The following is a 115,343-nucleotide window of genomic DNA, read 5'->3' as shown; positions in this document are numbered from 1 at the left end:
ATATAGCTTCTTCAAACTAAAAACAGGACCTAAGACTCAAGGCAAAGTAGGACTGTCATACGAAGATATTAAAATGTGTTCTAATTTGATCCAATCTATCCACTCCAATCTAATCCAACTCGTTTCCAGATCTCAATTTGGTTGTTTATTAACAAAGAAATGTCTTTGACATACTAATAACACAGTTAAAACAGTGGAGTTCTGCTTGATTTATAGATTTATAGAGTTAGTCCTCTGGAGGAAAGGATGTGGAAATTGGAAGTTTTTTTATTATTCACCTTGTCGTGGGTCTGTTTGTTCTTGATAGTATTCTCTCTTTTATTGATGAATGATAAAAAACAATACTTGCGGTATTGGTCGATTTCTTTGGGAGTCATGGCCTTATGCTATTTGAGCGGTTTTTTATATGTAAATGTAAATTCTAAATATATAATCCCTGCTATATTTATTTTTTTAATTCTTGGGACCTTATTTTATAATAAAGGAGTCTATAGCTACTGGGAAATTAAATATCCTAAACCATTGTATTTTTTGGCTGGTGGAGTATTCTTCTTGGCTTTGTCGGATTTGACATTATCGGAAGCAATTGAACCGGTGTCTGGTGGACTGGTTTCAACACTGGTGCTCTACTTTTTTTATGGCTTCATTGTATATAGAAGGTGGCAGAATTTTCATTAAAAAAGGTGATTTTCACTGTCAAGTAGTTGGGGGATTGTCAATTCTGACAGGAATATCTGGTGTTATAAACCCTATTGCTGTAGGTCAGTGGTGGTACGACCCTTGGGTTTTTTTGATCACATTTGTATTGAATTTAGCCCTAGCCCTAGGAATTTTATGGCTCTATATGAGAAGGTTAAATCAAGACTTGTTAGAGCTAAACACACGCATGCAAAAGCACATTGACAAACTAGAGCATTTGAGCTTACACGATCAACTGACAGGTATCTATAACAGGGCTTATTTTGAAGAGGAACTTGAACGACTGGATAACAGTCAGGAGTATCCTGTGACTGTTATTTCTTTTGATGTGGATGGTTTAAAGTTAATTAACGATACCATAGGACATGAGCAGGGAGATGAGCTGATTAAAACTGCAGCTAAAATTATTGATAAATCCCTAAGGTCTTCAGATATTTTTGCCAGAGTAGGGGGAGATGAGTTTGCAATTTTACTTCCCAATACAAATAATTCAAATGGGGGCAAGGTGGTCAACAGGATTTTAAATAACATTCAAAAATATAATCAGAAAAATGGTAAGCTACCCGTTCAAATATCAGTGGGTAAGGCAACGGCAAGTTATCCTGAAGAATCATTAAAGGGTGCTTTGACTGAAGCTGATAAAAATATGTATCAAAATAAAATGCGAATTGAATTGAGGGACAATTCACCCCTTGTGAATCTATTTATCAAACGACCTCTTGAAAGGGATTATTCAACTACGGATCATGCTAATAGAATTGGGGAATTAGGTAAGGAACTGGGCAGGAGATTACAGTTATCCCAAGACAGCTTAATGAAAATTGATTTACTGGCTAAAATACACGATATTGGCAAAGGTGGCATCCCCGATGGAATCTTATTCAAACCTGGACCTCTTGATAAGAGAGAATGGGAAATAATGAAACAACATTCTGAAAGAGGTTATAAAATTGCTTTATCGTGTCCTGATTTGATTGATGTAGCAGACTTAGTGTTAAAACATCATGAAAGTTGGGATGGAACAGGTTATCCCCTGGGATTAAAAGAAGATGAAATCCCCATAGAATGTAGGATTCATTCGATAGTTGAAGCTTATGATGCTATGACTAGAGATCGACCTTATAGGAAAGCATTATCACAAGAGCAAGCTCTGGAAGAACTTAAGCGCTGTAAGAGTGGGCAGTTTGATCCTAAAATTGTAGAGGAGTTTCAGGCTATTTTATATTTGAAAAGGAGCTGTTAGCTGTGAAATATAAAGTTTACTCAAAGGTTTGGTTGGAAAATCAAAATGGGAGAGTTTTTGGGGACGGGCCGGCCAAGCTCCTGGAGTATATCGAAGAGTTAGGATCACTTAGAAAAGCAGCAGGTCATATGGAGATGTCTTATTCCCAGGCCCTGAATATAATTAAAATGATTGAAGAAAATTTGGGAAAATCAGTTATTTTTAGAAAAACCGGTGGTCCAGAAGGTGGAGGCTCATTTCTAACAGAGCACGGGAAAGAGCTTCTGGAAAAATATCGAGCCTTCAGGTCAGAGTTAACTGCTAGCATGGAACAACTTTATGAAAAGCATTTTCATTAAATTAAGTAAAATATTAAATTAAGTAAAAGTTAGTATTGATGACTGTAAAATTTTATTTTTCCCATTAAAAAAGCCCCGGGGACAGCAAATTGCTGTATCACCCGGAGCTTTTTAGTGTAAGTGGAGCTTTAGTTAACCAGAGTTTTAGTGTGGATCAGGAGTTTTAATTTGTATCAGGATTACTCTTCAGGGAAATATAATCTTCCGTCACTATCCCATTCATAGCCGGCATCTTTTAAGATTTCTCTTGCTTTATCGATATCAAAAGGATATTCTTTTACATCGTCATTTTTCCACATTTCATTACCTGTTGAAATAGTCTGACCTGCACCTGCTGGATCTCCATAACCGTACAAGAGAACGTCTACAAGCTCATCTAAATCGATGGCATGAGCAGCGGCTTGTCTTACGGCTTTATCGTTAAAAGGCTCTTTGTAGTTATTGAGGCCAATGAAGTCAAAGCCGATATCGGGTTCTCTAACTACTGTTAAATGATCAAGATCTTCTGCTTGTTGAACGTATTCAGGGTCAAAAGTGTTTTCGTTTACATCGGCCTGTTGGTTCTCCAGGGCACCGAAAACTCCTTCAGAATGGCTGTACTTGTCGTATCTGATAGCTTCCACATCGATATCATCAGCTTTGAAGTAATCATCGTTTTTAACAATTCTGATGTACTCGCCTCTTTCCCAATTGTCAAATTTGAAAGGACCGCTTCCGATAGCTTCGGCATTGTCGAACTGAGAAGGATGATCTAAATTTTCTTCTTCCATAACATCAGCCCAGATGTGTTCTGGTAAGATAGGAATTTGACCTAAAGTATTGGTTATAAAGGGTGCATAAGCTTCTTCTAAAGTAAATCTGATAGTTTCATCATCGTCCATGAGGTCTACTGTTTCAATTGGGTCTAAAAAGGCTTGGAAATAAGGTATGCCTTCTTCAAACATGTAGTCGAAAGTAAAGACAACATCTTCTGGCCCAAGTGGTTCTCCATCGTGGAACTGTAAATCATCTCTCAAGGTTACATCTATTACTTCACCGTCTTCGCCTTCTACTACGTTGATTTCTTCTGCTGCCCAGGGTTGGGGCTCAAAATTCTCATCTAATCTAACTAATTTGTCGTAAACAAGTCGTAAAAATTTCCATTCGTAAACTGTCTCTGCCGCAAAGGGGTTAAATGTATCCAAGTTTGCGGAGTTAGCTATTACAAACTCTGCATCATCTGTTTTGGGAGTAGCCTCATAGGGGAACTGTTCGTTAAAGATACCTTCTCCCGCCATACTTGGTAGATCTTCCCATCGCTCATTGTTATAACCTTGAATTTCGTCTCTGTAATATAGGGTGATATCAGGAACTTCTTCTGCCAGGACTTCCTGGGCCTCAAAGACGAGTTCTTGTCGCTTTTCTAGATCCATTTCCGCTCTTTGTTTCGAAACAAGTTCATCATACTTTTCATTTTTGAAAACACTACTGTTGTTACCGCCATCTACAGCTTGATTGGAATGATATAAGGAATAAAGGAACATATCAGGGTCTGATCTTGATACTCTACCACTCCAACCTAGAATATATGCTTCGAAATCCTTATCTTCGGGGGCAGCCAATACTCTGTTGACTAGAGAGTTAAACTCTCTGGTTTGAATATCTACTTCTAAACCGATTTCTTCCCACCAGTCAGCAACTAGCTGTACTGCTTCATTTCTTATCTGGTTATCATCAGCAGTGGATGAAACAAATCTTACTTCTGGAACCTTTCTATCTGGGTCCAAATCATCAGATGCGTCTGGATCGCCACCGTCTCCACATCCGATTACTAACGCAGTAGTAACTATTAAAACTGCCATGAGTACTGAAAATTTCTTAAAAAATTGTCCTGCATTTTCCATAATTTGACCTCCCTCTAAATTTAAATTAATTAGATAATCAATCATAATACTTTATACGTTTGAATCTATCGTTAACTTTCTGTTCTTAACAGCCTAAATTCTTTTACAGGTTTACGGGCTATCACCTTCTTTCCCTATCAGGATACAGGCAGCATAATGCCCTTCTTTCACTTGACGGAGCTCGGGATCTGTTTCCTTGCACTCCTCAGTGGCTTTATTACACCTGGGCCAGAACCGACAACCGCTAGGAAGATCGATCTGGTCAGGGAGCTCCTCTTCGATATCTGCACCTTCCCTGTCCATATCTGGATCGGGAACTGGAACCGAGGATATCAATGCCTGGGTATAAGGATGAACTGGATTGTCAATGACATCGTTAGTGGGACCGGTCTCTACAATTCGACCTAGATACATGATGATAGTGCGGTCACAGATGTATTTGATTGTAGACAGGTCATGTGAAACGTAAAGCATGGATAAACCCATGTCCTCTCTCAACTGTTTTAACAGATTCAAAACTCCAGCTCTGATGGACACGTCCAGCATGGAGACTGGTTCGTCGGCCACCATCAAAATGGGATCCAGGACGATGGCCCTGGCAATAGCTACCCTCTGCCTTTGACCACCGGACAGTTCATGGGGAAAGCTGTTCATGTATTTTTCAGCCGGGCGGAGTTCTGCTCTTTCAATGGCGTCCTTAACTTTTTCATATCTTTGTTCTGGATCTTTATAACCGTGAATTAACAAAGGTTCTTCAACGGTTCTTCTAATCGTGAACCTAGGATTTAAAGTTTCGTAAGGATCTTGAAAAATCATCTGGCAAAGCTTTCGAAAATTCTTCAATTCTTTTCCCTGGAAGTTAGAAGTATCTTGGCCTTGATAAAGTACCTGGCCTGATGTGGGCTCTTGAAGCCGAGTCACTATTTCCCCGGTAGTAGTCTTACCTGAACCACTTTCACCGGCTAGGCCAATAATTTCCCCTTCTCCTATAGAAAAGTTAATTTCATCAACTGCTTTGACATACTTGGTTTCTTTTTTCATGAGAGAGTACAGGAAACCGCTGTTTACGGGATAGTATTTTTTTAAATTTTTGACGTCTAGCATATTCATATCAGACTACCCCCTTTTTCTGCTGTCTGATTTTGACTTCATCCCAAGTTGTCTTTTGACTGGCTCTGTCGCGGAATTGCTGGTAATATTCTGCATAATGGCATGATACATAATGGCCTTTTTCCACTTGTACCGTCTCGGGTTCTTCCGTTTCACATTTTTCATCACAGAAGGGGCAGCGGTCATAAAACATGCAACCAGCAGGTGGTTCCACCAGATTTGGTGGGAAACCAGGGATTGAGATCAGTTCTTTTTGATCTAATTGAATGCTGGGAAAAGCATTTTGAAGTCCCATGGTGTATGGATGCCTGGGATCTTTAAAGATCTTGGAAGTAGGCCCCAGTTCCATGATTTTACCGGCATACATGACACAAGTACGTTCACAAGTTTCAGCTACCACAGAGATGTCGTGGGTGATAAATACCATGGAACTTCCGTGGCTCTTCTGGATTTCCACAATTTTATTTAGTATCCGGTCCTGAACAACTACGTCCAGGGCTGTAGTCGGTTCATCGGCAATAATTAAACCGGGATCGAGACAAAGTGCCATGGCTATAATCGCTCTTTGTTTCATCCCTCCGCTCATTTGATGGGGATAGGCTGATAAACGCTTTTTTTCCAGCCCTACAATGTCAAAGAGTTCTTCTGCTCGGTTCATAGCTTCTTTTTTGGGCATTTTTTCGTGGGCCCTAATGGCTTCTACAATCTGATCGCCTACTTTGTATACTGGATTTAAAGCACTCATGGCACTTTGAGATATCATCGAAATTTCTTTCCAGCGTGTTTTTCTGATTTCTTCTGTTGTCATGGCGGCCAAGTTTTGACCTTTATAATTAATGGAACCACCTGCTATTCGTCCATTTTTGGGTAGCAGACGGATGATGGATTTGGCAGCCGTAGTTTTACCACAACCACTTTCTCCCACCAGTCCCAGGTTTTCACCTTCTGGGATATCAAAGCTTATATCGTCTACAGCTTTTAAATCGCTGCCTTTAGTGTCGTAATAAATTTTGAGATTTTTTACTTCTAATAGTGACATAATTTATCGCCTCCTTAACCTGGGATTGACTGCAACTTCTAGAGCCCGGGATGCAAAGAAAACTGCCAGTAGGGTCAGGGAAATTGCAACTCCCGGTGGAATTACCCACCACCAGGCCCTTCTAACCGCGCCTGATACAAAGGCATTTTGAAGCATTTGGCCCCAGCTGATGGAGTCGGGATCTCCGAAACCGATAAAGCTGACACTGGCTTCTGCCAGTATAGCCCAGGCCATCATTAGTGACATTTCTAAAAGTACCAGGGGCAGTACATTTGGTAAGATATACAAATATATAATGCGAAGATTGCTGGCTCCTGCTACCCTGGCTGCCTTGACATAGGGGCGCTGTACCACTGTTAACACCTGAGAACGAATGATCCTGGCTACTGTTCTCCAGGTCAGAAGAGAAATAGCTAAAATAATATTCCCCAGGCTAGGTTCCAAAAGTGCCACCAATATGATGACAAAGGGGATAAAAGGTATGGCATACATAATATCTACTATCCTCATGAGCAGGTTGTCCACCCAGCCTCCATAATAACCGGCGAATAATCCCACGTGGGTTCCAATAATTGTTACAAAAAATGCAGCCAAGATACCGACAACCAATGCAATTCTAGATCCCATAATCAACTGACTCATTACATCTCGTCCGTAATTGGTTGTACCCAAGGGATGTTCCCTGGATGGGCCTTCGACCCTTCTAATTTCCCCTTCTGAATCTCTGTGCATTTCATCGGTGTCATGTGGGGCTAAAATAGGGGCGAAAGCAGCTATTAAGATAAAAAATATTAACATGCCGATTCCCACAAAGGAAATTTTGTCTTTAGAAAGTATGTCATATGCTGATCTGAAAAACTTTAACAGCGTATCCAATTGTCTGTCACCTCGCTTTTAAAAATATCTGTTTTTATTTGATGTTTTAATTGTAAACAACCCTTGGATCTAGGTAGCCGTACAACAGATCAGCTAGGAAGTTCATAAGCATAACCAAACTGGCCATCATTAAAAAGGATGCCTGGGCTACTGGATAGTCGTGCCTTTGAGCTGCCAGGACAATTTCTTCTCCCAGACCGGGCCAGCCAAATACGTATTCGATTAACACCTGACCTCCTACGGCCATTCCCAAGAATAATGCTCCCTGAGTTACAACAGGTAGTAACGCATTTCGCGCGGCATGGACGTACATAATCCTAACTTTTTTTAATCCCTTAGCGTCGGCCATTTCCACAAAATCTTCTCCCATCACTTCCATCATGGTATTTCTCATTATCAATAGGGGTTGGGCAAGAAAATATAGAGCCGAGACTGTCATAGGTAATATTAAGTGACGTAAAAAGTCCAAGTTAAAAAATCTGTCTAAAGCTCCTTCGGCTACGTAGCCAGCTGTTCTCATTCCCGAGTGGGGAAGCCATCCTAAATGAAAACTAAATAACATAATAAAAAGCATTCCAACGAAAAAGGGTGGTAAGGCCCTGAAAATTAAAGCTGCACTGATACCGAATGTTTCTAGTTTAGACCCTCGATACCAGGCCATGAGTACTCCACCAAGGATTCCAATGACATAAGCTACAATCATAGCCGATAGCATTAGGATCAAGGTGTTTCCAATTTTTGCGCCAATAACAGAACTTACTGGTGAGGAATAATGGAATGAATACCCAAAATCCAATTGAAACAGGTTTACTAAATAATGAAAATACTGTTCGTGTAGTGGCCTGTCCAGCCCAAAGCGCTCAATTAACATTTGGGTTGCTTCCTGGGACCAACCTGGTTCTATCATTGCCGTAGTTGGGTCACCGGGAAGCAATCTGAACATGAAAAAGATTACAGTTGCCACTACAAAAATGCTGATAATCATTTGAATTAATCGCCTGAGTATAAATTGCTGTGTACCCAAGAAATTCACCACCTTTATTGATTTTAGATTTAGCCTAGTCCCTTCCCTTAATCATTTAGTCAAGTAACAGTTTAACTCACTAACACTTTATAACGTTAATCCGTTAGACTAATACAAAAAGCCTTCGACAGTCGGGTCCATTTAATGGAACCTACCGCCGAAGGCTTTTATCCTCACGGTGTGACATCTTCAATATGATGTCTTGTACCACTTGGACCAGGCACCAGAACACGTCTGGCCGGAACCCTAGGTACACTCCCATACAATTTTAAAAGATTTTGTTGTGACTAGCTGGTTGACAATTTTAGCATAATTTAGTTGCAATCCCTAAATATGCCATTATGAAGGGCTGTGTAGGCCTTGGCTTAATATATTATTTAGTATTATAGACCACAGGCTTTAACAAAGTCAAGGGATAAAGTTTAAGTTTAAATATTTAGACAATTGTTTTATATGATTTCTTTTTTTTGGAAATTAGCGATAAAAAAAGGATTTGAAGACAAACTGTCGAAATGTTATCCCGAGATGTTTCTTGATCTTTTGACTTTACAAGTCAACTATCACCTAATAGTATATAAAACTGACATGATCCAACGAAAAACTGACAGGCGGGAGTGGATGAACTTTGATAGAAATGTTTGGAGTGAGCAAGTATTACGACAAAAATGTAGAAGCATTAAAGGATATTAATATAAAAATAGATAAAGGTGAGTTCGTATTTATTGTAGGCCCCAGTGGGGCTGGGAAATCCACTTTTATCAAAATGCTATATCGGGAAGTTTTACCATCAACGGGTAGAGTTGTTGTCAATGGTTGGGACGTTACTAAAATGAAGCGACGACAAATTCCCCGTTTACGGCGTTCTATTGGTGTAGTTTTTCAGGATTATCATCTATTACCTGATAGGACAGTTTCCGAAAATGTAGCCTTTGCCATGAGGGTGGTAGAAGCAGCTCCCCGGGATATCAAGACAAAGGTTCCGAAACTGCTGGATATGGTGGGCTTGAGTCACCGAAAAGACTACATTGTGTCCAAGCTGTCCGGTGGTGAAAAACAGAGGGCTGCCATAGCTCGTGCTTTGGTAAACCAACCATCTCTGTTAATAACAGATGAACCCACGGGTAATTTAGATCCCGAAACCTCTCAAGAGATTATGGAACTGCTTCAAAAAATTAATTTACAAGGAACTACAGTAATAATGGCGACTCACGACCGTGAAATTGTAGATCGGTTAAAACAACGAGTAGTTAGAATCGACGACGGCCAAATAGTCCGGGATATGGTAAGGGGTGGTTATGGTTATGAAGTTTAGAAGCTGGGCCTACTTTTTCAGTGAGGCCTTTAAAAGTGTGTTTCGAAATGGTTGGATGAGCTTGGCTTCCATAGGGGTAGTTACAGTCACCCTATTGATGCTGGGTGTCTTTATGATAATTAACCAAAATGTGGAGTACATTACTGAAGAAGTTCGAGGACAAGTTGAAATAGCTGTATGGCTAGAAGATGATCTGTCTTCTCGAGATCATGACGATATTAGGACAAGCCTTATAAAAATATCCGGTGTGGAAAAGGTTAAATTTGTTTCTCAAGAGGAAGGTTTGGACCGGATGAAGGAACAGATGGGCGAATCGGCTGTCCAAGGTTATTATGACGAACCGGATCAAAATCCTTTACCTGATATGTTTGAGGTTAATACTGTATATCCTGAAGATGTACCTCGGGTAGCAGATGAAATTTCACAGATTTCCGGAGTCGATATGGTGGATTACGGCAGTGAAGTGGTCGAAACCCTTTTTGAAGTTACGGGTATCATTCGCTATGTTGCCTTTGGGCTTATGCTGGCATTGGCTTTTACAGCAACTTTCTTGATTTCTAATACTATTAAGTTAACTGTTTATGCCCGTAGTGAAGAGATTAAGATAATGAAGCTGGTAGGAGCTACCAATTGGTTTATCAGGTGGCCGTTCCTTCTAGAAGGTTTATTGCTTGGGTTTTTAGGTTCTGCCATACCAGTAGTGATTTTGAGATATGGTTACAGTTACTTGAGCGAATGGGTTTACAGCAATGCCGGTTTTATCAATTTACAACCACCAGAGGCTATTTTTGAAAGTATGGATATTGCCTTGATCCTTCTAGGGACCTTTTTGGGAGCTTTAGGTAGTATTGCATCTTTAAGGCGATTTTTGCGAGTTTAAAAATCATACAATCAGCTTATCAAAAAAGCGGGAAAGTAAAGGGGGCACGCCGGGGTGAATAATTTTAAATGCAGTAGCATCAAACATCGTAGGGACAGACAGTTTATATTCTTTTCCCTGATTGCTGTATTTATACTAACTAATATAGTAATTACAGAAGCTTCTTCAGAAGATGAGGATATTCAGGAAAAGATTCAGGAAATAGAACAAGAACGACAGAGCCTAGAAAGTGAAATGGATGAGCTAGAAGAAAATATTGAGCATTTACAACAACAGGAGCGTGAAGTCGTTCAACGGATTCAGGAAATCGATTACAGATTGAGCCAGCAAGAACAAGAGCTCATTGAATTAGATAACGAAATTGGTGAAACAGAGGATCAAATTGAAAAAACCACCGAGGAGCTGGAACAGGCGGAAGAAGAATTGGAAGAAAAGGAAGAGTTCCTGGGTACCAGGATGAGGGCTACATATAAACAGGGTAATGTTTCCTACTTAGAAGTACTTTTTGAAGCCCAGGATTTTATTGACTTCCTATCCAGGCTGACTTATGTGCAGTCAATAGTAGATAAGGATTTAGAATTAATTGCTGAGGTTGAAGAAGAACGAGATCGGATTCAGGCCAAAAAAGAAGAATTGGAAGAACAGAAGGAAGATCTACAAACATTGTACGCAGAAGCTGAAGAGAAAAAACAGGAGATTGAGCAGAATCGTCAGGAACAACAGAGGCTTCACGCGGAATTGGAAGAACAGCGAGAACAGGAACAGGAGCTATTAAGACAAAAAGAAAATGAAGCCGATCAGTTATTAGAGGCTATTCGGGATTTACAAAGCCAGTCAGGCGAAATGGTTACACCTATAGAATGGCCTGTGCCTGATTTTGGTAGAAACTATATCACATCACCCTTTGGAAATAGGACCCATCCTATTACCGGACGTGAAAGTTTCCACAGCGGTTTAGACATTGGAATTGCTCATCATCGCTGGCCGGGCTCTAATCAGTATCAGGGGAATCCGGTTAATGCAGTATCAGCTGATTCAGGTGTAGTAATATATGCAGGTATTATGGGATCTCTAAATTCGGGTTATGGCCGTATTGTAATTGTCGATCACGGTGGGGGATACTCAACTTGGTATGCACATCTTAATTCCATCCTCGTATCCGAAGGGGAAGAAGTATCTCGTGGACAACCTGTTGGTTTAATAGGTTCTACAGGCAGCAGTACAGGACCACATCTCCACTTTGAGGTGCGGAAAAATGATAATCCTCAGAACCCCTTGGAGTATCTGAATTAAGTTAACTTATAACATGACAAATCAAGCTGGTTTATGATAAAATAAATTTATAAACTCAAAAGTCGGCTTTTAAGGCCGACTTTTTGAGTATTGTAAGATTATTCAGACAATAACTGGAAGCGGGGGCTGATATACTTGCGCATACGGACAATTTTACTGATTGTATTTTTGTTAATATTTACTAACCTGGTAACATTTATGGGTGCTAGTGCTTTTATGGAAGATAATACTCAGAGTCAGGTCAAAGAGAATGCAGATATCTTCGAGGAATTTGACTCAGAAGGTGATTTGGAATTATTAGAAGATGTACTTGGCATTTTAGAGAATAAATACCTGGAAGAGGTAGATCGGGGAGAATTAATGGAAGGTGCCCTAGAAGGCATGCTAGAAACTTTGGATGATCCCCAGACTAACTATTTAACTCCTAGAGATTATCAAGATTTAATGGTTCGAACTGAAGGGAGTTATGGCGGTATCGGAATTGAAGTCTTTATGGATGAAGATTATGTGACAATTGTTGCACCTATTTCTGGTACACCAGGTGAAGAAAAAGGATTGCGGTCCGGTGACCGAATTATATCCATTGATGGAGATGACATTGTCGGAATAGACCTACAAGATGCAGTAGATAAAATGCGAGGAGAACCAGGCTCTACAGTTGAAATAGAGATTGAACGACCTGGCTTGGATGAAAACATGGAGTTTGAAATTACAAGACAGGATATTGAGATTGAAACAGTTAACCATGAAATGAAAGAAAATGATCTAGGTTATATAGAGATCACTAACTTTTCTCAAACCACAGGGGAGGAATTCAGTGAAGCCATTACGGAGCTTGAACAGGGAGATATGGAAGGGCTAGTTCTAGACTTACGGGATAATCCAGGTGGTTTACTTAATGCCGCTATAGAAGTGGGACAGGAAATAGTTCCCGCAGGTCCAATAGTCCATGTGGTAGGACGTCAAGATACATTAGAAACCCATGAATCTTTTGGTGACGGTGTAGATTATCCTATGGTGGTTTTGGTAAACCAAAACAGTGCCAGTGCTTCTGAAATCTTGGCAGGTGCCCTGCAGGATACTGAAACTGCTACCATTGCCGGTTCAACAACTTTTGGAAAAGCATCAGTGCAAAATGTGGAACCTTTAGCTCATGGCGGTGCCCTTCAATATACCATGGCCAAATATCAAACACCCGATGGTCGGGATATCCATGAGGAAGGCCTCAACCCTGATGTAGAGATAGACCCACCTAAAATTTTGGAACTAACGCGACAGCCTATTAGTACTGATCTATCCATGGGGGATGAAGGAGAAGAAGTTGAAACCTTACAATCAATTCTCAAAGAACTTGACTACTTTACTGAAGAAGTTACTGGTGAATTCGATGAACACACCAGAGATGCTCTAGAAAAATTCCAGCAGGCCCGTGGTATATCAGCTACAGGTGAAATGGAAGATATGGTGATTCGTGAATTCCATGATATGATTGAGGAATACTTGGAAGAAGATGACGAAAAGCTAGAGCGCGGTCTAGAAATATTACTTGAAAAAGTAACTGAATAATAGAGGAAAGTAAGTATATATAATTTAATTCAAAAAGTCGGCTTAGATGCCGGCTTTTTGATTATTTTAGTAGATAGTTGAGAATTAGCAGGAAAACTGGCATTAATAGACGAAATTATGGATATACATGGTATAAATGTGTCTTTTTTTGGTTAGCGGGTGCTGGAAGTTTAATTGCCCGGGAAATAATGTTGAGATAAGAGAGGTTGAATAAAATGCAGGATTTTAACTTGATAACATTACTACAACTCCTTGGACAAAGTTTAGTGATGCCTCATCTGCCGGTACTTTATATTCTAGTTACACTGTTGGTATTTCGCCAGTATCGGCGTTCAGTCAAGATGGAACAAAAATTGTTTGGGAGAATAAAAAACAGTCCCGTGAAATTAACTCTTTACTCCATAGGTTTGGGAATTATTGCGGGTTTATTTGCCAGTATTATATTAATCTTTTTCGGAGTTAACTTGATTGAGTTGGGAATCCCCTATGTATGGGCCATGGTAATTATACTCTTACTTTTTCATCCAAGATATATGTGTTTTGCCTATGGCGGGGGTGTTATCGGCTTAATCAGCTTGATACTGTCCCAACTTGCTCAATATTATCCGGAGATTTTAGAGTTTTGGATTGTCAATGATCTAGTCAGAATCAATGTACCCGCACTGGTCACTTTAGTAGCAATTCTTCACTTAACAGAAAGTTTTTTGATTTTGGTCAGTGGACATATAAGTCCAAGTCCTATTTATGTCAGACACGAACAGGAAGGGATCGTCGGAGGGTTCAGCCTGCAAAAATTTTGGCCTCTTCCGGTTATGGGGATAATCGGCTGGTATTATCCAGAAGCTAATATTGACTTTGCCATGTCCATGCCCGATTGGTGGCCTATCGTGGGTTCTACCATTACTGCTCCTGAGGGATATCAAATGATGTATCAATTTTTACCTGTTGTTGTTGGATTGGGATATGGAGATATGGCCATATCCAGCAATCCCAAGGCCAAGAGTAAGAGTTCCGCCTTTAACCTGGCATTGTACAGCATTACTTTATTAGTACTGGCTGTAATATCCTCTTATTACGGTCCCCTAACCTGGTTGGCGGTATTGCTGCTACCTTTAGGACATGAAGCCATTATTATTGTCGGTAACTCCCGGGAGTTTTCTCGTAAACCCCTTTATTCACAACATGATCGAGGTATTAAAGTCCTAGATGTACTCCCTAATAGTGTAGGTCAACACATGGGGCTGAAATCTGGAGACGTGATTTTAAGTATTAATAATATTCCCGTCTCCAATAAGCAGGACTTATTGACAAATCTCTATCAAAGTCAACCCTATGTACGGATGAATGTGGAAACTCTGGATGGTGAACAAAAATTTGTAAAAGCCCCTCTGTATGAGCACAGTACTCATTTGGGACTGATATTGTCACCAGAAACCGATGGTCATGGTAACAGGTATATAAATCCAGGGGGCAAAAATAGATTTGAAGGATTATTAAGAAAGCTATTGGGTAAAAGTAAAAAGAAAAATGGATAAAATTGGTTTTGTTTGTTGTCGACGATTTGTTTAAAGACTGGAGGAGATAAAGGTGCTCAATGAACTGGTACCGGAAAGGGTTTATGTTTATCAGGCTCCGACAAATACAGGCTTGATTATCAATAAAAACGAACAAACTGGCATAATGGTGGATAGTGGTCTCGATGATTCTCAAGCGAGAAAAGTATACCGCCAGGCCAGTAAAGAGTTAAATGTAGAAGTTAAGGGAGTACTTACTACCCACGCCCATGCCGATCACTGCGGAGGTCATCACTGGTTACAGAAGCAGGGTGTTCAGGTATTGGCTCCTCCTTTTGAAAAAGCCTGGGTCCGTCATCCTGTATTAATGCCCTACGGACTTTTTGGAGGAGTACATCCTCCAGAATATTTGCGTAATAAATTTGTGTGGGCTCAATCGGCCCAAGTTGATCACGTGTTGGAAGTTACTGCCGAGTGGCAGTGGGAGGAGTATTACGGCATTGACTTTCAAGTGATTTCTTTGCCAGGTCATACTGAAGGACAAATTGGGATTAGCCATGGAGGAGTAGCTTTTATAGGTGATGCCTTATTTACTCCTCAGGTCCTGGAAAAGCATAAACACTTACCTTTTAATGTCAATTTAGAGCAGGTTTTTAACAGTCTAGAATCCGTTGAAAATATTCATGATAAACATATTGTCCCCGGCCATGGCCCAGTTTTAGCTACTGGAGAAGAACTATCCCAGGCAATTTCCCAGTACCGGAAAGTTCTATCACAAAACCTGGAACAGGTGATGGATCTAATTAAAAAACATGGAGAGTCCATGACCGGAGAAGAGATTTTGGCTAAAATATTAGTAGAGCGCGGTTGTCAGCAGTTGGATAAAAGCCTGTATTTGTTATTCCGAACTGCAGTCACAGCTATGCTGGCATATTTAGAAGATAAGGAAAAAATTGAGTCCTATGTTTGTGAAGGAAATTTAGTTTATGATAGTTTATAATAAGTGATTAAGGATAGTCTTTAATTAATCTTCTACCTGTCACAGGGTGAACCGCACTGGGAACATTCCTTTCTTTCACCTGCTAGGGCAGGTTCTTTTTTTAACTCTTTAATTAGGTTAAAGGCCTTTTCAATCTGATCCTCTTCACCTTCAATAGTGAAAGTACAGGCACCTTCCGACCCATGGATTCCTCCAGAAGCTACATGGGTGGCCTTGACATCAAATAATAGTTCTAGAGCTTCTACCTCTGTAATAACTTTGCCGTTAGTAATTGCTAGCATGCCGCAAGCCATACCGATTCTTTTATCGATAGTATCAATTCCAAGGGATTCGGACGCTTCGGGTACGGAAGGGATCAGTTTTTCCCTACCTACCGGAATGATTAAGTGACAGCCTCTGGCAGTTAATAGAGGGTAGATACTCATTGTGCCCCCTACATCACTGCCCAAGAGCACTCCAGCATTGTAATCGGGGTCTAGGGCATTGGCTCCTTTGATAAAGACATCATTTCCCGTGAATCCCTTGACGGCATCCATCAGGTTTTCTTGGGTCACTTTTCCATTATTAAGGAGCATGGGGGATAGGCGTTCATGACCTGAAGTGGTACATTGAACTCCCTCTGTGATAATTCCTGCAGTATAGAAACCTTTTTCTAATTGTTGCCCTGTTAGTTCTTCTGCTATATAGCCATTAGTAGTGCCCCCGGCAAGGGCAATCTTTCCTTCTTTTAAGGCCTGGTTCAACTCTGGAAGTTGTGAGACTCCTTTGGCAATCAGCCGTTTTGACTCATGAGATTTTAAAGTGAATAAACTTTTCAATTAAGATACCTCCTTGATTCTAAATTATGGTAAACTATAATTTGGGATGGATAAAGATAAATACTGATATATATCTTAAATAATGATTTGGCGACAGTTTTACTGTTTTCCTGCAACTATCTACAAATCAAAGGAAGGGACTAACAAATGCGAGGAATCTTGACAAAGTACAATAAAACTATTGAACATTTAAAGAGAATTCTATATCTGGGAATTATTACTACATATATCGGGGGAGTTTTCGTCTATCCCGAACTTCATATATTAACATCCGCTTTTTGTTTATTTGCTTTGATTATCTTTTTGCCATCTGTGCGGGGAATTACCCTGGGTTTATCCCTTAGCTTTATTGTCTTAGGGATATTAGTATTATTGGGAGAAGGTGCTCCCTTAGTCAGTTATTTTAGTTCATTGCGCAGAATGGCCAATATTTTAACTATGGTTACATTAATCAAAGTTCTGGGTATTCCCATGGATTTAGGTGGTTATTCCAGTGAAATCAAAAGCTTTGTCAACCGGGAAATTAAAGGGGAAGGTTTCTTATATATTATTGCGACAGTGATAGCGTATATGATTGGTGTCTCAATTGTGGTGGCCAGTGTACCTGTCGTATATTATACCATTGAGCGTGCTGTCAGGAGTGTTAGCCGAACTCCCGAAAAATTCCTGTCAATGGCTATCAAGCGGGGACTGTTCCTGGCCTTGTTGTGGACACCTGCCTCACCACTGATGGCGGTATCTTTAGATGCCTCGGGTGCTAGCTGGGCAAATGTATTTTTTCCTTGTATTGTAGTGAGTATTTTGGGGCTTTTATTGGCTTTGATTATATATCGACCCGGTAGATCTACTGAAACATCCAATACCATAACAGAATCCCAGGCTTCTCATTTAGCAAGCTATCAATTCGAATCTGAAAGTCAACAAGGTACATTATCAATTTTTGCATCTTCTCTAATTAAAAAGTTAATAATTATATTATTTTCTCTTATATTAATATTGGTATTTCTAGAAGCACTGCTTCCCTTTGGAATGCTGGACCTGGTTATAGTAGTAGCGATTATATTTGCTGGGGGCTGGAGTTTGGCCCTTAATCAAGGTAGGGCATTTTATATCAAATCTAAAGAATTATTTTATGACTCACTGCCAAATTACGGTCAGCAGGTTGTTTTATTTCTCGGTGCTGGTTTTTTTGCCGGGGCCATTGGGGAAAGTGATCAGTTAATGGCCAATTTTTTAGAGATTATAATTAGCGGCACAGGTACCGTAGGGATACTTTACCTTATTCCAGTCCTAATTATCTTACTGGCTATTACCGGTATTCATCCTCTAATAACCATAACGGTTCTGGGTGAAGGTTTAGGGGCTTTGGGTAATGCTGTACCAGTTTCGTATTTGGGTTTTGCTTTTGTTTTAGGCGGTGCCCTGGCGTTACTGATATCCCCCTTTTCTGCAGCTACTTTAATTACGGCTGAACTGGTACATAGAACTCCTTTTAAAGTAGGAGTTGTTTGGAACGGATTATTTGGGATCTATGTGTTGATTATAGGCTTACTTGCCTTGACATACTGGGTAGTGGTATAATTAAATTTGGGGAATTTTTCAAAAATTAACAGGATAATGGATTTTATTCAAGAATATATAATATATAAGGGTGATTGTCTTTTAATTACTTTAATATCATAAAGTGGTCGATATATCAATTACTGCTAATGCTCCAACATTATAATGAACACGAACCATTGACTCCTAAATTTAATTGAAAATGGGGGGATTTAAATGGTACCTTCTGAAGTGAACAGGTTGGAAGAACTAACTGAAGAGATACTGGACTGGTTATTTAAGCAAAATCCAACAATGGCTACCTTTGTTGGAATTCAGGGCTATGATCACAAGCTAGAAGACAAAAGCCAAGAAGCTACACAAGAATTACTAGAGCAGGCCAAGGATTATCTTTTAAAATTGGGTGTGGTATCAGAAGATATGCTACCGAAAGAAAAGTTGGTTGATTACAAGCTCTTGGACGCTATGCTAAAAGATATAGTACGAGATATCGAAAAAATTAAAAATCATGAAAAGGATCCTAGCAGTTACGTGAGTTTGGCTATTCAAAGTGTGTATCTATTATTGATCAGAGAATATAAACCTTTAGAAGATCGAATGCAGGATATTCACTCCAGGATGAAACAGATCCCTGATCTATTAGAAGCAGGGAGAGAGCAAATTACCAATCCGCCTTCTGTATTTGTGGAAACGGCCCAGTTAAATCTTAGAGGAGCTAAAAGTTTCTTCGGTGATGTGATTCCACAAATAGCAGAAGAAGTACCATCAATGAAAAAAGATGTAATTGCCGAGGCTGAAAATGTAGCTAATGCCCTGGATGAGTACGGCGACTTCTTAGATAGGTTAGCTGAAACAGCTTCCGGTGAATTTGCAGTAGGAAAAGAAATTTTTGATGAACTTTTAAAAGAAACACACTTTTTAAATTATGATGCTGATGCCCTATACGAAAAGGGTAAAGAACTGGTTGAAGAAACTCATAAGGAACTCCATAGATTGGCGCAAGAAATAGACCCTGATAAAGATTGGCAGGAGTTGATAGAAGAGACTAAGAAAGAGCGTCCTACTGAAGAGGAATTATTAGATTACTATAAACAAGAGTGCCAAAAGGTGAAGGAATTTGTAAAAGAACGGGATTTTGTAGATATTCCCGAAGATGAGGAATTAATTATTGAAGAAACACCAGAATATATGAGGCCATTAATACCTTACGCTGCTTATTTGCAGCCCGGGCCCTTTGACAGGGACCAAACGGGTAGGTTCTGGGTAACTCCTGTTGATCCCGACAAGCCTGAAGAAGAAAAACAGGCTTTACTGGGTGAGCACAATGGGTATTCTGTTCCGGTAACAGCACTTCACGAAGCTTATCCAGGCCATCACTTGCAGCTTTGCCACGCCAATAAAGCACCGTCAAAGGTGAAGAAACTAGCGAATAGCACTTTATTTGCTGAAGGTTGGGCGTTTTACTGTGAAGAGCTAATGGAAGAATTGGGCTACATTCAAGATCCCAAAACTAAGCTGAACAGGTTGAAAGACCAGGCCTGGAGAGCATCCAGAATTGTAGTTGATGCTGGTTTGCATACCGGTAAAATGTCCTTTCAGGAAGCTGTGGATTATATGGTTGACAATGCCTTACTAGAAAGGGATAGCGCCATTACAGAGGTTAGACGTTATACACAATCACCAACCCAGCCCATGAGTTATTTGATAGGTAAACATGAAATAATGAAAATAATCAACGAATACAAGGAACATCATGGAAGTGACAGCAATCTGAAAGAATTTCACAATAAGCTGCTATCTTACGGAACATTGCCTCCAGCCCTGATTAGAGAGTTAATTTTATAGTTGATAATTGACTTGTGCTGTTGTACAATAGAAATGTGAATTAAGAGATTGTGGTTGGTCAGGAGACCAGTGCAATTCAAAAGGTGCGCTTGTAGCTCAGGGGACAGAGCACCGGATTCCTAATCCGGGTGCCGCAGGTTCGAGTCCTGCCAGGCGCACCATGATAAAGTTAATGTAGTTGCGGGTTCCGAGGATTTGGAGCCCGCTTTTTTTGTTTTTGTGAGATTTTTAAAATGAGGGAGTAATTTTTGAAATAATTTATAATGTTTTTTAAGTGCTCGCTTTGATGTTTGTTTAACGAAACATAAATAATATAGGGCATAAGTCCTACAGGAATGTTAATTAATTAACAAGAATATAAAAATTAACCAAAAGTTAAAAATGTCAATTTGAGATTATAAGTTAATTAGTAAAATACAAAAAAAATCCTTTTAAGTTAAGGGGGTTACTACATGTCAGCTAATTCAAATAATAATCACAATCAAATAAAAGGAATATTAAATTCTTTAAGTGCTAATATTTGTCTCTTGGATGAAAATGGAGTCATAGAACAGGTTAATGATTCCTGGTTAAATTTTGCCAAGCGTAATAATGGTGATTTAAAAAAAAATGGCCAAGGAATAAATTATTTATCCGTGTGTTATAAAGCTGTTGAAAATGGCTGCGAAAGTGCCAGTTTTTTTATTGATGGCCTTTGTTCTGTGATGAACAATGAAAGGGATTATTTTGAATTTGAATATCCCTGTCATTCACCGGATGTAGAACGATGGTTTATCTGTCGAGTAACTCCTTATTATGAAACAATTTATACTTCATTAAAACGCAAAGTAGTAGTTGCTCATGAAGATATTACAAAAAGAAAACAGGCAGAAAAATGGTTAGAATCCTTGTATAAAAATTCCTCAGATGGAGTTATACAAGTAGATAATGAGAATAAAGTTATAGATATTAATGAAAAATTCCATGAATTATTTGGATATTGTATTTATGAAATTAAATGGAAAAATATATTTGATGTATTAAAAATTGACATAGCGAATAAAGAGCAAACCAGTCATGGAGAAACTAATATTACTGCGGAAATAACTTGTTATAGTAAAACAGATAAACCGGTAGATGTGTTACTTAAAATAATTCCAGTTCAAATAAAAGAGGAGTTAGTAGGGAATTATGTGATCTTCAATGATATAACTGAACGTAAAAAGAAAGAAGAAGAAATTCGGTATTTAAGCATCCATGATAGTTTAACAAGCCTCTATAATCGCGCTTATTTAGAAAAAGAATTAACACGACTTGATGTAAAAACACAACTTCCAATCAGTATAATTATAGCGGATGTAAATGGTTTAAAATTAATCAATGACACATATGGTCATCAAGTTGGGGACAGGGCCTTGAAGCGTGTAGCTGATGCTTTAAGAAAAGCTTGTAGAAAAGAAGATATTATTTCTCGGTGGGGTGGAGATGAGTTTGTCATACTGTTACCAAAAACAAATAAACAAGCTGCTAATCAAATAGCGGAAAGGATTAGAGAAGTAAGTGAAAATATTGTTAAAAAATCAATTAAGGTAAACTTTGCAGTAGGTACAGCCACAAAAGAAAACATAGATAAACCCTTTAAAGAAATTTTCAAAGAAGCAGAAGATTCAATGTATAAGAATAAATTAGTTGAAGATTCGAGTGTCAGAAATGACATTATATCTATCTTATTAGGAACATTAAAAGAAAATAGTGGTGAAACAGAGGAACATGCTAAGAGAATGAGAGATCTATGTTATGAATTTGGAAAAGCTTTGGGTTTAGATGAAGATGAATTATGCAGACTGTCCCTATTGGCGACAATGCACGATATAGGTAAAGTAATTATATCATCTGATATATTAAAAAAACGTGGACCATTGACAGAAAAAGAATGGCATCTTATTAAAAAACATCCTGAAGTTGGCAAACGTATAGCTTTAAACTCAAACAATTTATGTCACATTGCTGAGGAGATTAATTCTCACCATGAAAGATGGGATGGCGACGGCTATCCCAATGGATTAAAGGGTGAAGAGATTCCGTTACTGGCAAGGATATTATTGATCGTTGATGCTTATGATGCTATGACTCATGGTAGGACCTATAAAAAACCTGTTTCCCAACAAACAGCACTATCAGAAATTAAAAGATGTGCTGGAACTCAATTCGATCCTGGTTTGGTAGAAGTTTTTTTGAAGATCATGACACGCTGATATTGTGATCAAGAAATTGATATTTACAGTCAAATAATTTTAAACTGACAGTTTATCCTTGACAAGGGCAAACCTATCGTGAGGTAGGGGCGCAAAGCTACGAGTCTTTACAGTTTGTAAAGACAGTCGGGCCGCCAAGGAAGTGGGTGCTATACTGCTTCTTTATTGGGGGCAGTATTTTTTATATTGTTTGTTTTTATAGGGAATCTCGGAAAAAGGAGGTGTGCATAGATCTAATAAATTTACAACTAAAAGATGGTCTAATGTCTTAGTTTATGGTTTATCTAGTTATTTTACAGGAGGTGATTTGAATGAAAAGGTTTTTAGTAAATAGTATCAGAAATAAGTTGGTTGTGGGTGTAATCATAATGGTAGTTATTATTGCAGTAGCTTTAAATTTTTTAAATGATTACATAATTGAAGATGTAATAGACACAACAGTTAATGCAAAATTACAAGGAGATCAAGAGATGGGCCTTTATGCACTAGAACAGGAGTACTCAGGTAACTGGCATATTCAAGATGAGGAGTTATATAAAGGAACTGTACCTGCAGAACAAATGACTGGAACTTTGGATAATATCGAAGAAAGAACGGGAGCTGTAGTCACTTTATTTAAAGGGGCTACGAGAGTTGCTACCAGCATTACAGACGAAACCGGAGAACGAATTGTTGGTACTCAATCCGAAGAACAAGTAGCAGAAACCGTATTGGAACAAGGGGATAACTATGAAGGGGAAGCTGAAATATTAGGAAAACCATATGAGTCGGTATATGTCCCAATAGAAAATGAAAACGGAGAAGCTATTGGAATGTTGTTTGTGGGTGTACCGGTGGAAGATATCAATAATATTGTCAATCAAGGTAATACTTATTTTATCATGTTTTCTGGTTTGTTAGTAATAATATTTTTAATCATTTCTGTTATCGTACTAAATAAAATTATTGCACCTATAGGTGTTTTGACAGGGTTAATTAATAAACTTGCTGAATATGATTTCACTTTTGATGAAGAACATAAAGCTAATGATTATTTAAAAAGACAAGACGAAATTGGTGTTATAACAAATGCTTTAGTTCAAATGCAGTCAAAAATCACTGAACTAATTAAAACTATAAAAGAAACCAGTGAACAGTTAGCGTCTTCCTCCGAAGAATTGAGTGCAAATACTGAAGAGAATACCAGCGCTGCTAACGAAGTATCTAAAGCAGTAGAAGATATAGCAAGTGGAGCGAGTAATCAAGCGGAAAAAACAGAAAAATGTTCAGATAGTGCCCAAAAATTAGGTGAAATTATTGATGCAGACCAGGAAAACGTACAAAAATTAATTGATATAACTCAAGAAGTGATTGAATCTAAAGATGAAGGTTTAGAGACAGTAAATAGTCTCACTTCAGAAACAGAAAAGGTGAGTGAAGCTACTGATACAATGTATAACGTTGTTAACCAAACTAAAGAGAGTTCTAACATGATACAATCTGTTACTGATACAATTAAAGATATAGCTGAACAAACAAACTTACTTGCCCTTAATGCAAGCATAGAAGCTGCCAGAGCCGGAGAAGATGGAAAAGGTTTTGCTGTAGTTGCAGATGAGATTAGAAAGCTAGCGGAGCAAAGCAATAAACACTCGGAAGAAATAGAAAATGCTGTTAAAGAATTAAAAGAAAAATCTGAAGAAACAGTCAATACCATGGAAGAGACTAAAGAGTTGATAACTAATCAACACAATAATGTAGATAACACTAAAGATAAATTCCAAGATATTGCTGATAAAATATCAAAAATTAAGCAGAAAACCGAAGAATTTCAAGATACGGGAGGGGAAATGGATACTAAGAAACAAGAGATTATAGATGCATTACAAGATTTATCTGCTATTGCTGAAGAGAATTCATCTAGTACTGAAGAAATTTCTTCTTCTGTAGAGGAGCAAACTGCAAGTATGGATGAAATAGCTAAAGCCAGTGAACAGCTTGCCAAACAGGCTGAAGAAATGCAAGAAGAAATTTCTAAATTGTGCGCCATGCATGACGATTAGCTAGGTGGTGTAAGTCCACTATGGGGGTTTGTAGTTACCAACCATTAGCCAAGAGCAAGGGTGCCCATCGTGAGGTGGGATCTGAAGGAAGCTTAAGGCAAAATTCCGACCCAAGGCACACGAACATCATCAGGCATAAGGTATGGGATGAGTTTGCAATACAAAACGAAGTCCAATCAACTACACGGACATACCAGTGTAAATGATGTGGGTACATGGAATGAAAGTTAATCGTCTTACCGTGGGAGGTCTCATGGACGTGGCAAGATGAACTTCGAACCACGGTTGAAATAAGATTTGTCATGAGAAGTCAGCAGATTCCATAGTACTTGATGAGGTCGACATCATTAAGGAAGGGATGAACCTAGGAGGAGATCAGTAAATGACTGTTACCAATAAAGGAATGAAGTGCCGCCAACTTCTGACAGGCGAAAGCTGCAAAGAAGGCTCACCGCAGAAGAATAGTGCGGAACACGAAGGATATGCGGGAGTGCACAGTTCTTTAAGGATAACTGAAAACAACATCTCCAATGCAAACTTGTCGAAGGGGAATTTGCTAGAGGAAATTTTGGATAGAGACAACATGAATAAAGCATTCAAGAAAATAAAATCCAACAAAGGCTCTCACGGGATTGATGGGATGGGAGTAGATGAACTTCTACAATATCTCAAAGAAAACGGGGACCACCTCAGGCAAAGAGTCCTGGACGGTAAATACCGCCCTAATCCCGTCAGAAGGGTAGAGATACCTAAAGAAGATGGGAAGAAAAGAAAATTAGGCATACCTACAGTGGTAGACAGGGTAATCCAACAAGCAATAGCCCAAGTACTATCTCCAATATATGAGGAGCAATTCTCAGATAACAGCTATGGTTTTCGCCCTGGACGCAGTACTCATGATGCAATTAAGAAAAGTCAACAAAACATAAATGAAGGATACAAATATGTAGTAGATATGGACTTGGAGAAATACTTTGACACAGTAAACCAGAGCAAATTGATAGAAGTGCTATCTAAGACAATAAAAGACGGTCGAGTAATATCTCTTATCAACAAATATCTAAGAGCAGGAGTAATGATCAAACACACCTATAAGGATACAGAAGTTGGCGTGCCCCAGGGCGGGCCTCTTAGCCCTATCCTCAGTAACATAATGCTCCACGAATTGGATAAAGAACTTGAGAAAAGGGGGCACGAATTCGTCCGCTATGCGGACGACCTGCTAATCTTTTGTAAAAGCAGAAGAAGTGCCGGACGCACCTTGAAGAACATACTACCCTTCATCGAAAATAAACTATTTCTCAAAGTAAATAAAGATAAAACTGTAGTTGCCTATGTAGGAAAGGTAAGATTTCTTGGGTTTGGCTTTTACAGACATAAAGGAAAAGCCAGATTAAGAGTTCATCTTAAATCAGTTACAAAGATGAGAACGAGAATAAAAGAACTCACATCTAGAAGTTATGGAATAAGCAACGAAGCCAGAGCAAAGAAACTTAGCCGATACATTATGGGTTGGGTTAACTACTTTAAACCAGCTGATATGAAGAATCTGTTAATAAATACTGACAGTTGGATGAGAAGGCGTATTCGCATGATTTACTGGAAACAATGGAAGAAAGTGAGAACAAAATTTAAAATGCTCAAGTTCTTTGGAGCCAATAAATACAAAGCATGGGAATATGCAAACACAAGAAAGGGCTACTGGAGAATTTCCAATAGCCCCGTCTTATCCAAATCCCTTGGAAATGATGTAATCAAAGGATTTGGTTTCCTATTCTTTTCGGAATATTATCGACAAGTTAAAGCGTAAACTAGGAACCGCCGTGTACCGAACGGTTTGCTCGGTGGTGTGAGAGGTCGGTAGATAAAATAATTATCTACCTCCTACTCGATTAAGTATTAATGAGTTAAAAAAGCTAACGGTTAGTTGATTTTGCTATTGCATAAAAAATAAACCAGGTAAACAGACTTTAAAACCTCATTCTGATCTGGCAGGAAAGGTATGGAAAGAGTGGTAGGTAGAAGACAACTATTAAAGTATATTAATTAAAGATGAACAAAGATAGGTTAAGGGCTGTACTTCTTATGATTTATATATGTAGGGAGTACAGCACTTTTTATTTTGGATAGGCGCTGTTGTATTTAGTTGATGATAGTGTAATATTATCAATTGAAGCATTTTCACATTCTCGGCTTTTTTTGTTTGACTTACGCGGAATCTGATCAAGCAATTGAGTATTCTTTAGATGAAAACAGAACTTTTTAATGGAAGAGAATGAGTGGACTTGTTAAGCTATTCATTTACCGAGATAACTTGTGATTGATAAGCGTTAACACATTGAACTAATTAATGTTATTATAATAGTAATAATAAACTTGCATAGATCTGGAGGGATGAAAAATGAGATACATACAAACGGACTGGAACATACCGTATTACAACTTTGCTCTTGAGGAATATTTAATAAATGAAGCACCGGAAGACAGCTATTTGTTTTTTTACATTCACAAACCATCTATTATCGTAGGTAAGTATCAGAACACTATTGAAGAAATTAATAAAGAGTTTGTTGATGAGCACGATATCATAGTGGCTAGAAGAATTTCTGGCGGCGGGGCAGTTTACCATGATGAAGGTAATTTGAATTTTTCTTTTGTTCAAAAAGCGGACAAGGAAGATGTTAATAATTTTGAGAAATTTACGAGACCGATAATAGAGGCCCTTAATGAACTAGGGGTAAAAGCTGAACTTTCCGGGCGAAATGATATTCTGGTAGACGGCAAGAAAATTTCAGGAAACGCCCAGTATTATGCCAATGGAAGGATATTAAGCCATGGGACCTTATTATTTAACTCCGAAATGTCCAATTTAACCAAAGCTCTAAAGGCAAATGACCTTAAGATTAAGTCAAAAGGGGTAAAATCAGTTAAAAGTAGAGTGGCAAACATTAAAGATTATATGGATCAAGATATGTCAATTTATGAGTTGAAAAACTATCTTCTAGAATATATTTCTAATACTTTAGGTGTTGAGGAATATGTCTTAAGTCAAGAAGAGCTTAAGAAAATTGAAGACGCTGCAGAAAATAAATTTAGTAAATGGGAATGGAATTGGGGTAAGTCCCCGGCTTTTGAAATTAGTAAAGTTGATAAATTCTCCTGTGGTTTGATCAATGTAAAATTAAATGTTCGCAAAGGTAAAATTAAAGACTGTAAAATTTACGGTGATTTTTTCACCAGAAGAGAGCTTGAAGAACTGGAAAACTTCTTATGTAATCAAACTTATGAACAAGAAAGCCTAAAAAAGGCTTTACAAGAGAAAGAGATTGACTTGGAAGATTATTTTCAAGGGATTGATCCCGAGGAGTTTGCAGAATTTATTACAACATAATATGTTTGCTAATATTTTTGGTTAAGTAAATCGGGTCAAGTAAAAAAGTGCAAATTAACTAAATTAGTACGATAAACTAAAGCGAGGCAGACTAAATTAGCTTGCCTCGCTTATAATATGTTTTGTTATTTCATCAATTTATTAACTAATCAGCTTCTATATGAAGGGTTGATTTTATGCCATTTCCTGTTAAGTGTTAAGTGAGGTAGGCTAGTAACTTTGAGAGATGCTTTTAAAATAATTATAAACACCATCGGTAATGGCCTGGGCTGCGTTTTGTCTAAAATAATTGTCTTTTAATAGAGATTCCTCCCAGTAATTAGAAACGAAAGCCAGCTCTACTAAAGCCGAAGGCATATTTCCGTGCCTGAGCACATAGAAACTTCTATCCAGAGTACCTCTATCTATTGTACCAAGTTTGTTTACTAAAGCTGTTTGTAGGCTATTTGCCAAGTTATAGTCGTAAAGACTTCTTTGTGAAGAGTAATAAGTTTCAGTTCCTTGGGCAGATCTATTTAATGCTGCATTAGCATGAACACTTATGAAAATATCGGCGTTAATTTGATTAGCCAAATTGATTCTGTCATATAGTGTTACATCAATATCAGAATACCTAGTAAGGTATGTTTCAGCACCTAAGTCCTCAAGTAGATCTCTTGCCCTCAGGGATACATCTAAAGCAACTTCCTTTTCTGTTAGCCCAGTAGGCCCAACTGCTCCAGGGTCAGTTCCGCCATGTCCCGGGTCAATAACTATTTTAAAACCTTGTAAGGGTGATCCTTCATGTCCCTCTTGCTTGTTCGTGTCCTCGGTTACTCCATCATTATCATCAGCCAATCTTACAAAGTCTCTACTTACCCATCCTACTTCATTGTGTTCTGGTAAATTGATTTTCATCCATTCATGATGAGTATTATCGTACTCATACGAAACTTCTTCTAATACTGGATAAGTTTCATTAGCATGAACTTGATGGATTGGTGCGTGGTTTAGTCCTGGGCCAGTTCTTACATTTAATGTAGTAGCGGTTACCTCAGCCTGTTCTAGATCTTCAATTTGGTGATTATTTTCCCTCTGTGAAATATAAACAGAATTCTCTTCTTCTACCCAATTAACTTGTGCCCCAAGTCCCTCACTAACAAACCTCAGTGGAACCATAGTCCGGCCTTGATTGGTTATTAATGGAGCTGTATCCATATCCAGTGCCTGTCCATTTAAACTGTAATTTTGGATACCTACTTCTAAGATTAATCGATCGTCCCCCAATTTTATCTCAATTTCTTGGCTATCACTATGCCACTCAACATATCCTCCTAGAGCTTGACTGACAAATCTGACTGGAACTTGAGTTCTGTTGTTTTGGTCTATGTACGGGTTTTGATCTGGAAAGTTTATTTCCTCGTTATCGACAAACACCTTAACTTCCTGTCCTGCTAACACACCGCTTACCATAGTTAAAACAGTGAGAAAGACTAACATAGAAAGGCCTAGCTTAACTTTATTCATTTTTAACAAATCTCCTTTCTCATTTTGATTTCTGAAATTATTAGGTCTTACTCTGGAAGGTCCGTTAGAAATTAAATGAACTTTCGCCAGGGGACTGGGGAGCTATCCATGTTTGGTAGAGCATAGGGGTTTTAAAGCTATGAACCTTAAAAAGTGGCCCCGGGTGTGATATTACAGTGAAAAATTGGTACAACATTTTATGTAAACACGTGGCTATAAAATATTATAATACATTTCTTAGCTTTTGCGGGAGCAAATGGCTAATCACCTGTAATTACTATAAAAACCAAGATAATGGCAGCTATAAGTTTTTCATCCATAAATTCGATAAAAATAGACAAAAATAGAAAAAATTAGACAATTAGTGCTCAGGTCTCAGAGGAAAGATAATAATTAACTAGAATTTAAAATATTAACTAAAATAGTTTATTTTATGACTATTTAATAGAATAGAATCTTGATAAAGGCAAACCTATCGCGAGGTGGGGGCGCAAAGCCACGAGTCTTTACGATTATTATAAAGACAGTCGGGCTGCCAAGGAAAGGGGTTTGTGCTGCTCTTCTTTGGAGCAGCTTTTATTTTATTGGAATACTTAATCAGCAAAAATTTAAACACAAATGGGGGGGAGTAATTATGAGAAACTTATTCAGTGGTCTTAGTTTGCAGTGGAGGATGTTAATACCCTTAATTATTATCACAGTCTTAGCAGTTGTGGTAATGGGGTATACATTATCCAATAATGTTGAAGATCTTGTAATTGATTTGATGACTAACAATGCAGAGAGTGAGATGGAATCAGTGGTTGATGGTTTAACATCTGCCAGTCAAAACAATGTAATGTTAATGGATATTATGGAAGATCAGTTTTTGGATGACACCTGGGCTGCAGCAACATTAATTGAAGAACATCCAGATTATTTATCCCAGGATGGGATGGAGGAGTTAAGGGCAACGCTAGGAGTTGATGAAGTTCATGTAACAGATTCAGAAGGCATAATCCAATATAGTAGTTTTGAAGATGCCATAGGACTAGATTTTAGTGAAAGTGAACAAACGCAACCCTTTCTTGATTTAATTGACCAAGAAGATGCGGTCCTTGTCCAGGAGGCGGAAGAAAGGGCTCAAGACGATACTATGTTTCAATACATAGGAGTATCCAGACAGGATCAAGATGGTATCGTTCAAATCGGTATTGAAGTGGATGAACTGCAAGAGCTTTACGAATTCGTTGATCAAGAGGCGCAATCGATTGCTGAAAATGCAGAGTTAGGTGAAGAAGGGCTTGTCTTTGCAATTAACGATCAAGGTACTTATAGCCTACATTCTAATGAAGATATGATTAATCAACCCATGCCATATCAAGAATTGCAGGATTATATTTTTGAACATCAAAGTGGAGAAACCAGCATGGATATAGAGGGCGAAGAATATTATATAACATTTGAAAAGTGGGAAGATCTTTATGTCGGTGGCATGATCAGTATGGATGAAATCAGGGAACCGATTAATACTTTTAATCAAATAGTAGTTGCAGCTATAGCAATTATAATTTTATTGTTAATCGGGACAAATATGGTTATTTTTAAACAATTACTAACGAAGCCAATTTCAAATTTAACACATATAATCAATAAATTAGCCGATTATGATTTTAGCTTTGATGAAGGGCATGAAGCAGTCAAATACATGAATAGATCCGATGAGATTGGGACAATCACTAATTCCCTTGCTACTATGCAAAACAATGTGGTCTCTCTAATTAAAAAATTACAAGAAAAATCCAATGAGGTAGCCTCCTCTTCCGAAAATTTAAGTGCTAATACAGAGGAAAATACTAGTGCAGCTAATGAAGTATCAAAAGCTGTTGAAGATATTGCCAGTGGTGCAGCTAATCAGGCGGAAAAAACAGAACAAACCTCAAATAACTCGGAACGACTAGGAGAAATAATTGATGAAGACCAGAAAAGTGTCCAAGAATTAATTGATATAACAAAAGATGTGACAAATCATAAAGAAAAAGGCTTTGAAATCGTAGAAAATTTGACTGAAGATACTCAAAAAGTAAATGAAGCAACGGATAAAATGATGGAAGTAGTTAATAAAACAAAAGAAAGTGCAGATACCATCCAGTCAGTAAGTGGTACTATCCAGGATATTGCTGAACAAACAAATCTGTTGGCTTTAAATGCCAGTATAGAGGCGGCGAGAGCCGGAGAAGATGGAAAAGGTTTCGCAGTAGTTGCAGACGAAATCAGAAAGTTGGCTGAACGCAGCAACGAACACTCCGAAGAAATATTATCCTCAGTCAAGGGGCTGAAAGATAACGCAGAAGGTGCAGTTAACAATATGGAAGAGACCAAAGAAACGGTTAATAATCAGCGGGAAAATGTAAGTAAAACCAAAGAACAGTTTGAGGAAATTGCCGAAAGAATAAATAAGATAAAAGAAAAAACCGAAGAATTTCAAGATACCGGTGGTGACATGCAAACCCAGAAAAATGAGATTATCGAAGCTTTACAAGACTTATCAGCTATTGCAGAAGAAAATTCATCTTCTTCCGAAGAGATATCATCATCAGTTGAAGAGCAAACGGCTTCAATGGATGAAATAGCAAAAGCCAGTGAGCAACTTGCCAAATTGGCCGAGGACATGCAGGAAGAAGCATCTAAGTTTAAGTATTAATCCTACCACTACCAATGTTTAAAGGAGCCTTATTGTAAGGCTCCTTTTTGCAGTTATTTATGTTTATGGCGTTGTTATACTGCGTAGTGCTATTAATGTAAAATCTTCAGTGAGACAAATCATACGGTAGTGAAATCATACGGTAGTGAAATTATGCGGTAGTGAACAAATTATGCGGTTTTGAAAGTATTAATTTATATTTAAAACTTTCATGCGATAATAAAGTGTACTCCGGGGAATATTTAATTCACGGGCAACTTTAGCTTTGTTGAAAGAATGTTTCTTTAGGGAATCAAGAATGGTTTTTCGTTCAAGCTCATCAATTTTACTTTCTGAATTACTTTTATTACTGAAATTATCATCCTGTGAATGCTGTCTGTGTAGCTGTTCATGTAACTGTTGTTGATCTTGACTGCCAAATTTTGGCCCTGGATGTAGATAAGAGGGGAGCGCTTTGATACTGATTTTGCCTTGTGTTGAAAAGATCACAAGTCTTTCTATTACATTTTTTAATTCCCTTACATTACCGGGCCAGTGATATTCCTCTAGAGTATCCATAACAGCTTGTTCGATTTCTGTAATCTCAATTCCGTGAACCTGGGAAAAATGATCTATAAATCTTTTAGTTAGGGGCATAATGTCTTCGGTTTTTTCTCTTAGCGGTGGAAGTTCTAAATTCGCTACATTGATTCGATAATATAAGTCTTCTCTAAACTGATTATTCTGAACCAGTTCTTCTAGGTTTTGGTTAGTAGCTGCTATAATTCTGACATCGACACTGACAGGTTCTATCCCTCCTACTCTGTAAAAGGAACCTTCTTGTAGTGCTCTTAGTAATTTTGCTTGCATATTAAGAGGGAGATCACCTATTTCATCGAGAAATAAAGTCCCTCCATCCGCTATTTCAAAAGCCCCTGGTTTACCTTCTTTTTTTGCCCCTGTGAAAGCCCCCGAACAATATCCGAAGAACTCACTTTCAGCTAAATTTTCAGGGATAGCACCGCAGTTAATAGTGATCAATGGAGCGTCTTTTCTATCACTGTGTTGATGAATGGCATTTGCCAGTAATTCTTTTCCTGTTCCGCTTTCACCATTTATGAGGACTGTGGCTTTAGTTGGTGCTACCTGTTTTGCCAGTTCAATTACATGTTCCATTTTTGGACTAACAGAAAAAATGTTACCAAAAGTATAATGCTCTTGAGAAATTTTACTGACTGTATTTTCCAGATAGTTTAGTTTACTATTGGCTCGGCTTAGTTGTTCTTGGAGTTCCGTTATGTGAGTAACATTCTTGATTGTGACTAATTTATTTTCTTCGGACTCATTACATGGAAAAGGTGCTACATTAACTGAATAAACTTTGTTATTCAGATGGTATACGAAATCTCCTCCACTTCCGGATTGGATTTTTTGTAATAATTCCCTTGGAATCTCGGGCTGAGTAGATTGAGCGGACTGAGTTGCTAGAATACCGGCTAGTGCATTATTTTGATAAAGGACTTCTCCATCACTCGAGAGAATAAATACACCTTCATTGAGATTATTTAAAACCATTTGCAGGTAATCCACCACATGCCACAGTCTATTTGAAAATGCGTCACAGATAGATTTGACAGTTATCAAGCCAAGGCATTCCTCATTTTCATTTAAAACAGGAGCTCTTTTAATACCGTGAAATCGCATGTTGTCCCGAACTCCAGTTAAATCTTCGTGGTCTTTAAAGCGGATGACATTACGTGTCATGATATATTTTACTTCAGTATCCCATTTTATTCCTGTTGCTAAGTTTTTTACTAAATCGTTTTTTGTAATCACACCGACTATAGCTTGATTTTCCATCACCAGTACTTCTTCTTTTTTCTTTAGCAGCATAATTTCATTTAACTCTTTGACTGTGGCACTAGGTGAAACAATAGAAATATCTTTAATGACTGCATCCCCTGCTGTTAAAACTGTCAGATTGGAAAAGTCCATAAATATACACCCCTCTATAAGTGGTGAATCGGATCAATTTAATGTTAATGCTCATTAATGTTGATGCTCGTTTTCAGCGTAACTGTAAATAGATTCATAATTATTATTCGATAAATTTTAATCAATACCTGTTTTGGTTTAGAAAATTAACCATGGATTTCTTCTCCAAAAAAAGCTAAAGAGCTTTCAAAAATTGTTTCTGACACGGTGGGGTGAGCAAAAACTGTGTTTGTTAACTGTTCTACTGTTAATTGATTAGTTACTGCTATTGCAATTTGATGGATGAGTTCAGTAGCACCTACTCCAACCAGGCTACCCCCTAAAATTACGTTATCTGTAGAATTCACAACTAATTTGCTAAATCCGGACAGCTTCTGCGTCGTTAAAACTTTACCATTGGAAGAAAAGGGGAATTCAGCTGTTTTAACCTGATATCCCATATCTTTGGCCTCTTTTTGAGTCAATCCTACTTGGGCAGCTTCAGGATCAGTGAACACAGCCGATGGTATATTATCGTAGTTTATCTGTTTTTCTATTCCGAGAATATTATCAACGGCAACAATGGCTTCATGAGAAGCTTCATGGGCCAGGAGATAACCTCCAATCACATCACCTATGGCATATACATTGTCTAGACTTGTTTTTAGGTGTTTGTCCACCTGAATAGCACCTTGTTTTGTTGTGTCCAGTCCAAGCTCGGTTGCATTTAAAGCTTTAGTATTGAAATCTCTTCCTATGGCCACAAGGATTTGGTTACCAAAAACTTTTAATTGTTCTTCATTTTTAGTTAAGGTGATCATTAGACCGCCATTTTCAACTTGAGAAATTTCTTTTGCAAAAGCTCCTGTAATAATATTGATGCCTTGTTCTTCGGCACTGATTTTAATTTCTTCACCAATTTGTTTATCCATATAAGGCAGGATATGGTCCATTGCTTCTACTACAGTCACATCAACACCGAATTTATTTAAAATAAATGATAGTTCCATACCGATAACGCCGCCACCGATAATTACCATTTTTGATGGCAATTCCTTTAAATTGAGTAATTCTGTACTGGTTAAAACATTTTCGTGTTCTATTCCTTCAATTGGAGGGAGCTTAGGTTTTGACCCTGTTGCTAAAATGATATTTTTAGCTGTTATATTTACTATCTTATTGTCAGCTTCAACTGTCACTTCAGTAGATGATTTGAGTTGTCCTTCACCAGAAATGACTGAAACCTGGTTGTTGGCTAACAGATTTGCAACTCCATCTTTTAGAGTAGTAACTACATTATCTTTATAAGAAACTGCTTTTGAAAAATCTCCTATTACCGCATCAGTAGTAATTCCAAAGTTTTCGGCAGAATTTATTTGACTTAAGAGATTAGCGGATTGGATAAGGGCTTTTGTTGGTATACAACCTCTATTTAAGCAGGTTCCTCCTAAATTGTCTTTTTCCACGAGAGCTACAGATAAACCTGCTTTGGCAGCTCTGATAGCTGCTGTATATCCTCCGGGTCCCCCTCCTAAGATACATAAATCAACTTCTTTACTTTCTTTTTCGGGTTCTTTTTTGCCAAGTAAGCTACCAAAGTAGTTAAATTGAGATTCATCTGAACCACTAGTCTTGGATGTATCTTTATCTTTGGGTGAACTTTTAGGCTTATCTTTTGACACTGTTTCAGTTGTTTCTAATTTACAAACGGCTTGATTGAGTTTTGCTTTTTCCCCTTCAGAAACCATTATCTCTTTTACTGTTCCATTAACTTCAGCTTCAACTCGCACATTGGTTTTATCCGATGTCACTTCTAGAAGCGGATCTCCAGATTTGACCTCTTCCCCTTCTTGTATGAACCATTGATATACCGTGACTTGGTTACTTTTTTGATTCAATTTTGGAATTTTAACTAAAAAATCCATAAATCTACCTCCTGTATAATATAATAGTTCTGTTAAGTTATATGATATTTGAATCAGTCTCCGTCCCGGAGTTAAGATAGTTTTAGACAGAAATCAAAACCCTCCGGGAGAAAGGAGACTGATCCATGACTAAAGTTGTATGCCCTAGATGCAATAATAACTGCTCTGACAAGTTTTATAGGTTTGGTTTTGATAATCATGGTCATCAAAAGTATCAATGTCAAGAATGTTTTAGTCAGTTTGCACCTAAGACACTTTCTAAAGGCGGGGATAAAAGAGGTCCTAATAAACCTCGTAAATATCCCTCTTGCCCTAAATGCGGTAAAGCTACATTTTTACATCACGACTATGAATTTTATTCTAATTTGAGGTGTTGGGACAAAAGCTGTAATCATTCTTTCTATGTCCCTAAACCTCAAAGTATTCCTGAACCTTCGCAACTTGATATTGACGGCAAAGTAGACTTCTCTAACATGAGACATTCTCTTCATACTGTTATTCGAGCTCTTTACCTGTACTTTATCAATGGTAGCTCTACTAGAGGTGTCTCACAGTTCCTTATTGATTGTGAAGGAATTAAAGTATCTCATGTTACTATTGCTGACTGGACTAAAAAGTTTGCTCCTCTGTTTCTTTATATCTCTAGATATCTAAAGCCAATAGATCTTGACTCTTCTGATGAGTGGCATGTCGACGAAACTGTAATTAAAATTAAAGGCAAAAGATTCTACGCCTGGACTGTTATTGATGCTGAAACTAGATTTGTGCTTGCATTTCATCTATCTCCTTACAGAGATAGCCAGGCTGCTTTTAAAGTGCTGAACTATGCTAAGAAACATTTTGGACAGCCTCATAGTATCGTTACAGATAGATACTGGGCTTACAATGCTCCAATTAAAGTTCTGTTTCCAAACTCTAATCACATCAGAGTCGAGTCTTTTCAAGATGATATCTCTAATAACTTAATTGAATCTTTTTTTCAGATTTTCAAAAGCTGGGTTAAGCAACGCAGAGGATTTGCTTCTTTCCAGTCAGCCAACAAGTTGATTGCGGTATTTGTGTTTGCTTTTAACTTTGTTAGGACAAGCAATGTTTTGAATCAGTCTACTCCTGCTCAAGTTGCTGGGATTAATTACTCTAATCGTAATAGGACTTTTTGGCTTTTACATAGTAATAATGCCGCTTGACTGCCAAATCTTTTGAAATCTTGCGAGCAAATGAGCTTATTTTTCATAACAACTTAACAGACTCAATATAATGTATCTAGAAGTCTTATTATCTAACCTTGTTTAAATTCATGAAAACGAACGGAATGAATTAGCAAAAGTACTGGGTAGCACGATGGCTACCCAGTGTTGATTAGCTTTGAAATTCAGGTAAAAATGCTTCTACTGATTTCTTGACCAAAGTGACGGAGTAAGCCATGGATGGTCCACCACCGAAAGCAACAGAAACCATAGCTGATTCATAAATCTCTTCCTTTGTGGCTCCAGCTTCAAGGGCTTTATAAACGTGGAAAGCGATGCAGTATTCACAGCGGTTATAAGCACCGATGGCCACACTGATTAATTCCTTTGTCTTGTTTGATAAAGCTTCATCTTTGTAGGAAGCTCCTAATAGGTTCATAAATGCCTGAGTTTGTTCAGGTGCCTCATCTTCAAAACTTTGAAGACCTTCCATAAATTCGTTTAATAATTGTTTCGGATCGTTCATTATAACCCCTCCTTAGTGAAATTAGTATCAAGATTTGATAAAAAAACATCATTATTAAATAGTTGCAAAATTCGTGCCAATCCTGGTAAAAGGCAGAAATCCCTTTATGATGGGAAGGACCGCAGGAGGGGACATAAATATGTGTCGAATATTAGACGGTTAGCTGACGGTTTGGTTTGACACGTGTCAAAATTCAGGTCATTCTTTATAGCGCCCAAACATTCAGAAAATTCTATTGACAAAAAACTAATACCATCGTAGTATAAAGTCAAATCTTTATTATGGAAAAAAATAGCTGGGGGGAATAATATGAGAAAATTTTCATTTTATGTAATTATAACTATTATTTTTATACCTGTACTAATTGTTTCTAACTCATCTGTAGCTAAAGGAGAGGAAGGAACTAATTACCACGATAACATGGAGTATCATTTAGACTTTTTAATAGATGAAGAATTGGCAGGAAGAAAAGTGGGTACTGAGGGAAATGAAACAACCGTAAAGTACTTGGAAGATAAGTTTAAGGAATATGGTCTTAAATCACCAGAAGACCTGGGATATCCCAGGTTTGAAGGCTATCAACATGAAATTAATACACCCCTAGTTCGATGGGGTGGTGAACCTACTTTTGAAATCGAACTAGAAGATGAAACAAAGGAACTAGATTACAGGACAGATTATCGGCCGCGGAAGGACGATTATAGTGCAGGTGGAAATTATCAGGGAGAATTTAAGCATCTTGAAGAATATCAACAGATGTTTGAGATACGGGACGATTTAGAAGGAAGTGCGGTGTTGGTTGATTATTATGGTTCTGATTTTGAAGAACGGGGTTATGATGAATATGAAATGGATAAGTGGTTGGTACATCAAGGGGCAGAAGTTGTGATATACCCTGAAGAGGAGGATATGATATCTGAACGCAATTTAGAAATTGGGGAGAAAAAAACTTTTATTCATTCGCGCGGTATTATAAAAATTGGAGTTACTCCAAAACTGTTTCAAGAACTGGTGGAAGGTCAAGATGAAAGTTTCTTAAATGTTGAGATCCCCTTAGAAATTGATGAAGAGGCTGCAGCTTCTAATGTTATGGGAGTAATGCCTGGCAAAGATGAATTATTGGATGGTTACATTATGTTAGCAGTTTCCCTTGATGGTTATGGTCGAGATGGAGAAGGTAATTATGATCCAGCAGTTTCCGAAAGTGTTATACCTCAAGCGATTATGCTAGAAACTATCAGAGAATTAACAGAGTCAGATTTTAAGCCAGATAAAACTGTAGTTTTTGCAGCATTTAATGCAGAACAATTAGGTAATATGGGATCCCGGGAATACTTGGATGATTCACCTTTTCCCGGGGAACTAAAAGAAGTCATTTATCTAGAAAATATATTTTACGGTGAAAATAGTGAAAAACAGTTGCATGTAAATACTTTTGAAAGCCCCAGGGCCGAGAGAATGCCATCAGCTCGATTGATGAGAAAAATGGCTGATGTTGGGGATGACTTTAATATTGATGTTGAAAAGGACCATCAGACTATGGTGGGTTCTCATCATGTCTTCAGACATAGTGGGATGATTGCAGTATCCCTATCAGGCGAACTAAGTGACCCCAATCTGGAAACTGATAAAGATGGTTTGGAAATAAGACACGGTGATTTGGAATTAGAGCATGACGAACTAAATACATTGGTAGAGTACAATAAAGCTGCCCTTGAGACTATAACTGAACAGGATGTTTTAAAGGAAATCCGGGGAGGCGCGTCAATTGCCTTAATCCCCCTGGCCGGCCTAGCAATTGCTGTTCCTGTAACTAGGGGTAAAAATGCTAAAAAATCAGTATTAATAACTTTAGCAGTAGTAACTGTATTTATCTTTGCTACGGCTCTTCACTCCATGCATTATCAGCTCGATAATACATGGCAGCTGCCAGAGGAGATAAGCCTTGATCCTTTTATACTGCTTAACGGGTTGGCCTTGGCTATACCTTCGGTAATGGCAATGTTTTTCTGGACCTGGCTTTATTATATTCCCAGTGTAATAGCCGCAGCAATTTCTAATTGGTATATTACCAGATTTCAAATAATTATAACTTCAGCTGTACTGTACTTCTGTAATGTTCATTTACTGATTAACAATTATTCACACTACTATAATGCTTTATATCCCAATTTTCTTCAGTTTAGTTATGTAGAATACGTGCTACCTTTAATAGTACTAGGAATATCCTTATTGATATTTACATTGATTAAAAAAGTAACTGATTTGGATGGATTGCCCTTATTGATGTTATTGATTTTGATTAATTATGTTTTACTAATTTATTTAATCGCGCCTCACTTTATGTCACAGGAAGTTATAGAGCTCAGGCGTAACAATCAAACTATCACTTATTAATAATGTTGTTGATACTGTAAGATTTTTAGTTATCAAGATTCTACTTTAATACAGCCTTGTAAAAAAACTATGATTAATTCTAATACCAGCAGGATTTCCCAAGATGTTACAGAATTTAATTATAATAGCTTTATTTTGGAGTGTGATTAATATGAATTACTATAAAAAGTTAATTGGCACGAAAGTCTATCTTTCACCTGTTAATCCCGAGGATTATGAAAAATATACCGAGTGGGTAAATGATCTGGAAATATCAATTAATTTATCCTTTGCTTATAAGATTTTTTCAGAACAACAAGAAAAAGAAATGCTTCAGCAGATGAGTAAAGATGGTTATCAGTTTGCCGTAGTTAAAAAAGATGCTGAGGAATTAATTGGCAATTGTGGATTGCACAATGTTGATTTGATAAATAGATCAGCTGAGCTGGGAATTTTTATTGGTGATAAAAATTGTTGGGATGGTGGTTATGGAGTAGATGCCGTCAATTTATTGCTCGACTACGCTTTTAATCTCCTTAATTTAAACAGTGTTTACTTGAGGGTTCATTCATTTAATGATAGAGCAATTCAATGTTATAAAAAGTGTGGCTTTAAAGAAATCGGTAGAAGAAGAGAGGCCTACATCATCGGAGGTAATAAGTATGATGATGTTTACATGGATATATTAGCCAGTGAATTTGAGTACGATAGCCAAATAATAAAATACATTTAGAATTAAGTATAATTGTATTAAGTATAACTGTAAAAGGAGTGGTACTATTGAAGAAACTAGCTTTAATCTTTGCTTTACTAGTATTTGTTCTAGGTATAGTGGTGGCTGGCTGTGGTAATCAGGAAATAGACGAAGAACCGACTAAAGAAAATGAAATGAAAGAAGAGGAAGAGAAACAGGAAGCAGAAGCTAAAGATGACGAGAATGAAGAACAAGATTCAAAGGACGAAGATAAAGAAGATAAAGCTAAAGAAGATGAAAATGATGATGAAACGACTTCTCCAGAAGACGTTTCTGATAAAGATCTGGCAGACTATCTGGGAAAAGATAAATTCATTGAGTTGTTTAATAAAAAACATCACGAAATTATTGACCTTTTTGGGGAGTATGACAGTGGCGGCGGCTTTGCCGGCGGCTACTTCATGAGATATGAAGATATTGAAGTTGATAATCCAGAAGGGATTTTTCAAATTGAGGAAAATTTAGTTATATGGACTAGAAGACCTGAAGATGATGCTCGAGTTACTATGGTCTCGGTAGATTCTTTCGGAGATATAAAAGCTGGAGAAACAACATATGAAGATATTGATAATATGACAGATCAAGATATTCATATTGCAGACGGAGGGGAGATTGCCCCCCATACAGTTTACTACTATGCAGGAGATTTTTTAGTTGATTTCACCAGTGAGAGTAAAACAGCTCCTATTAATTCTGTATATATTTCCATAAATGACGAAATTAGGGACCATATGAGTCAGGATAAGTTTTTAGAAGGGGATGACTTAAAAGAGGCCTGGTAATCCCTGTATAAGGCTAGGAAAAATATAGTTAAGATCTAGTAGGACTATAGTAATATACCTTTATAGAAGTAAAAATGGAGCCACAACCAGTAAGGCTCCATTTTTTAATAAGCTGTTATTTCCTTTGTAGATAACTGTAAAACTCTTTTTCATACGATAAACAGCAGCAGAAAGCTCACTGTTTTCGCTGTGGGAGTATGTCCAATCAACTTAATTATTCTTTTCGGCAAACATCCACCAATTCTCCACCAGTTACAGTTAAAAGGTCATTTATTGTTATCGGGACAGCAGTATCGGCTGAGCCAGCTGCGGCATAAACCTTTTCAAACCTTCCCATGCTTTTGTCAATTAAGATTCTGATAGGCTGTTTCAAAGCAAAGGGACATAAACCACCAGGATAAAATCCAGTGATTTCCAAGCACTCTTCAGGTTTAGCCATTTTAGGTTTGGCTCCTATAACCTTTTTTAATGAACTGGTATGTACCTTAACGTCTCCACTGGTGACAATTAATACTGGCTCATCATCAGCTTTAAATAAAATTGATTTAGCAATCTGTCCTACTGCTACTCCAAGTTTATCTGCTGCCATTTGAGCTGTTTTGGTTGAGCCTTCTTCAAATTCAATGACTTGTAGATCCAAGTCTAATGAGTTGATGTATTCCTTAACTCTATCCTTTGCTTGTAACATCTCGAGTCACTCCTTGTAAAATATTTAAAAGTTATATTATTCACATATTTGTTTTGATTTTAACATAAAACAATAACTATCGAAATAACGATGAGTACAATATTGGTAATAACTATAACAATGAAGGTGGTGACCATGGCAATTTATAATGAATTTGCATAAACATAAAAGGATGAAAAATGAAAAATAAGATGCAATGCTAACTATATCTTGTGGAGGTGGAACCGTGAGGAAATCTAAAAATAAAATTAGGTATACTATGATTGGAATACATTATGCTTTTTTAATATGCATTTTGATTGCGGCTACTGGATGCATGAATAATGATGAAAGCATTAATCAAGACGTGGAAAACTCCCATTTGGAATTATTAACCCACGAAAAAGTTGAAGATAGTATAAAAGATAAAGGATTAGCACTGCAAGAAGTGGAACTAGATTCTCCACTAACAGAGGAAGTAATGTGGGAAGGTTCAGCTGTTAGGATGAAATCTTATAAAGTTGGAGAACATCAAAATCATTTATTTGTTTACGAGTTTGAAAGTGTTGCTGATCGCATGGAATCATTCCCCATGGACTACCATGTTACACCGTCACAATTAGACGAGTTTGCCCATTTATTTGATGAAGATTATAAACTAGCAAGTGCTAAAAATGTTTTTATTCTCTATGATCCAGTTGAACTTGATAATATTGAAATAAAAAGTGAATTAGAACAATTGCGAGATGCAGTATTTTACGGAATGCATGATATACAAGAAGAAATTTTTCGTGGACACGGTGATAACTGGGAAGTGGAAGTACAATTTGAATTCTATGAGTATGAGTGGACTAATAACAAAGAAGATGATGAGTTAGAATTTTATGGTTATTATGAATTTGATCTCCAATATTTAAATGATAATGTAGAAGATCTTTCTTATATAAGATGCAAATATTTTTATAATAAACATGGTGATGGAAGCGGTACAACCTCACAAAGTAGTCAAGAGACTCTACTGGATGAAAATGGTAGATATTCCTTTGATAATCATATGGACTATCCTTTGAAAAAGGATGAGGTGATTGAGTTTGTAATCAGATGGGAAGATCAAGAAGAGGAGTTGGAGTTAGAGCCCTACTAGTTAAAGTAATTCTACTAATCGATGAAAACATAGCGATCATATATATAAGTTACCAGTAAATGCCAGGTTAAATAAATTAAATAAGGTATAAAGATTCGTTCGTATACCCAAAGAAAAACATTTAATTCAACTAGAATATTAGCAACAAAGGTACTATGTAGAGCAGCAATAAATGGCGCTACAAATCTATACAAGCGTTCTTTAGGAAGAAAATAGAGATAAATTATAAAATAGAAAGTCCATGCCATAGGATGAAAGATAGAAATATTGTAAAAACCAAATGGACCAAAGTTTTGATAACCAGCCTGAAGGTTTAAGAAATAAAATCCCAATAGGATCAGAAAATCTATTACATAACCGAATAGAACAGCCCAGATAAATAAATCTCGAATAGATTTTTTTGGTATGGCTAAAATTACGATTAATGCCAAGATGGTGGTAAAAATCATGGAATAATGATAGGGCTCTAACTCTAAATTCATTTAATCACTCCAGAAGATAAAATAAATACTTTAATACAATAATTACTCACCACATAAAGTAACCTTTAATTTGAGTACTTATTCAGTGTTTAGTTTGATCGGTAAAATTATTTTATGCTGGGTGAGGAGAGGTGAAACAATGCCCTGGAGAGGATTCCCAAATTGGGATCTATTAGAACAAACAAAAAGAGCTGCCAGAAGGGGCGGAGTATATTGTAGTAACTGTGAGCAGATTGTTGAATTGCGTGATGGAAGGTGCACTATATGTAATTCTGAGATAAGCCAAAAAAGTCAGGCAAAGAACAAAGTGATAGCGATAATTTTAAATGTGGTATTTGGTATCTTTGGATGGCTATATACTTTTAAGATAGATGGGTGGAAAATACTTGTAAATATGGCAATTATATTTTTTATCGATCCAAGATGGTTGTTTGTAGGCTGGGTTTGGGCAATTTGTGAGGCTATCCTTAGAAAGCCTGAATTTTATAAACACCATTTTTTTGTAACAGATCAAGGTCCATTACGGCTTATGATTAATTTTGCGACAATGCTAACTTTAGGGGTATTTTTTATTTTTATTTTGGTTGTAATGGGACAGTATTTGTTGTATTTGATTTTTTATTAACTGTGTAACTGTGATGCTCTCTAAAGAAGCTTCAAAATTGATTGTTTAAAAGGGGGGTTATAATGCCTGCTAATCTTCCACCACAATATTATGAGGCTGAAGAAGCGTATCGTAAAGCTACAACTCCTGAAGACAAAATGGAAGCATTGAAAACTATGTTAAAGGAAATTCCCAAACATAAGGGTACGGAAAAACTTCAAGCTGATATTAAAAGAAGGATGGCTCGCCTCCGAGAAGAAGAGGACAAGAAAAAGAAATCTTATAAAAGTACGTACAACCCTTTTCATATTGAAAAGCAGGGAGCCGGACAGATAGTTTTAGTTGGTTATCCTAATACGGGGAAATCCTCTTTAGTAGCAACATTGACACGTGCTAAAGCCAAGGTGGCAGATTACCCCTACTCTACAGCTTTACCTCTTCCGGGAATGATGCCTTATCGGGACACATGGGTACAATTAGTCGACACACCTCCGGTGATGGAAGATAGTATTGCTTCGGAATTAATCGGTACTATCAGAAATGCCGATGCTTTACTTATTATGATTGATGCTGGTTCTGATGATTGTTTGGATCAACTGGAAGGTTGTTTAAACTTACTACAGGATAAAGGTGTGATTGACCTGTCGGAAGATGGGGAAATTGTCGCTCCTATACCTTATATGGTGGTGGCTATGAAAATGGATTTGCCGGGGGCAAAGGAAAATATGGATCTAATAAAGGAGTTCAATCCTGAACTGACAATTTGGGAGGCAGCTACAGATGGTACAGGTCTAGATCAATTAAGAGAAGAGTTATTTGAAATTTTAGAAGTTATTCGAGTATATGGTAAACCTGCTGGAAAACCCGTAGACACCGAACGTCCATTTATTTTAAGAAAGGGAAGTACAGTTTTGGACTTTGCCGAAACTGTCCATAGGGACTTTCCCGATAAACTGCAAAGTGCTTTGGTATGGGGGTCAGCACGTTTTGATGGACAGGCGGTACCCCAGGATCATGTCTTAGAAGACGGGGATATAGTGGAATTACAAATCAGGTGAATTGATATATATATCAATTATATAGTGGCAGAAAATTAAATTTATCATTAATATTGATTAAAAGGTGAGGTGATGACAATGAATGATCAACATGTGGAAGACTTAATAAACAAATATGGGTTTCAAGATTATAAGTGGATAGACTCTAAGGAAATAGTCGTCAAGCAATGGGTTCGTTTTAAATGTTTATTTATGTGTGATACTTATGGCACAAAAGCAGTGTGTCCGCCTAATATGCCCACAGTCCAAGAATGTGAAAAGTTTTTTTCTGAATACTCCAAAGCGGTAATTTTACGTATTCAAGTCCCAGCTTATCACGGAGATAAAGATTCTGAAGTATTCAGAGAAATTGATAAGAACTTAATAGAACTGGAAAAAGAAATATTTTATGCAGGTTATTATAAAGTCATGGCTTTTTTAGCAACTATCTGTTATCAATGTCAAGATTGTCCCAGGGAAATGACTGATTGTGTTTATAAACAGTGGTCTCGTCCTACACCAGAGGCTTTGGGAGTAGACGTGTTTGAAACAGTTAAAAAAGTTGGCTATCCAATAGAAGTGCTGTCAAATTATCAGCAGCAAATGAATAGATACGCTATCATAATGATTGAATGATGTGAGACGTTAAAATTTCGTTTAGGGGGGGTTATCCTTTGAAGCGAAAAGTAATCAACTGGAAGTGGGAGGACAGTGAAGCCCAAAAGTCGTTTATCGAATGGCAAGGTTTTCCCAGTGATGAAGACTCCCTTAAAGAAGTTGAAGAAGCCGAAGGTTTAACTGGAATTAGGCCAGGGGCAAAAATATTGGATTTGGGATGTGGTAACGGTAGACATGCCATCGAATTGGCAAAAAAAGGTTATTCCGTAGTAGGGATTGATGTTGCAGAGCTATACTTAGAAGAAGCGAGAAAACGCAGCCAAAAAGAAGGATTACAGATCGAATACAGATTGCAGAGAGGCTCAGAGCTCACTGAAACTGATGAATATGATATGATATTTGCATATAATCATACACTAGGTTTTATGAGCCCTGAAGAGTTGATGGATCATTTTGCTAAGATTTATAAGGCTCTAAAACCCCAAGGAGTTTTCTTTTTAAAGACTGCTGGTCCCCAGATAAAGCCTGATCAGACTACGGATCAAGAGAAAGACTGGGCAGAACAGGAAGATAAATTTATTATGAGCGAAAAATCCATAGTTGACGGATATCGCTATGAAAAGTGTATTGTGATAGACTTGACTAAAGAAGAAATCATTGAATATCGTGAAAAACAGAGAGCTTTTTCCTTTGAAGAAGTAAAAAATGTATTAACAGAAGCTGGTTTCTCCAAAATAGACAGTTACAAAGATTTACAGGGGAACCAAGCTAATAGAAATGAGTTTGGTGTGTATATTTGTAAGAAATAAGTTGCTAGCATATAGTTGATGTTAAATTAAGTCATGTAAAAAAAGCATGTAGTCATATAAAGCACAGATAAGGTGATTGATATGATAAAAGTTTTCTCTTCCATACGGAAAATATTGAGTAGCAAAAAATTTCTAATCCCTTTAGCGGTTATAATTATGTTAATAATTTTTGCTGCTATTAGAATTTGGACTTTTGGAGCACAGAATGAGCTGGTTGATGCAGATGCGGCGATTGTCTTAGGGGCAGCTGTATGGGATGGTCAACCCTCTCCTGTTTTTGAAGAGAGGTTAAATCACGCCATTTGGATTTACGAAAACGAATATGTAGACAAACTTATACTTACTGGAGGTAAAGCTGAAGATACGGACCGTGCTGAATCTCAAGTTGCAAAAGATTATGCTATAAAAAATCAAGTTCAAAAGGATGATATTCTGATTGAAACTAAATCAAGTATAACAGAAGAAAATTTTAAATATGCTCAAGAAATAGCTGCTGAACACGAGCTTGAATCTTTTATTGTAGTAAGTGATCCTCTGCATATGAGACGCGCTATTACTATTGCGGAAACAAAGGGAATGGATGTTTATCCTTCACCAACCCCGGGCTCTGCTTATGAAACATTGAGGAGTCAAGTACCCTTTCTGATACGGGAGGTAATATTTTATATAGGTTATATAATTTCTTTACCATACCGATAACTAGTTTTAAAGAGGTGATCACATGTCGACCAAACGCAAAGCTATTAGAGGTCTATTTGGAAGTATAGCGGTTTTTTTAATCGGTTTATATATTATACTGGGTACTGAGAATAATCTGGCTGTAGGTTATACATTTGCTGTTTTAGGTTTTCTCACAATTATTGGTTCTGTGGTCAACTATCGGAATAATGTTTAAAAGGGGCCAAATATTGAGGCCCCCTTTTTTTATTTGAAGTATTTGGTTTAATTCAGTAAAGCTTAATAAAAATTTAACTAAGGTTCAATAATTATTAACATGATCTTGATTAAACTTTCACTTTTTTCTCTTAATAATCAGCTCGATTGCTGAATCCCAGAGCTGACTTTTGAACTAATGTGTCGTCTTCCAGGACGCTAAACAGGTGATATCCTAAGTCTTCTCTATCTACAAGGATTTCCTCAAGAACTTCCACTGTACCGTAGTCCTGAATTTCATGAGCCCTGCCGATAGTTTTTCGCAGCATTTCTTGTAGTTTTAGTTCATTTTCTAAATCGTTTCGCAAGAAATCCCTCATCGAGTAGCGACCCTCTATCTCGTGCTTAATATAAGAAATTTGATGTTGGGTCTCAGGGTGAGCAGTTGGCACTACTCCCAGGCGGGCTACTCTTTCACCAATTTTATCGATGTGTTCCTGGGTCTTATGGATGTGTTCCTCCAATAAATGGTGAAGACTTAAAAAGGACTCAGCACCTTCTGTTAGCCAGTGATGTTTATTGTACTGATGCAATACTACTGTCAAAGCGCACTGATGGTCGTCTAACATTAAGCCCATTTCTTGTCTGGTATTAAAGGGTAGATTAATTCCACAGGCCAGATCTCGATAGGGCTTTTCTGTCCGTGGTTCTTGCCGGGTAATCATTGAGTGATTGCTTGAATGTCCTGGCATTGTGGTATCCATACCTGATGTCTGCAAGTTAAAGTTTCCATCGTGGTTGTCTTGAGGAACCCTATTGGACAGTTGAACTTTAGTATCTTCCAAAATATCCCTCCTCTCTTGTAGTAGTGTATTTAAATCCACTGATAGCTTTTGTAAAAAAATGATATAATATACTATGGTAGTTATAACCAATATTATAGCTTATAGCTGAAAGGGGATATTATATGAATCAACATTATAGTGTGGGGATTCTGATTTTTGATCAGGTGGAGGTTCTAGATTTTACTGGACCTTATGAGGTGTTTTCAGTCACTAGATTTAAAGGTCAATCCTATGATTCTGAAGATAGGACTCCATTTCAAGTGGATACTATTTCGGAAACAGGTGAGCAAGTAGAGTGTCGTCATGGTCTTAAAGTACAGCCCGACAGATCTTTTCAGACTAGTGGACAATATGACATATTAGTAATTCCGGGTGGATTAGGTGTGAGATGGCAAGTGAAAAATTCAAAATTATTAGACTGGATCAGAAAGCAAAATGAAGGGACAATGTTAACAACTTCTGTCTGCACTGGTTCAATACTACTTGCCGAAGCTGGACTTTTGAAGGGCAAAAAAGCAACAACTCATCATGAAAATTTAACAAAGCTAGCAAGCTCTTATCCAGAGGTTACTGTAGTACGAGATCAGAAAGTTGTGGATGAAGGTAATTTCATAACTTCTGCCGGGATTTCCGCTGGGATAAATATGGCTTTTCAAGTAGTTGAAAGGCTGTTTGGGGCTGAAATTTCTCAACAAACCCAGGAATTTATGGAATATAATCTTAAACAATAATTTTAATTTTGATATATCAATACCACCACTAGCACAATATCAGAGACATTTGCTTGTTGACATTTTGCTTATTTAAATATTGAGCCAAACAACACTGTAAGAAGACTTACTCCCAACCCGATGTAAAGAGGGTCTATTGTAGCCTGGGGCATGATTGCCCAAATAATAGTAATCAAAGGAGCCAGGAATAAAGCTACAAGGCCGGCCTTAGGATTAATATAATCTTTTAAAAAGATAGCTCCTAATAATGGGATACAGATAGTAGCACCTCTTAATCCCATAGATAAGAAGCTCCAGTTAAGAATCAATGATTGTAAATTTCCGGTAACAAACAAAAGAGTTAAAGTACTGAATAAAATAATAGCTGACCTGGTAAATAGTAACACTTTTTTCTGGGATGCAGAAGGATTAATTAATTTTTTGTATAGATCTTGGCTTAGCATTGTGCTAATACCCAGAATTAGACCTGCACCTGTTCCAATAATAGAAATTAACAGGGTGGCCAGGACAATTCCGCCTATCCAATCAGGAAGATAATTGATCACAAATAAAGGTAATGCACTTCTGGGCTCTATGGTGGGGTGAGAAACCCTCATAAAAAGACCTACCAACATAGCAAGTAAACCGATGGGCGGAATAATGATTCCTGAAATAACTGACCCTTTAATAGAAGTTGCGATATTTTTTCCTGAGAAGACTGCCTGTAAATAGGTTTGGGTAGATAAAACCCCCACAAACATGGAAAATCCTGCAGCCAAGTCGGTATTGATACCTCTATTAAATAAACTGTACCATTCTCTATTCATTTCTAATGGATGGAAATTTTCTGCAATTCCAACTGTGCCGCCAATATAATAAAAAGCAGCTAAACCGGCTGCTACTAGTGAAATATACAATAAAATTACTTTTAGCCTTCCAACTAGACCAGTTCCCCAAACTCCTCCGAAGATAACATATACGATTATTAAAAACACCGCAATTATTGCAGCTAACATGGAACTAATATTGACCATAGAAGTGATTAAAGCCACAGCTGCCAGGGTTTGTCCAACTACATTTAAAAATATTCCCATGGAGGAAAATGTACTGGCTATAGGTCTGGCCTTTTGTCCATAAAAGGAAGCCAAAAAGCCTGGAATTGTATCTACTTCTGCTTGTCTTAATGGTTTTGCTAAAAAAGTTCCCATAAAAATACAGGTCAATCCACCCCCTAGAGTAAACCACCAGGCACTAAAACCATCGGTGAAGGCTAGTTGAGCTGTTCCAATGGTAGCCGCTCCTCCTACTAAAGTTCCAACAATTGTACCAATTATTAAGGATGCACTTATTGATCTCCCTCCTACAGAAAAATCGCTGGCGCTGTTTACCCTAGAAGCAGAGTATATGCCAACTGCTGTAACTAAAATCAAAGTAAACAAAATACTAACTATATGAGTTATGGACAACATCTAGTGCTCCCCCTTTCATTCTTGTTATCAATATTTCAAAATTTAATTATCGATATATTTCAAACTTGCAATATATTTCAGTTACGTTATAATGGATTTAATCAATTAAATTATAACTAATAAAATAATAAACTAATGATTTCAATATTCTATCACAACTAAGCTCATTAGTCAGGGGGATTAGCATTGGGAAGTTATCAAAAGAATTTAAATGACAACCTAAATGATAGGGATAGCAACACTTTTGAAAGTTTAGCCAAGAGCTTACCCCTTTTGGCTAAAGTGATTGGTGGTTATGCCACTATTACTGACAAAAAAGGGGTCAGGCTGAAGGTTATTGATTCCAATGGGAAGCAGCTAGAGCACCTGGAAGACCTACAGTATGAGTTAGCCAGGGAAGCTGCTAAAAAAGGGGAAGCAGTCTACGGTAATAGCCAGCTAAAACATAATGCTGAAGCTTGGTGTCTACCAGTTGGCGATTATGTGCTCTGCTGCAGTAAGGCGGAAGTGGCAGAACGAAACAGGAATCTTGAAGAAGCTTTATTGGCATCTTTACCTTATATTGCAAAAGTAGCAGGGGGACAAGCCGTCCTCTTTGATGATGAAGGAAAAAGACTTAATGCAGTTAATTCCAAGGGAGATGTCAACAATCAATTACTTGGCAAAGTTAGTGAAGCCGCCAAGGAATGTATGAAAGCTCAAAAGCCTGTACTGGGGAAATCTACTTTTATCAGTGGTGCCAGTGCTGTTAGGATTCCCATTACTAAGGAAATTGGATTTGGATTTAATAATGAAGATACAGCTCTTAAAAATCAAAAGCTTTTAGAAGAAGTTAAAAAATATCAGACTGCTAAATACAATTTTACTGACATAATTGGTGAAAGTCAGCAGATGAGAAAAGCTAAAGAATTGGGAGAAGCTGCTGCCAGTTCCGATTCAAGTGTACTAATTTGCGGTGAGACAGGTACTGGTAAAGAATTATTTGCCCAATCAATTCACAATGCAAGCTATAGATGCAGTAAACCTTTTATAGCTATTAATTGTGCTGCACTTCCGCCATCATTGATCGAGAGTAATTTATTCGGTTATGTGGAAGGAGCTTTTACTGGCGCTAAAAAAGGTGGAGCTACTGGAGTTTTTGAAAAAGCTAATAATGGAACTTTATTTTTGGACGAAATTAGCGAAATGGACTTGGATCTACAGTCAAAATTATTGCGGGTATTACAAGAAAAAGAAGTCACTAGAATTGGTGGTCGCAAGGTAATTCCCTTAAACCTACGAATAATTGCAGCTACTAACAGGAACTTGGAAGACATGATTCAAAAGGGACAGTTTAGACGAGATTTATTTTTTAGATTAAATGTAATAGAAGTTAAATTACCACCATTAAGAGATATGAAAGAAGATATCCCCTTGCTTGTTAATGAAACAATTATTAAAATGAATTCGATTTTCGGTAAGGCCATTAAGGGTGTCGACAAAGAAGCGCTGGAAATGCTGATAAATTATGATTGGCCTGGAAATGTACGAGAATTATATAACTGTATAGAAAGAGCTTTTAATCTGATTGGTGATGATAATTACATTAGAAAAAAGCATTTAAACTTTAAATTTAATAATGGCAATGGTATTACAGCCCAGAATTACATGGAGGAAATAGAAGATACCGAAGGTAATCCAATTAATCTAGATAATGATACAGGACAAAGAAGTCTCGATGATATAGTTGCTAATTACGAAAAACAAGTAATTGAGGCAGTGTTGAAAGAAGTTAAAGGAATTAGGGCCAAAGCTGCCAAAAGATTAAATATAAGTCCGGCTACATTGTGGAGAAAAATGAAAAAGTTAAATATTGAGGGTTAATATAAATAAATTGGATCTTAACAAATGGAACTTATATGAAAGTATATCATACAAGAAATCTATTCACAGTTGACAGATTGAGAAGCATTTCAATATTGAAATATACATTTCAATATTGAAACAACACATGATTTAAAGCTGATATGACTGCTTTCTGTTAGCTACTACAATTTTTTTTGGGGCCTACATATTTCAAATTTGAAATATGTAGGCCTATTTTTATTTTGAAATACTGTATAAAAGGGGATGAGTATTGCAAAATATTTCAGAAAACTAAGGCCCTATGTAGACCTTTGTGTCAGTCTTTCACAAATAGTCATGAATGTTTAACTATCTATTTATTCTTAGATATAGAAATTTTGGCATAGAAGTTGCACAAACTATAGTACAGAAAATGTAAGGGAATGCAGAAAACCTAACAAAAAAATTACAATTTTGGAGGGATATTATATGAAAGTAGGATTTATCGGATTAGGTGTTATGGGAAAGAGGATGGCTCAGAATATATTAAAAAATGATTATTCTATGATAGTTTTTGATGTTGACGAAAATGTCGTACAAGAATTCGTAGATCAAGGTGCGGAGAAAGCTAGTTCACCAGCGGAAGCTGCTGCTACTGCAGACGTTGTTCTTACATCTCTTCCTAATGACAGTATCGTTAAAAAAGTTATCCTTGGCGAAAGTGGAGTTTTAGAAGGTGCTAAAGAAAACACTGTTTTAATTGATTTAAGCAGTATTCCGCCAAAAGCTATTCGAGAAGTTGCAGATCAAGCAACCAAACAAGGTGTAGAAGTTATCGATGCTCCTGTAAGTGGTGGGGCAGCTGGAGCAGAAAAAGGGACGCTGACAGTAATGGTAGGTGGAAAATCTGATGTAGTTGACCAAGCGCGACCGGTATTGAACTGTATCTGCAATAAAATATTCCATGTTGGAGATGTGGGTGCAGGAGATACCTTGAAGCTTGTTAACAATTTAATGTTAGGCGCTAATATGTTGATTGCTTCTGAAGCAATGGCTTTGGGTACAAAAGCCGGCTTGGATCCTGACGTGCTATTCGAAGTTATTAGTGAAAGTTCTGGTAGATCCTATGCTCTAGAGGCTAAATATCCCAAATTCATTTCTCAAGGCAATTTTGACCCTGGGTTCTCTATTGATCTGGAATACAAAGATTTAGAGTTAGCGATATCAACGGCTAAAGATATGAATATGCCCTTGATAATGGGTAATTTGACGCAACAGCTTTACGAAGCTGCCAGATGTGAAGGTCTAGGAGACAGAGATATCTCTGCCATGATTAATATGTACGAAAAATGGACTGGAACAAAAGTCAGAAAGGATGACGAGAAATAATGAGCAATTTAGTTGATCAGGTTAAATCTCAAATGCCACTAACTTTGGGTGAGCTAATTAATATAGCCCGAGAAAATAATAGCAGAGTAGTAGATGTGGTTTTGGCAGAAGCCGAGCTACAAACTAATAAATCTCAAGCTGAAATATTGGAAGACGCTTTAGGCGAATTTGAACACAACTTGAAGGCTGTAGAAATTGGATTAACTTCTGGGGAAAGCTTACTATTTGGTACAGTAGGTGATCAACTACTAGAAGCCGAGAAACAAGGAGCCAAGTTATTTGAAGATGATTTTATAAATGATATTCTGACAAATACTTTAGCTGCCCAGGTTGGTAATCACACTATCGGTGTGGAACCATGTGCCGGAACAGGTGATTCATGCCCTTATACGGGGATCATAAAAGCCATGAAAGATCATGGTTATGATATTAAACGCGTTCAGGAAGTTGCCTGCGTTCTTTTGAAGGTAGGTTCCATGTTCAGAGTTGGTAAAACCACAACGGGCTGTAATATGGAAGGCTTCGGTGCCGGTGCTGCTGCCAGCGCTGCCGCATTTGTAGAAATAAAAGGTGGAAATCCTGATGAAATGGAAAAAGCAATGGTACTAGCTTTATCGCCCACCATCGCAAACCCATGTACTCCGAGAGTAATGGTACCGGGACTTTGTGCAACTCATATTGGAGGAGCTGTACTCTTGGGTAATATGTCTGCAGGTTTGGCGATTAATACTAGCCTGGAAGTCAATGTGCCAGTGGACGTAATGATAGCTATGGCCAGTGAGGTTCATAAGATTTCTGCCAAACACGTAGTACCTTCTGTCATCAAATTTATGGAGCCATTCTTTAAGACCAAAGCTCCTGTTGAACAGTTAATAGATCAATCTATTAAAGATGAAGAAGAAACTAGAATAGAAGAAACTGGAAAAGAAGCTAAAGAAATAGCAAAAGGGTTGGCCAAAGGGGCAAAACCCATTACTGAAACTTTAGGAGAAGCAGTTGTGGGAGGAAGCAGTCAGGCAGTTGGCTCACCAACCAATGCTGGTAGAATAGCCCATTATTTAACCAATGGAAACATTAAAGGAGTGACTATTGAGCTATACCCTGAACTGTTTGCCAGAAGGGGTATCAATGTTCCAGGGATATTAATGGGAGCTGTATTTGGTGCTTCCACCTCCGATTATGAAATGTATCAAAATGTCATGAAGAAAATAGAGTCCATGGGTATTGAAGTTGAAGTTAAGCAAAATGAAGAAAGTCAGATACAGCGCGTTACTATAGAAACCGATGAAGGAAGCGCTATGGTAGATACCTTGAATCGTGGTGGTGGAAGATTAGTATTAAGAGATGCAACTCCTTCTTTGGACAAGGCCAAACAAATAGCGGAAGACTTGGGCATAGTTCTGGTGGATTAATAACATGACTAATTTAAACAATAAAATGATCAGGGAAAGAAGGTGAAACTTTCATGAATATCATTGAAAGATTAATAGCAGAAAAAGCTGGTAGAGATCATGTTGAAGTAGGGGAAGAAGTCTCTTGCTATGCAGACCTTGTAGTTGCCCACGATGTAACCGGACCATTAGCTGTAGAAAGATTTTACGATATAGGAACAGATAGACTATTTGATCCCAAGAAAGTAGCCTTTGTTATTGATCACAACATTCCGGCTTCATCTGTACAGTCACGTCAGCAGCATAAATCAGTGAAAGAATTCGCTAAAAAGACAGGAGCTAGATTATACGATCGAAGTGACGGTGTGATCCATCAGGTAATTTATGAACAGGGCCTCTATCAAAAAGGCCAACTGGTAGTTGGAGCCGATTCTCACACCTGCACAGCCGGTGCATCTGGGGCTTTATCTGTAGCTGTTGGTTCTACAGAACTGGCCGCTGTTATGGCTCTTGGAACCATCGATTTGGAAGTACCGGACACTTACCTGATTCAAATCGATGGAGAGTTACCTCAAGGAGTATACGCTAAAGATATCATTTTAACTATTCTAGGTAAGTTTGGGACTAATGGTTTTACTGATAAAGCTGTGATTTTTGGCGGTGGTGGTATAACGAATTTGAGTATAGATGAGAAAATGACTATTTCAAATATGGCTATTGAAATGGGAGCTATGATTGGATATGTGGATCAAGGGGAAGAAATTGGTTCTGTTAAGGAAAGCTATACAATAAAAGCTTCCGAATTAGAACCCGTGGCTGCTTGCCCTGCTTCTCCCGGAAATGTTAAGCCAATTTCACAAGTGGCCGGGACCGAAATTGACCAAGTAGTTATAGGTAGCTGTACTAACGGAAGGTTCAGTGATATGGAAATAGCTGCCAAAGTACTAGATGGGAAAAGAATTTCCGAAAATGTTGATATGATAGTGATTCCAGCTTCTGAAAAAGTGTTGGTTGAAATGGAAAAGAGAGAAATTACCGAAACACTTAGAAACGCAGGGGCAGTGATTACAAACCCTGGTTGTGGACCTTGTTATGGTGCTCATCAAGGTTTACTGGCACCTGGAGAGGTTGGTCTATCGACTACCAATAGAAATTTCCCCGGGAGGATGGGACATCCTGAAGCCGAAATTTATTTGGTCTCTCCTCGAACAGCAGTTGAGAGCGCTTTGACAGGAAAAATCACATTATCAAAGGAGCGGTTAAATGAATAAGACAAGAGAGACAAGGAAAGAGTTTTCGCCGATGCAAGATGAAAGGTTTAGAGGAAAAGCTTTTGTATTGGGGGATAATATAGATACAGATCAAATTTTACCAGGATACGCCATGTCAGCACCAAAGGAACAGCTGAGACACTACGTTTTAAAAGGTAGTTCAATACCTGATTTTTCGGAGCGAGTACAGCAGGGTGACATTATCATAGGTGGAGACAATTTTGGTTGTGGTTCTAGCAGGGAGCAAGCTCCTATAGCTTTAAAAGATGCGGGTGTTTCAGCAATTATTGCTAAATCTTTTGCCAGGATTTTTAGAAGGAATGCAATAAATATCGGTCTTCCTGTATTATATGGTGATGTGGTGGAAGAAATAGAAACAGGGGATGAAGTGCAATTAAAAATATATCAGTATAAGTTGGAAAATATCACAAAAGATAAAACTTTCCAACTAGAGGAGCTATCACAAGTCACCATGGAAACACTGGAAGCCGGTGGACTGATCAACAAAGTCAAAATGATATTAAATATAAGAGGTGATATGAATGAGTAGTGAAAGGCCAAATACTAAGCGAATTATTCGTGAAGATATTGACAGAATAAGAGCTTATGAAAAGGCTTTTGATGTGGATATGCCCTATATTGGCGAGGACGGAGAAATTAAAAACTTGCCAGACCCATTTCCTAGAGAAGTTAATGGAGTAGTTAGAAGCGGTTACCGCTTAACAGAACTAGGGAGACAGGCTGAAAAAGAGAAAATGCCAGTTATGAACCCAATTTTAGGCAGGAATACAGCTGAAGAAACCTTCAAAGAATCCAAGATTATGTACGACAAAGCTGAAGAACTAGGCGTTCAAATGTTTCATTTCGTTCACTCTGAGGCCACTCGGCATATAGATCCTTTAGATGGAATAGAGTTGGTTGAACAGTCACGTGGTAAAGGTGGAATTACACCTAAAGGTGAAAGAGAGTATGTTCAAATGGGTGGTGGAAGTGTCCATCCCATGAGGATAAATGCAACTGGGGACACTCCTCATATTTCGATTTTGAATTCATTGATGGCAGGTTTTGATGGAACAGATATTGGACCAGTTATTCACGTTCATTTCGGAGGCCGAGGAATTCATGACTACAAGACTAAGGTGACTAACAGTTACAAAGCAATTCAAATTTGTGCAGAAAATAATATCTTTGTTCAATTGGATTCACACAAGCATGTAAATAATATTTTAGGTACTGACGGAATGGCCCTGGCCATGTGTTTATTATCCGAAGGTTTGGCAGTTAAAGCTGGGTTGGATAGAGCTTTAAGTGCTATTCAGATGAACGTAGGTGGTATCAACCTGTTAGCTGATATAGCAGTAATGAAAGCATTTAAAGAGACGACCTGGAGTGAGTTTATTATCGTTGTACCTGAAACGTTCCAGGATCCACCAGCAGATTTTAGGGCAGAGCAGGCTCACTTTGCTAGAATGGCAGTCAGTGCCAAATTGGGAGAAGCTAACTTTTACAGGCCTAAAGCAGCAGAATCAGTAGGTATTCCAACAGGCGAATCAATGTCAAAGGCCATTTGGGCATCTCAGAATGTCTTTGAGAGCATGTATCAAACTGAGATAAATGATCCCTTTATCGAGAAGAGAAAAGAAGAAATCCAAACAGAAGCCATGGCAGTACTATCAGCAGCTCTCAAAATGGATAGAATGTTATCGCCTGAAGAAATCACCGAAGAATTTTGGCAACAGTTTGATTCAGAAGAGCTGATAGATCTTATTGTCACTGCTGGAAAGAGCGGAGTTCTAGATACACCAAGAGCAGGTGGATGGGATCTACAGAGATACGTAAAAACTCATAGGGATCAGGATGGAATACGCAGATATATTCCGGGTTGTACACCTCAAGGTGTAGATGAGCAGTATATGCCGATAGCGAAAGAAGATGTAGAACCACCTAAAGAAACTGAAGTCATCCACGATGAAAAAATAGTCCTTGCTACAGTAGGCGCGGATGCCCATGTAATTGGTATAAACAAGGTTAAAGAAGCATGTGAAGAAGCCGGTTACGAAGTTATTTTCTTAAGAGGAATGAACTTACCAGAGGCGGTAGCCGAAGTTGCTGCCGAAACCCAAGCGAAATTGGTGGGAGTCAGTAATTTACTTGGTCTAGGTGGCTCATTGTATCCGCGAGTTGATCAAAGGCTAAGAGAACTTGGTTTAAGAGATGAAGTTCACTTGATGGCCGGAGGCCGAATAGCGGAAAAAGAAGAGGAACACAAAGAGTACGAAGAAAGAATCGAAAAAGAAGGTCCTGGCTTTTTAGGTGTAGATGTTTTCTTTGGACCTGGTAGTTCTTATGAAGAGATTGTAGATTGGATTAATACAAAACTCGGCAATAAATAAGAAAAGAGATAAGGAACTGTTAAGTTATTAAATTCCTTCCGGTAACTATTTATCAATCGTTTCAAAGGCCGGAACTAAGGAGGGGTTAGTGTGGATCAGGAAAAAGTCCCAACAACTATTATGAGAGGCGGCACGAGTAAAGCCATTTTTCTTAAGGATAAAGATCTTCCGACAAATCAGGAAGAAAGAGATAATTTGATTCTAAGAATTTTTGGAAGCCCCGATCCAAGGCAAATTGATGGCCTTGGGGGGGCAGACCCTCTAACAAGTAAACTTGCAATTATTGGACCACCCACTAGAGAAGATGCTGATATTGATTATACTTTTGGGCAAGTTTCATATACTGCTGCCAAAATTGATTATTCCGGTAATTGCGGGAATGTATCCTCAGCTGTAGGACCGTTTGCAATAGATAAAGGTTATGTCCAAGCTGAAGAACCATATACTACTGTGAGAGTTCATAACACAAATACTAACAAGATTTTGATTGAGAAAGTACCTGTTGTAGATGGCTTATCCAAAGTAATTGGTGATTATCAAATTGATGGTGTTCCTGGGCAAGGTGCTCCAATATCTATAGACTTTTCCGATACTGCCGGTGCAAAAACAGGTGAATTACTTCCTACAGGCGAGGAAGTGAACAAAATTTCGACTGAATCTTGTGGAGAGATTGAGGCATCTTTAGTTGATGCTGGTAACCCCATGGTTTTTGTTAGAGCTGAGGACTTGGGTTTACGAGGAAATGAAACCCCCGAAGAAATTGACAATAATGAAGAAGCTTTAAAAACCCTTGAAGAAATAAGGGGAAAAGCAGCTGTAATGATGGGAATTGAAACTGATTGGAAACAAGCTGAACAAAATAATCCGGCTTTTCCAATGGTAGCTTTTGTATCACCAGCTTCAGATTCACAACAGGAAAGTGGCATAGATTTCAATTCCCGTTTGATGTTTATGCAGGTTATGCACAAAACTTATGCTGGTACTGGCACCATCTGTACGGGTTCAGCAGCTATGATTAAAGGCACCATTGTTAATCAGGTTATGAGTTCCAAAAAAGACCAAGATGAAGCAACTATTAAGATCGGACATCCAGCAGGATTTATTGAAATTGAAGTCCGGGTCGATGAGGATGAACAAAATGGAAATTGGATATTGAACAAAGCTGCTATTAATCGGACAGCTCGAAGAATTATGGATGGGAACTGTTATATACCAAAAGAAGGCTAGGTGAGTTTCATCATGAGTGTATTTGATTACCTGGTAATTGATATTGGAAGTACTTTTTTAAAACAAAGGCTTTTTAAGGACAGTTCATTAGTGGCAACAACTCAACTTCCAACTACCTTAAAAGATGTATACCAGGGTTATCAGTCAGGAAAGCAAAAACTGCAAAATGACCTAGCTGTCGATGAAATTGATCCCAAAAACTTTTTAGCCACCAGTAGTGCAGCCGGAGGACTGAGGATGGTAGCCATGGGATACATGTCCAGAGTAACTGCCAAGGCCAGTAAGGAAGTGGCAATGAATGCAGGTGCGAAGATTTTGGAAGTCATCTCCCATGAAGACACGCCTGAGTACCGGCTGGAAATCCTAAAGGAAATTAATCCTGACATTATTTTACTGGCTGGTGGGACCGATTCTGGTGATGAAACATCTTTGATTGAAAATGCTGAGATAATTGTGGAAAGTGATGTAAACAGTCTTGTTATTATAGCCGGAAATATCAAAGCACAAAAAAAGGCCGCCCAGATCCTTGAAGATGGTGGAGTGAACTACACTCGAGTCAGTAATATTATGCCTACTATTCATGAACTCAAGGTTACAGAAGCAAGAGATGCCATTCACAGGGAATTTATTAAACAGATTACTGAAGCCAAAGGCTCTGATCAACTAGTTAAAGAGTTAAGTACCTCTCAGATTGTCCCTACTCCAGGTGCGGTACTTTTAGGGGCCGAGCTCTTAGCCAAAGGTACTTACAAGGACGAAGGACTCGGAGGTGTGGTAGTGGTTGACCTGGGCGGCGCCACTACTGATGTTCACTCCATTTTACCCGAATTAGAAGAATTAGAGGATGAAGAAAAAGGCTTGGTAGTCAGTAATGAAAAACAAGAAGCATATCGAACTGTTGAAGGTAACTTAGGATTAAGGGTTAGTGCCCTGGGAGTAATAGAAACAATGCATCCCAAAAATATTTTATCAAAAAGCAACTTAGATCCTAATGAGTATGAAGAGGGATTCAGAAACTATTGCAACTATATTGAGGAAAACACAAATCACGTAGCTACCAACGAACAAGAGGAATTATTTGACTCGTTGTTGGCAGAAACAGCGGTAGAAGTAGCTTTAAAAAGACACGCTGGATATATATCTAAAGAGGCAGACCCAGTTATGGGCATAGTCCCCGGAACGCCAATAGGCAGGGATTTAAGAAAGGTTAAAAAAGTAATAGCCGTCGGTGGGTATTTCTCCCACAGATCCCCGGAACAAGGTGAGGAAATTATAAATAATGTCATTCAAAATCCTGGGATTTCTCTACTACCTACTGAACCAGAAATCATAATTGATGAAAAGTACCTGCTGTTTGCAGCCGGAGTTATTAGTAGAGTCGATGAAGATTACGCCTTTCAGATATTGAAACAGGCATATCAATTGTAACACTGACAAATATCAATAATTAAATGCAAAACGAGGAGGTTATGTTATGAACAATACAACTAAATTAAAAGAATTAATTAATAAAAACGAAATTTTAATGGCACCAGGAGCTCATGATGCGCTAACAGCTCGAGTTATCGAACAAGCAGGCTTTAATGCTGTATATATGACAGGTTATGGACAAGCCGCAAGTGTCCTGGGAAAGCCCGATGTAGGATTGTTAACTATGACGGAAATGCTTGATAGAGCAAATAAAATTGTCAATGCCGTGAATGTGCCAGTAATTGCTGATGCTGATACCGGGTTTGGTAATGCCATCAATGTAATCCGAACTGTAGAGGAATACGAGAAGGCCGGAGTTGCGGCCATTCAGTTAGAAGACCAAGTCATGCCCAAAAAGTGCGGCCATATGGTGGGGAGACAAATTGTTTCTCAAGATGAAATGGTAGGGAAAATAGAAGCTGCCATCTCCGCTAGGAAAAATAAAGATTTTCAGATAATAGCCAGAACTGATGCCAGAACAACTTATGGATTAGAAGAAGCTTTAAAAAGAGCAGATGCTTATGTTAAAGCCGGGGCAGATATAATTTTCTTGGAATCCCCGGAGAGCATGGATGAGATGCAGACTATTAATGAAAAAGTTGAAGCACCTACCCTGGCTAATATGGTAGAAGGTGGAAGAACACCAACATTGAAAGCAGATAAACTTGAAGAACTAGGCTTTAACTTGGTTATTTATCCAACAGCTTCAACCTATGTAACAGCAAAGGCCATGTCCGAACTAATGAGTACTTTGAAAACAGAAGGTTCCACAGAATCTTTTGAAAGTGAAATGTTACTTTTTGAACAATTTAACGAATTAATTGGACTTAAAGAGATCAAAGACTTAGAAGGAAAATTTGTCAGAGGCCAGTAAAATCACCTGAATATGAGGAGGGAAAAGCCAATGATATTATCCGAGTTTGATTATTTAGCTCCCAAGTCACTGTCAGAAGCTCTTAATATACTAGATAAAGCTGACAATGAGCCATGTCTTTTGGCAGGTGGCACAGATGTGATGATTCACTTAAAGGAAGAAGAAATAAAGCCTCAACAAGTGATTAATTTAAAGCAAATTCCCGAGCTTAATTTTATTAAAGAAGAAAACGGTTATATTAAGATCGGTGCCATGACTACTTTTAGTACAATTGAAAAATCAAATCTAATTCAAGATAGAGCCAAAGCACTAGCAAAGGCTTGTGGAGAAGTGGGGTCACCGCAAATCAGAAATACAGGCACTGTTGGCGGAAATATAGTTAATGCTTCTCCCGCTGCTGATTCTGTGCCAGCACTTATGGCTTTAGATGCCAAGGTGGTTTTGGCTAACAAAGAAGGTGAAAGAGAATTAGCTTTAGATGAGTTTTTATGCGGTATTAATCAAACTGTGATAAAGCCCAATGAAATACTCACTCACATTTATTTTAAGACACCTAAGATTGATAGCATTAGTGAATTTGAAAAGCTAGGTCGTCGTAAGGCCTTGGCTATAGCCAGATTAAGTGTAGGTTTTTACGCTGAAGTTGAACCTGAGAACAAAGTTTTACAGGATGTAAGGATTTCACTGGGAGCAGTAGCTAAAAATCCTTTTAGAGCAGTGGAAGCGGAAGAATATTTAAAAGGTAAAAAGTTAAATGAAGATGTTATCACTGAAACAGTAGAGAAAATTTCTGAAATAGCTGCAGTAACTTTAGGTAACAGATCTTCAGCTCCTTTTAAACGAGAAAGTATCAAAGGAGTTGCTAAAAAAGCTTTAATTAAGGCCATGGATTCGGCAGACAAAATTTAAGGAGGGGCAGAGAATGAATAAAACAGTGAAGATCTCCTTTGAATTAAATGGGAAACAGGTAGATGTAGAGACTAAACCCAATAAACGCTTATTGGACCTGTTAAGAGACGACTTTAACTTGACAGGAGTAAAAGAAGGCTGTGGTGAAGGCGAGTGTGGTGTTTGCACCGTGATCATGGATGGCGAAATAGTGAACTCCTGTATGGTACTAGCACCTCAAGCCGAGGGTTCTAAAATAACAACAATAGAAGGGGTATCAAATGGGGAGAATGAGTTGGATGTCATACAAGAAGCTTTTATTGAACAAGGGGCAGTACAGTGTGGCTTTTGTATCCCAGGCATGATTCTATCAACCAAGACTCTACTGGATAAGAATGATACTCCCTCAGAAGAGGAAATTAAGACGTCAATATCTGGTAATCTCTGTAGATGTACTGGATATACCAAAATAGTTGATGGAGTTAAGCAAGCGGCTAAGTATAGAAGGGAGGGCAAAGGCAATGGATAAGATCAGACAAATTGGATCTGATGCCGTCAAACGAGATGCATTGGATAAAGTTACAGGACAAGCCCTTTTTGGTAATGATATCAAAATGGAAGGGATGCTTTACGGTAAAGTACTCCGAAGTCATGTCCCTCATGCCAATGTAAAAAGTATTAATACTCAAAAAGCCAGGGAAATGCCAGGGGTAAAAGCGATTCTTACTCATGAAGATATTCCCGGAGAAAATGGTGTAGGTATTATATTTAAAGATGAACCCGTCCTAGTAGAAGATAAAATTCGAAGAAATCAAGACGCTCTTTGTTTGATAGCAGCTGAAAGCCCTGAAATAGCAGAAGCTGCTGCCCGTAATGTAGAGGTAGAGCTTGAAGAAATTACACCGGTATCAGATGTTAAAGATGCTATGGATGAAAAGGCACCGAAAGTCCATGGTGATTCAAATGTGGCTATAACGAAAAACCTAATTAAAAACGATGTGGACAAGGCCTTTGAAGAATGTGATGTAATTGTAGAAAATAACTACACTACTCAACAAGTAGCTCACGCCTTTATCGAACCTCAAGTAACTGTAGCTCATTATAATGAAGGAATTATGAAATTTTGGGCTGCTTCACAAAATATTCACTTTGATAGAGGTGAGGTCAGCCGAGTATTAGGCTTACCTCAAAACAAAGTTAGGGGAATTCAGGCCGTAACTGGTGCAGGTTTTGGTGGAAAATTGGACATTGCAGGTCAGTGTCATGCTTCTCTTCTCAGTTACTATACCGGAAGGCCTGTTAAAATAGTGCACACTTTTGAAGAGACGATGCATACTTCTTCCAAGCGTCATCCCTATCTTATGAAATATAAAACTGGTGCAACCAAAGATGGCAAGATCGTAGCTTTAGATGCCGAAATCCTCTTGGATACTGGTGCTTATGCATCCTACGGACCGGGTGTTCTTACAAGAGGGATAGTACACGCTACTGGTCCTTATGAAGTCCCCAATGTTCGTATAAAAGGGCATCTAGTCTATACCAACAATCCTATGGCAGGAGCTATGCGTGGATTTGGAGTTCCGCAAGTTGCAGTAGCCCATGAAAGTCAAATGGATATACTGGCAGAAAAACTTAATATGAACCCCTTCGATATCAGATTGAAGAATGCTCTTAGAAAAGGTTCCAAAACTGCTACGAATCAGGTATTAGAACACAGTGTGGGAATTGCAGAAACGATAGAGCAAGCACGAGATAAAGCCGAAGAAATTTTTGGAGATGAAGGGAGGAACAATTAATGAAACAAAAAGGTATAGGTATTGGTTGCATGTGGTATGGAATAGGTAATACCGGTCTTCCCAATCCAGCTTCAGCCTTTGTAGAAGTGCATTCCGATTGTTCAGCAACCGTGCTTACTGGTTGTGCCGATATTGGACAAGGTTCTGATACTACCATGGCTCAGATAGTAGCTGAAACTTTAGGTTTAAATTTTGAAAACATTTTTGTAACTTCAGCAGACACAGGAGTGACACCAGAGAGTGGAGCAACATCAGCCAGTAGGCAGACATATATTTCTGGAAATGCTTGCAAAAAGGCTGCTGAAATGGCTCGTGATACTTTATTAGAAGTCGCCTCTCAGTTGCTAAATACAGAAAAAGATAAAATTAATTTGGAATCAGGGCAGGCCATTGATACTTCTACTAAGAATAGTGTTAAAATAACTGAAATCATGGCCGAGTGTAAAAAACAAGGAATTTTGGTCATTGGAAGTGGTTCCTTCAACCCAGAGACAGTACCTTTGGATCCTGAAACAATGGAAGGTAGTCCTTATGCGACTTATGCTTTTGCTACTCATGTGGCAGAAGTAGAAGTTAATACAGAAACAGGTGAATTAGAGATCAACAGGGTTATTGCTGCCCACGATGTTGGTAAGGCAGTCAATCCCAAGCAGGTGGAAAGTCAAATTGAAGGGGGGTGCGTAATGGGGGCGAGTTTTGCCGCCCTTGAAGAACTAAAGGTAAAGGATTGTAAGATTCAAAACCCAAATTATTCGGACTATTTAATTTCAACTACTAAGGATGTACCTGAAATTTATCCCTTGATCGTAGAGGATCCAGAACCAACTGGGCCCTATGGGGCGAAGGGAGTCGGTGAACCAGCCTTGATACCCACAGCACCGGCCGTATTAAATGGAATTTATAATGCAACAGGTTTAAGGCTTAAAGAATTACCGATAACTCAAGAAAAAATTATTGAGAAAAAAATTGAAGAGGGAGGTAATTAATTTGACTGAAGAAACTCAACAACAAAGTTTTTTACAGCGGAAAAATATTGAGATTTCGCTTAGACGTTACGGAATTGAAGTTTTAGGTTTCATGGCACAAGGTCTATTCGCATCCCTAATCATCGGTGTAATCCTTAATGAAATTGGTGTTCAGTTAGGAATAACTTTTTTATCAGAAACTGTTTGGCCTATAGCTAATGAAATGACCGGACCTGCCATTGGTGCTGCAGTCGCCTTTGGATTAAAGGCTCCCCCATTAGTAGTCTTTGCCTCGACCATAACAGGTTACGCTGGTGCTGATCTTGGTGGTCCGGCAGGTGCACTAATAGCAGCTGTATTAGGAGCCGAGTTTGGAAAAATTGTCTCTAAAGAAACTAAAGTAGATATTGTTGTTACTCCTGCTGTAACTATACTAGTGGGTGTATTAGCCGGTAGTTTAGTTGGACCTGGAGTAGATGCTTTGATGAGAGGTCTTGGAGTAATCATCATGGAAGCAACTGAAATGCAGCCTGTTCCCATGGGTATTATTGTAGCAGTAGTTATTGGATTGACTTTGACTTTCCCAATTAGTAGTGTAGCCTTGACCATAATGCTGGACTTGGAAGGACTGGCAGCTGGAGCGGCTGCTGTGGGATGTGCTTCACAAATGATTGGCTTTGCAGTAGCAAGTTATAAGGAAAATGGTGTTGGAGGACTGATTGCGCAAGGTCTAGGAACTTCAATGCTTCAAATTCCTAATGTAGTTAGTAAACCGAAATTATTAATACCTCCAACATTAACGGCAGCGATATTGGGACCTATGGTAACAGCAGTGTTCCCCATGTATAACTTAGCTATGGGAGCAGGTATGGGTACCTCAGGTTTAGTAGGACAATTTGGAGCTATTGCAGCTATGGAAGGAGCAGGTATGGGTGGAGCCGCTATGTACATTCAAATACTAGTATTCCACTTTGTTGCACCAGCTGTTTTAGCTTATGCCATTTCACAATTCATGAGGAAAAAAGGACACATTCAGGATGGCGACCTAAAGCTTCCTGAATAAACTAAAAAACTTCCTAGGCAAGTACAATGAACTAATAAAATGCAATTTTTAAGAACAGGGATTCGGGAGGAAGATTTGTTTAAAATCTTCTTCCCATGGACATCCCTGCTTAGATAAATCAGTAAAGGAGGACACTAAATGATTAGAGTAGATGAAGTGAAATGTAAAGGCTGTAAAGTATGTGAAAAGACCTGTCCAACAAATGCCGTAACAATTGAAAATAAATTAGCCGTTATTAATGAGAATTGTGTTGGTTGTAATGCCTGTGTGCGAGTATGTCCCTTTGATGCCATGACTAAGGTGGCTGATGAGAGAGAAGGAGTATTAGTTTGTACTTCCTGTCCAATCGGATGTAGTATTCCTCCAACTAAAATAGGTGCTTGTGGAAGATATGAAAATCGGGATGGTAATTTAGTTAGAAATCGAAATTTAGTTATTGACCCGGATAGTGACAATAATGAAGGTGGTACTGCAAAAGGCAAATTTAAGCCATTAATTACGGCTGTGGGAAGTGGCAGTACTTATCCTTGCTTTAAACCAGCACCTTTTATTATTCAAGAAAAAATTGATGGCTGTGATGTAGTTACCTCTGTAACAGAAGCTCCTCTTAGTTACAGTGGAGCTAAGGTAAAAATAGATACTAATATGTATATTGGAGAAGAAGGAGCAAAAGTTAAACGTGATGGTAAAGTAGTAGGCATGGTCACAACAGAAGAGTACGGTTCGAAAATGTTAACTATAGGTGGAGTTAATCTGTTAAGCGGAAGTAATGATGGATTTTTGGTAGCTAAAACCGTTGTTGATTTAACTAATGGAAAACAGGTTAAACTAAAAGTGGAAAATGGAAGTACCTTGGAAATACAACAAGGAGAGATACCTGTAATCGATGGCAAGACAGATACTCTTATGAGAGTAGGCTGTGGAAGCGCAACTATTGGCTTGTTTGGGAAAACTTTAGGAGATGTGGTTGATGAAGCGATAATTTTAGATGCTCATGTTATCGGTTTGTTAACAGAGCATGCTGCAGGGAGAGAACTTGGATTAAAGTACAGCGGAGTCATTCCTCGTGGACGAAAAAGCACTAATGGAAGATACTTTGGTGAGCATGGTGATGGTATAGGTGGAACCGATATACATGAACCTAAAGAGGCTGTAGCAGAATTAGATATGAACTATGCAAGACCTGGTATGAAAGTTTTGGTAACTGAAACAACCGGACAAACCGCTGCATTGTTGGAAGTTACTGCCCAGGGCACAGTAGAGGATATACCCATGACTAACGAAGTTGCTCAAGCTGTAAAAGCTATTGAGGATACCTGTGAAAAATCAAATGTTTCTATAATATACACTGGTGGTACTGGCGGTAGTGCGAGAGGTGGAGTGACTACGATCCCTAAGAAGTTAACAGAAGCTATTCACAATGGTGAAGTCACTTTAACTATTGGAGGAGCACCTACCTTTGTTCTTCCTGGTGGCGGTATAAACTTCATGGCAGATGCTTCTAAAATGGCTTCGGACCCAATAACCTGGGTACCTACTCCAGCTACCGTAGCACCTGTAGAATATACGATGACTCGAGACACTTTCGAAAAACTCGGAGGTCACACACACCATATCAAAACAAAAAAGGAATTGCTAAAGGAGCTGGACGAAAGCGAGGCTTAAGTGATGATTGAGTTCATGGAAGATGACCGTGTTTTTTTAAACTACGGTCCTATTCAAATGATTTTGGATATCAGTCATAAAAACAGTAAAGCTAATGATATAGCTAGAGAAGTAGCTGAAGAAATTAAACAGGAGTTTCTAGCTTTACAGAATGATTACGAAATACTAAAAACCACTGATATCCAAGATTTAAAAAAGTTGAGTGATGACAAAAGTTTTTCCATTGTGGCAAAAAAAATGATAACTGCTGTCCGAAGTACTGGCCTCAAGGAAATGACACCTTTATCTGCAGTGGCCGGTTCTTTTTCCGAACTTGCTGTAGAGCTAGCCATGGAAAAAGGAGCCCATAAGGCTATTGTCAATAACGGTGGAGATATTGCCCTAATGAGTAAATTTGACGAAGTGGTTAATGTAGGACTTCCTTTGTCTGACTGTGATGATAATAAGATACTCATTCCTGTTAATGCTAATAAAGGCATCTTCGGGATATGCACCAGTGGTCTTGGGGGGAGAAGTTTTACCAAAGGAATTGCTGATGCTGTGGTAGTGGTCAGTTCTTCTCCCCCTACCGCTGATGTATGTGCAACATATATAGCTAATGAAACCAATGTTGAAGATGAAAATATTTCACGCTGTAAAGCAAAAGAACTAGATTCAGGAACGGATATTCCCGAAGAACTAGTTACCATAGAAGTGGGAGAATTAGATAAGAAAAAAGTTTACAGAGCTCTACTGAATGGTCTAAACCAAGCAGAAAATTTAGTTGCTGACAAACTAATCCAAGGGGCAGTACTATCAGTAAAAAATGAAATTACCATGTTTCCCGAAAATCTAGCTAAATTAACATAAAGGAGCATTCCTGTAATGAATTAAAATGAAGATTGATAAAAAAAGTACCTCCTGCTAATATACGAGGTGTCGCTACACCTAGAAATGACGACCCTTAATTTAAGCAGAGGAGGTACTTACCATGAAGTATACCCAAAATGAGAGAATTAATCAAGTAAAAGAGTCAAGTTTGATTATCGGAGTAGACATTGCAAAAGCAGAACACGTAGCAAGAGCTCAGGATTTTCGGGGTGTGGAGTTTTCGAAACCAATCACCTTTGAAAACACCAGGAAAGGTTTTAAGAAGTTTTTAAGTTGGCTAGAGGTAATCAAACAAGAACAAGCAAAAGAAGAAGTCTTAGTAGGTATGGAACCTACTGGCCAATACTGGCTGACTCTAGCTCAATTTTTAAAGCAAACAGGTATCCAAACTATTTTAGTAAATCCAAATCACGTAAAAAAGAGCAAAGAACTAGACGACAACTCACCAACTAAAAATGATATTAAAGATGCAAAAGTGATAGCACAGTTAGTAAAAGATGGCCGTTACTCAGTACCCAATATCCCTACAGGAATATATGCAGAACTACGGAATGGGATGAATTTGCGAGATCGGCTAACAGATGACTTAAGGCGTGTAAAAGGTAGGATAGACAATTGGTTAGATCGTTACTTCCCAGAATTCAGCACAGTGTTTAAGAACTGGGATGGAAAAGCAGCACTATTAACCCTAAAAAATTTCCCTTTACCAAAAGAAATATTAGGTCATAGTGAAGAAGAGATAGTAAGTTGCTGGAAACGAGAAGTGAATCGAGCAGTAGGTAAAAAAAGAGCAAGAAAGCTGAAAGAAGCAGCCAAGAATAGTACTGGTATAACAGAAGGCGAAATAATGGCAAGACAAGAATTGAAAACCCTATTGTCGCAGTATGACGCTTTAATAGAAGAGTTAGAACAAGTACTTGTTCAGATAGAAAATATTTTAAAAGAAATTCCAGGAGCAGAAGAAATGATGAGTATTCCTGGAGTAGGGATGGTAACAGTGGCAGGATTTTTGGCTGAAGTGGGTGATCTTTCTAATTATCAACATCCAAATCAAATTAAGAAGCTGGCAGGCTTAAATCTAAAAGAGAACAGTTCAGGTAAGCACAAAGGTGAAACCAAGATAACCAAACGAGGTCGACCTCGTTTGAGAGGACTCTTATATCGCTGCGTGATTCCATTAGTAGCCAAGAATCCTGAATTTAAGTTATTACACGATTATTATACCACAAGGCCAGAAAATCCCTTAAAAAAGAAACAATCGCTTGTAGCATTAGCGTGTAGATTGATCAGAGTTTTGTTTGCCCTAGGTACCAAAAAGACACCTTATAATGGCAGGATGATGTTAAAGAACAGTTCATTAAATTTATTGCAGGATGCTGCATAAGCAGCCAAATTGGAGTCTTAAGAATTTATACTACATCCACAAAAGGAGCACGGAGAAGCCAGTCATAATAATCCATTCGGGCATTGACCCTGCTAAGGAGCAAAACTGGCCTCCACCCTTGGCTAGGTAGAACGAAGGAATTTATAAGGGCCATAATGGACCCAGTGAGATATGGGAGGTAAAACCACCAAGGAACAAGTGGAGATCCATTAAATGTGCCACCATATTTTGCCAGGAACAACCCTTATTTAAAGGCACTCCTGTTTTACAAAAATTTCATTATATGAAATTTTCTTCCTAGTCCTTAAAATGGATGGTAGTGAAATCTTGAGAATGAGTGAGTATATTGAAGAAATAATTAATTTATAGAGGGAGGTTTTATCATGGATATGGAAGTTAGAAAATTTTATGTAGTAACAGAAGAAATTAACAAAGACGGCACTAAGGAAACCGATGAAGTTAATAAGAAAGTTGCTGCAGCTGCAGTGCTTAAAAACCCGTATGTAGGTGAATTTAAAGAAGACTTGACTCAATTGGCTGAATGGAGCGAAGAATTGGCTGTTACTTTGACACAGAAAGCGCTACGTGCTGCTGGTATCAAATACGATGAAGTAGAGAACTATGGTAAAGCAGCCATTGTAGGAGGCGGTGGAGAGCTAGAGCATGCAGCTGCATGTTTGCACCCGAAACTGGGCAAACCCTTCAGAAATGAAATTGGTGGAGGAAAATCTATAATTCCCTCTGCAAAGAAAATGGGATATCCAGGCTGTGCTATAGATGTACCCCTACATCACAAAGATGCTGCTTATGTGAGATCACATTATGATGCTATTGAATGCCGTGTGCCTGATGCCCCAAGAGATGACGAAATAGTATTGATAGTAGCAGTTAGCAATTGTGGAAGACCTCATCCTAGAATTGGCGGTTTACAAAAGGATGAAATTGAAGGAAAAGATGGTTTGAGATAGTTAAAAATTAAGAGGTTTATTAAAGTGTGAAACCACAAAACTTAAAAGGCGGGTTATGAACCCGCTTTTTAAGCATACAGCTTTTATAATGACTCTTAGAAGTTTCTGTTGATCAGGTTTTAAAACAGTGATAGTAAAACAGTAAGAGGAGGTATATACATGTCAACTTTAGCTATCAAAAACATTGGCAAGTTAATTACAGGTGATCTTAATAATCCTGTGTCGGAACATGATACAATTATTGTAGTTAACGGAAAGATAAAAGAAATAGGTGGAACAGAGTTATTGAATAACTACGACTTGGATAAAGTTGTTGATGCCAAGGGTACTACAGTAGCTCCTGGTTTGATCGATTCTCATGCTCATCCTGTTTTGGGAGATTTTACTCCTAGGCAAAAAACCATGGGTTTTATTGAAAGTTCACTTCACGGCGGTGTTTCAACAATGATTTCCGCAGGTGAACCACATACTCCAGGTAGGCCTAAAGGGGACAAAGAAGGTGCTAAATCCTTGGCTAAGTTAGTTCATAAAAGCTTTAACAATTTAAGGCCCGGTGGTGTAAAAGTTCACGGTGGAGCTTTAATTTTAGAAAAAGGATTAACTGAAGAAGATTTTAAAGAAGTGACTCGTGAAGGCGTTTGGCTAGTAGGAGAAGTAGGTCTTGGCACAGTAAAGGATCCAGAAGAAGCTGCACCCATGATTGAAATGGCTAAAAACTACGGTATGAAGGTGATGATGCATACTGGCGGGACTTCTATTCCCGGTAGTAGTAATGTAGGGTATGAAGATGTCATCAATGCAAAACCTACGGTGGTATCTCATTTAAATGGCGGGCCGACTTCTATTCCCTTTGATGACGTAAAAAAACTTATCGATAATTCCGACATAACTTTAGAACTTGTTCATAATGGCAATCCCAAAATAATGAAGCAAGCAGCAGAGTATGCCATGGAAAAGGATTGTCTTGATAGATTTATAATTGGTAATGATGCTCCTTCAGGAACGGGAGTAATAGTTCTCAGTATAATAAGAGTGATTTCATTTTTATCATCTGTTGCTGGTATTCCTCCAGAAAAGGCCATTTGCATGGCTACAGGAAATACATCCAAAGTTTATGATTTAAATGTTGGTTTAATTGAAAAAGGCAGAGAGGCAGACTTTGTAATTATGGATGCTCCTATGGGATCGGTGGGTGAAGATAGTTTGACTGCATTCCAAGAAGGAGATCTACCAGGTGTATCAATGGTGATAGTTGATGGTGAAGTGATGTTTACCAAGAGTAGAAACACTCCACCAGCCGTTAGAATGGCTGAAGTTCAATAGTCAGATAAAAAAAGGGAGCCTTCTTGGCTCCCTTTGTACTTTACATCAAAGTTCTATATAGGTCTATTCAGGTGCTAAAAAGGACTATTCAGGAAAATTACTAGGTGAAAGTAAGGATGATCGCAAATTAAATTCTTGTATATTTTTAATTTTGTTGTTTTTAAGGACCTGCCGGGATATCCCGGCAGGTTATAATTAGCTTGACGTATTAGATAGTTTATCCAGATTTAGTGAATATCTAATGCTTCAGTGGTGTTGACAATGCCGTTTCCGTAGTAAAATGGATCTCCCAGTTCATCAGCTGTGTCATTCATGCGATCTCGTACTTCTGCTGGAGAAGTATATACTCCCTGATCCATCAATAATGCCGCTACTCCGGCAATATGAGGAGATGCCATTGATGTTCCATCATATTCATCATAATCATTACCAGGTACAGTACTTAATACATCAACTCCAGGAGCCATTATTTCTAGATTGTCTCCTACACTGGAAAAGTTAGCTCTATCATTGTTTTGGTCTGTAGCTCCAACTGCAATAACAGAATCGTAATTAGCAGGATAATTGATGGTGTCAGGATCCCACCACCAGCCTTCACCATCATTTCCTGCGGCAGCTACTACAAGTATATCTTCTTGATAATAAGCTTCATCACAGACATCTTCTAAAGCAGTGCTATATTGAGACATTCCCAGACTCATGTTAATTATATCCATATCATTGTTAATTGCCCATTCGATACCTGCTACAATGTCACTAGTAGTACCGCTACCATCATCGTCAAGGACCTTTCCGGCAAATAGATTTGCATCAGGGGCTACACCTACAACACCAGAATTATTATCTAATGCTGCTACAGTTCCTGCAACATGGGTACCGTGTCCGTTATAGTCCATGTAATCACCGCCGTCAACTGTGTTAACACCATCTACAACTTCCAGGTCTTGGTGTCCGTAGTCAATTCCTGTATCTAATATAGCTACATCAATACCAGTACCTGTTGCTTCATCCCAAGCTTGATCAGCGTTAATCTGTTCTATACCCCAAGGAATAGTTTGTAATGTTTGGGCTTCGTAATCGGGCTCAACATAATCAATTCCTTCTGCATTTTCCATACCTTGAACAGCTGGTTCAGGAATCTTTGCGGAAACTGCATTGATTATCTCAAATTCCTGATCAATTTCACCTTTCGCTTCGTCGATTATTTCTAATTCAGCTTGACCTGGTCTGTCTTCAAACCCAATGATAACTTCTTTGAAATCGTGCTCACTTTCAGGCTGAGCGAAGGCACCACCTTGAATCACTAAAAACGCAAACAAAATACAGACAACTTTAAACATAGTAAATGACCTCCTTAAAAATTTTTCAAAGCTACACTTAAACAATTTAACTACACTCACCTAACAATTATCTACACTTACTTGGGGACTGGTTTTAAAATATTTTGTAATCCCTCCTTTCTAAAAAAAGAATTTATTTATGATTTTGTGTTTGTCTTATTAGAAAGATACCTGGCAAAAACCTGCATAAATTTGTGAATAGTCTGAAAATTACCTCGATAGAAGGAATACAAACTTGAGTGGAAGTTAATCCGTTCAATCGAAGAGTTCAACTATCAACAACGGAGTATAAAAGAGTCTTTAATTCAAATCATGAAAAATAAATGGACAATCACAATCAAATAAAGGACTTTCAAGGTAAGAATTGAACTATTTAGAATTACTGCTAGGATGATAGACTTATAAGATAGAAATTTTTATTACATTTTATTAAATAGTTTTAGAGGGGAAATACGGGGGATTTCTATAACACCTAAGGAGAGTGAAAGGTGTGAAACTGTTAATCTTAGAGGACGAAAATTTTACAAGAAAATATTTAAAGGAATTAGTTCAAAGAAATAAAAATATTGATGAGGTCTATGCTACCGGAGATGTTAACGAGGCACTAGAAATTGTAGGGTCAGAATTACCTCAAATAGGTTTAATAGACATAGAACTGCCTGAACAATACATTAATGGCCTGGAAGCCTCTCGGACTGCCCAACAAATAAACCCGGAAATGGAATTTATATTTGTAACTGCTTATTCTCAATACGCTTTAAAATCCTTTGAAGTCCATCCATATGACTATTTTGTTAAACCAGTAGGAGAAGAAAATTTATTAGAATCAGTTAACAATATAGTGGAAAGGATTAAAGCTAATTTAAGTTACAAAAAATTAATTTTGGATGAACCAGGTGAAGTATTACAGATTCCAATGCATAAAATTCTATTTTTGGAAAAAATAAAAGAGCAGAAAAAAGTAAGTATATACTTAGAAGACGACGAAGTTTATCAAGTATCAAAGACATTAAATGAACTTGAAGAAATGTTAGATATCAATTTTGTCAGGTCTCACCGTTCTTATATCGTAAACAAACACAAAATTAGAAAAATTACAGCAATTTCACAAAAATTTTACGAGGCTTATTTTGAAAACTTTGACAAAACAGCTTTGGTAAGCCGTTACAGATTAGATCTATTAAAGAAAAGCTTGTCAGAGACTTAGACCATAAAAAAACCGGGGCTCCCCGGTTTTTTTATGGTATCATATTTAACCCAAATCTTCTTCATCTGGATCGATGCCTGCCATTTTCATTAGATAAATAGCATTAGTAGTAGGAGCCAACCCAGGTCTCAAAATATAATCAAAGTAAATTTCACCATTTTGATAGTACTCTCTGAAATGGTAATTTTTTATACTTGTGTTTTGACTCTCCAGGGCACCTAATTCTAGATCGTGTGTTGAAACAAGGCCCAGGGCACCTTCTGATTGTAATTTTTTAATTACAGCTCTAGCACCAGTATGTCGGTCACGAGAATTAGTCCCTTTAAAAATCTCGTCTAATAAATAAAAAACTGGTATCTGTTCAGCACTTTTAACTATATGTTTAATTCTAAGTAGTTCGGCATAAAAAGAAGATAAATTCTTTTCTAAATTATCGCTAACTCTCATACATGTATAAATTTTCATTAATGACGCCTGCATAGTATTTGCACAAACGGGAGCACCCAAATATGCTAGTACCAGATTGATTCCAGCTGTTCTGAGTAAAGTACTTTTACCAGACATATTGGAACCCGTAATTAGTAAACTATTTGTACTTGAACCCATATCAATATCGTTGCAAACTCGATGTTCTGTTAATAAAGGGTGGCCTATTTGTTCGGCCTGAAATAGACCAGGTTCTGCTGTGATCTCAGGTTGAGCCCAATCAGGATGATCACATGGAATTATCGCTAAACTACTCAGGGCTTCAAAATCTCCCAAAATATCAAACCATTGTTCAAGCTCATCTCCTGATTGATGTTTCCAATGTTCTAAAGAAATTTGCCATCGATAATCCAATAGAAATAAGATATTAAATATAATATAAAACTGGCCTGAGCGATGCGAAATGAATTCCATTATCTCGTCAAGGAGCTTTAGACGATCCGAAGCATTTGTCCCCGTTTTGGAATTTAATATTGTATCCTGTAGTTTTGTTAACATACTTCCATGAAATTGTTCTGTTTCTATGGCTGTTAAAATATCTTTGTAAGCCGACAATTTTTCATTAAAGCCTGAGATCAAGCTGAACTCGCTAATGCGATTAGAGTAATCATAAGTAAGGATCAATATGTGTAGTGCAATCATAATTATAGGAAAAATATAAGTGACTCCAGTCATAATTGCTGCGATTATAAAACTTAGAGTTATTAAGGGTAGTAGATTCACGATCACCTTAAGCCAAGTTTTTAAATAAAAGGGGTTTTGTGTTTTTGCCCATGATATTAAATTAAGGGGATCAACTTGGAGTTCTTTGTTATTGCGGTGTTCGTATTCGGGTTGTTTCCCTAAAGCTTCTAAATGTTGACGCCAATGGAGTTTCTCGGCTAATTCCTGAATGGACCTTTGCCTTGCTTGTATCTCTTCTATCTTATTACATGGTTGTGTTAACATGGTCTTTAATTTATGCCTTCCCGAAAAGGTAGTAGTGGTATTTATCCACTGGAAAAGGGAATTTTGTCCGAAGATATCTAGATCTTCTGCATAGGGATGATCATGGTCTAAAAATTCATTACCAGTATCCTCAAAACTATTCCAACTCCCCTTTAATCTGATAAGAGAACGCTCATTAATATCGGCAAGGGCCCAGGCATAATTTCGCTTATTTGTTAATACACGATATCTGATGACCAGAAATATGAAAATTGTTGTAAAAATGATTAGAGAGAAAAAACTGACTACATAATTCCCAATATAAAACAAATAGCCAGTTAACCCAATACCTAAAACAACGGTTAGTAACCTTAAATTAGATATTAGATTCATTTTGTTAGAAAGTGCTTTTGATTCACTTGCGAATTGTTCTTTACGTGCTTTGTATCTACTTTTAATACTATTGGCTTCGGATCTGTTATTGACACTGCTGTAATTAGCTGACATAAGACCTTCCTTTCTGTTAGATAATCTAAAAATTAATCTAAATAGTATGCTTTTTCTTTTCCTTCCCTTAATTCTACTAGTTTGTCCAAAAAAATACCAGCTATTAAAGGTTTTTTTTAATATAACTAGAAATAATTACTAGTAGTTATTGTTTTAAATAAACCTAAATTCAAGTAATAAAGGGGGCTTATAAATTGAGTCAAGATAATAAGAACAGTTCAACAAAAAAACAGCAACTGGAGTCTCACAAGAAAGTGACTCCGCGTGTGCTTATCAGTAGATGTTTAGGATTTGCCCCTTGCAGATTTGATGGAAGCATGTTCCGAGAGAATTTGATTGATCAATTACAGGGCTTTGTTAAGTTCGTACCGGTATGCCCTGAGGAAGAACTGGGTTTAGGAACACCCCGTAAGACATTGAGACTATATGAATCACGAGAGGGTCATGGCTTGTATCAACAAGACACGGGTTCAGATTTGACCCAGGAGATGAAAGACTTCGCTTATGATTATCTCTCTACTGTAGATAACTTACAAGGAGCAATTCTTAAAACTAGATCTCCATCATGTGCTTTGAAAGATGCCAAAATTTATGCTGAGAAAACCAGTAACATCACCTCTAAAAGAGGGGCTGGACTATTTAGTGAATGTTTATTAGAACAATGGCCCAACCTTCCTGTTGAAGATGAAGGCCGGTTGAAAAATCGTATCATAAGAGAGAACTTCTTAACTAAAATCTTTAGCCTGGCAAGATTTGCAGAGATTAAATCCAGTGAATTAGTCAAAGAATTAATTAAATTTCATGCTGACCATAAATTTTTATTTATGTCTTATAACGAAAGTGTTAAAAATGAGTTAGGTCGTCTTTTGGCAAATCAAGATAACTATTCTACTAAGGAACTATTTTCAGAATATGAAACTCTACTCTATAAGATGTTTCAGGGAGAAAATACTCCAGGTCGTAAAGTCAATGTACTCATGCATATAATGGGCTTTTTCAAGGATGAAGCTAGTAGTGATGAAAAATCATTTCTGCTCGATACTATTGAAAAATATCGTGAAAATCAACTGCCATTATCTGTCCCAATAAATATATTTAGATCTTGGGCTATTAAATACGAGCAAAGCTATCTCTTGAGTCAGTATTTTTTTGCCCCTTTTCCAGAAGAATTGATTAGTTTGGAGGACTCTGGCAAGTCTTCTAGACCCAAGTAGCCACATATTGGTCAGGTTTGCCATTTCTCTTTAATGCATTAACTCCCATATACCTTACTTTCCCAAAAATTTGCCTCTCTTGGAATGGTCGGTCGTGTTTGCCAAAACACCATAATATATTGGCGTAACCATTGGGATCACGACCGTCTAGGGCATATTTGTCATTCAAGTGACAGAGGGTATTATGAGCTTCTTCTGGCGTTTGGGACCACTCTATGATCTTTTTCCCCCAGTACATACGGATATAATTATGAATTGTTCCCCTGGACATAAGTTCTTTTTGGGCTGCATTAAAGTATTTATCATGTGTGTTAGCGGCTTCTATTTCTTCTAAGGTATAAAAGTTATTTCGCGGGTCATTGCGGTGTTCATTTAGAGTTTTTATAGACCACTGAGGCAGTGGTGATAAAGTAAGATAATTAATATTTTTCTCAATCAGGTTAAGGCTCAACTCTCTTCTGACTATTAATTGTTCTAGAAATTCATGATTATAATCTTGGGTAAATTTAAGTACTTCTAGTGCGATAAATAAAGGTGAAATTTGGCCAAAATGTAAATAAGGGCTTAATTTTGAAGTGGCCTGAACACTAGGGTCATTCTTTTTTTGAATATAGAGCTCCAAACCTTTTCCTTGGTTCAAAAACCCGGATAATTGTTCTAGAGCTTGATTTTCTCCTCCTTTAATATCTGTTACGGGTTGTACTTCTCGATGGATGTCTAATTCCTCTAGAATTTCGGAAGCACTTTTAGTATAAATATCTATATCATTATATTGTTCTAGATTTGTTATCTCAAAGGAATTAAAATTTGGATTCCTTGAAATCAAAGGAGTGAGGAAAATGTCAAGCATTTTTAAGAGCTTTTTTCGCAATGTATAGGCAGCATACTCTTCTTTCGAAGAGGCTGTATTCACCGGTATAACGGCGTCGGTTTCAATTTGGTGAATAGGACAGCTTAACTGATGTGAGAGTATTTCTTTCCAGTCCTTTTCAAATTTAAGATACCCCTTGTCAACTACAATCATAGAAGCATCTTTTGCTAATTCAATTGCCCCATAAGGAGGAAAAGTTCTCTTTATAATCATTTTGATATTTCTTTTCGCCAAGTTTTCGGCGACATCCTGTAATCCTTGAAGCATGAACTGAAAATGTCTTGAACTAGCATAAGGAAATTGTTCGTACAAGCCAAAATAAACGATCAGGGGTAAGTTGAGCTTGTTGGCCTGTTCGATAGCATATTCAAGTGCATGATTGTAATGAGTTCGTTGTGCTTTTTGCATCCAGTAGAGTACGTATTTTCCTTCTTGAGCTGGTGTTTGTACTTCTTGGAGGATTTCTATTCTTTCTTTATGAATCATTAAGCTCACTCCTTAAATTAATAAAAATTTACTAGTTTTGGCATTTTGTATATATGTTATATGTTCTAGCAAAAGTTTAACAAACCCTCGTTGATAATTGTCGAAATTTCTCAAAAAATGATAATTAAGTCCTAATGCAATTTCGAGAAACTTTGTTAAAATAGTAACATCGGGGAATTAAAATAAGATAGCTTGTTATCGGGGCAAACCTAATGAAAGTTAGGGACGCAAAGCCATGGGTCTAAGGCACTTTATTGTATATATAATTAAATTGCTAGGACTGCCAGGCTGCCGCAGGATAACCTAAAAAAATCAAGTTTATCTTGCGATACTATAACTTGTTTAGGACTTTTTTAGTAATAAAGTTTGTAAGCTTGTCCATACATGTATATAAAAATTAGCCCCGCTTACCGGGGCTTTTTAATTATCTAATAATTATAATGGTTTAACTATCTAGTCTAGCAATCAGATTAAGTATCTGAAGGAGGTTTTGATTTGAGAAGGGTACATGTAGAAGATATTGAAAATGGAATGGTATTAGCTAGACCCGTATACAGTAGCAATGGAACCAGACTGTTACAAGAAGGGGCTACCTTAAAAGAGAAATACATACCTAAAATCAAAGAATTAGGATACAATGCTGTTTATATACAGGATGAGCTTTTAGAAGATGTAGAAGTTAACGATCTGATTAATGAAGAATTGAAACGTGAGGCAGTAGAAGAAATTAAAGACACCTTTAAAAAAGTGGATAATAAAGTTTCCTTAGAAAATCAAGTTGATGATATAAAAAGTGTATTGAATAAAATAATGGAAGATGTCTTAGATCGTAAAAATTCTATAGTGGATATTATTGACATGAAAATGTATAATGAATACTTATTTCATCATTCAGTAAATGTGGCTATTTTATCAATGATTGTGGGAATGTCCATGGGATTTAATTCATATGATTTATACAAGCTGGGTTTAGGTGCTCTTCTGCATGATGTCGGAAAACTGGAAATATCCAATGATATATTAAACAAGGAAGGGAAACTGACAGAAGAAGAATATGAACAGGTAAAAACCCATTCTCAACAAGGTTACGAAAAATTAAAAGACCAAGAACAAATCCCATCTACTGCTAAAATTGTAATTTTGCAACATCATGAGAGATATAATGGGGAAGGGTATCCCAATGGAAAAGCAGGAGAAGATATCCACGTATTCAGTCGCATAGTCAGTGTAGTTGATGTCTTTGATGCCTTGATATCTGATAGACCTTATAGAAAAGGAGTTGTTCCTTCAGAAGCTATGGAGTATATTCTAGGAGGAGCGGGTTCGTTATTTGATAAACGAGTAGTAGGACACTTTTTCAAAAAAGTGGCTGCTTTTCCTGTAGGTTCCGAAGTTGTTTTAAATGACGGAAGGCAAGGCTTAGTTATTGAAAACTTTGAAAGCTATAGCTTGCGCCCTAGGGTAAGAATTATTAAGGAAAAGGGACAAGATATTCAGCCTTACGATATCGATTTGCGTGAAACTAAATATAACAAAGTAACTATTGTAAAGGTTGCTGAAGGTGAAGCTGAACAATCTAATTTTAGTCAAGAAGCTACCGGATGATGATAATTATTTTAGACCTGGAGTTTAGCCCTGTTAAGGCCAAACATCCAGGTTTTTTTATACTTTCTAGGCGAACAGGAGTTTGCTATAATTGAGTAAGTAAGGATGTTTAATCCAGGAGGGGTTGTGGTTTTGATTTCTCATCTAAACTATCATGTTGAAGAGCTGTTTCGAAAATTAAATGATTCACAAAAGCAGGCTGTAAATCAAATAGAAGGTTCTCTTTTGGTTACTGCACCTGTAGGTACAGGGAAAACAAGTGTTATAAGCCTTAGAGCTGCCAATGCTATTGTAAATGGTTTTGATCCCAACAAGATTTTATGCCTTACTTTTACAAATCGTGCTGCTAGGGAAATGAAGGAAAGAATCATTCAGGATTTAGGTCCAAGGGCACAAAATACAACTATAAAAACATTTCATGCTTTATGTGCTGAGATTATACGAATAGAATCAGATATTTTGGGAATTCCAGCTGATTTTAATATATTTGATGAAGAAGATGCCAAGACAATTTTAAATGACGTTATAAAGACCAAAGACTTTCAAATTGCCAGTACTGATGCCAAAAGATTTATTAATTTTATGATGAATTATATTGCTCGAGTAAAAGCAGCAAATGTAGATGTGGAAAAAATAAATGTTAATAACCCATTGGGAGAACAGGACAAGATGGATCAATTGTTTAGGGAAAGATTATCAGAAGCATATTTTAAAAACACGAGCAAAGATCAAGATTTCAAACACAAAGAGATATTTCGTGAATACAATCGGCTTCTTTCCGAAAACCATGCCCTGGACTTTTCGGATCTAATATTTTATGTGGACAGGCTCTTCAGTGAGAGGACAGATGCTAAAACACGATGGCAAGATAAATTTGAGTTTGTACAGGTTGATGAAGTACAAGATACTAGCTATCAGGAATATGGGATTATTTCTGAATTGAGTCAAAAACATAAAAATTTATCTTTATTTGGAGATATTCAGCAAACTGTCTATGAATGGAGAGGGTCTGCACCCAATCAAGTGATGGAAAATTTTAAGTCTGAATTTTCTCCTGTAACAGAAATTAACTTAAATGTTAACTACCGTTCCACCCGAAATATTTTGAGGGCTTGTTACTGTGTAGCCAGTAAGTACAAAGGAGATTCTTTGGATATTTGGCCTGAAGCACAAGTAGAAGGTGAAAAAACCGGGATTATTAAAGGTGCCCATCGGCAACAAGAAGTAGAGTTAATAGCAGATCAAATTTTTAGATTGGTTCGGGAGCAAGGGTTTAAATTTCAAGATATTGCCTTATTGACCAGGACAAATCAAGTTAATCACTTGATTTCCCAAGAACTAGCTAAAAACCAGATACCTCACTTTACTGTAGATAGTTATAAGTTCTTTAGAAGATCTGAAATAAAGGATGCCATGGCGTACTTGAGATTATTGTTTAACAAACACGACAGTAATAGTTTGAGAAGAATTTTGCAAAAACCTGCCCGAGGTATTGGTGAAAAAACAATAGAAACACTCTTAAATATTCCATCTGATGTTGGCCTCAAGTTAGTAGATTTTGCCAATACATCAACTTTAAAATACAGAGATCCCTTTGCCCGATTAGTAAATAAATTTGAACAAAATAAATTAGTTGTTTTTGATGTTGAAACAACAGGTCTAGATACTACAAAGGATGAAATTATTGAATTAGCAGCTTTAAAGGCAGGGAAAGATGGTGTGGTTGATGAATTTCATGAATATTTACGAAACTCCAAGCCCGTTGGTGAATCATTCCAGGTTCACGGCATCTCAGATCAAGTCTTATTAGAGCAAGGTAAACCTCCGGAGAAGTCTCTGGCTTCTTTTACTAATTTTATAGATGATTGTGACCTGGTAGGACATAATGTCAATTACGATATAACAATGGTAGAGAATCAGTGTAAAAAACTTTTAAATCAGGATTTGGAGCTACACGGCTATGATACTGTGGATATATCTCGTCGTTATTTTCCTAGATTGGAAAAGTATAACTTAGAAAGTCTCTGTGAAGATTTACAAATTTCTAGTAAACCGACTCATAGAGCTATGGATGATGTAGAAGCCACTTTTGAACTACTGCAGATCTTGTTAGAGAAAATCAAGCCCGGAATTGAAAAACGAAAAGAATATGTCAATAGTTATGGAGATAAATTTGCCAACCTGGCTATAGCCTTAAATTCCTGGCGCAGAAAAACCTTGACTATGCGCCCTCCAGAACTACTTTCCCATGTCATCCAAGAATCCGGGTTGGCTGATTATTGGAAAAAAGATAAGCAACGAATTAATAACCTTAAAGAGTTAGTGTCAATTTTTGACTATTTTGATGACGAGACTCTATCTCCCAATATGTCGTTAAAGAATATTTTAGAATATGTATCTTTGGGAAGTGACTCTGACAGGCATGTCTTGGACCAGGATAAAGTGGCATTACTAACTGTTCATCAGGCAAAAGGTTTAGAATTTGATGCGGTATTTATAGCTTCTGCCGATGACAATAATTTTCCCTACTTTAGAAACAAAAAACTTGGCAATATCGATGAAGAACATAGATTGTTTTATGTAGCTATGACTAGGGCTAAACAAGCTTTATTTATTAGCTGGGCTAGTAAAGATGAACATAGTTTTAATCAAGCCATCAGTCGATTTGCCAAATTAATACCTAAAAAATATCTAAATTTTATAAAGAGTGATTACGATAAACACTAGCAGAAAGCCCACACCACTACTTTAGCTGTGGGAAAATATAAAACTCCTAAATGTTTAAATTCCAAAGTATGAAGGCCAATGGTTTAGAATATTATTAATCAGTGGAGAATGGAATTTAACGGATATTTAGGGGTGAATTCATGTGAATAAAAGATACTTTTTTGCTTCTGAAAAATGCCAGGGGTGTTATAATTTTTTTGCTAAAGAAGCCATGTTTTATCAAAAACTTGGAAAGGGCGTTGTGCAATGCGAACTATGTCCCAAGAGATGTGTTATCCATCTAGGTGAAAAAGGCTCCTGCTTAAACAGACAAAACAAACAAGGGACTCTATATTCCCAGGTCTATAATCGACCTTCTTTGGTAAGTAGTGATCCTGTAGAAAAACTACCCTTTTCTCATTATAGACCAGGGGTTTGGTGTTATAATGTAGGCACAGTAGGGTGTAATTTAAGGTGTGAATACTGTCATAATTGGCGCTTATCCCAAGGGGATATCGACATAGTAAAAGAGTATCATTACTTATCTCCTGTTGATGTAGTAAAAAATGCATTAAAAAACAATATAAAAATACTTGCCTTTACCGGAAACGAACCCACTGTATTCTATGAATATTTGTATGAAATTAGCAGAGAAGCAAAATCTCAAAATCTGGAGGTTTTGTTAAATACCAATGGCTTTATTAACCCTGAGCCAATGAAGGAATTGATCACCTTTTTAGATGGGGTTAATATTGATTTGAAAGGATTTAGTAATAAATTTTATCGAGATGTGGTTAAAGGACAGTTAGAACCTGTTTTAGATACGGCAAAAATTGTCAGGGAACAAGGGGCTTGGCTGGAATTAGTAAATTTAGTCGTTCCTACACTAAATGATAATCCTCGAATGATCCGGACCATGTGTCGGTGGATATATCAAAACTTAGGATATGATATTCCTCTACATTTTAGCCGTTTTGTACCGGTTTACAAGTTGACACATTTATCACCGACTCCTTTGAATGTACTAGAAGAAGCCCGGTCTATAGCCAAAGAAGAAGGTCTTAATTATGTGACCATTGGTAATGTTGCTGGGCATTTATATAATTCTACTTTTTGTCACAGATGTGGGAATGTTCTTGTAAATCGTTTTCATTTTTCAATTCAAGAGTTAAATATTACAGATGAGGGTAGATGCCGGTTTTGCCACACATTAATTCCAGGGAAATGGTATTAAGATTCCATTGCTTACCAAAAGTGATAAGCATTATAATAAAATAAAGTGATAATATTGATAGGAATAACAACTTTGAATTAGGGTGATATTAAGGATTGAATTTGAGTAAGAATGGACAAGTTGAGAGAAAAGCGAAAAAAACATTTATTACTTTATCCTCTTAATAAGATTTTAAAATATCAATAAAGGAGACTTTGTGGATGCTCGGACTAATAAGCGAAATTTATCGTTGGATTAAACAAATAGTTTTCATATTAATAACCGTGATAATAATAAATATATTTATTTTTCAAGTGTATGCTGTTAGAGGTTCATCAATGGAACCTACTTTCACTGATGGGGATAAAGTCATTGCATTTAAAATCCCCTATCACTTGGATAATGAACCTGAATATCAGGATATAGTAGTCCTGGATAGTAGAGTTAATAGGGATAGAAATTGGATGGACGGCTTGATTGAAAGTCCCATAATAAGCAGAATACTAGATAATCAAGGAGATCACTTTTGGATTAAAAGAGTGATTGGGATGCCAGGTGACAAAATAAAGTTTGAGAATGGTAGTATTTATAGGAATGGAGAGACATTGGAAGAACCAGAGATTTTAACAGGGGAAATCTATCCTTCAACTGATCCGCTGGTAGTTCCTGAAAATCATGTTTTTGTAATAGGTGATAATATAAACCAAAGTAGAGACAGCAGACAAATTGGGCCTGTCCCTATGGATAATGTCAAAGGAAATGTACTCATGAGATATTATCCTTTTGATGATTTAAAAATTTATTAATTGATACATCTTAATCATCTTTCCCTAATCATTTTTCTTTTGTTGTGAAATGAAATCCACTGCATTGAGTGCTGCAACCTGGCCCTCTCCTACTGCTTTGCCGAGTTGATAGGGCCAACCGGTAATATCACCAGCTGCATATAGACCCTCAATATTCGTACTCATATCTCGGTTGACCTTTATTGCAGAGCCACTTGTTTCTAGGCCTTGAACTAGCTGGCTTGCGGGAACAGTTTCGCGAATTATAAAAATACCGTCACATTCTATTCGTTGATTTTTCAATTGTAGGTGAGTAACTTGATTTTTGCCAAGGATTGCTTTGGGTTTGTCTTGGATTATTTCTACTCCATCGTTTACTTGGATTTCTTCTCGATACTGGGGAATATAATACACATGTTCGCATAATTCGGATAACAGTTCCGCTTCTTGTTCAGCTTCTTTTACTTCAGCTATGATAGCAGTCGTTTTATTTTTAAATATTGGAGCATCACAAGAAGCGCAGTAACTGACCCCTTTACCTAAAAATTCGTTTTCTCCTGGTAGTACATGACCTTGGGTAACTCCAGTAGCTAAGATGACGACTTTTGCATGATAGACTTCGTCTTTAACCATGAGATCAAAACCATCGCCTAGAGGAAAAATACTGTCAACACTAGACCTCAACATTTCAATTCCATAGTGTTCAACTTGTTTTAAGGCACGTTTTTGAAATTCTTCGCCTGTAATGTCAAAAAAACCTAGATAATTATGTAAATGAGGAGCTTTTTGAAGTTTGGGGCTACATACCTCAGTGCCAAAAATCAAACTTGTTTTATTACGAGCTTTAACGTTTATAGCTGCAGACAACCCGGCAGGGCCACAGCCTACTATGGCAATTTCTGTGTTCGTATTTGACATAAACTATCATCCTCCTGAATGTATCGGTTAAAACTTATATTATAAAGGATCTATTAAATAAACAGAAACATTATAAAATTAACTGACATTAGCTTTTGTAGTTCTAAGCTTTTTTATGTTCTTTAACTTTACAATTATTTATAAGAAATATAACAGTGATAACTGTAAATAAAAAACCGCAGTTCAAAACAACTGCGGTTAAGGTTATAAACAATAAACCTAATTTATAATTATAGATTCTTGTAGCAAAACCACCAATCTTTGTACTCTAATTCTCCAGCTTCAGCTTGTTTTTTCCTTTCCTTTGCTTCTTGCTCTGTACTGGCGGGAGGGATAATAACTTTATCACCTAATGTTTCATTATTTGGCCAGTTTTCTGGAAGGGCCACCTGATTTTTTTCATGAGTCTGTAAAGCTTTTATTGATCTAAGTATTTCTTCAATATTTCTGCCAATTTCTTGAGGATAATATTTCATTAATCTGAGAACACCTTTATCATCAACTACAAAGACAGCTCGAACTGTATTAGTACCTTTGTTTGGATGAAGCATGCCCAACATTTTAGATAATTCTCCCATTTCATCAGCTATTACGGGGAAAGGAATTTCTACATCAAAATTTTCATTAATCCATTCCACCCATTTTATATGGGAAAAAACTTGATCAACAGATAAACCAATCAATTCAGTATTTAACTCTTTGAATTTATCTGCTTTTTGTGCAAAACTGACGAATTCAGTAGTGCAAACTGGCGTGAAATCTCCAGGGTGACTAAATAAAACAAACCATTTCCCCTTATAATCCTGGGGTAATTTTAGAGTTCCATGGGTGGTTTGAACATCAACCTCAGGAAATTTGTCACCTAATAAAGGCATAGTATTTTGATTTTCATTAAAAGTCATCAGTAATTCCTCCTTATTAGTAATGATTACTAATATTAATATTAAACTAGATTTTTATATCTGTCAATGGTTTTTTGAGATATTTTCTAAGAATGTTTTCTAAGATCTTATTAAGATAAAACAAAAAAGATAGGCCCTTTTTTGAGGCCTATCCTTTTTGTTTTCTTTTATTTTTCTTTTTATTTTCTCTCTTAGTCGAGGCTCTGTTAGGTTTTTTCTTTGGTTTAATCAATGCCTTGTCATGATATCCGATTAAATCTTCTCTTCCGGCTTGTTTAAGAGCCTGATATACCAGATGATAATTTTTGGGATTTTTGTACTGTATCAAAGCTCTTTGCATAGCTTTTTCGTGAGGAGATTTGGCCACATAAATTGGTTCCATGGTTCTGGGGTCTAGTTCGGTATAATACATACATGTTGCCAGGGTCCCGGGTGTTGGATAAAAATCTTGTACCTGTTGAGGGTTATAACCAATATCCCTTACGTATTCAGCTAGTTTGATAGCATCGTGTAAATCTGAGCCAGGATGACTGGAAATGAAATACGGTACCAGGTATTGTTCCATACCAAATTTTTCGTTAATTGCATGGTACTTATTTTTAAATTTTTCATAAACCTTATGAGGTGGTTTATTCATTTTCTTTAATACTCGATTGGAAACGTGTTCTGGGGCTACTTTTAATTGACCACTCACATGATGGCGGCAAAGTTCTTCAAAAAAGCTGTCATCGTCATCATAAAGTAGGTAATCAAATCTGATACCTGACCGGATAAATACCTTTTTAACACCTTCCATATTACGTAATTTTCGGAGCAGTTTCAGATAATCCTGATGGTTTACCTCCAAATTAGAGCATGGTTTAGGTGCCAAACAATTTTTGTCCTGGCAAACTCCGTGCTTTAGCTGTTTTTGGCAAGCTTTTTGCCTAAAATTGGCTGTAGGTCCTCCAACATCATGGATATACCCCTTGAATTCTGGATCTTGAACCATTTCTTGAGCTTCTTCTAAGATAGATTCTGTGCTTCTGGACTGAACAATTCTGCCTTGATGGAAGTGTAAAGCACAAAAACTACATCCACCAAAACATCCCCTTGAACTTACCAAACTGTGTTTAATTTCTTTGATTGCAGGTACTCCACCCATTTGTTCGTATATAGGATGATAGTTTTTAGTGAAGGGCATTAAATAAATTGCATCTAGTTCTCTAGTTGTATGTGGTTCCGGTGGAGGATTTTGAACTACATAATTACTGTGTCTATAGGGTTCAATTAAAGGTACAGCATTAAAGGGGTCAGTATTTGTGTATTGTTTCATAAAGCTTTTTGCGAAGGTTTCTTTAGATTGAATGATTTCATCAAATGAAGGGAGCAGTTCCCCTTGGTAAACATGGTCTACATCTTTACATTTATATACAGTTCCCTTGATAAAGGTGAGATCGGAAATAGATAGTCCACTATCTAGAGCTTCGGCAATTTCAACCACCTGTTTTTCACCCATTCCGTACACTAACAAGTCAGCCCTAGAATCTAAGAGGATCGAGCGACGAACCCTATTTTCCCAGTAATCGTAATGAGACAACCTTCTTAAGCTGGCCTCAAGACCTCCTAAAATGATGGGAACTTTTTTATATGCTTCTCGAGCCTTTTGTGAATATACAATACTGGCTCTGTCGGGGCGCATTCCCATTTTGCCCCCAGGGGAATAGGCGTCTTTTCTCCTTAACTTTTTGGCCACAGTGTAGTGATTAACCATGGAATCTATATTACCGGCACTTATGAAAAAGCCTAATTTGGGTTTGCCCAATCTTTTGAAGTCTTGTGTATCTTTCCAATCAGGTTGTGAGATAATTCCAACTCGATATCCCTTTGACTCTAATAGTCTTCCAATAATAGCTACACCAAAGGAAGGATGGTCAACATATGCATCACCACTAATGATTATGAAATCAAGTTGTTCCCATCCTCTTTGTTCCATATCTGTTTTTGATATGGGTAAAAATTGTTGTCTCAAAGCATATTCCTCCAATTATTAATGCTCTCAGTAATTTGTTGTGGTTTAATATAAAGTTGTATTAAGTTTGATTTTGATATCTAATATACTAACTATATCAATTATTCCCATTAAATTAAACCCGTATAAACAAAAAATAGTGCCCTTAATAGGGCACTGGTGTTAGTATAAATTCTTGGACACATCATGGTTAAGTCACTTACAATATTAATAACGAAAGGATGTGTCCAGTAATGAGTAATAAGAGATATAATGAAGACTTCAAAAGAACAATTGTAGATTTATATAATTCAGGTAGTTCTGTGAAGGATTTGTCTAGCGAATATGGTGTGACAGAGGTTACTATTTATAAATGGATCAAAGATTTCTCTCCAAACCAACAATCTGGCAGTGAGGGAGCCACTTCAAAAGATGTGGAAGAAATGCAAAAAGAAATGGCTCGCTTGAAAGAGGAGAATGAAATCTTAAAAAAGGCTATGACCATATTCGCCAAAAAGTAGACAATACAGAGCTTACTGAATTTATAAAAGAACAAAAGGACGAGCATACTATCAAAGCTATTTGTGATGCTCTAGACTTTCCGAGAAGTACTTATTACGAAACAATAAATCGAGTTGAATCTAATCGTGACAAAGAAAACAGAGAACTATTAGATCAAATAACTCAAATTCATAAAAACAGTAAAAAGCGATATGGTGCACCAAAGATCCACGCTGTGCTAATCAATAAAGGATACAAAGTCAGCTTAAAAAGAGTCCAACGATTAATGAGAAAAGAGGGTATCAAATCAATTGTCAGGAAAAAATATCGGCCTTATCCTAGTAGAGAAAAAGTAGTCGAACGAGAGAATCTCCTAAAACAAGACTTTTCAACTACATTTGTCAATCAAAAGTGGGTTACTGATATTACATACATTGATACTGTTAAAGACGGCTGGTGCTACTTAGCCTCTGTAATGGATTTACACACCCATAAAATTGTTGGATACTCTTTTAGCAAGACCATGACAACAGATTTAGTTATTAAAGCTGTTAAAAATGCTTATGATACACAGAAACCTGGCAATGGACTTATTCTACATAGTGATCTAGGTACCCAGTACACTAGCGATGACTTTAAGCGTTTTTTAAGGTACAAAGGGATCAAGCAATCATTTAGCAGAAAAGGCTGCCCTTATGACAATGCACATATCGAATCATTTCATGCTACTTTGAAAAAGGAAGAAGTTAACCATGTTAAGTACTTAGACTTCAAATCGGCTGAAATTGCTCTATTTAGGTTCATTGAGAGCTGGTACAACAGAACAAGAATCCATGGAAGTTTGGAGTTTTTAACTCCTCAACATGTTGAGGATCTAGCAAAGCAATCTGCTTAATACTTAACTTTTTGGTGTCCAAAATTTTGACCTAAGTCCAGCACTGTTTAAGCAGCATGGCCTTTAGTTTCTTATATTTTAAGGTTTAAGCAAAGGTATCAAAATTATGTCCCAGGTGAGATAAAACTGATCGTTCTAATTCTGTCCTTTCCACTGTGGAACTTTCTAATAAATCCATAAATTGATCTTTAGAGTTTTCCATTATATCCATAGAAAGTTTCTGAACAGAAGTACTAACTTGGCTATGGAGTTTAGCTTGGCTTAATGAACTAGATAATGCTGCTATATCCATTTTAATCACCCTTTTTGTAATTTGTATTTTCCAGGTGTTAATCTATTTCTAGATAATGGCAGAAAATCCTTTCTATATACATTGACCTATTTAAAAAAATATTATAAAATACAAAAAGTGACTGACTATCAGTCATCAGCAAAATTTATAATTATAGTTAAGGTGATGGTCAATGACTCATTCTCAAACAAACAAGTACCATAGATTGATACAAGCTGCTATAGAAATCATAAAGGAACAAGGTTTTGAAAAAACTTCTGTATCTCAAATAGTTAATCGGGCTGGAGTAGCTCAAGGGACCTTTTATCTGTATTTCAAATCAAAAAATGAACTAGTTCCTGCTATCGCTCAAATGATATTAAATGAACAGTTTCGCCGGTTAAAGTTAAGGTATCCTGAGAAGAGCCCAAGTTTAGAAGAACTTCTAGACGCTATTATCGATACTACATTTGAAATTACTAGAGAGTATAAGGAGTTAATTCTTTTTTGTTACTCCGGTCTTGCTTACTACTATTCTTTTGAGAGATGGGAAGAAATTTACGAACCGTATTATAAATGGTTAGAAGATAAGATTTGTGAAATACGTAGTTTACAAAAAGTCCAACAAGAGAATAATACTTATTATTTGGCAAATTATATAGTGAATTTGGTAGAACATGGGGCAGAACTATTTTATCTATCAAATGGATTTAATGAAAATCTTGATGAATCAAAACAGGAACTGAAAAAATTTTTAAAGCGATCGCTGAACCAACGAGGTGATATTAAATATGAAGGATAGCTATATGGAGGAAAAATTAATTAAAATATCCCTATATGTAACGATTGTTTTTGCACTAGTCTCTTTTGTTTTGGGGATATTTTTTCGTTCCCAAGTAATTGTTTTTGATGGTTTGTATTCTCTAATTGGTGTTGGGATTACCACCTTTTCTTTATATGCAGTCAAATTTATGGGAAAACATGATTGGCGTAGATTTCCTTTTGGTAAAGATATTATTGAGCCCCTTGTTGTTATTGTAAATTATTGCATTATTTTACTCCTGGTAGCTGCTTCTTTAATAACTGCTATTATAGCTTTGTTCCGAGGTGGAAGAGAAATAATGCTAGGGCCCAGTCTGGTTTATACTGCTATAGGTACCTTGATATGTGTGATTATGTATTTATACCTTAATAAAAAAAGTGCAAGATTAAATTCCGAATTTGTTTCTGTTGAAGCAAATCAGTGGTATATGGATACTCTAGTCAGTGGTGGTATTTTAATTGGATTCATAATAGCTGTGATATTACAAAGAATACCTGCTTTACAAGCTTTGGTTTCTTATGTAGATCCGGTAATGGTTATTGTTGTATCATTGTACTTTATGAAAGTACCAGTAATTGAAATTAAGACTGCTCTGAGGGAAGTTCTCGCTATGCCACCCAATGGAAAGATAAGGCAACAAGTAGAGGAAGTGATTAAATATATTATCGACAAGTATAACATCATAGATTATTTGATCAGGGTTGCTAAAGTTGGTAAAACTTTAAAAATTGAAGTTGATTTTGTTGTGGATGAAAACTCAGCAGCTCAATCAGTATACGAACAAGATCAAATCCGCCAAGAAGTAAATGATAGAATTTCTGATATTGAATACGATAAATGGATAACCCTTTCTTTTACCAGTGATCGCAAGTGGATTATTTAGTTTGACATGGAGGTTTTTGGAACAGAATGAAGAATAGTCAGTATATCGGGTGATTTTAATTATACTAAGGGGGAATTATTTATGGAACTTTACAAGGCTTTGCATGAAAGAAGAAGTGTACGGAAATATACAGATGATCCAGTTCCAGAAGAGAAATTATCTAAAATTCTGGAAGCTGCTAGAATTGCACCATCATGGGCAAATAAACAATGCTGGCGTTATATTGTAATAAAAGATGAAGGGAAGAAAGAAGAGCTATATTCGGCATTATCAGAGAAAAACCCTGGAGCAAAAGCATTAACTCAAGCCCCGGTAGCTGTAATACTTTGTGCCGATCCTGAAGCTTCGGGTAAACTAAACGATAAAGAGTATTACATGCTAGATGCCGGAATTTCCATGCAACAAATGATGTTAGCAGCCCATGCCGAAGGACTAGGTACTTGTTGGATTGGCTGGATCGATGATGAAAAAAGAATTCGAGATACTTTTAAAATTCCAGAAAACATAGAAGTAGTTGGTATTACACCACTAGGATATCCAGCCAAAGAATCCAAGCCTACTCCGAGAAAGGATATGTCAGAAATCGTATTTTATGAAGAATGGGGCCAATAAGGCCCCATTTTCTTGATCACGGTAAAACTATAAAGCGACAAAAAACAAAAAACCGGATTATTAAAGCGGGGGATAGTACTTGGCTAAATTTTTTGGTGGAGGGAAAGGGAAAGCAGTTAAAAAAAAGCTAACAAATAATAAATTTAAAATAGTTTCTTTAACTTTTATTGGAATTGTGGTAATTCTAGCTGGGTTATTTGGTTTTTGGCTTTCAATGGGACCAGAGCTGCTTCCAGAAGCATATGCTGCCTTGCACCAAGATGAACAAGTACAGGTTACAGAAGGAGAAAATTGGCTGGATTTTACTCCTAAGGGTCAATCTCCTGATACAGCTGTGATTTTGTATCCAGGTGGTAGATTAAAGCCCGAAGCCTATGCTCCCTTGGCCAGGAATCTAGCATTGGAAGGGTATAGAATTTTTTTGGTTTCAATGCCTTTTGATTTATCCTTTTTCGGATATGACAGAGCTGACACAATTATATCAGAACATTCAGATATTCAGCGATGGTATATAGGGGGACATTCTTTAGGAGGTGCCATGGCAGCTCGTTATATTAATCAAAAAAATACAAGGGAAGTTGATTTAGATGGACTAATATTAATGGCGTCTTATCCGGATGAAAGTGATGATTTGTCTGATCACAATATAAGAGCAATGTCTATTTACGCCGATCGAGATGGTTATGTAACAGAAGAAGATATTTCAACTAGTAAGGATCTGTTACCTGCTGAAACTGAGTATGTTGAAATATCGGGCGGAAATCACAGTCAATTTGGATGGTATGAGCAGCAACGGGAAGATTTGGATCCTAAAATTTCTTTGGAAAAGCAGCAGCAAATTGTGTTAGATAGTATTTTGGAATTTTTGGATAATTAATTGTAAGGTGGGAGCTTTGATGAAACGATATTCTGTTTTCCAATTAAAAGAAGGGATGAAATTATCTAAGGATGTTAATTCAAAAAGTGGAGCTACTTTAGTGCCTAAAGGGGTGATTTTATCAAAAAAGACAATTAAATTTTTGATTAATTGGGGCATAAAATCAGTTTTGATTGAGGAAGAGGAAGAACAAATAACAAGGGGAAGGGGTCACAGTCAAGCAAAGTTTAAAAAGGAATACTTTGAAACAACGGAAAAGGTAATAAGTTTTATGGAGGGGTTAAAAGGTTCTAAAGCTATAGAATTAGATGAAGTGAAAGAGATAGCACAAGAATTAGTTACTTATTCTGATGATATAAATTCTGTTAAGTTATTAACTGAAGTTAAGGACAAAGATTACTATACTTATCAACACAGCATCAATGTGGGAATATACGCTTCTCTTCTAGGTAGGTGGCTAGGCTACTGCACAAATGATATTAAAAATTTGAGCTTGGCTGGTTTATTACATGATATAGGGAAAACTCAAATTCCCGATGAAGTGTTATTAAAACCAGAATCCTTAACAGATAAAGAATTTGAAATAATTAAAAACCATCCCATCTACGGCTATGAACTTTTAAAGCCTTGTGAAGACTTATCCCCTGAGATTAATATAGCAGTTTTACAGCATCATGAAAGGGAAAATGGATCTGGCTATCCCTTTGGAATAACTGGAGAAAAGATTCATTCTTATTCAAAGATAATATCCGTAGTTGATATCTTTGATGCGATTACATCAAACCGAGTTTATAAAGGTAGAAATTCTCCTTTTGAGGCAATTAGAGAAGTGAGGGATAAAAGTTTTCAAGATTTAAACCCTGAAATCGCCTATACTTTTTTTAAGCGAATATCAGAATTTTTTGTCGGAAGTACCGTGATTTTTAATGATGGATCTATTGGAAAAATTGTTTTCTTAAATAAAAACGATCCCACTAGACCTTTAGTTCAAATCGAAGATAAATTTGTAGATTTGTCTAAACATAAAAACAGAGAAATTATTGATGTTATGGTATTTTAGTCTAAATTTGCCACTGTTTCTGATAATCGCAAAATGTAAAAACTTCCTTATGGCCTTCTCTTCTTTAAATGTAGTATAATAGTTTATAGTGACTCGACATGTAATGAGAATAAAAAAGAAAGTGAGGGAAATTAGTATGTATGTAGTCAGTGCTTGCCTGGCAGGAATCAACTGTAGATTTGACGGTAAAAACTGTTACGATGAACGGGTGGCTGATCTTGTGAAAAGTGGTGAGGCAATTCCCCTATGTCCCGAAGTTTTAGGAGGATTATCAATTCCCAGGACCAGATGTGAAATGACTACTGAAGAAGGAGAGCTAAGTGTAATTAGTGAAACTGGGGAAGATCGGACACAGGAATATACTTTGGGAGCTGAAAAGACCGTGGATATTGCCAAGACTATCGGAGCTAGTCAGGCCATCATGAAAGAAGAAAGCCCTTCCTGTGGCTTACGTAGAATCTACGATGGATCTTTTTCCAATAAAAAAATCACCGGTACCGGTATAAGTTCAAAATTATTATTAAATGCTGGAGTAAAAGTCATGACAGAAGAGGACTTATAAATTAAATGGGGGTTATGAATGTGTTTAAATTATCTATTATAACAATTTTACTTATTACAATGCCTGTTATTTTTATTGGTTGTGATGAAAATGAAGAATTGACAGGTAAAGAGCTTATTAAAGCAGCCAATCAAAACTTTGAAGAGGCTGATAGTTATCGTTCTGATGCTAATTTGGAAATGACAACAATGGGGATGGTAACTGAATCTGAAATGTCCATGAAATATCTAGATGATGAAAATTATTATATGGATATGTATTTAACTACCATGGGGCAGGAACTTAGAGCCAAATTTCTGATGGAGAATGGTGAACTTAAGGTAGATTCAGAAGATCCTTTCTTGGGTTCTGCAGACTTAACACAATTACAAGAAGAAATGGATTTGCAACAGTATGAAGATTATTTTTTTGTAGAAGACAGTGATGTAGAAGAAACTGAACTACCGGAAAACTTTGATAAGGAAGGTTATGCTGCGTATATAATACGACCGGATAGCGATAAAATAAAAGAAATGGCTAGAGAAGAAGCTATGAACCAACCAATTCCGGAGAAGGAAGATGAATCTCCAGATGATCTGGTAGAAGAACTAATGGATAATATCGAAATTGAAGTTGAAACTCTTATGGTGGTTGACGTTGACGAACAGAATATAGTTTATACAGATATGGATATGGTCCAAATTTTTGATATGGATAGTATGTCCGAAAAAGAAGAGGGTATGCCGGGAATGGATTCTGAAATGAAAATTTCAATAAAGATGGAAGCGGAATACTATGATTATAATGAGCCTCTAGAACTACCGGAAATTTAATTACCTTCTTAAAATCTCATTATTTAGGTTTAGGGTTTACGATAAATATGAGCAGAAAGCCCACTGCTTTAGCTGTGGGAGGACGTCAAATGTTTTATCACCGAAAAATTGAACTGTCTAAGGGATGAACTGGAGGTATATACTTATGTCTAAAACAATGAATATTGATGAGTTCACAGAATTTGCTGATCATGTTTTAGACAAGGAGATTCCCCAGGTGCTTTTAAGAGAATTGAATCTGGGTGTTTGCGTTTTTCCTGAAGCAAAAGAGGAACAAGGTTATTATATAATGGGTGAATATGTGGTTAATGAAATGGGAAAACATATCGCATTATACTTCGGGTCTTTTCAAGCCATACTGGATGGAGAATCCCTCACTACATGGAAAGAAGAAATTCGTGATACCATAAAACACGAACTACAACACCATATTGAAGCTTTGGCAGGGGAAGAAACCCTGGCTAAATTTGAAGAAGAGGAAGGCTTTGATGAATAGCGAATAAATATACAGGATTAAAAAACAGTGCTGTCACCCATTATATGGTGACAGCACTGTTTTTTTAATCGACGTAAGCTATTCCTTCATCCTTTATTTCTCCAATGGTTACTTCGGCTAGCCCTTTAACACGTTCCAGGTCATCTAGGGAAGTAAAAGGTCGTTCTTTTCGTAACTCTACAATTTGTTCTGCCCTGTCCACATCGATATTAATGATCTGAGTTAATTCTTCTTTCTCGGCTTGATTTATATTAATCAGTTCTTGATCCTGATCGTCTTTTTCCTCAGTAACTGTGTCTTTATCATCTGCGTCTTGATCTGTTGGGAGTTCTCCATCTTCTTTTTTCCAAGGTTCAACTTCAGCTTGCCAAGTGTTTTCGTCTAGTTCCATTACTATGTCATCATGATAATCAGTTCTATAAATTTCTATATTTTGTTCAGCTAACCTTTCTAGGACTTGGTCATGAGGATGACCGTACTGATTGTCTTCTCCAACTTGAATTACCGCTGCTTCAGGATCAACTGCTTCTAAAAACTCTTCACTGCTGCTAGTATAACTGCCGTGGTGACCGATTTTTAAAATTTCACTAGAAATGTCACTGGCTCTTTCTATTATCATCTGCTCTGTATCTTTTTCAGCATCACCTGTTAGTAAAAGGGATTGATTTTTAAATTCAACCTCTAAAACAAGGTTCAAATCGTGAACTTCACCTGTATGTCCCTGGGGTGGATGAATAAATTCGGCCCCCAAGGAGTCAATTTCCAGTTTGTCTCCTTGTCTAGCAGTTTTAAAGTTAGAAACATCATTTGCTATTTCGTAATATTTTTCATAAGTGAGGGTATCATGTTCATAACCGCTATCATAAGTGGTTTTAACATCGAAGTTTTGATAAACATCAATCAGCCCACCAATATGATCTTGATGGGGATGAGTTGCTACTACTTTTTCAATTTTATTTATTCCAAGTTCCTCTAGATAATTAACTACAGGTTGACTTTCTAGTTCTAAGCCACCATCGACTAAAATGTGACTATCACAAGGAGCTTCTAAAAATATGGCATCTCCCTGGCCTACATCTATAAAATGAGCTGTTAACTGTCCTGGCTCAGTTTTTTCTGGGCTTGTTTCTTTTTTAGCCGGATCTGGTTCTACTGCATCAGTTGTGATAATTGCTGCGTTTTTTTTGCTATCCCATTCGACAGTTCCACCCAAAGCCTCTCCTGCAAATCGTAGTGGTATGTAAGTTCTTCCCTCATAGGTTTCAGCTTGTACTTCCAAATTGCGGGGCTCATCATTGATTTTAGCCTGTTCTTCATTGAGGGGAATTTCAACCTGATGACCATTCATCTTACCAATGGCTGTTTCGGTTTTAGGGTTCCAATTCATCTCTGCATCTAAACTTTCAAATAAAGGTCTAGCAGGTAATAGTGTCCTTCCCTCAATAATTCTCACGGGATCTTGTAAGTCAATCTCTTCTCCATCGACTATAACCTTGGTTTCTTCAGCAAAACATAAAGAATTTAATGAGAAAACTAATACCATACATAATCCAAAGCAGATGATTTTTTTCACAGAATCACCTCCGAAGTTAAATTCTATTACCAAAATACCATTTTAATCCCTATGTTAACAAGTTTATGTAATGGTGAAAAAATGTCATAAAATGATGACAGCAAATTTTGACAAATTATAGTATCAAGTTTTTTAAATTTATGATATTATACCTTTTGGAGTCTAATTAAAATTAAGGAGATGATAATCATTAGTAAACCAGGTTTTTTAGTCTATTCATTTTTTATTGCTATCACTTTGTTAGTCGCTTTCCCCTCGATAAGTTTTGGGGCAATAGTAGAAGAAATTGAAGATTATGAAACTGTAGTTTTTTTAAATGATTCTCAGGTAATTTTTCAGGATGTTACTCCTTACATAGATGATAATAATAGAACTATGATTCCCCTTCGCTTTATATCTGAAGAGTTAGACTCAAAAGTTGATTGGTTTCCTGATGAAGATAAAATTATCGTGGAAGATGAAGATATGGAGTTGAAAATGTTCATTGGTTCAAACAATTATAAATTAAATGATGAGATGCAGAAGATGGAAACGAGGCCAGAGCTAGTTGATGGGCGTACCATGGTTCCGATAAGAGTGATTAACCGTTGCTTCGATCTAGATTTGGTATACAGATCCCATCAAGGATTGGGATTGGTCTTTAATTTTACCGAAGGACAAGCTCGTGAACGAAAAGAAGCAGTAATCCAACAGGTAAAAAAAGAGCTTGATGAAATTAAGGAAGAAAAAGGATTAGAAAGTTTGGATGCCAGTCATCGAGAAATACACAGTCACGAAAAACCTGAGTTTTTATTCCCAATAGAAAACGGGATGAATGAAATATCTTCTAAATATGGCTGGCGAAGCCGAGGATTTCACAGTGGAATAGACATTGCAGTTTCTCATGGGACAAGCATTAAAGCGGCAGAATCCGGGACTGTAACTTTTTCGGGTTGGCGAGGATCTTATGGGAATCTGATAATCATAGAACATCCAGGTGACTATGAAACTTATTATGCTCACAATGCCGGCCACACTGTGAGTGTGGGGCAAAGTGTGGAAAAAGGTGAAGTCATAGGTCATGTAGGCAATAGCGGTAACGCTACCGGGTCTCATTTGCACTTTGAAATTCGTCGAAACGGTGAACATGTGAATCCTTTAGATTATTATTAATCTAATTCAGTTTCCATGGTTGAATTAGGATATCCAGCAGTATAGAAATTAATAAGAGACTGCTAAAGGACTTGAGTTAATTAATGGCGAAGTGACTTACTATGATGAAATAATTATGAACGGTGATAGTAAGTATGAAGCTTAAAGGAGTTGTCCATTGGGATGAAAGATAAAGCTTTTCATATTAACGGTGAAACGTCTGAAAATTACAAAAAAATATTTATCCCAATAAATAAAAATGAGTTGACCAAATCCGAAAAGCGAGGCTTACGACAAATTAATGATGCCTTTAGTAATGATGATTTGATAATTGAGACTTATGACCACAAATTGATTGTGTTTTTAAATAAGCTTGATGTAAATTCCTTAAAAGACTTAATATTTCAATTTGTATCAGAGCAAGTTAGTGAAGACAATGTCCTACTAGCTTTGTTAACTAAAATAGAAAATATTAAAAGTTATACTTACCAAGGTGGAAAAAAAGTTTTTGTAAATTTTAATGATGAGAGGAAAGTCAAAGATAGAAAAGCAAAAGAAACTCAACGTGGCAAATTCTTTTATGCACAAGATGCCGATTTTAAAGTAACAAATAACGCAGTTCCTAAAGAATATGAAAATCAAATAATTTGTGCTGACAGTGAACAATTATTATCAAAAATGCCAGAAAATTGCATAGATTTAGTTTTTACATCTCCACCTTATAACTTTGGTTTAGAATATGATAATCATCAAGACGCCATGAATTGGTCTATTTATTTTGATAAGCTTTATAGAATTCTGGATGAATGCATTCGTGTGACTAAGTATGGTGGTAGAATAATTGTCAATGTACAGCCCCTGTTTTCGGATTATATACCTATTCATCATTTTATTAGCAACTTTTTTATTAAGAAGAAGTTGATATGGAAAGCCGAAATCTTATGGGAAAAAAATAATTATAATTGCAAGTATACGGCATGGGGAAGCTGGAAAAGTCCTTCTAATCCTTATATGAAATATACCTGGGAATTTTTAGAGGTATTTTGCAAAGGAACCATGAAAAAACAAGGCAAAAAAGAGAATATAGACATAAGCGCTGAGGAATTTAAAGAATGGGTTTATGGAAAATGGAGTATCGCCCCGGAAAAAAATATGAAAAATTATAAACATCCATCAATGTTTCCAGAAGAGTTGGCAAGGAGAGTTATGAAATTGTTTAGTTATCAAGGGGATATAATTCTAGACCCCTTTGTTGGAAGTGGTACTACCCCTGTTGTTGCTCACCAAAACAATCGTCGATTTTTGGGTATAGATATTTCTCGCGAATATTGTGAATTAGCTAGAAAAAGGATAGATCAACAAGATTGCTAGAATATAAAGACATTTAGGAAAAGGATGTATTGTTAGTTATAAGAATTTTTATTATTTTCATAAATAACATTTTAAGGAAGGAATTATAAAATATTTGTAGAACAATAGTAATGTAATAAGGACCAATATATTATGAAATGGGAGGGAGTACTTTTGAGAAGAATTTTATTTAGTACAGGATTTGTGTTTGTTCTAAGTTTATTCATGGTGACTGGAGCTATGGCCTTTGGAGTAGACTTGGATAATGTACCAGATGGTACTTACACTGGCGCTGGTGAAGGATTTAATGAGGCTATAGAAGTTGAAGTGACTGTTGAAGGTGGAGAAGTGACTAACATTGAAGCGATTAGTCAAGAAGAAACACCTGAATACTGGGAAGATGGAAAGCAAACTATGGATGATATTATAGAAGCACAAAGTACAGACGTAGATGTTGAAACAGGTGCAACTGCTTCTAGTGAAGGGATTGTAGAAGCAGTTAGAGATGCTCTAGCTGGGGAAGAAGTTGCAGAAGAAGCAGAAGAAGACGTAGAAGAAGATGTAGAGGAAGAAGAGGAAGAAGACCTTCCAGAAACTGGTGGCGGAGTAGCTACATTATTGCCAGGCATCGGTGGACTAGTAGCTGCTGGTGGTGCTTGGTTAGTTATTAGTAGAAGGAAATAACCTATAACCCGTTTTATTCTTCATTTTCCTTTTAACACAAATCTACACGAGGGTGAAATGCTGTGACAGACAAAGTTAAAAATCAGTTACAACACTATAAAACCAAACTATTGAAATTAAATAATTCAATAAAAGCTCATAAACAAAACATTGAAACCCGTACTGTAGTTGGGATCGTACTAGTGCTGGTCGGGGTGTCCCTGGCCAGCTTTCCTTATTTACAAAATATCTACTATCAAAGAATCCAAGAAAAGCAAGTGGCTGAAAAACTAGAAGAATTGGAACAGGACACACAAGTATTAAATTCTTCAAGGAAAAAACTCGGATATCGAGATATTGAAATAGCCCAAAGTGAATTAAATGATCCTGAAGAGGATCCAAAAAATGAAAATCCTTCTTTACAATCCGATGAAGATAAAAGTGAGGAAGAAGAATTTGCCTTTGAATTGGAACCTGCCGATGGATTAATAGAAATACCTAAAATTGACCTTCAGTTAGCAGTGGGTTTTGGTGTAGAACTATCTGATTTAGCACATGGACCAGGTTTTTATCCAGAAAGTGGTCGACCCGAGACGGGGAACCTCTCCATAGCTGGTCACAGAACTACTTATGGGGGACCTTTTCGGCACTTAAATGAATTAGACCAAGGTGATTCTATCAGAGTTTATCGTGAAGGAAAAAAATATCGTTATGAAGTTGATCGCGTTTTTGATACTCATAGTAGTGATTGGAGTGTTATTCGTCCAACAGATGATCCTGCATTAACTTTAACTACTTGTCACCCACCGGGATCTGATGAGAGAAGACTGATCGTAAGGGCGTATTTAACTAAAGAAAAAGATCAGACAGACACAGAACAGACAGAGAAATAATAAATTAACTAAGATAATAAGATGAACTAAGCTTAATATATAAGATAATGGAGGCTTATCTCATGTCCAACTCTATTAATAAATCAAAACGAATTAAAGAAATAGATATGCTAAGAGGTTTTGCCTTATTTGGAGTCCTACTTGTTAATGTGTTCGGTTTCAAGAGTACTTTGTTTGCTCAAGGGACTGATTTTGCATTCTTTTCCTTTCCCTTGGCATTTCAAGCTGGTTTAGATCAGGTACTAGGATTTTTAATTAGAATACTGGCAGAAGCTAAGTTCTATCCAATTTTTTCTTTTTTATTTGGCTTTGGTTTTTATATCTTTATGAATAACGCTTTTGAGAAAAAAGCTGCGCTTTCTGGAAATAAACCAGGGAGATTATTTCGCAGGCGATGTTTTTTTCTACTGTTATTTGGACTACTAAATTTAATTCTAGTTTGGTATGGGGATATACTACACGTCTATGGTGTAACAGGACTTATCCTATTGCTTTTTTATAATCAAAAAACCGAGAGTTTAAAGAAGTGGATTATTGCTTTGTTAATATTTGCTGTACTTTTGATGACAGGTATGATTTTTATAGCAGAATTAGCACAAACTTACGCAAGTGAAATGAATGATCCTAAATTAGAATCATTTCCTCAAGAACTAATGGAGTACTCCTTTGCAGTTTATTCTGAAGGTTCTTACTTGGATGTTATTAGTTTTAGAATTAGCCAAGAATTACCTTATGTATTTTTTAATTTGTTTATATGGTTACCTAAGATACTTGCTTTGTTTTTGATAGGCTTGTATGCTGCCAAACAAGGTTATTTTCATGATATTGCAAATAATATTGATTTATTTAAAAGAACTTGGAAAGTCACAGGCTTTTTAGGATTAATAAGTACAATCTTAATGTTACTATCAGCTTATTCTATTATAAGTGCCAATTCATTAATTTCAGCCCCATTAGAAGTTTTATTTTCCGAACTTGCTTCTATATTTATCTCATTATTTTATATAGCTACGGTTATTATCCTGATTCATAAAGGATATTTTCATAAATTATTTGATTATCTCACGTATGTCGGAAGGATGGCTTTAACCAATTATTTAATTCAGTGCATTCTGTGTTCTATTGTTTTTTACGGTTACGGTTTAGGTTATATAGGTTCTATCTCAGTTTATCAAGGGGTGATTTTTACAATTGTCTTCTTTAGTATTCAGATGCTTGTAAGCAAGTTTTGGTTGCGAAATTTTAGATACGGCCCCTTTGAAAAAGTGTGGAGAAACCTCACTTATAAAAGTTCCATTTAGGATCAAATTCACAGAGGAGGGAAAATCATGATTGATCAGCCCGGTGCTGATCTTGGATCAGGTAGTATCAAAGACTACTTTGATTTATTTAATCCTAATACTATGATTGACGTTGGTGCAGCTTACGGTACACCTAAACTGTATGCTATTTTTAAGGATGCATATCATGTCTTAATAGAGCCCCTAGAAGAATTTGAACCCTATTTGCAGCAATCTTTAAAATCTTTCTATGGTGAATATATAATTACAGCAGTTGGTGATCAAAAGCAAAAACGAGATTTATTTATAGAAGGAAATAAACTCCCCCAAGCTTCCTTTTATCGGCGAAAAACAGAATTTCAAAGCTCAGATCCCTGCAAACTAAGAACAGTTACAGTAGATACTTTGGATACTTTAAAAGTAGAAAGGAAGTGGAAACCCCCTTATGGTTTGAAAATCAATGCAGAAGGAAGCGAAGATTTGATTTTAAAAGGTGCTAAAAATTTACTTCAGGAAACAGAGTTTGTTTATACAGAGGTGTCAATTGGCGTTTATCAAAATAATAATGAATATCGTTTATCTGATTTAACGAAATTTTTGTTTGAAAACAATTTTTTATTATACGATATTATGGAGACAGAAAGTCTACCTTCAGGAAAGGTTGTAACTGCTAAACTATTATTTATTAATAAGGCTGTGTTAAAGTTGAATGTTGATAGTTGAACTCTTCAATTTCACATCAAAGGTTTCGGGTTGGTACATCTAAAAAATTCGTTCAAAAATCGAAGAGTTCAACTATCAACAACGGAGTATAAAAGAGCTACTAATAAAGAATTACTTTAAAAAATGAAAAACTTGGCTATAAACTGGCAAAAAATCACAAATCACGTTATAATATGGGATAAACATTAATTTCGTTAAAGTAGTATTAGAGTTGAATGTTGATAACTGTAATAATTCGTTTGTTGAAGATTTTACAGTATTAACAACTAAACATAATAGCGTCTAATTAAAATAAATCACAAGATATACTAGATTGGCTATGAAAGGGGTTCGAGAATATGAATCCAAAAATATTAATTGCTTTTTTATTTATTATGGCAATGCTAGGGACTGCTCTAGGTATAGGAATCTTCTTCGTGTCAGAAGCTGATGTAACTCAAGCTGATGGAAAAGAAGCGACAGTTGAAAAGGTAGAAGAGAAACAATCCAAGGAAAGCATGTCAGAAATTGATGAAGAAATCATATCAGAATTAGAACAAGAATTAGAAGAAGAGATACGTCAAGAATTACAGGAAGAGTATCAGGATCAGGAAGAGTATCAAGAACAATTAGAGGAAAAAGAAGGGGAGTTAATGTCCAAAGAGGAAGAGATTGCAGAATTGGAAGTTCAAGTAGAACGGCTAGAATCCCAGTTAGAATACCAACAAACTAGGGCTGATCGTATGGAGGATCAGTTAGAAATAATGGCTGATGCCGACCGAGATAGAGAAGAGAGATTAGAAAAATTAGTCGGTGCTTATGAGCAAATGGAGCCCGAGGAGGTTTCCGATATTGTTTCTCACTTACCGGAGGATAAAGTTGTGCAAGTTTTAATGGAATTATCTGAAGAACAAAGGGGAGCGGTTCTATCAGAGATGGAACCCCATAGAGCTGATAGAATTTCGAGAAGATTGCTTGATTGAGAGGCCATCACTTAAATGTGATGGCTTTTTTATATGAGAAAGAATTTAATAAAATTGAACCAGTCGTCACGCATTCTTGTGACTTTAGAGGTTCACTTTTGTTCAGCATTAGAGAGGAATATAATATAAATATTTTTAAAATTTAGACTCTTAAAGCAGGAATTTTCTAGCTAGATATAGTATTGACAAAATGGGAGAAAAAACCCCCATTATTTTCAATATTTAAAGGAGGAATAAAATGAATTATGGGAAGATTACTGCTATTATAGGTCTTGCTTGTATAATTCTATTATCAAGTCCTGCTGTGGCCATTGAAGACAGTAACGAGTATGGAGAAAGAGCTTACGAACATATCCTTGAACTATCTGAAGAAATTGGGCAAAGACCAGCAGGAAGTGATGAAGAACTGGAAGCAGCGGAATATGTCAAGGAAGAATTTGAAGAGTATGGTTATAGTACGGAATTTCAAGAATTTACATTTTATTATGAAGAAACAGAAGAAAATATTGATTCAAAAAACGTTATTGCAACACGGGAAGGATCCACTGATAAACAAGTTGTAATGGGTGCTCATATTGACACTGTGGATTACTCGGAAACTTTAGGTGCTGACGACAATGCTTCTGGTGTAGGCATTATGTTAGAAGTTGCCGAAAGATTTGCTGATATTGATACTGAACATACCCTAGTCTTTATAGCTTTTGGAGCAGAAGAAGTTGGCTTACAGGGCTCCAATTATTATGTAAATCAAATGACTGATGAGGAAATTGAAAATACCAAAGCTATGATTAATCTTGACAGCTTAATAGCAGGAGACAAAATGTATGTTTACGACGCGATGTCAGATACTGAAATGGATGGCGATTTGGTTCAAGACAATTGGATTTTAGATGATATCCTTAAACTGGCTGATAACTTAGACCTTGATCTAAACACAAGTCCAGGAGAGCACGAACATTATCCTAGAGGCACAACTGGACCTTGGTCAGACCATGCGTCCTTTGCTTATGAAGATATACCATTTTTGAATTTTGAAGCTACAAACTGGGAAATTGGAGATGGTGATGGATATACTCAAACGGAAAAACATGGAGCTATATGGCATACCGATGAAGATCGCCTGGAGGTATTAGAAGAAGATTTCCCTGGAAGAGTTGAAGAGAGGTTAGAAACTTTTGGTGAAATAGTATTCCAAACTTTAAATAAATTAACAGCCCCAGAACCCGAAGACACTTTAGAAGCCTCAATGACGGAAGCTCGAGAATTTGAACTTAACTTTGAATTCGAAGAAGAGGTAGATAGAGATAATTTAAAGTGGACTCTAGGAGCAACGATCTTTAATGAATGGAAGGCATTTGATGAGGAAACGGAAGAGTATGATGGCGATCCTTTTATAAGATTTGCCGAAGGACCATATATTCATGATAATGAAGTGACTGCAACTATAGCTGTAGATAAACCCTATGGCACAGATGACTTGGCACCAAGAGTAATAAGACATAGAATCCAAGAACTAAAGGGTTATCACGATTTAATGATAACTGATAAAGAGTCAGGAGAAAGAGTTAATTATGAATTGAAATTATATCCCTATGATTCTTATCATACCTGGGATGAAATCACTCCAGCAATTGAGGAAATTTTAGATGAGGCAAAAGACGACAGGTATTATGATTATGAGATGGTTGGTGAATCAGTGCAAGGTCATGATATCCCCTTAATAGTAGTCTCAGACTCACAGGATTCTGTTGATAAATACGAAGAAGAAATTTTGCCTTTGATGGAAGAGGATCCCGGAAAATTACAGGACAAGATTGAGGATGGTGAGATAGAAGATTACAGATACCCGATTTATATAACAAACATTCACCCTGATGAAACTCCGGGAATAGATGCTCAAATAGAAATTTTAGAAGCATTGTTACAAGATGATGAATTAGAATTTAATACAACTGATTGGGTAGCTGACATGGATGCGGATGAAGCAGAAGAATGGACTGAAACTATTGATGTGGATGACTTACTTGAAGAACTAATCATAATAGTACATCCTACTATCAACCCAGATGGTAGAGAAGTTATGACTAGAGAAAACATTCATGGTTTCGACTTGAATAGAGATAATGCATTCCAAACACAACAAGAGCATAAGGAACAAAAAGACCTAATTAGTTATTGGAAACCCGCTGTATTTTTAGATCTTCATGGCTTTGTACGGGGAGCCTTTGGCGGTGGATTAATTGAACCTTGTACACCACCTCATGATTTTAATTACGAGTACGATCTATATATGAATTATGCTCTAGATCATGCCCAAGCCATGAGAAATGCAGCATTCACCAGTACAGATAACGAGGATTATAAGGGTCCCGATAACCGTGCCTCTATTCCAAGAACAGATTATGGAACAGGATGGGACGATGGTACTGCTGCCTATACTCCAATGCATGCTATGCATTTTGGTGCTTTAGGTCATACTATAGAAATGCCTGGATTAAATCAAGACTCTCATGAATGGACTAAATATGTGGTAAAAGCTTCCTTTGATTTTATTAAAGATAATAAAGAGTCAGTTTTTGACAATCAACTTGAATATTTAAGAAGAGGAGTTGAAGGAGAAGACGCTGAAGAAAAGGTGGATGAATATTTTGTTGATCCCGATCTTGAGTCCATTGGCAGGCCTAGGGCTGAAGGAGAAAGCTTTTTCCCAGAATATTGGGTAATGCCCGTGGGAGAAGATCAAAGAAATGAGTATGAGGTCTATAGAACGGTAGAATATATGCTTAGAAATGGGGTCATAATTGAGCAATTGACTGAAGATGTTGAAGTTAACGAAGAAATATATCCAGAAGGTAGTTATGTTATCCCTATGGAACAGGCCCATCGTGGTTTTGCGAATACTATAATGTGGGATGGACCAGATTTCTCTGAATGGGATGCTATGTACGCTGAAGTTGTTAATGCACTACCACGTACAAGAGGATTTGATGCTGATGAAATTCAAGAAGAAGATGTATTTGATGAGTCTGTGACAGAAGTGGACAGGGACGAATTGCCAGAACCTGATCAGTATATTGCTCAAGCTGATGAATATGTCATTGAAAATAGTACTAATGAAACAACTAGAGCGGTGAATGACCTTCTCGGGAAAGGATATGAAGTCAAAATTATTGCTGAAGAACAAGATGAATTTGGTCAAGGAGACTTTGTGGTAGACGGACATAAGCTTGAGGAAGTTGCTGAAGACTACCATCTCGAAGTAGAAGAATATGATGGCGATGCAGAAGTGATTGTTCTAGATGAACTACCCAAGGTAGCAGCCTTTGGATATCAATCAAAATTTGTAATGGGAGAAAAACTTGGTTTTGAGCTAGTTCATGAATATGATTTTTATAACAGATGGTCTGATCTGGATCAAGAAGAAGTTAGAGACAAACTAGATGAAGCAAATATCATAGTTGATGACGAAGGTCATGCTGACTGGGATATAGTGGAAGAATACATCGAAGATGGTATGCCTTATATTGCTTCTACAGGTTATGCTGTAGATTCAGTGGTTGAAAGTGAATTAGAACTGTTTGAAGGAATTCAGAGTGAAACTACTGATTTTACACATGAAGGTTTATTAAGAGCTGATTTAAATAATGATAATTTTGTGATGGCACCGTACCCTGGAAAAGATTATCTATACAGCAATTCAGGAACTTGGTTTACAGATGTTCCTGAATCAGCTACAGTACTGGCAGAAATACAAGAAGAAGATTTCTATGTATCAGGTTGGTGGCCAGCAGAAGAAGATGAAGATGGAGAACTAATTCACCAAGGATACCAAGATGCGGAAGGACAAATTATGGCAATAAAGAACGAACTTGATGGACAACAGTACTACTTATTTGCTAACTGCACAATCAATAGAGCGCATCCAAGCAATCAATTCCCAATGGTTTCGAACTCTATTTATCAGGCCCTTGGTACAGAATAGAATCTATTGAACCTGTTGGAATCAAGTGTAAAGCACCTGCCTTATATGGGCAGGTGCTTTTTATACGGCCGGGAAAAAGACTGATATTTAATATTAACTATAAAAGGCCCTGATTCTTCTAGCATCAATATTCCAGTATTTTGGCCAGGATTGATGTACTAACCTACAAAATGGAAGATAGAAATTATGCCTAACAAGTAATTAAACCAGTGAATTTCCGAAGTTCTACCGGCAAAAGCTTTTACGAGTGGATAGGCAATAAATCCACCTGCTATACCGTGGGCAATACTATAAGTAAATGGCATCAAAGCAATAGTGATAAAAGCAGGAAACGCTTCTGTAAAATCTTCAAAGTCTATGTCCCGCACAGCACCTATCATAAGTACTCCAACAATTATTAGAGCAGGAGCGGTGGCTTCACTGGGAACCATGGAAGCAAAGGGTGCTAAAAATAAAGCAAGTAAAAATAACAAGCCAACAACTACTGCAGTTGCCCCTGTTCTACCGCCTTCAGAAATACCCGAGGTACTTTCTACATAAGTAGTAACAGTACTAGTTCCCACCAGGGCTCCACCTATTGTACCAATGGCATCAGCAATCATGGCGTTTTTTACTTTGGGAAGGTTTCCTTGTTCATTAAGATAACCTGCTCTTGCCCCTGCTCCCAGGAGAGTCCCCATGGTATCAAATAGATCGACAAAGACCAGGGCAAAAATTGTCATAATGCCTAGATCCAAAATAGCTCCAAAATCTAATTGAAAAGCAATAGGTGCTAAACTGGCAGGTTGACCGATAAAGTCGGAGATACCTGTGGGAAATGCTTGTAAACCTACAAAAAAACTTATAAAAGTACTGATTATAATACCTAGTAAAATTGCACCTTTAACTTTTAAAGCCATTAAAGCAGCTGTTGCCACTAGACCTAATATAGAGACAATTGGTCCAGGTTCTGTTAAATCACCTAAAGTCACTAACGTGTCAGGATAAGGTACAACTATACCAGAATTTTGAAAACCTATCAGGGCGATAAATAATCCAATACCTGCAGCTACAGCTTTTTTTAAAGTCGTCGGAACCACACTATCTATTTTTTCAATTAAGCCTAGAAAAGCCAAAATTATAAAAACAATTCCAGATATTAATACAGCTGCTAGAGCACCTTGCCAGCCAGCTTCAGGGGCAACAGTAAAAGCAAAAAATGCGTTTAATCCCATACCACTGGCTAGTGCAAAAGGATAATTAGTCAGAATTCCCATAAGTATACAACTAACAGCCGCTGTTATAATTGTAGCAGTCATAACTGCTCCCTCATCCATTCCTGTTTCACCTAGTAAATCCGGGTTAACAAAGATAATATAGGCCATTGTCATGAAAGTTGTAATTCCGGCAATAACTTCTGTCTTTAATGATGTGTTATGTTTTTTAAAATCGAAAAATTCCTCCATTTAGATTCCTCCTTATAAAGTTAGTCTTTTAATATCATAAAAAATAAATACACCTTACTCTTTCCTCGGGAGTCACAAAGTTTCAAATTAAAATTCGGAATAATAGCGAACATTTAATAAATTTGTATTTCACTTCAATATCTTCAATATATCCTGCAGGACAAGTTAAACATATCATGGGGGGAGATAAATGTCAATAAAAAATCGAATGATCAAACGTCAAAGTAATAAACATTCGGAAAGTTCGCCGCTTAAAAATAAAGTTGTTAAAAAATAGAGGAATTTGTTAAAAAATATCGAATGACTACGCAACAGCTATTGCTGAAGCTTGTATTAATACTAATTATAGTGAACTTTTTGTATTTGTACTGGTACGACACCAGTGAAAAGGAGTGGACAATATGTCCGATTATAAAATAGATAAGTCGCTTGAAGTAGGAGAATTAAAAATAGAAGAAATCATTGATATAGAAGAAATCAAACCCATAATGGATGAGTTTTATCAAAACACGAAAATTAGCGCAGCTTTAATGGACCTGGAGGGGAACATTTTAGTTTCTACATATTGGCAAGATATTTGTGAAAATTATCATAGAAAACATTCCGAAACCCGGAAAAATTGCATACAAAGCGATCTTAACTTTTCCAAGGGTGCTGAGAGTGGCAGCTATGTAGCTTATAAATGTAAAAATAATTTGCGCGATGTGGCAATACCTATTCATATAGAAGGAGAACAAATAGGTATTGTATTTGTGGGTCAATTTTTTTATGAAGATGATGAGATAGATTTAGTATATTTTACAAATCAAGCTGAAAAGTATGGCTTTGATAAAGGCAAGTACTTGCAAGCTCTTAAAAATGTTCCTAAAGTTAATAAGCTGAAATTACAATCAATTATAAACTTTTATACCAAACTAGCCCATTTGATTTCTACTCTGGGTCATAAGAATGTCAAGCTTCAAAGGAATCTAAAAGCTCAGAACAATGTAAAACAAGCTCTTAGAAAAAGTGAGGAAAATTTAGCAGCAACCTTACATTCCATTGGAGATGGTGTAATTGTTACAGATAAACAGGGTTTGATAACCAGGATGAATCCAGTGGCAGAACAGTTGACGGGTTGGCCTATGAAACAGGCTAAGGATAAACAGTTAGAAATTGTGTTTTACGTTGTGGACCAGGCCGGAGAGAAAATTTTGGATCCGGTTAAGCAAGTTATTCTCAATGGTGAAATTGTTGACTTGGGGAATAACTATGCAACTCTGATTTCTCGCCATGGAAATAGAAGACAGATTTCAGAAAGTGCTGCTCCAATTTATAATCAAGAAGGGGAAATTATGGGAGTAGTAATTGTTTTTTCAGATGTTACAGAACAATACAAGATTCGCGAAGACCTAAAAAAATCTGAACAGCTATTGCAATCGACCCTTGATTCACTAAGTGCCCACATTTGTGTTCTTGATGAAGAAGGCGTTATACGTATTGTCAATAAATCATGGATGGATTTTGGTCGTGGAAATAATGCCCCTCTAGATTTGATAAGTCCAGGCGTCAATTACCTAGAAGTATGTGAAAGAGCTGAAGGTGATGGTGCCGAATTTGCGTGGGAATTTCTAAATGGTATTTACGACGTCAAAAAAGGTGAATTAAATTATTTTGAGTTGGAATATCCTTGTCATTCTCCCACAAAAAACAGATGGTTTATTGGCCGGGTAACTCCTCATCAAGGATACTTTAATAACTCAAGTGATACTGGGATTGTAATTGCCCATGAAGATATAACTGCAAGAAAGCAAGCAGAAGAGAGAATAAAGTATTTAAGTTTTCATGATAGCCTGACAAGTCTTTATAATAGGGCTTATTTGGAAGAGCAAATCAAGAAGTTAGATGTTGAAGGACAGTTACCGATTAGTTTGATACTGGCAGATTTAAATGGACTAAAATTGGTGAATGACAGTTACGGACATGAATGTGGGGATCAATTACTTCTTCAAACTTCAAAAATATTAACGCAATCCTGCAGAAAAGATGATATTATTGCCAGATGGGGTGGAGATGAATTTGTCATTTTACTGACAAAGACAAATAAGGAAGATGCAGAGAAAATATGTAATCGGATAAAAAATCTCTGTATAACAACTAAACAAGAAGAAATCCCAGTTTCTATAACCTTGGGAGTGTCTACCAAAGAAAATAGTGAAGAGGATATATATAATGTATTGATTGCTGCAGAAGAAGAAATGTATAAGAATAAATTAGTTGAAAGCCGAAGTGCCAAGAGCAATATTTTAAAGGCTTTACTAAATACTCTGGGGGCTAAAAGTTTTGAAACGGAAGAACACGCTAGACGAATGCAAGAAATGGCATATAAAATAGGTGTTAAAATAGAATTAACTGAATCTGAACTGGATCGCCTGGTGTTACTAGTTTCAATGCATGATATTGGAAAAATTACCATACCCGAAGAAATTTTAACTAAACCAGAAAACTTGACTAAAAATGAATGGGAATTAGTAAAGAAACATCCAGAAACAGGGTATTGGATTGCTCGGTCAACTGAAGAGTTTTCTCATATAGCAGAAGATATTTTGTATCATCATGAAAAGTGGGACGGAACGGGCTATCCTCAAGGATTAGAAGGTGAAAAAATTCCTTTATTAGCAAGGATAACTGCTATAGTTGATTCATATGATGTAATGATCTATGGCAGACCCTATAAGGAAGCCGTTCCACCTGAACAAGCATTAAGGGAAATTAAAGACAATGCAAGAACTCAATTTGATCCAGAATTAGTTGATATTTTTATGGGTGTTTTAGAAGAAGACTACGGTATTTTTGAAGTTCAGTAATTTTTGGAGGGATATAATGCTTTTAAAAGACCTTCGAACCGAAGTGATAAAGTGTTGTCGTAAATTAGCAGACAATCAGCTTACCCCCGGGACCACTGGGAATGTAAGTGCCCTGAATCGTGAGGAAGGCTTAATGGCGATTTCACCAAGTGGGCTGGAATATCATGA

Annotated in this window: 94 protein-coding genes, 1 tRNA gene, 1 pseudogene and 3 riboswitches (1 of these 99 cut by a window edge); of the genes and pseudogenes, 73 read left to right on the top strand and 23 right to left on the bottom strand. The window is 37.1% G+C overall.

The features are described 5' to 3' along the window. Positions 1 to 324: 324 nt before the first annotated feature. The 3 genes from NTHER_RS15960 to NTHER_RS11195 are packed head-to-tail and all read left to right on the top strand — an operon-like array spanning position 325 to position 2,280. Entirely contained in the window at positions 325 to 678 is a 354-nt protein-coding gene (locus tag NTHER_RS15960) for a hypothetical protein (protein WP_158438262.1), read from the top strand. Then, entirely contained in the window at positions 638 to 1,942 is a 1,305-nt protein-coding gene (locus NTHER_RS11200) for a bifunctional diguanylate cyclase/phosphohydrolase (protein ID WP_012448621.1), read from the top strand. The genes NTHER_RS15960 and NTHER_RS11200 overlap by 41 nt, the downstream gene beginning before the upstream one ends. 2 nt (positions 1,943 to 1,944) lie before the next feature. Then, positions 1,945 to 2,280, top strand: a complete 336-nt coding sequence (locus NTHER_RS11195) for a winged helix-turn-helix domain-containing protein (protein ID WP_012448620.1) — start codon at positions 1,945 to 1,947, stop codon at positions 2,278 to 2,280. A gap of 179 nt (positions 2,281 to 2,459) precedes the next feature. Here the strand turns inward: NTHER_RS11195 and NTHER_RS11190 are convergent, their stop codons facing one another. The 5 genes from NTHER_RS11190 to NTHER_RS11170 form a co-directional block, all read right to left on the bottom strand. After that, on the bottom strand, positions 2,460 to 4,163 hold the full coding sequence (locus NTHER_RS11190; protein WP_012448619.1) for an ABC transporter substrate-binding protein: 1,704 nt from the start codon (positions 4,161 to 4,163) through the stop codon (positions 2,460 to 2,462). Between the two features lie 111 nt (positions 4,164 to 4,274). Continuing rightward, positions 4,275 to 5,273 carry an ABC transporter ATP-binding protein gene (locus NTHER_RS11185; RefSeq protein ID WP_012448618.1) on the bottom strand — a complete coding sequence of 333 codons (999 nt, stop codon included), beginning with the start codon at positions 5,271 to 5,273 and terminating at the stop codon, positions 4,275 to 4,277. A gap of 1 nt (position 5,274) precedes the next feature. After that, positions 5,275 to 6,312, bottom strand: coding sequence for an ABC transporter ATP-binding protein (locus NTHER_RS11180; RefSeq protein WP_012448617.1), 1,038 nt, complete (start codon positions 6,310 to 6,312; stop codon positions 5,275 to 5,277). Positions 6,313 to 6,315: 3 nt separating this feature from the next. Then, positions 6,316 to 7,188, bottom strand: a complete 873-nt coding sequence (locus tag NTHER_RS11175; RefSeq protein WP_012448616.1) for an ABC transporter permease — start codon at positions 7,186 to 7,188, stop codon at positions 6,316 to 6,318. 46 nt (positions 7,189 to 7,234) lie between these two features. Continuing rightward, the gene (locus NTHER_RS11170; protein WP_238526158.1) at positions 7,235 to 8,221 is read right to left on the bottom strand and encodes an ABC transporter permease; all 987 of its coding nucleotides are present in this window, start codon (positions 8,219 to 8,221) and stop codon (positions 7,235 to 7,237) included. A gap of 625 nt (positions 8,222 to 8,846) precedes the next feature. On the opposite strand from NTHER_RS11170, the gene ftsE reads away from it, so the two are divergent. The 6 genes from ftsE to NTHER_RS11140 all read left to right on the top strand — a co-directional run bounded on the left by ftsE (position 8,847) and on the right by NTHER_RS11140 (position 15,777). Further along, positions 8,847 to 9,524: a cell division ATP-binding protein FtsE gene (gene ftsE, locus NTHER_RS11165; protein ID WP_148206929.1), complete on the top strand. Its 678-nt coding sequence runs from the start codon at positions 8,847 to 8,849 to the stop codon at positions 9,522 to 9,524. Continuing rightward, the gene (gene ftsX / locus NTHER_RS11160; protein WP_012448613.1) at positions 9,514 to 10,404 is read left to right on the top strand and encodes a permease-like cell division protein FtsX; all 891 of its coding nucleotides are present in this window, start codon (positions 9,514 to 9,516) and stop codon (positions 10,402 to 10,404) included. Before ftsE ends, ftsX begins: the two co-directional genes overlap by 11 nt. 54 nt (positions 10,405 to 10,458) lie before the next feature. Further along, a complete protein-coding gene (locus tag NTHER_RS11155; RefSeq protein WP_012448612.1) occupies positions 10,459 to 11,697 on the top strand; it encodes a murein hydrolase activator EnvC family protein in 1,239 nt (412 codons plus the stop codon). Positions 11,698 to 11,832: 135 nt separating this feature from the next. Further along, complete coding sequence (locus tag NTHER_RS11150; RefSeq protein ID WP_012448611.1) at positions 11,833 to 13,263, top strand: S41 family peptidase; 1,431 nt, start codon at positions 11,833 to 11,835, stop codon at positions 13,261 to 13,263. A 215-nt stretch (positions 13,264 to 13,478) separates the two neighbouring features. Next, positions 13,479 to 14,798 carry a PDZ domain-containing protein gene (locus NTHER_RS11145; RefSeq protein ID WP_012448610.1) on the top strand — a complete coding sequence of 440 codons (1,320 nt, stop codon included), beginning with the start codon at positions 13,479 to 13,481 and terminating at the stop codon, positions 14,796 to 14,798. A 52-nt stretch (positions 14,799 to 14,850) separates the two neighbouring features. Beyond that, entirely contained in the window at positions 14,851 to 15,777 is a 927-nt protein-coding gene (locus NTHER_RS11140) for an MBL fold metallo-hydrolase (protein ID WP_012448609.1), read from the top strand. Between the two features lie 32 nt (positions 15,778 to 15,809). On the opposite strand, the gene NTHER_RS11135 is transcribed toward NTHER_RS11140, so the two are convergent. Beyond that, the gene (locus tag NTHER_RS11135) at positions 15,810 to 16,595 is read right to left on the bottom strand and encodes a hypothetical protein (protein ID WP_012448608.1); all 786 of its coding nucleotides are present in this window, start codon (positions 16,593 to 16,595) and stop codon (positions 15,810 to 15,812) included. A 147-nt stretch (positions 16,596 to 16,742) separates the two neighbouring features. On the opposite strand from NTHER_RS11135, the gene NTHER_RS11130 reads away from it, so the two are divergent. The 7 genes from NTHER_RS11130 to NTHER_RS11095 all read left to right on the top strand — a co-directional run bounded on the left by NTHER_RS11130 (position 16,743) and on the right by NTHER_RS11095 (position 27,667). Continuing rightward, complete coding sequence (locus tag NTHER_RS11130; RefSeq protein WP_012448607.1) at positions 16,743 to 18,176, top strand: hypothetical protein; 1,434 nt, start codon at positions 16,743 to 16,745, stop codon at positions 18,174 to 18,176. Between the two features lie 195 nt (positions 18,177 to 18,371). Continuing rightward, on the top strand, positions 18,372 to 20,000 hold the full coding sequence (locus NTHER_RS11125; protein WP_012448606.1) for a DUF885 domain-containing protein: 1,629 nt from the start codon (positions 18,372 to 18,374) through the stop codon (positions 19,998 to 20,000). An 85-nt stretch (positions 20,001 to 20,085) separates the two neighbouring features. After that, positions 20,086 to 20,161, top strand: a tRNA-Arg gene (locus NTHER_RS11120). A 291-nt stretch (positions 20,162 to 20,452) separates the two neighbouring features. Next, a complete protein-coding gene (locus NTHER_RS11115) occupies positions 20,453 to 22,234 on the top strand; it encodes a diguanylate cyclase (RefSeq protein WP_012448605.1) in 1,782 nt (593 codons plus the stop codon). A 56-nt stretch (positions 22,235 to 22,290) separates the two neighbouring features. Next, positions 22,291 to 22,373, top strand: a riboswitch (cyclic di-GMP riboswitch). A 172-nt stretch (positions 22,374 to 22,545) separates the two neighbouring features. After that, positions 22,546 to 24,276, top strand: a complete 1,731-nt coding sequence (locus NTHER_RS11110) for a methyl-accepting chemotaxis protein (protein ID WP_012448604.1) — start codon at positions 22,546 to 22,548, stop codon at positions 24,274 to 24,276. 382 nt (positions 24,277 to 24,658) lie between these two features. Continuing rightward, positions 24,659 to 26,086: a group II intron reverse transcriptase/maturase gene (gene ltrA, locus NTHER_RS11100; RefSeq protein ID WP_012446632.1), complete on the top strand. Its 1,428-nt coding sequence runs from the start codon at positions 24,659 to 24,661 to the stop codon at positions 26,084 to 26,086. Between the two features lie 591 nt (positions 26,087 to 26,677). Further along, entirely contained in the window at positions 26,678 to 27,667 is a 990-nt protein-coding gene (locus NTHER_RS11095; RefSeq protein ID WP_012448603.1) for a lipoate--protein ligase, read from the top strand. A gap of 210 nt (positions 27,668 to 27,877) precedes the next feature. On the opposite strand, the gene NTHER_RS15335 is transcribed toward NTHER_RS11095, so the two are convergent. Further along, the gene (locus tag NTHER_RS15335) at positions 27,878 to 29,173 is read right to left on the bottom strand and encodes an N-acetylmuramoyl-L-alanine amidase (protein WP_012448602.1); all 1,296 of its coding nucleotides are present in this window, start codon (positions 29,171 to 29,173) and stop codon (positions 27,878 to 27,880) included. Positions 29,174 to 29,628: 455 nt separating this feature from the next. Further along, a riboswitch (cyclic di-GMP riboswitch) is annotated at positions 29,629 to 29,713 on the top strand. A gap of 94 nt (positions 29,714 to 29,807) precedes the next feature. Between NTHER_RS15335 and NTHER_RS15330 the strand changes: the two genes are divergently transcribed. Continuing rightward, positions 29,808 to 31,856, top strand: a complete 2,049-nt coding sequence (locus NTHER_RS15330; protein WP_012448601.1) for a methyl-accepting chemotaxis protein — start codon at positions 29,808 to 29,810, stop codon at positions 31,854 to 31,856. 189 nt (positions 31,857 to 32,045) lie between these two features. Here NTHER_RS15330 and NTHER_RS11080 read toward each other — a convergent pair whose 3' ends face one another. Beyond that, complete coding sequence (locus tag NTHER_RS11080) at positions 32,046 to 33,830, bottom strand: sigma-54-dependent Fis family transcriptional regulator (protein WP_012448600.1); 1,785 nt, start codon at positions 33,828 to 33,830, stop codon at positions 32,046 to 32,048. 146 nt (positions 33,831 to 33,976) lie between these two features. Next, a complete protein-coding gene (lpdA, locus tag NTHER_RS11075; protein WP_012448599.1) occupies positions 33,977 to 35,734 on the bottom strand; it encodes a dihydrolipoyl dehydrogenase in 1,758 nt (585 codons plus the stop codon). A 125-nt stretch (positions 35,735 to 35,859) separates the two neighbouring features. On the opposite strand from lpdA, the gene NTHER_RS11070 reads away from it, so the two are divergent. Then, a complete protein-coding gene (locus tag NTHER_RS11070) occupies positions 35,860 to 36,921 on the top strand; it encodes an IS6 family transposase (protein ID WP_012446527.1) in 1,062 nt (353 codons plus the stop codon). 172 nt (positions 36,922 to 37,093) lie between these two features. On the opposite strand, the gene NTHER_RS11065 is transcribed toward NTHER_RS11070, so the two are convergent. Then, positions 37,094 to 37,450, bottom strand: coding sequence for a carboxymuconolactone decarboxylase family protein (locus tag NTHER_RS11065; protein ID WP_193336911.1), 357 nt, complete (start codon positions 37,448 to 37,450; stop codon positions 37,094 to 37,096). A 306-nt stretch (positions 37,451 to 37,756) separates the two neighbouring features. Here NTHER_RS11065 and NTHER_RS11060 point away from each other — a divergent pair, with 306 nt between their 5' ends. The 3 genes from NTHER_RS11060 to NTHER_RS11050 all read left to right on the top strand — a co-directional run bounded on the left by NTHER_RS11060 (position 37,757) and on the right by NTHER_RS11050 (position 41,359). Continuing rightward, positions 37,757 to 39,844 carry a M28 family metallopeptidase gene (locus NTHER_RS11060; protein WP_012448597.1) on the top strand — a complete coding sequence of 696 codons (2,088 nt, stop codon included), beginning with the start codon at positions 37,757 to 37,759 and terminating at the stop codon, positions 39,842 to 39,844. 151 nt (positions 39,845 to 39,995) lie between these two features. Then, the gene (locus NTHER_RS11055; RefSeq protein WP_041367794.1) at positions 39,996 to 40,556 is read left to right on the top strand and encodes a GNAT family N-acetyltransferase; all 561 of its coding nucleotides are present in this window, start codon (positions 39,996 to 39,998) and stop codon (positions 40,554 to 40,556) included. A 47-nt stretch (positions 40,557 to 40,603) separates the two neighbouring features. Next, positions 40,604 to 41,359 (top strand): ubiquinone biosynthesis protein COQ9, encoded by a 756-nt coding sequence (locus tag NTHER_RS11050; protein WP_012448595.1) that lies wholly within the window; start codon positions 40,604 to 40,606, stop codon positions 41,357 to 41,359. A gap of 214 nt (positions 41,360 to 41,573) precedes the next feature. On the opposite strand, the gene NTHER_RS11045 is transcribed toward NTHER_RS11050, so the two are convergent. Beyond that, complete coding sequence (locus tag NTHER_RS11045; protein WP_012448594.1) at positions 41,574 to 42,047, bottom strand: YbaK/EbsC family protein; 474 nt, start codon at positions 42,045 to 42,047, stop codon at positions 41,574 to 41,576. A 226-nt stretch (positions 42,048 to 42,273) separates the two neighbouring features. Between NTHER_RS11045 and NTHER_RS11040 the strand changes: the two genes are divergently transcribed. Beyond that, positions 42,274 to 43,170, top strand: coding sequence for a hypothetical protein (locus NTHER_RS11040; protein WP_012448593.1), 897 nt, complete (start codon positions 42,274 to 42,276; stop codon positions 43,168 to 43,170). Positions 43,171 to 43,184: 14 nt separating this feature from the next. Here the strand turns inward: NTHER_RS11040 and NTHER_RS11035 are convergent, their stop codons facing one another. Next, positions 43,185 to 43,652 carry a hypothetical protein gene (locus NTHER_RS11035; protein ID WP_012448592.1) on the bottom strand — a complete coding sequence of 156 codons (468 nt, stop codon included), beginning with the start codon at positions 43,650 to 43,652 and terminating at the stop codon, positions 43,185 to 43,187. 94 nt (positions 43,653 to 43,746) lie between these two features. Between NTHER_RS11035 and NTHER_RS11030 the strand changes: the two genes are divergently transcribed. From NTHER_RS11030 to NTHER_RS15955, 6 genes are all read left to right on the top strand, one after another. After that, complete coding sequence (locus NTHER_RS11030) at positions 43,747 to 44,277, top strand: hypothetical protein (protein WP_158438260.1); 531 nt, start codon at positions 43,747 to 43,749, stop codon at positions 44,275 to 44,277. A 62-nt stretch (positions 44,278 to 44,339) separates the two neighbouring features. Then, the gene (locus NTHER_RS11025; RefSeq protein ID WP_012448590.1) at positions 44,340 to 45,314 is read left to right on the top strand and encodes a GTPase; all 975 of its coding nucleotides are present in this window, start codon (positions 44,340 to 44,342) and stop codon (positions 45,312 to 45,314) included. Positions 45,315 to 45,392: 78 nt separating this feature from the next. Continuing rightward, on the top strand, positions 45,393 to 45,929 hold the full coding sequence (locus NTHER_RS11020) for a DUF2284 domain-containing protein (protein WP_012448589.1): 537 nt from the start codon (positions 45,393 to 45,395) through the stop codon (positions 45,927 to 45,929). Between the two features lie 38 nt (positions 45,930 to 45,967). After that, positions 45,968 to 46,720: a class I SAM-dependent methyltransferase gene (locus NTHER_RS11015; protein WP_012448588.1), complete on the top strand. Its 753-nt coding sequence runs from the start codon at positions 45,968 to 45,970 to the stop codon at positions 46,718 to 46,720. Positions 46,721 to 46,876: 156 nt separating this feature from the next. Beyond that, positions 46,877 to 47,419 (top strand): YdcF family protein, encoded by a 543-nt coding sequence (locus NTHER_RS11010; protein WP_202943849.1) that lies wholly within the window; start codon positions 46,877 to 46,879, stop codon positions 47,417 to 47,419. 22 nt (positions 47,420 to 47,441) lie between these two features. After that, positions 47,442 to 47,615 (top strand): hypothetical protein, encoded by a 174-nt coding sequence (locus tag NTHER_RS15955; RefSeq protein WP_012448586.1) that lies wholly within the window; start codon positions 47,442 to 47,444, stop codon positions 47,613 to 47,615. A 130-nt stretch (positions 47,616 to 47,745) separates the two neighbouring features. Here NTHER_RS15955 and NTHER_RS11005 read toward each other — a convergent pair whose 3' ends face one another. Continuing rightward, a complete protein-coding gene (locus tag NTHER_RS11005; RefSeq protein ID WP_012448585.1) occupies positions 47,746 to 48,438 on the bottom strand; it encodes a Dps family protein in 693 nt (230 codons plus the stop codon). Between the two features lie 122 nt (positions 48,439 to 48,560). Between NTHER_RS11005 and NTHER_RS11000 the strand changes: the two genes are divergently transcribed. Continuing rightward, positions 48,561 to 49,169, top strand: a complete 609-nt coding sequence (locus tag NTHER_RS11000; protein ID WP_012448584.1) for a DJ-1/PfpI family protein — start codon at positions 48,561 to 48,563, stop codon at positions 49,167 to 49,169. Between the two features lie 68 nt (positions 49,170 to 49,237). Here NTHER_RS11000 and NTHER_RS10995 read toward each other — a convergent pair whose 3' ends face one another. Beyond that, on the bottom strand, positions 49,238 to 50,617 hold the full coding sequence (locus NTHER_RS10995) for a sodium:solute symporter family protein (protein WP_012448583.1): 1,380 nt from the start codon (positions 50,615 to 50,617) through the stop codon (positions 49,238 to 49,240). Positions 50,618 to 50,803: 186 nt separating this feature from the next. Here NTHER_RS10995 and NTHER_RS10990 point away from each other — a divergent pair, with 186 nt between their 5' ends. From NTHER_RS10990 to NTHER_RS10900, 19 genes and pseudogenes are all read left to right on the top strand, one after another. Beyond that, complete coding sequence (locus NTHER_RS10990) at positions 50,804 to 52,480, top strand: sigma-54 interaction domain-containing protein (RefSeq protein ID WP_012448582.1); 1,677 nt, start codon at positions 50,804 to 50,806, stop codon at positions 52,478 to 52,480. Positions 52,481 to 52,882: 402 nt separating this feature from the next. Next, a pseudogene (locus NTHER_RS16535) lies at positions 52,883 to 53,830 on the top strand (NAD(P)-dependent oxidoreductase); the annotation flags it as partial. Then, entirely contained in the window at positions 53,830 to 55,242 is a 1,413-nt protein-coding gene (locus NTHER_RS10980; protein WP_012448580.1) for a hypothetical protein, read from the top strand. The pseudogene NTHER_RS16535 and the gene NTHER_RS10980, both read left to right, overlap by 1 nt. Positions 55,243 to 55,295: 53 nt before the next feature. Continuing rightward, positions 55,296 to 56,492, top strand: coding sequence for a 3-isopropylmalate dehydratase large subunit (locus tag NTHER_RS10975; protein WP_012448579.1), 1,197 nt, complete (start codon positions 55,296 to 55,298; stop codon positions 56,490 to 56,492). Continuing rightward, complete coding sequence (locus NTHER_RS10970) at positions 56,485 to 57,042, top strand: LeuD/DmdB family oxidoreductase small subunit (RefSeq protein ID WP_012448578.1); 558 nt, start codon at positions 56,485 to 56,487, stop codon at positions 57,040 to 57,042. The genes NTHER_RS10975 and NTHER_RS10970 overlap by 8 nt, the downstream gene beginning before the upstream one ends. Further along, positions 57,035 to 58,885: a cobalamin-dependent protein gene (locus NTHER_RS10965; protein WP_012448577.1), complete on the top strand. Its 1,851-nt coding sequence runs from the start codon at positions 57,035 to 57,037 to the stop codon at positions 58,883 to 58,885. Before NTHER_RS10970 ends, NTHER_RS10965 begins: the two co-directional genes overlap by 8 nt. 90 nt (positions 58,886 to 58,975) lie before the next feature. Next, positions 58,976 to 60,112, top strand: coding sequence for a 2-methylaconitate cis-trans isomerase PrpF family protein (locus NTHER_RS10960; protein WP_012448576.1), 1,137 nt, complete (start codon positions 58,976 to 58,978; stop codon positions 60,110 to 60,112). A gap of 12 nt (positions 60,113 to 60,124) precedes the next feature. After that, on the top strand, positions 60,125 to 61,540 hold the full coding sequence (locus NTHER_RS10955) for a glutamate mutase L (RefSeq protein WP_012448575.1): 1,416 nt from the start codon (positions 60,125 to 60,127) through the stop codon (positions 61,538 to 61,540). A 46-nt stretch (positions 61,541 to 61,586) separates the two neighbouring features. After that, entirely contained in the window at positions 61,587 to 62,456 is an 870-nt protein-coding gene (locus NTHER_RS10950; protein WP_012448574.1) for an isocitrate lyase/PEP mutase family protein, read from the top strand. A gap of 30 nt (positions 62,457 to 62,486) precedes the next feature. Then, complete coding sequence (locus tag NTHER_RS10945; protein WP_012448573.1) at positions 62,487 to 63,365, top strand: FAD binding domain-containing protein; 879 nt, start codon at positions 62,487 to 62,489, stop codon at positions 63,363 to 63,365. 13 nt (positions 63,366 to 63,378) lie between these two features. Further along, complete coding sequence (locus tag NTHER_RS15795) at positions 63,379 to 63,873, top strand: (2Fe-2S)-binding protein (RefSeq protein WP_012448572.1); 495 nt, start codon at positions 63,379 to 63,381, stop codon at positions 63,871 to 63,873. Continuing rightward, positions 63,866 to 65,140, top strand: coding sequence for a xanthine dehydrogenase family protein molybdopterin-binding subunit (locus NTHER_RS16395; RefSeq protein ID WP_012448571.1), 1,275 nt, complete (start codon positions 63,866 to 63,868; stop codon positions 65,138 to 65,140). The genes NTHER_RS15795 and NTHER_RS16395 overlap by 8 nt, the downstream gene beginning before the upstream one ends. Next, positions 65,140 to 66,126: a xanthine dehydrogenase family protein molybdopterin-binding subunit gene (locus tag NTHER_RS16390; protein WP_012448570.1), complete on the top strand. Its 987-nt coding sequence runs from the start codon at positions 65,140 to 65,142 to the stop codon at positions 66,124 to 66,126. The genes NTHER_RS16395 and NTHER_RS16390 overlap by 1 nt, the downstream gene beginning before the upstream one ends. A gap of 1 nt (position 66,127) precedes the next feature. After that, entirely contained in the window at positions 66,128 to 67,168 is a 1,041-nt protein-coding gene (locus NTHER_RS10925) for a PTS sugar transporter subunit IIC (protein ID WP_012448569.1), read from the top strand. A 138-nt stretch (positions 67,169 to 67,306) separates the two neighbouring features. Then, the gene (locus tag NTHER_RS10920) at positions 67,307 to 68,833 is read left to right on the top strand and encodes a 4Fe-4S binding protein (RefSeq protein ID WP_012448568.1); all 1,527 of its coding nucleotides are present in this window, start codon (positions 67,307 to 67,309) and stop codon (positions 68,831 to 68,833) included. Between the two features lie 3 nt (positions 68,834 to 68,836). Then, positions 68,837 to 69,682: a UPF0280 family protein gene (locus NTHER_RS10915; protein ID WP_012448567.1), complete on the top strand. Its 846-nt coding sequence runs from the start codon at positions 68,837 to 68,839 to the stop codon at positions 69,680 to 69,682. Positions 69,683 to 69,803: 121 nt separating this feature from the next. After that, positions 69,804 to 71,087: an IS110 family RNA-guided transposase gene (locus NTHER_RS10910; RefSeq protein ID WP_012446723.1), complete on the top strand. Its 1,284-nt coding sequence runs from the start codon at positions 69,804 to 69,806 to the stop codon at positions 71,085 to 71,087. Between the two features lie 383 nt (positions 71,088 to 71,470). Next, the gene (locus tag NTHER_RS10905) at positions 71,471 to 72,055 is read left to right on the top strand and encodes an amino acid synthesis family protein (protein ID WP_012448566.1); all 585 of its coding nucleotides are present in this window, start codon (positions 71,471 to 71,473) and stop codon (positions 72,053 to 72,055) included. A 159-nt stretch (positions 72,056 to 72,214) separates the two neighbouring features. Further along, on the top strand, positions 72,215 to 73,378 hold the full coding sequence (locus NTHER_RS10900; RefSeq protein WP_012448565.1) for an amidohydrolase family protein: 1,164 nt from the start codon (positions 72,215 to 72,217) through the stop codon (positions 73,376 to 73,378). A gap of 227 nt (positions 73,379 to 73,605) precedes the next feature. On the opposite strand, the gene NTHER_RS10895 is transcribed toward NTHER_RS10900, so the two are convergent. Then, complete coding sequence (locus tag NTHER_RS10895) at positions 73,606 to 74,718, bottom strand: S8 family peptidase (protein WP_012448564.1); 1,113 nt, start codon at positions 74,716 to 74,718, stop codon at positions 73,606 to 73,608. Between the two features lie 490 nt (positions 74,719 to 75,208). Here NTHER_RS10895 and NTHER_RS10890 point away from each other — a divergent pair, with 490 nt between their 5' ends. Beyond that, a complete protein-coding gene (locus NTHER_RS10890) occupies positions 75,209 to 75,925 on the top strand; it encodes a LytR/AlgR family response regulator transcription factor (protein WP_012448563.1) in 717 nt (238 codons plus the stop codon). 45 nt (positions 75,926 to 75,970) lie between these two features. Here the strand turns inward: NTHER_RS10890 and NTHER_RS10885 are convergent, their stop codons facing one another. Continuing rightward, positions 75,971 to 77,845 carry a MutS family DNA mismatch repair protein gene (locus NTHER_RS10885; protein ID WP_012448562.1) on the bottom strand — a complete coding sequence of 625 codons (1,875 nt, stop codon included), beginning with the start codon at positions 77,843 to 77,845 and terminating at the stop codon, positions 75,971 to 75,973. Positions 77,846 to 78,039: 194 nt separating this feature from the next. On the opposite strand from NTHER_RS10885, the gene NTHER_RS10880 reads away from it, so the two are divergent. After that, positions 78,040 to 79,059 carry a YbgA family protein gene (locus NTHER_RS10880; RefSeq protein WP_012448561.1) on the top strand — a complete coding sequence of 340 codons (1,020 nt, stop codon included), beginning with the start codon at positions 78,040 to 78,042 and terminating at the stop codon, positions 79,057 to 79,059. On the opposite strand, the gene NTHER_RS10875 is transcribed toward NTHER_RS10880, so the two are convergent. Further along, positions 79,046 to 80,416 (bottom strand): deoxyribodipyrimidine photo-lyase, encoded by a 1,371-nt coding sequence (locus tag NTHER_RS10875; RefSeq protein ID WP_012448560.1) that lies wholly within the window; start codon positions 80,414 to 80,416, stop codon positions 79,046 to 79,048. The two genes, NTHER_RS10880 and NTHER_RS10875, sit on opposite strands and share 14 nt — an antisense overlap. Before the next feature lie 192 nt (positions 80,417 to 80,608). Beyond that, a riboswitch (cyclic di-GMP riboswitch) is annotated at positions 80,609 to 80,712 on the top strand. Positions 80,713 to 80,911: 199 nt separating this feature from the next. On the opposite strand from NTHER_RS10875, the gene NTHER_RS10870 reads away from it, so the two are divergent. From NTHER_RS10870 to lepB, 4 genes are all read left to right on the top strand, one after another. Continuing rightward, the gene (locus NTHER_RS10870; protein ID WP_012448559.1) at positions 80,912 to 82,021 is read left to right on the top strand and encodes an HD-GYP domain-containing protein; all 1,110 of its coding nucleotides are present in this window, start codon (positions 80,912 to 80,914) and stop codon (positions 82,019 to 82,021) included. A gap of 132 nt (positions 82,022 to 82,153) precedes the next feature. After that, on the top strand, positions 82,154 to 84,748 hold the full coding sequence (locus NTHER_RS10865; RefSeq protein WP_012448558.1) for a 3'-5' exonuclease: 2,595 nt from the start codon (positions 82,154 to 82,156) through the stop codon (positions 84,746 to 84,748). 142 nt (positions 84,749 to 84,890) lie between these two features. Beyond that, entirely contained in the window at positions 84,891 to 85,961 is a 1,071-nt protein-coding gene (amrS, locus tag NTHER_RS10860; protein WP_012448557.1) for an AmmeMemoRadiSam system radical SAM enzyme, read from the top strand. Positions 85,962 to 86,161: 200 nt separating this feature from the next. Beyond that, positions 86,162 to 86,746 (top strand): signal peptidase I, encoded by a 585-nt coding sequence (gene lepB, locus NTHER_RS10855; protein WP_012448556.1) that lies wholly within the window; start codon positions 86,162 to 86,164, stop codon positions 86,744 to 86,746. A gap of 24 nt (positions 86,747 to 86,770) precedes the next feature. Here lepB and NTHER_RS10850 read toward each other — a convergent pair whose 3' ends face one another. The 3 genes from NTHER_RS10850 to NTHER_RS10840 form a co-directional block, all read right to left on the bottom strand. Further along, positions 86,771 to 87,643 (bottom strand): NAD(P)/FAD-dependent oxidoreductase, encoded by an 873-nt coding sequence (locus tag NTHER_RS10850; RefSeq protein ID WP_012448555.1) that lies wholly within the window; start codon positions 87,641 to 87,643, stop codon positions 86,771 to 86,773. 230 nt (positions 87,644 to 87,873) lie between these two features. Further along, positions 87,874 to 88,545 (bottom strand): peroxiredoxin, encoded by a 672-nt coding sequence (locus tag NTHER_RS10845; protein ID WP_012448554.1) that lies wholly within the window; start codon positions 88,543 to 88,545, stop codon positions 87,874 to 87,876. A gap of 148 nt (positions 88,546 to 88,693) precedes the next feature. After that, positions 88,694 to 90,556: a YgiQ family radical SAM protein gene (locus tag NTHER_RS10840; protein WP_012448553.1), complete on the bottom strand. Its 1,863-nt coding sequence runs from the start codon at positions 90,554 to 90,556 to the stop codon at positions 88,694 to 88,696. 233 nt (positions 90,557 to 90,789) lie between these two features. Between NTHER_RS10840 and NTHER_RS15665 the strand changes: the two genes are divergently transcribed. Beyond that, positions 90,790 to 91,931, top strand: a protein-coding gene (locus NTHER_RS15665; RefSeq protein WP_414628103.1) for an IS3 family transposase whose coding sequence is annotated in 2 segments (ribosomal slippage) — positions 90,790 to 91,030 and positions 91,030 to 91,931 — 1,143 coding nt in all. Because the reading frame shifts where the segments join, the coding sequence is not laid out codon by codon here. Between the two features lie 85 nt (positions 91,932 to 92,016). Here NTHER_RS15665 and NTHER_RS10825 read toward each other — a convergent pair. Beyond that, entirely contained in the window at positions 92,017 to 92,223 is a 207-nt protein-coding gene (locus tag NTHER_RS10825) for a YjfB family protein (protein ID WP_012448552.1), read from the bottom strand. A gap of 172 nt (positions 92,224 to 92,395) precedes the next feature. Here NTHER_RS10825 and NTHER_RS10820 point away from each other — a divergent pair, with 172 nt between their 5' ends. The 8 genes from NTHER_RS10820 (at position 92,396) to NTHER_RS10785 (ending at position 98,327) form a co-directional block, all read left to right on the top strand. After that, positions 92,396 to 93,004: a TetR/AcrR family transcriptional regulator gene (locus NTHER_RS10820; RefSeq protein WP_012448551.1), complete on the top strand. Its 609-nt coding sequence runs from the start codon at positions 92,396 to 92,398 to the stop codon at positions 93,002 to 93,004. 4 nt (positions 93,005 to 93,008) lie between these two features. Next, complete coding sequence (locus NTHER_RS10815; protein WP_012448550.1) at positions 93,009 to 93,908, top strand: cation diffusion facilitator family transporter; 900 nt, start codon at positions 93,009 to 93,011, stop codon at positions 93,906 to 93,908. A gap of 81 nt (positions 93,909 to 93,989) precedes the next feature. Further along, positions 93,990 to 94,520, top strand: coding sequence for a nitroreductase family protein (locus NTHER_RS10810; protein WP_012448549.1), 531 nt, complete (start codon positions 93,990 to 93,992; stop codon positions 94,518 to 94,520). A gap of 79 nt (positions 94,521 to 94,599) precedes the next feature. Further along, entirely contained in the window at positions 94,600 to 95,397 is a 798-nt protein-coding gene (locus tag NTHER_RS10805; protein WP_012448548.1) for an alpha/beta hydrolase, read from the top strand. Between the two features lie 19 nt (positions 95,398 to 95,416). Further along, the gene (locus NTHER_RS10800; protein WP_012448547.1) at positions 95,417 to 96,457 is read left to right on the top strand and encodes an HD-GYP domain-containing protein; all 1,041 of its coding nucleotides are present in this window, start codon (positions 95,417 to 95,419) and stop codon (positions 96,455 to 96,457) included. Positions 96,458 to 96,593: 136 nt separating this feature from the next. Further along, complete coding sequence (locus NTHER_RS10795) at positions 96,594 to 97,019, top strand: 2-thiouracil desulfurase family protein (protein ID WP_012448546.1); 426 nt, start codon at positions 96,594 to 96,596, stop codon at positions 97,017 to 97,019. A 20-nt stretch (positions 97,020 to 97,039) separates the two neighbouring features. Next, a complete protein-coding gene (locus NTHER_RS10790) occupies positions 97,040 to 97,831 on the top strand; it encodes a hypothetical protein (RefSeq protein WP_041367111.1) in 792 nt (263 codons plus the stop codon). 145 nt (positions 97,832 to 97,976) lie between these two features. Further along, positions 97,977 to 98,327 (top strand): metallopeptidase family protein, encoded by a 351-nt coding sequence (locus tag NTHER_RS10785; RefSeq protein WP_012448544.1) that lies wholly within the window; start codon positions 97,977 to 97,979, stop codon positions 98,325 to 98,327. A gap of 64 nt (positions 98,328 to 98,391) precedes the next feature. Here the strand turns inward: NTHER_RS10785 and NTHER_RS15325 are convergent, their stop codons facing one another. After that, positions 98,392 to 99,900: a stalk domain-containing protein gene (locus tag NTHER_RS15325; protein WP_012448543.1), complete on the bottom strand. Its 1,509-nt coding sequence runs from the start codon at positions 99,898 to 99,900 to the stop codon at positions 98,392 to 98,394. 180 nt (positions 99,901 to 100,080) lie between these two features. Between NTHER_RS15325 and NTHER_RS15320 the strand changes: the two genes are divergently transcribed. From NTHER_RS15320 to NTHER_RS10740, 8 genes are all read left to right on the top strand, one after another. Next, entirely contained in the window at positions 100,081 to 101,052 is a 972-nt protein-coding gene (locus NTHER_RS15320; RefSeq protein ID WP_012448542.1) for a peptidoglycan DD-metalloendopeptidase family protein, read from the top strand. Between the two features lie 162 nt (positions 101,053 to 101,214). Next, positions 101,215 to 102,402: a DNA-methyltransferase gene (locus NTHER_RS10770; protein WP_012448541.1), complete on the top strand. Its 1,188-nt coding sequence runs from the start codon at positions 101,215 to 101,217 to the stop codon at positions 102,400 to 102,402. A 153-nt stretch (positions 102,403 to 102,555) separates the two neighbouring features. Continuing rightward, a complete protein-coding gene (locus NTHER_RS15315; protein WP_012448540.1) occupies positions 102,556 to 103,065 on the top strand; it encodes an FMN-binding protein in 510 nt (169 codons plus the stop codon). Between the two features lie 62 nt (positions 103,066 to 103,127). Then, positions 103,128 to 103,937 carry a class E sortase gene (locus NTHER_RS15310; protein ID WP_012448539.1) on the top strand — a complete coding sequence of 270 codons (810 nt, stop codon included), beginning with the start codon at positions 103,128 to 103,130 and terminating at the stop codon, positions 103,935 to 103,937. A gap of 62 nt (positions 103,938 to 103,999) precedes the next feature. Then, positions 104,000 to 105,238, top strand: coding sequence for a DUF418 domain-containing protein (locus NTHER_RS10755; RefSeq protein ID WP_012448538.1), 1,239 nt, complete (start codon positions 104,000 to 104,002; stop codon positions 105,236 to 105,238). 27 nt (positions 105,239 to 105,265) lie between these two features. Next, complete coding sequence (locus NTHER_RS10750) at positions 105,266 to 105,940, top strand: FkbM family methyltransferase (RefSeq protein WP_012448537.1); 675 nt, start codon at positions 105,266 to 105,268, stop codon at positions 105,938 to 105,940. A 338-nt stretch (positions 105,941 to 106,278) separates the two neighbouring features. Beyond that, on the top strand, positions 106,279 to 106,902 hold the full coding sequence (locus NTHER_RS10745; protein WP_012448536.1) for a MotE family protein: 624 nt from the start codon (positions 106,279 to 106,281) through the stop codon (positions 106,900 to 106,902). A gap of 238 nt (positions 106,903 to 107,140) precedes the next feature. Next, the gene (locus NTHER_RS10740) at positions 107,141 to 110,884 is read left to right on the top strand and encodes a M20/M25/M40 family metallo-hydrolase (protein ID WP_012448535.1); all 3,744 of its coding nucleotides are present in this window, start codon (positions 107,141 to 107,143) and stop codon (positions 110,882 to 110,884) included. Positions 110,885 to 111,042: 158 nt separating this feature from the next. Here the strand turns inward: NTHER_RS10740 and NTHER_RS10735 are convergent, their stop codons facing one another. Further along, entirely contained in the window at positions 111,043 to 112,329 is a 1,287-nt protein-coding gene (locus NTHER_RS10735; RefSeq protein WP_012448534.1) for an NCS2 family permease, read from the bottom strand. A 401-nt stretch (positions 112,330 to 112,730) separates the two neighbouring features. Between NTHER_RS10735 and NTHER_RS15305 the strand changes: the two genes are divergently transcribed. Together NTHER_RS15305 and NTHER_RS10725 are read left to right on the top strand one after the other, a co-directional pair. Continuing rightward, on the top strand, positions 112,731 to 115,175 hold the full coding sequence (locus NTHER_RS15305; protein ID WP_012448533.1) for a PocR ligand-binding domain-containing protein: 2,445 nt from the start codon (positions 112,731 to 112,733) through the stop codon (positions 115,173 to 115,175). A 16-nt stretch (positions 115,176 to 115,191) separates the two neighbouring features. After that, positions 115,192 to 115,343: the start of a class II aldolase/adducin family protein gene (locus NTHER_RS10725; protein WP_012448532.1), read on the top strand. Its footprint extends 487 nt past the window's final position; only the first 152 of its 639 coding nucleotides appear in the window; the start codon lies at positions 115,192 to 115,194; its stop codon lies beyond the right edge, outside the window.

It is taken from the genome of Natranaerobius thermophilus JW/NM-WN-LF (assembly GCF_000020005.1).
Lineage (GTDB): Bacteria > Bacillota > Natranaerobiia > Natranaerobiales > Natranaerobiaceae > Natranaerobius > Natranaerobius thermophilus.
This window is presented reverse-complemented; position numbering and strand designations above follow the sequence as displayed.

Bases quoted from the DNA above. Each gene is read 5' to 3' on its own strand.
- NTHER_RS10785 (WP_012448544.1), top strand. From the start codon at position 97,977: ATGTCTAAAACAATGAATATTGATGAGTTCACAGAATTTGCTGATCAT.
- NTHER_RS10920 (WP_012448568.1), top strand. From the start codon at position 67,307: ATGATTAGAGTAGATGAAGTGAAATGTAAAGGCTGTAAAGTATGTGAA.
- NTHER_RS11180 (WP_012448617.1), bottom strand. From the start codon at position 6,312: ATGTCACTATTAGAAGTAAAAAATCTCAAAATTTATTACGACACTAAA.
- NTHER_RS16390 (WP_012448570.1), top strand. From the start codon at position 65,140: ATGAAACAAAAAGGTATAGGTATTGGTTGCATGTGGTATGGAATAGGT.
- NTHER_RS10980 (WP_012448580.1), top strand. From the start codon at position 53,830: ATGAGCAATTTAGTTGATCAGGTTAAATCTCAAATGCCACTAACTTTG.
- NTHER_RS11200 (WP_012448621.1), top strand. From the start codon at position 638: ATGGCTTCATTGTATATAGAAGGTGGCAGAATTTTCATTAAAAAAGGT.
- NTHER_RS10850 (WP_012448555.1), bottom strand. From the start codon at position 87,643: ATGTCAAATACGAACACAGAAATTGCCATAGTAGGCTGTGGCCCTGCC.
- NTHER_RS11130 (WP_012448607.1), top strand. From the start codon at position 16,743: ATGCGAGGAATCTTGACAAAGTACAATAAAACTATTGAACATTTAAAG.
- NTHER_RS10810 (WP_012448549.1), top strand. From the start codon at position 93,990: ATGGAACTTTACAAGGCTTTGCATGAAAGAAGAAGTGTACGGAAATAT.
- NTHER_RS10900 (WP_012448565.1), top strand. From the start codon at position 72,215: ATGTCAACTTTAGCTATCAAAAACATTGGCAAGTTAATTACAGGTGAT.
- NTHER_RS15960 (WP_158438262.1), top strand. From the start codon at position 325: ATGAATGATAAAAAACAATACTTGCGGTATTGGTCGATTTCTTTGGGA.
- NTHER_RS11045 (WP_012448594.1), bottom strand. From the start codon at position 42,047: ATGTTACAAGCAAAGGATAGAGTTAAGGAATACATCAACTCATTAGAC.
- NTHER_RS15305 (WP_012448533.1), top strand. From the start codon at position 112,731: ATGTCCGATTATAAAATAGATAAGTCGCTTGAAGTAGGAGAATTAAAA.
- ftsX (WP_012448613.1), top strand. From the start codon at position 9,514: ATGAAGTTTAGAAGCTGGGCCTACTTTTTCAGTGAGGCCTTTAAAAGT.
- NTHER_RS11145 (WP_012448610.1), top strand. From the start codon at position 13,479: ATGCAGGATTTTAACTTGATAACATTACTACAACTCCTTGGACAAAGT.
- NTHER_RS10745 (WP_012448536.1), top strand. From the start codon at position 106,279: ATGAATCCAAAAATATTAATTGCTTTTTTATTTATTATGGCAATGCTA.
- NTHER_RS11115 (WP_012448605.1), top strand. From the start codon at position 20,453: ATGTCAGCTAATTCAAATAATAATCACAATCAAATAAAAGGAATATTA.
- NTHER_RS10825 (WP_012448552.1), bottom strand. From the start codon at position 92,223: ATGGATATAGCAGCATTATCTAGTTCATTAAGCCAAGCTAAACTCCAT.
- NTHER_RS10910 (WP_012446723.1), top strand. From the start codon at position 69,804: ATGAAGTATACCCAAAATGAGAGAATTAATCAAGTAAAAGAGTCAAGT.
- NTHER_RS10800 (WP_012448547.1), top strand. From the start codon at position 95,417: ATGAAACGATATTCTGTTTTCCAATTAAAAGAAGGGATGAAATTATCT.
- NTHER_RS10945 (WP_012448573.1), top strand. From the start codon at position 62,487: ATGATATTATCCGAGTTTGATTATTTAGCTCCCAAGTCACTGTCAGAA.
- NTHER_RS11010 (WP_202943849.1), top strand. From the start codon at position 46,877: ATGTTAATAATTTTTGCTGCTATTAGAATTTGGACTTTTGGAGCACAG.
- NTHER_RS10750 (WP_012448537.1), top strand. From the start codon at position 105,266: ATGATTGATCAGCCCGGTGCTGATCTTGGATCAGGTAGTATCAAAGAC.
- NTHER_RS11095 (WP_012448603.1), top strand. From the start codon at position 26,678: ATGAGATACATACAAACGGACTGGAACATACCGTATTACAACTTTGCT.
- NTHER_RS15330 (WP_012448601.1), top strand. From the start codon at position 29,808: ATGAGAAACTTATTCAGTGGTCTTAGTTTGCAGTGGAGGATGTTAATA.
- NTHER_RS11185 (WP_012448618.1), bottom strand. From the start codon at position 5,273: ATGAATATGCTAGACGTCAAAAATTTAAAAAAATACTATCCCGTAAAC.
- NTHER_RS11080 (WP_012448600.1), bottom strand. From the start codon at position 33,830: ATGGACTTTTCCAATCTGACAGTTTTAACAGCAGGGGATGCAGTCATT.
- NTHER_RS10815 (WP_012448550.1), top strand. From the start codon at position 93,009: ATGGAGGAAAAATTAATTAAAATATCCCTATATGTAACGATTGTTTTT.
- lepB (WP_012448556.1), top strand. From the start codon at position 86,162: ATGCTCGGACTAATAAGCGAAATTTATCGTTGGATTAAACAAATAGTT.
- ltrA (WP_012446632.1), top strand. From the start codon at position 24,659: ATGACTGTTACCAATAAAGGAATGAAGTGCCGCCAACTTCTGACAGGC.
- NTHER_RS11070 (WP_012446527.1), top strand. From the start codon at position 35,860: ATGACTAAAGTTGTATGCCCTAGATGCAATAATAACTGCTCTGACAAG.
- lpdA (WP_012448599.1), bottom strand. From the start codon at position 35,734: ATGGATTTTTTAGTTAAAATTCCAAAATTGAATCAAAAAAGTAACCAA.
- NTHER_RS15320 (WP_012448542.1), top strand. From the start codon at position 100,081: ATGATAATCATTAGTAAACCAGGTTTTTTAGTCTATTCATTTTTTATT.
- ftsE (WP_148206929.1), top strand. From the start codon at position 8,847: ATGTTTGGAGTGAGCAAGTATTACGACAAAAATGTAGAAGCATTAAAG.
- NTHER_RS15955 (WP_012448586.1), top strand. From the start codon at position 47,442: ATGTCGACCAAACGCAAAGCTATTAGAGGTCTATTTGGAAGTATAGCG.
- NTHER_RS10895 (WP_012448564.1), bottom strand. From the start codon at position 74,718: ATGTTTAAAGTTGTCTGTATTTTGTTTGCGTTTTTAGTGATTCAAGGT.
- NTHER_RS10875 (WP_012448560.1), bottom strand. From the start codon at position 80,416: ATGATTCATAAAGAAAGAATAGAAATCCTCCAAGAAGTACAAACACCA.
- NTHER_RS10735 (WP_012448534.1), bottom strand. From the start codon at position 112,329: ATGGAGGAATTTTTCGATTTTAAAAAACATAACACATCATTAAAGACA.
- NTHER_RS11020 (WP_012448589.1), top strand. From the start codon at position 45,393: ATGAATGATCAACATGTGGAAGACTTAATAAACAAATATGGGTTTCAA.
- NTHER_RS10820 (WP_012448551.1), top strand. From the start codon at position 92,396: ATGACTCATTCTCAAACAAACAAGTACCATAGATTGATACAAGCTGCT.
- NTHER_RS11110 (WP_012448604.1), top strand. From the start codon at position 22,546: ATGAAAAGGTTTTTAGTAAATAGTATCAGAAATAAGTTGGTTGTGGGT.
- NTHER_RS11055 (WP_041367794.1), top strand. From the start codon at position 39,996: ATGAATTACTATAAAAAGTTAATTGGCACGAAAGTCTATCTTTCACCT.
- NTHER_RS10950 (WP_012448574.1), top strand. From the start codon at position 61,587: ATGAACAATACAACTAAATTAAAAGAATTAATTAATAAAAACGAAATT.
- NTHER_RS11000 (WP_012448584.1), top strand. From the start codon at position 48,561: ATGAATCAACATTATAGTGTGGGGATTCTGATTTTTGATCAGGTGGAG.
- NTHER_RS10885 (WP_012448562.1), bottom strand. From the start codon at position 77,845: ATGTCAGCTAATTACAGCAGTGTCAATAACAGATCCGAAGCCAATAGT.
- NTHER_RS11035 (WP_012448592.1), bottom strand. From the start codon at position 43,652: ATGAATTTAGAGTTAGAGCCCTATCATTATTCCATGATTTTTACCACC.
- NTHER_RS11190 (WP_012448619.1), bottom strand. From the start codon at position 4,163: ATGGAAAATGCAGGACAATTTTTTAAGAAATTTTCAGTACTCATGGCA.
- NTHER_RS10740 (WP_012448535.1), top strand. From the start codon at position 107,141: ATGAATTATGGGAAGATTACTGCTATTATAGGTCTTGCTTGTATAATT.
- NTHER_RS10955 (WP_012448575.1), top strand. From the start codon at position 60,125: ATGAGTGTATTTGATTACCTGGTAATTGATATTGGAAGTACTTTTTTA.
- NTHER_RS10770 (WP_012448541.1), top strand. From the start codon at position 101,215: ATGAAAGATAAAGCTTTTCATATTAACGGTGAAACGTCTGAAAATTAC.
- NTHER_RS15335 (WP_012448602.1), bottom strand. From the start codon at position 29,173: ATGAATAAAGTTAAGCTAGGCCTTTCTATGTTAGTCTTTCTCACTGTT.
- NTHER_RS10975 (WP_012448579.1), top strand. From the start codon at position 55,296: ATGAATATCATTGAAAGATTAATAGCAGAAAAAGCTGGTAGAGATCAT.
- NTHER_RS10905 (WP_012448566.1), top strand. From the start codon at position 71,471: ATGGATATGGAAGTTAGAAAATTTTATGTAGTAACAGAAGAAATTAAC.
- NTHER_RS10915 (WP_012448567.1), top strand. From the start codon at position 68,837: ATGATTGAGTTCATGGAAGATGACCGTGTTTTTTTAAACTACGGTCCT.
- NTHER_RS10795 (WP_012448546.1), top strand. From the start codon at position 96,594: ATGTATGTAGTCAGTGCTTGCCTGGCAGGAATCAACTGTAGATTTGAC.
- NTHER_RS11025 (WP_012448590.1), top strand. From the start codon at position 44,340: ATGCCTGCTAATCTTCCACCACAATATTATGAGGCTGAAGAAGCGTAT.
- NTHER_RS16395 (WP_012448571.1), top strand. From the start codon at position 63,866: ATGGATAAGATCAGACAAATTGGATCTGATGCCGTCAAACGAGATGCA.
- NTHER_RS10845 (WP_012448554.1), bottom strand. From the start codon at position 88,545: ATGACTTTTAATGAAAATCAAAATACTATGCCTTTATTAGGTGACAAA.
- NTHER_RS10970 (WP_012448578.1), top strand. From the start codon at position 56,485: ATGAATAAGACAAGAGAGACAAGGAAAGAGTTTTCGCCGATGCAAGAT.
- NTHER_RS10965 (WP_012448577.1), top strand. From the start codon at position 57,035: ATGAGTAGTGAAAGGCCAAATACTAAGCGAATTATTCGTGAAGATATT.
- NTHER_RS10995 (WP_012448583.1), bottom strand. From the start codon at position 50,617: ATGTTGTCCATAACTCATATAGTTAGTATTTTGTTTACTTTGATTTTA.
- NTHER_RS15795 (WP_012448572.1), top strand. From the start codon at position 63,379: ATGAATAAAACAGTGAAGATCTCCTTTGAATTAAATGGGAAACAGGTA.
- NTHER_RS11060 (WP_012448597.1), top strand. From the start codon at position 37,757: ATGAGAAAATTTTCATTTTATGTAATTATAACTATTATTTTTATACCT.
- NTHER_RS10755 (WP_012448538.1), top strand. From the start codon at position 104,000: ATGTCCAACTCTATTAATAAATCAAAACGAATTAAAGAAATAGATATG.
- NTHER_RS11125 (WP_012448606.1), top strand. From the start codon at position 18,372: ATGGTACCTTCTGAAGTGAACAGGTTGGAAGAACTAACTGAAGAGATA.